Below are 115343 nucleotides of genomic sequence, written 5' to 3'. Positions count from 1 at the left end.
GCCTTGTCATACCCCTTGTCAATCAGATAGTCCTTCGCATCTTCGGAAACGGTAACGTCCATCCCCTTCTTGGCCAAGGTCTTGTTAACGTTGGCTAACATCAGGTTGACAATCTTCTTTAAGTCGTCCTTTGTCAAGCTGTGGAACTCAACAATCGCGTTAAAGCGGTTGAGGAATTCTGGACGGAAGTATGGCGTCAGCTTCTTGATCAAGTCAGTCTCATTTGCACTGGCCTTCAAGTCAGCATCATTACTGAAGCCGGCGTTGGAGGTTGCAATAATGATCGTGTTCTTGAAGTCAACGGTGTTTCCTTGACCATCCGTCAACCGTCCGTCATCAAGCACTTGTAACAACAAGGTGATAACTTGTGGGTCGGCCTTTTCGATTTCATCAAGCAGGACAATTGAGTACGGGTGACGACGTACCTTTTCAGTCAAGGTATTGCCGTTGTCTTCGTAGCCAACATACCCAGCGGAAGCCCCAATCAGCTTGGAAACGGCTGTCCGGTCTGAGTATTCTGACATATCAAGACGGATAATGTCGTCTTCACTGCCGAACATATCCAAGGCCAGCTGCTTTGCCAGTTCCGTCTTCCCGACACCGGTTGGTCCAACAAACAGGAAACTGCCGATTGGCCGGTCGCCTTCGTCAAAGCCGGCACGGTTACGCCGGATTGCCCGGGCAACAGCTTCAACGGCTTCGTCTTGACCAATAACCTTGCCTTCCAAACGCTTTGCTAAGCCCTTCAGCCGCTCAATGTCGCTTGCGCCCATCTTGGAAACCGGGATCCCAGTCTGCCGTTCAACTGCTTGGGCCACGTCGTTTGGCGTTGCCGTGACTTTATCAGCCGTTGAATTATCCTTTAGCTCCTTTTTCAGGTCAGCCACCTGGTCCTTTGCCTTTTGGGCAGCCTGATAGTCTTCCTTCTTGACGGCTTCTTGCTGTTTTGCTTCGGTCTTCTTAATTTCGGCCTCAATTTCCTTAGCATTCTTTACCGGGTGCTTGGAAGCAAGGTGAGCAGCCGTCATATCAACCAGGTCAATTGCCTTGTCCGGTAGGCTCCGCTGCGGCATGTATTGGACAGAGTAGTCAATTGCCGCCTTTAAGACGTCATCAGGCAAGACAACGTTGTGGTGCTTTTCGTAGAGTTTCCGTAGTCCTTGCAGGATCTTGAAAGTGTCTTCCTTGCTTGGAGCGTTAACAGTAACCCTGTTAAACCGCCGGGACAATGCCGCATCCTTCATAATCGTGTTACGGTATTCGTCCTGAGTCGTTGCCCCGATAATTGTGATTTCACCACGAGATAATGCTGGCTTCAAAATATCTGCCATTCCCTTGGAGCCACTGCTATCGCCAGTGCTGCCGGCCCCTAAAATCTGATGGATTTCATCAAAGAAGAGAATAACATTACCGCGTTTCTTTACTTCTTCAATCAGCTTCTGCATGTTTTCTTCGAAGCTGCCACGGTACTGAGTACCCGCTTCCAGACTAGAAATATCAATACTGATAATCTGCTTATTTTTAATGGAAGCTGGAACATCGCCGCTGACAATCGCTTGAGCAAGACCTTCGACAACGGCAGTCTTCCCAACACCAGCATCACCAACGAGTACCGGGTTATTCTTAGTCCGCCGTGACAAAATCTCAGCAGTCTCTTGAATTTCCTTATTACGCCCAATAACCGGGTCGAGTTTTCCTTCTTTTGCTTCCTGCGTTAAATTACGGCCAAGCTTTTCCAAAATTCCTTGTGGCTTTTGGCCCTGCTTTCCAGACGCGGCGGGCTGTTGAGTACCTGCACCAGGCAAGCGTCCCGTCCGCCGATACTGTGCAAACTCTTCTGGCGTTACTTCACGACCATTGACTAAATAACGACGATTTTCAGAATTCATCCCGTTCATCCCGCCCATCAGCTGGTTGAACAGGTCATCCATACCACCGTCGAATGGATCTACTGGATTTTGTGCCATAAGAACAGTCCCCCTTAAACTAATTTCATTTTCTAACTTAATGCAACACAACGGTGCCAAAAATTGACACCGCCGCATCCCACTATCATTCTTCGTCATCAACCAGGTAGTGCGTTTCTAACTCTTTCAACACTTCCCACATATGCAGATGTTGCGTCCGGGCCAGTGCGTCCAGGTCGCGCAAATTAAGCGGTGTTGCACTTGATTGATCCTTATTAAACGACTTATGCAAGGTGGTGTAACCATATCCGGACTGCTTAGAAACCTGATAAATGGTCAAGTGATTAGCACTCAAATAGCGCTTAATGTTAATCCGCATTATGCTCACTTCCCTTACGTTTTTTATTATACCACATATTTGCTATAAGACAAATATAAAATGTCACAAATGTGAAATAATTATTGAATAAAAAAGCCGGTCAACAATAAATGTCGACCAGCGATTACTTGTTAAATAGCCACCAGGGACTAGTCATGATCTGCCAGCCAGCGGCTGAGTAACCGCTGATACTTTTCCGGCTGTTCCGCAAAGACCATGTGGCGGGCTCCCGCAAACAATTCCCATTCAGCATGAGGAAGAGCATCTGCCATTGTCTTAGCCACCAGTGGCGTGCAAAGGTCGTCTGTCCCGTTAATGACTAACGCGGGCATTTTCACTCTGACCAGTCGTTTAGTATATTCATAGTCTCGCAGGTTGCCAAGCGGGGTGTATTCGTTCGGCCCCCACGCCGTCTGGTAAGCAACTTGTCCGCCGACTTTTGGTCGCCTTAACGGTTCAGGCGACTGGTCAGTCGGTTTGGCACTAGCGTGGCGAATCATAAAGTGCTCATTGGCCAGTTTGTAGGCTTCATTAGAATAGTCGCCACTTGCTTCAGCCTGGCGAATCGCTTCCTGGTCAGCTGGCGAAAGGTAGGAAATCCAGCGGTGCTGTTCTTCCGCCCACAGCCGTGCTGAAGAAAGGGTGCTGGACAAAATAAGGCTGCTAATGCCGGTCGGATGGTAGTCACAGCTGTAGATAATCGCCAGCATTCCGCCCCAGGACTGGCCCAGGAGGTGAACCTGGTCCAAGTGCAGGTGTTCTCGCAGGGCAGACAACTCGGCCACCCAAGTAGCCGCACAATAAAGCTCCGGCTGATCGTCAGGCTGGGATGATTTCCCGCAACCCAACTGATCGTACATTACTAGCTGGCGGCTGCTAGTTACCGCTAAGTTATCCATTAGCTCAAAGTAGTTATGGCTCGACCCAGGACCACCATGCAGCAGAAGCAACGGTGGTAAGTCACTGGGTTCGCCCACAATCCGGTAGTAAGTTTTAAACTGGCCAAAGGGCATCCACCCCTCTTCTACGCGAACATTCATGTTTGTTTCTCCTTTTTTCCACGGTTATACTGAAAGCGGAGGTGCATCATGGATCAATTCAACCGCTTCTTTACTGGTCGGCCGACGACCACCATTGCTCAAGACTTGCTCGGCCACGAACTAGTTTACCATGGCCCCCAGGGCACCATTAGCGGGCTAATTGTCGAAACCGAAGCCTACCTGGGCATTAACGACTCCGCTTCCCATGCGTTTGGCGACCGGCACACCGATTATACGGCGTCACTGTATGGAAACCCCGGCGACCTGTACATTTACCAGATCAGGGGGATGGTCTGTTGCGACATTGTTACCCAACCAGCTGGTGAACCACAGGGAATCTTAATTCGCGGCCTCGAACCATGGTGTGGTGCTAAGCAAATGGCTGCTAACCGCAAGACCAGCGGGGTCAACGTCAGTAACGGCCCTGCCAAATTAATGAAAGCTTTCGGGATTAACGACCGTCAGCTTGACGGTCAGGCGATGAGTACCTCCCCACTTCAAGTCCGTCTTGCCGCGACGAAAACGCCACTAATGGTGGACGCGGGCCCACGGATCGGCGTTAACCCCTCCGGTAAGGACGCTCAGCAGCCACTCCGGTTTACCATCCACGGTAATCCCTACGTTTCACATACCAAACGACGCGACGACCGTGCTGACCACGGTTGGACTACTTATGATAAGGCAGACCATTAATAATCGTCATTGCCCGATACACTTGTTCTGCGAGCACCAAGCGCATTAACTGGTGTGGCAGAGTAAAACGGCCAAAGGAAACCGTCGCATTCGCTCGTTTGAGGACTGCTGGCGACAGTCCCAGTGACCCGCCAATGACAAAGGTGATATCGCTGTGGCCATACACCGTTAGTTGGTTAATTTCTTTAGCAAATTCTTCCGAACTATATTCTTTACCCTTAATTGCAAGGGCGTAGACATACTCCCGATTACTGATCTTGTTGAGGATCCGTTCGCCTTCCTTGGCCATCACCTCGTCCATTTCGGCTTGACTCAGTGATTCGGGAGCCTTTTCGTCTTTAACTTCGACAACCTTAAACTTGCAAAAACGCCCCAGCCGTTTGGCATACTCCGCAATCCCGTTTCGAAAGTACTTTTCTTTAACCCGGCCAACGCCAATAATTTTAATATTCATTATAACCTCCACAAGTTTTCCACAGAGTTATCCACAGACAGTGAAACTTATCCACTATTCTTTAATTGTTCGTTAAGACGGCAGCTTTTTGATCCCCTGTGGACAAGTCGACTTATCCACACTTTTTCACAGAAACAACCGTTCGTCTGCACAAGCGGAAAGCCGCGTCACAACAAGGCTTGTCGCCACACCTGAAAATAATTATCCACTTATCCACAGTCATCAACTACATCTGTGGATAAGTCATCAACATCACTAATCCGCATTTCACCGCGCTTCTGATCGAAAAAGATATAAGAAAAACTTTTTTCCACACAGTTATCCACAAGCTGTTCACAGCATTCCGCTTGCACACTGGATCGTATATTTTTCAGCTTAATCGAATAAGCGTTCTGGATTACCTGCTGTTTACTGAAACTTTTACCTGGATAATCACCCAGATTGTTCGTTAATTCAGGCACGTTTTTATTTTAACGCATAACGATCATCTAAAAAAATGGTCCCGGCAGAAATTTGCCGAGACCATTTTATTTATACTTTCGATGTTTCAACCATCTACTGCTGATTTTCAACACTGGCATTCGCCGTCTGCGTCAGCTTAATCGTTGACGTGTGTGGCTTACCCTCGCGGTAGTAGGTAACTTTAACATCCTGACCAACCTTGTAGCGGTAAAGAGCGCTCTTGAGGTCACTGGTACTATGAATCTTATTGTCACCAAACTTGGTAATCACGTCATACTTTTTCATCCCCGCATTGGCCGCATCAGAATCATCAGAAATGTTCATAACCACCACACCAGTGTTAACGGAACTAGGCAATTTCAGAACGGACTTTTGTGAATCACTAGTCACGTTACTGAGGTTGATCATACTGATTCCGAGTGTCGGCCGCTGTACCTTGCCGTGCTTAATCAGTTGGTTGATTACCTGGACGACTTCGTTACTTGGAATAGCAAAGCCCATCCCCTCAACACTGCTGCCTTCACCATTAGACGAAAGCTTCATCGAGTTGATCCCGATAACCTGTCCTGCCATATTGATCAGCGGGCCACCAGAGTTCCCGGAGTTAATGGCCGCGTCCGTCTGAATAACGTTGGTCGTCGTTGCATTGCTGGAGTCAGCACTAGAATCACCGCTGGAAACCTTCAGTGTCCGTTTCTTGGCCGAAATAATCCCCTTCGTCACGGTGTTTGCGTACTCACTGCCCATCGGCGAACCAATCGCTAAGACGTCTTGCCCGGCTGCAATATCGTTGGAGTTGCCGAAACTAGCAACAGACTTGATGTTCTTAGAACTGATCTTCAAAACTGCCAAGTCGGTTGTCGCATCAGTCCCGACAATTGAAGCTTGCATCTTCTTGCCGTTACTGAGAATTACTTCCAGGGAGTTTGACCCGGAAACGACGTGGTTATTGGTGACGACGTAAGCTGAATCGCCATCCTTCTTGTAAATAACCCCTGAGCCTTCACTGGCCGTCTTCAGCTTGCCTGAACCAGACTTTGTTGAGCTATCAGAGTCATCCCCGAAGACGCTAAACAGGCCGCTAGAACTATTCTGAACCCGCTGCTTATTAAGCACACTAACCACTGAGTTCTTTACCGCACCATATGCGCGGGTTGACTGATTGCTCAGGTTCGCCTTGTTTTTATTAACGGAAGTTCCGCCTGATTTGTTTGACCCCTTTGGTACCGAGGTTACCGTATTTTGTTCATGATTTTGCCATGCGTTAACGGCGAAGACTCCAATCCCCCCACCGATTAACCCGGCAAGTAGTCCAACCAGCACCACTTTTAACCAAAATTTGTGCTGGAATCCTTGATTGTCCATGACAAATGCCTCCAAATAATTACTTTTCGATATAACTAATTGTAAGTGGCAATTATGAATTTTTAATGATTAAAAACCTATTATTTATACCGTCGTTAACGGTGTTGCCTCCTCGGGTTCAGCGTCTTTGAGGATAAAATCATGGTCTACACCAAAGTCATGTTGGGTCATCAGCGAAGCCACTGTCAGGTGGGCAAGTGACCGCCGGTTATTATGCTGGCTGCGATGGCCAAGGAGAATTTCGTTGGTACGGTGGCCGACAACACTCATGAGGGCGTTCGCCCCCTCTTCATTGGACAGGTGGCCATCATCACCGAGAATCCGCTGTTTGAGTGCCCAGGTGTAAGGACCCTCTTCCAGCATCCGAACGTCATGGTTGCATTCCATTAAGTAGGTATCGGCATCACGAATCGTCCCAGCAACGCGGTCTGAAACGTACCCTGTATCCGTCAAGACACAAAAGGTCTGATCATCGTGGTGAACCTGATAAAACTGTGGTTCCGCGGCATCATGCGACACCGCAAAGCTCTCGACTTGCAAGTCGCCGAAATCCTTGATTTCCCCAGGTTCCAGGAGGTGCTTTTGTAATGGGTCAATCTTCCCCAGGCGCTTGCTCATTGCTGCCCACGTTCCCCGGTTAGCATAAACATCTAAGCCATAACGACGTGCAATGACGCCAACCCCCTGACAATGGTCACTGTGCTCGTGTGTCACGAAAATAGCTTCAACATCCTTCATTGACCGGCCAACACTGGCCATCAGGTGTTCGATTTTCTTCCCGCTGAGGCCACCATCAATCAGAATGCGGTGGTGGGGTGTTTCCAAATACGTTGAATTGCCAGTGCTACCGCTAGCAAGAACGCTAAACTGAAATTTTTCATCACGTTGCATATCGTCCCACCTTAATTATTATACGTTGACGAACTACTACTCGTTGATTGGCCACCGTTTTTCATCACAATACCAGTGAAGGCATTCACCTGACAGTGAATCTTCTTCCCCGTATTCTTCGCCTTGATTGACGCGGTCCACGTTGGAATGTAAACAGCGTGGTTGCCATAAGTTAGTAGTCTGCTGTAGCCAAAATCAACCCACTGAATTGTTGACCCACTAGGAATTTCATTATGCTTATAGAGGGCAATTACTGCCTGTTTCTGGCTAATTGCTGTCTGTCGAGGACGCAAGATTTCCCCCGGTTTCAGAAAACTCTGCGTGTAGCCAACTACTTCGTTCCGGTCATTCAACCGAAACCTCAGCAGTCCCGCGGGGCCAAATAGTGGCTCACCGGCCATTGTTTGCGTATAAACCACCGTTTTACTCGTAGACAGGTGTTCATTGTACGTATACTGGCGGCCATTAATAACCCATTTCGGGTTTTGACAAAGCTGGTCAAGTTTTGCCTGTGGTTTGGTCTTGTCAATTCTGACCGGGTTATTAAAGCTACTGGTAAAGTTACTACCAACAACTCGTGGTGTTTGTCCCTTCAGTTGGTCCTGGTGAGACTGTAACTCTTGATTATCATCGGTCTTAGCCGCCGAGAGGTAGTAGCCCATCCGGTTTTTTCCTGAAAGAGGGCCGGTAATAATTGAATCGTTCTTCATCTCTTTGAGAATAATTTGGCTAGAACTTTGTTGCTTGCCAATCGAGACAAACTTGGTATTCATCAACACAAACGATGCCAAGAAAATATCAAGCAAGGCAAAGGCTGCCAAGAAAATCCACTGTATCTTTTTGAAGTTCATGGCAGTCCCTCCTTACTTGAGCAATTCCTGGTAATTAATCCAGGTACCGTGATAATCAACAAAGTATGTTGGTTTTAGGGTAACCGTCTTTTCATCAGTAGATTGACTATCCCAGTTGTAACCAACCCGGATGCCGCTGATTTCCTTATACTTACCGCTTTGTCGCAATTCATTAACCACCGCTGCCGTTGATGGCAACTTAACCTTCTCAGCATTAGTTGGTACCGGTGTCTGCAAACTGTATAGGGAATAACGGTAAAGCTCAACGCCTTCGTAGTTTTCCGAAATTTTGACTGTCCCATACCCATCCGGACTGTAAACCGGAAACCCCTCAACATAGGGAACATAAGTAATTGCCTGTTGCTTTTCGTTAAACTGATCAAACCGCATCGAGTCCATTACCACTCCAGTTTTCGTCAAACGCTGGTAGAGCGTGTTATACAACTGGGTAGTGCTCAAGTTATTGTTCTTCCCGAGGTAGTTATCATAACTAATGGTTTTCGTTTCGTGGTTGTACGTCAGCCGCTTGTTAGTCCCGTTTTGGTAGACAGTTATGTTCCCCTTATTGGAAGTAGAAATGTTATTGCCGTTAGTATCATTCATCAAGTTATGCGTAACGTTATCAATCTTCTGTGTTTCTACCTGGTAGGCAAAACTCGGCAGGGTAATGCCACGCATATAAAAACTGTAAATTCGGTGGTCAATCACCCGCCGGTCCACGTTGACTTGTCCGCCACCTGTACTTGCCAGCAGCGAATTTAACTTCTGGTTTTGATTTTTAGACAAGTGGACGCGGTAGACAGCGAAGTTACTGTCGTTGAGTAAGTAAGCAGTATTACGGTTATTTAGCGGCAACACAATTCTTGTTACTCGTCCCATTCGCTTGGTGTTCAGGTCCTGAGAGTAAACCTGATTAAAGACCGCCGTTGGAACTGGATAATAGTAACTCAGCACCATCGTTTTCGGCATCCGCAACATATCCAAGTAGTGTTGCTGGTCATCATGACTAACCCGTGTCGGGTTGCCAAAATGCCATTTGTTAATGATGTTCCGGCTCGTCAGTACCAAGTTGTCCCTTTGGCCGTACAGCATCTCCGCGCTACCATCACTCTTAACCCTGACCACTTCGGTTGGTAAATAAATGTCGCCAATCGACTGCAGGTTAAACTGCTTAACATTACCAGCATCGCCACGATTATGAGTGGCGTTATTGTATGGTGCAACCCAGATAAAGAATGACAAAACGATACTGAAGATAACAACAATTGCTAAGAGAATTGATAACCAGCTATCCTTCAGTTTCCTGATCATCGTTCCATTCATCCCCTTCTTCATACGGAATATACGGTAGTGAAATATAGAATGTCGAACCTTTTCCTTCAACACTGTCGACCCAGATGGAACCACCCAGCATATTAACAACTTCCTTAGAGATGGCTAATCCCAAGCCGGTCCCACCTTGCTTTCTAGACCGGGCCTTGTCCACCCGGAAGAAACGGTCAAAGATGTGCCCCAGGTCCTTGCGCGGAATTCCCAGTCCCTGGTCACTAATGCTTAAAATGACGTGGCGGTGAGTTTCAACTAGCCGCGCGGTAATTACCCCACCATCTGGTGAGTACTTAACGGCATTGTTCATAATGTTGTCAATGACCTGGGTAAACTTATCAGCATCAATTTCAACCCATAAGTCTTTCTTTGCAATATGACGGACAATGGTATAACGTTTCTTAACCGTCCCGTCCTCTTCTTCTTTTTTAATGATCATGTCAAAGCGGTCAAGGATGTAGTTAAATAACTCGTTGATGTTCACGTACTCCAGGTCAAGCTTGGCGGTTCCTGAATCCATTCGCGAAAGGTTCAGCAAGTCATTGATCATCCGAATCATCCGGTCTGTCTCATCCTGGACGACCTTCAAGAATTGCGGAGCAACCTCTTTATCCTGCCAAGCGCCATCAGTCAGGGCCTCAACATAGCTCTTCACGCTCGTCAGTGGTGTCCGCAACTCATGAGAAACGTTAGAAACAAATTCCTTCCGCTCGCGTTCTTCCTTTTGCTGACTCGTGACATCATGGAGAACGCAAACTAGCCCGCTGACAAAGCCGGATTCGCGTTGAATCGGTGAAAAGTAGGCGTTTAAAATCTGGCCATCACTATTACTCTGGTCACCCTTACTCATATCAAGCAAAATATGCTGCTGTTCGTCGACCAGTTGCCGAACGCTATACTCACTACGGATGTTTAAGACATCAATGATCGACTGGCCAATGACGTCATCGTCATCATCATAATTCAGCATCTGCAAGGCTGTTTGGTTAATAATGATAATGTAGCCGTTCCGGTTCGTCGAAATAACCCCATCGCTCATGTGACTGAGGACGCTATTCAGTCGACGGCGCTCCGATTCGGATGCTTCCTGCGATTCTTCCACCCGTACAGACAGGTTGTTAACGGCTCCCGCAAGCTGTCCTAGTTCGTCATTATCAGTGACACGCACCTGCCCGGAGAAATCTCCACGGGCAATTCGCATGGTCTGCTGGCGCATTTTCTCAATTGGTGCCGTAATTTCCCGGGAAATAAGAATTGACAACCCAATTCCCAAGACGATGGCCAAAAGAGCAGCAGAGACGTAAATCAGGGAAATATTGTTAACCGTTCGGTAAACACCTTCGAGATTAGCCCGCATATAAATTGCACCAACCAGGGTGTTGCCGTTAGTCGTAAAAAGCGGCACGACGCTAACATAGTAGCGATTGCTATTGTCGTAAATGTTTTGAGTATGAGCACGGCCGTTTAAGAGGGTGTTCTTAATTGCCGAGTCTTCACTTCGCTGACCAACAATGCCCTGGTTGTTCGCATTACTCGTCCCACGAATTTCGGCCTTCGTGTCCACTACCCGGATTTCACTGATGTTACTGTTATTAACTTCCGACAAAATTTGTTGAATCCTGCGTTTCGCCTTCTGGGTATTTGTCCTATTCAGCTGAGTTGCCAGTGAGTTATTAACATAGGAGGGAAGCGTAATCTGCTGTTTAAAGTTATTGAGGTTCTGCGTTTCCAATTGGCGCACAAAAACCGCCCCCACCAGTTCAAGCGTTAACAGGAGCATTAACGTCAAAACGAGGGCGATTTTAAAGCGAATTGATTGAAAAAATTTGATTTTGCTGTTCACAACTAATCAGTCCCCTAATCCTGATCAGGCTTTGCCAGGTAGTAGCCGACTCCGCGCCGGGTCACTAACCAACGGGGATGGCTTGGGTTCTCTTCAATTTTTTCCCGGAGACGCCGGACAGTAACATCCACTGTTCGAACATCACCGTAGTAGTTGTAACCCCAAACTGTCTGTAAGAGGGTTTCCCGGTTGATAACCTGGCCAAGGTGCTTAGCCAGGTAAGATAACAGCTCGAATTCCCGGTGGGTTAGGTTGATATTCTCACCCCGTTTAGTGACGGTATAAGCATCCGGGTGGATCGTCAATTCGCCAACTTCAATGTCCTTATTGCCGTTCTCATCAGCACTCGCTTTCAGGTTAACGCTCTGCCGACGTAGGTTTGCCTTCACCCGTGCAACCAGTTCCCGGTTAGAAAATGGCTTAGTAACGTAATCATCAGCCCCTAGTTCTAAGCCGAGCACTTTATCTAATTCGGAATCCTTTGCTGTCACCATAATGATTGGCGTGTGGTGCTTTGCCCGTACTCGCTTAGCGACTTCGAGTCCGTCAATTTTTGGCAGCATCAAGTCCAGAATAATTAAGTCAGGTGATTCACTTTCAACCTTCTCTAGTGCCTCTTCACCATCATAGGCAACGACAACTTCGTAACCTTCCTTTTCCATATTGAACTTAATGATATCTGAAATTGGTTTTTCGTCATCAACAACCAATATCTTCTTAGCCATGTTCCGGTCCCTCCATTACTTGGGTTTTAATGGCACGCCATTACACTTTTAGCGTTCTTAGTTAACGGGTATATTATATCACACCGGTGAAATTGCTTTCCTTTAGCTACTTTCACTAACCACTGATCATTTTGCAATTAATCAAAAAAAGGGGTTGCTTTTCCCCCAATTAATTGATATTATATTGAATGTTGAGTTATGGGCAGTTAGCTCAGCTGGCAGAGCAACGGACTCTTAATCCGTGGGTCCAGGGTTCGATCCCCTGACTGCCCATCAGAGGTTGACAAGTCACCATTTCGGTGACTTTTTTTATTTTCTCCTTGATTATTACCTAACGTTATTATGTAAGATAACACTATCTGGAAAGGAGGAATACTTATGTTCAATAGCGGTCAGTTAGCCAAACAGTGTCATACTTCTATTAGGACGGTCCAATATTATGATCAAAAGGGCCTCCTTCGTGCCAAAAGGAGCCAAAGTAATCGGCGAGAGTATGATGAGCAAGACCTTTTGCGACTTCAACAAATTATTACTTACCGCCAACTAGGATTTACGCTTAAAGATATCCAAGAGCTAATTGATAATAGGCAAGCAAGTAAGACCCTCTCAGCGTTAATTGATAAACAGACAGCCATGCTGCACCAACAAATCCATCAATTGTAATCACAGCTGGCAGGATTGCGATATTTTAAAAAGCAGCTTCAGTCAAGCAACAGCTTTTCTCCTGAATTACAAGCAAAAGTTCGTTCTAATATGAAGATGGCCAAGCAACTTCATCATTTCCGGTTAACAATGGTCGGCTGGGGTTTAGTCATTGACCTGCTGTTTTTGGTCAGCTTAATCTTTGTCATCAGCCAGGGAGCCTCTCCGTGGCGGCTTGTCTTGGGGGTAGTTTTATCGCTTCTCATCTGCGGACAACTTACTTTTTCTTATTACCAGCATTCACTATACCTTTGCCTCAACTGTCGTTCCGAATTCGTCCCCGTCGTCCCCGTGTTCAAAATTGGGTCTTAGCCCGTCATACCCCGAATACCCGCAAATTAACGTGCCCAACTTGTCACCACAGGAACTTCTGTGTTGAAGAATATCGGCAATAAATGAATTTTAAATACCAGCTGTTAACATCTTTATAAAAAGTCCTTGCAAAAGCCTTAGAAAATTGATAACATAATTTGTGTTGTCAAGATGACATGGGCAGTTAGCTCAGCTGGCAGAGCAACGGACTCTTAATCCGTGGGTCCAGGGTTCGATCCCCTGACTGCCCATTATTTACCGTCACTGAACAGTGGCGTTTTTTTGTACAAAAAATAGCGGCCGAAGAACCGCTATTTTTCTTTTTCAATGATTGACGATCAATGCCACGAGCGCGAGTAAAGCTGGCAAGCCCTGGGTAAGCAGAATTTTCTTATTGGCTGTCAAGGCGCCAAAAATAGCTGCCACCAGGATAAAGCCGATAAACAAGTATAGAACGATGACTTGTGCATCCCCGGTTAGCAATAGCTCTGCTACCAGAATACCGACACCCAGAAAACCGTTATAAAGGCCTTGGTTAGCCATGCTGACCTTGGTCTCTTTTTGTGCCAGGTACTCAGCCGACAAGTCAAAGGCATCACGGGCCAGCTTCGTCTGTGTTAGAAACATCTCCAAGACCATAATAAACAAAGCCTCAGCTGCTACCACGTTGACCAAAATAACACTCAATAATCTCATTTACCTGTTCCTTTCACTAGAACCGGGTTGTTTTCTTCCGGGTAGTATGGCTCACAAAGAACACCGCTGCTTCGACCACTAATGCCAAAACAAGACAGACAATAAAGAGGACCCGGTAGGAAGCAGCGCCAATGACCAACCCGCCAAACAGTGGTCCCACTGCCTTGCCTGCTGATGACCAACCATTGAAAAGTCCCTGGTACTTGCCCTTTTCCGCCAACGGGGTCAGTTCATTAATGATTGACGGAATTGTTGGAAAGGCTGTCGCTTCCCCGAGCGTCAGGACCACCATTGATATTACAAACCAGAAGTAGGTCCGAGCAAACAGGAGGATTGAGAACGAGAGGGCAAAGGTCAACAGTCCAAAATAAACTAAGTGGTACGGGTTGCGGAAGATCCGGTTTAACCAGCTTAACGCCAGTTGAAAGGTCACAATCAAGAGACCATTGATTGTCCACAATAAACTGTAAAGACTCAGTGAAATCCCTTTACCAGTCATGTAAACGGACATATTACTTGACCACTGGTTATAAACTACCCAAATAATAGCAATCCCAATGAAGAAGGTCCAAATAATTGCCATGTTGGGCGACGGTAATTTCTCGCCCTTCGCCTTGCGCAGTTTCTGTCGTTTCGGGCCGGCAAACTTAGTCCGGTAGCAACGCCACACAACGAACAAGAAGAAGAGATACATTATACCGGTCACCGCAAAGAGTGGCGCTACCCGGTTATGGGTGGCCTGATACATTGGCCCCACAACAGCTGTCCCAATCATCATTCCAAAGTTATTAGCAAAGTAGAGCATATTGAAAACAAAACGGCCATCATGGGCGTGAATCCGCGTCCCGTAGGAGTTAAGCATCGTCATCAGCCAACCGTTTAAAAATCCCACAACTGGCAACAATAGCGGGTATGCCGGCCAACCATTCTGCCACATCAAGAGGACCATCATCACAACTTCCGCAAGCACGCTGAACATGGTCAATTTTTGCGGGTTATGTTTGTCAAAGAGACGGCCACCGATGTAGCTGCCAACAACGTTTGTTCCGGAATAAAAGAGGAGGACGATCCCGGACATCGTCAGTGACTGGTGCAACTGGGTATGGACATAGACTGTCGTCAACGGCCAAACAAAGCTATTACCAACGCTGGCTAAGAATGTTCCCAGTAATAGCCAACGTAATTTAAGTTCGTTTTTCATTCGTTCGCTCCTTTCCGTTGTTTTAGTTCCACCAAAAAACAGCACCGGGAAAATTCCCCGCACTGTAATTCAAGAGTTCTTGTTATTGTTCTTCTTCCTGGCTACGACTGTAATCGATTCCCATGAATTTGTTACAGCTCTTGTTAAAGAGAAGTTTAACGGTTCCCCGCGGACCACTCCGGTTCTTATCGATGATAACTTCCATTTCACTGGTACTTGGCTGATCATCACCTTCAACAGGTCCATCATCCTCGTCGTTGCTTTCTTCCCGTTCATAATAGTCTTCACGATAAAGGAAGCTAACGATGTCCGCATCCTGCTCGATCGAGCCCGATTCACGCAGGTCAGACATCATTGGTCGCTTATCTTGCCGCTGTTCGACTCCCCGTGAAAGCTGTGAGAGGGCGATCACTGGTACCCCGAGCTCCTTTGCCAGTTTCTTTAGCGAACGGGAAATCATCGACACTTCCTGCTGACGGTTTTCAGCGCTTCCCCCACCATCAATCAGTTGCAGGTAGTCAACGATAATTAGACTCAAACCGCTCCGCTCAGCTAAACGTCGGCTTTTCGCCCGGATTTCACTAATCTTAATCCCGGCAGTATCGTCAATAAAAATATTGGCTCGTGACAAGGTATCCATTGAACTAAACAGGCTCTTGGTTTCATCCTTAGACAGCTTTCCTGTCCGTAGGTGCTGAGCATCAATACTACCCTCGGCACAGATCATCCGGTTAACCAGCGATTCTGCACTCATTTCCAGACTAAAGATTGCAACAGTAGAATTGGCCACCCGCACAGCCACATTTTGGGCAATATTTAACGCAAAGGCAGTCTTCCCCATCGCTGGCCGTGCCGCAATAATCACCAGTTCCCCGGCATGCAGCCCCGTAGTAATCTGGTCGAGATAACGATAACCTGTCGCTAACCCTGGTACCTGGGTTTCATTTTTGGAAAGGGCCATGATGTTGTTGAATGACTCCTCCAACACGTCCTCAATCTTGTGGAAGCCGTTATTATTGCCCCCGGCCGAGATATTCATGACCTGCTGTTCAGCATCATCCACGAGGTCGTCAACCGCCGTATTACCGGCATAACTCTTATCAATGATGTTCTGGCTGACGTCAATTAGTCGCCGTACGACCGCCTTGTCGTGAACAATCTTAGCGTAGTTTTCAACATTGGCCGCAGTTGGGACGGAACCAGCGAGTTCGGCAATGTACTGGACACCACCGGCATTGGCGAGTTCGTTTTCCCTGTTCAACTCGTCTCGCATCGTGACCGCATCAATTCGCTGTTCACCACGGTCATTGATTTCGACCATGGCGTGGTAGATCAGCTGGTGTGAGCGAACATAGAAATCCTCAGCATCAATTATTGCGTCAACCGTCACAAAAGCCTTCTTGGACAAGAAAATCGCCCCCAGAACGGCTTTCTCAGCTTCCGTATCGTGCGGTAGCTGTTGCATTGTTGGTGCATTATCCACGCTGGTTCCCCCCTTTCCTTAAAGAATAAACGTTGCGCTTATTTCTCCGCAATGTGGACCCGAATGTTAGCAGAAACGTCGTGGTGGAGACGGATCGGTACGCTGACGTAGCCTGTTGCCTTAATCGGCGCCGCCAGTTCGATCTTTCGTTTATCAATCTTGAGACCAAACTGCTTTTCCAGAGCAGTCTTAATCTGCTTGCTGGAAATGGAGCCAAAGATCCGCCCATCATCGCCAGCCTTCGCGCTCAGTTCAACAACCGTGTTATCGTCTTCCAGGCGCTTCTTCATTGCCTTGGCTGCCGCTAATTCTTCGGCCGCCTGCTTCTCCTCAGCGCGTTGCTGCCCGCGCAGCTGACCTAACGCTGCCTTGGTTGCCCGCTTAGCCATTCCCCGCTTGATGAGGAAGTTTTCAGCGTAACCATCGGAAACTTCTTTAATTTCGCCCCGTTTGCCACGGCCACGAACATCTTTAATAAAAATAACTTTCATTACTTTCACTCCTCAGTAGTATTTGCTTCATTACTGCTTGACTCACCGTTACCCTTATCGTTCAGCAGGTCGATCAGTTCTTTTTTAACCTCACTGACCTTCTTACCCTTAATTTGGGTTGCGGCATTAGCCAGGTGACCCCCACCGCCCATCTTCTCCATAACTAGCTGGACATTGTAGTCACCCATTGACCGGGCAGAAATACCAACGACACCGTCAGCACGCTGGGTAATGACAAAGGAAGCATCGACCCCCGACATCTGCAAAAGCATATCGGCTGCCTGAGCCGCCGTTACCGGGTCGTAAGTTTGGTCATCTTCACCGGCACACAAGGCCATTTTATCATTAATAAATTGGACAGTTGAAATAAGGTGATTGCGATCCAGAAAACTATCCGGATTCTCCTTCATAAACCGTTGAATCATCAACCCGTCCGCCCCGGCTGACCGAAGATAGCTAGCAGCATCAAATGTCCGCGTCCCTGCTTGCTTGGTGAAAGATTTGGTGTCGACCTGAATTCCCGTCAGCATCGTCGTGGCTTCCAGCCGGTTGAGCGACTCACTTTCCCGTGGCTGGTACTCAAACATTTCGGTAATTAGCTCACAAGTCGAGCTAGCGTACGGTTCGATATAAACCAGCAGCGGGTTTTCCGGAAACTCTTCGCCCCGTCGGTGGTGGTCAATAATCATAATTCGGTTTGCCAACTGTTCACACAATTTCGGCGAAATCGAAATGCTTGGTTTGGAGTGGTCAACCATCACTAACAAACTCTTGCTCGTGGCCTTTTTAGCGGCCTCTTCAGGGGTAATAATGTGGTCGCTAATGTCTTGGTACTTATTGATTTCTAACATCAGTCGCGCAATGTCAGAGTGTACCTGCTCCTGATCCAAAACAATCCAGCATTCGTGGTTGTTCATCTCGGCAATGCGGTGAACCCCCAGGCAGGCACCCATGGCGTCCATATCGGGGTTCTTATGGCCAATTACAAAGACCTGGTCAGCCTGAGCCATCAACTCCTGCATGGCTTGGCTGATCATCCGGGCGCGGACACGGGTCCGTTTTTCCATCGGGTTAGTCTTCCCCCCGTAGAAACGGGCCTGCCCATTCTCAGCACGAACAACTACCTGGTCACCCCCACGACCGAGCGCCAAGTCTAAGTTATGCTGAGCAGTATTGGCCAGTTTTGTCAGGTCATTTTCACCATAAGCAATTCCGACACTAAGGGTAACCGGTGAATTCTGTTTAGACGTATTGTTGCGGATAACGTCAAGGACCTTAAACTTTTTCTTTTCCAAACTATCCAATGAATACTGGTAACCAACGAGTAAGTAATTATCATCGTCGATAACTTTCAGCATTAGGTGGTTAACCTTGGCCCACTTACTAAGTTCAGAGGTAACGTAGTTGTGGAGGTTGGAAGCATCCGAATCACTCATTCCCTGGACTAGTTCCACGTAGTTATCCAGGTACACTTCACCAATGAAGACCCGCTCGTTGCGGTAGCGAGCCTTAATATTATCAAATTCTGTCACGTCCATCAGGTAAATAACGTGGTAACGATCTTGAATAAGAAACTGAAAACGGCGGTGTTTCCAGGAAACGATCGTGCTGTCATTATCATGGCGATGTTCATCAACTAACTTAGCCAGTTTACTATCGACTTTCATCAGCGGCCGGCCAACTACTAGTTCCATCTTAAAATAGTGCGACATATAAGGGTTGATCCACTTAATGACGTCATGGTCATCCATCATGATCATCCCGATAGGCATTTCCAGGAGTGCTTCCTGCTGTCCTCGTTCAACCTGGTAAGTAAGGTCATTAATATAGGTTTCAGTATCATTTTGCAGCTGATGGAGTTGGTGTAGTGCAACCCAGCAGCCAACAACCGCAAAGATAATCATTATCAAACCAACTACCCAGTTAACCCAAAAGCCAACCACAATACTGATCAGCGACAAGGATAAGATAAAAATGGCGTTAGCCCGGATTGAGCTATTTTTCATGAAGAAAAACCAATCATTTTGGCCAAAAAGTTTTTTCACTATTCTCCCTCCCCCAGATAGATAGTCATAATCTTTTCTATCATATCATAATTTGCTACCCGACTTGAAGTTACTCCAAAATAAAAAAGAAGCCGGGAAATTCCCGACTTCTTTACTTCAACCAGCAAGCAGAATTACATTGGCTTGTAATCAAACTTGTGTGAAATCAGACCGTAAATAGTCCAGCCCGCAAAGGCAACCAGAGCACCGAGTGCCAGTGCCAGGTTACCACATGCGTACATGGAATACAGACTGTAAATACCAGCAACTACCGTAATGAAGTTAGTCATACTGTAGCCACGGTCCCCAGCCTTAAGACCAGCGTCAATCTGAATAACCTTAACAGCAGCCATGCTCAGTACGTATGGTACCAAGTTGGTAACAACGGCTAAGTTAACCAGGTTGTTGAATTGTGCGTTCAAGTCTGGACTGATCGTCATCAGTGAAAGCAGGATCTGAACAATCATCAGAATAATCATCCCGGCAATTGGAGCACCCAGCTTTGAAACCTTGTTGAATACCTTTGGGAAGTATCCAGCAACAGCTGATGAACGGAAGACTTCCGCAACAGTAAACTGCCAGCCAAGCAGTGAACCGATACATGCGATAGTCATCAGAGCCATACAAATCTTACCCCAAACAGGGCCAAGCATTGTAGCAAATGCCAAACCGAATGGTGCGTTTGACTTAGCAATTGCAGCGTTAGGAACAATCCCTTGCATAACGTTAGTTGACAGGATGTAAATAACACCAGCTGCAATGGTACCAACTAGAACAGCAATTGGCACGTTCTTTTGAGGGTTCTCAACGGCATCAGAGTTGGCAGCAGCTGATTCCAGACCCAAGAATGACCACAGAGTGATCGGAATGGAACTAGCAATCCCTTTACCAAATGAAATGTTGTGAACGTTCCAAGCAGAAGCGTAAAGGTGACCATGGAACCAGAACCAACCAAAGATGGAAATGAACACAACAGGGATAATAACACCCCAAACAGTGACAGAACCAATCTTCCCGGTAATGGAAGGACCACCAAAGTTAGCCAGGGTAGTAATAACAACCATTACAATTGTCCAGAGACAAGTCTGAATTGGACTCAACTTAATGTTCAAAAGTACTGAACCGTAACCAACGGCAGAAACAGCGATAGCAACGTTAGCAATAACTAGTGACAAGGCGTAAGTAAAGTTAGCCATGAAGTTACCGTCCTTACCGAACGCGTATTCAGCATAGCCACCCATACCTTCCTTAGTATTCTTACTAAACATACCACAACGGGCGAAACCGTAGGCCAAGCAAAGAGCACCAGTCAGAGTAACTAACCATGAAAGAATTGACATGGTACCAACTGAGGCCAGCTTACTTGGCAGCATAACGATACCGGAACCCATCATGTTAACAGCAGTGATGATTGTCAGCTGGGTGACACTCATCTTTTTTGAATTTTCAGCCATAACATCGATCTCCAATAACTATGTATAGATTATTTGTAGACGTTTACTTGTTAAGAACTGATTCGTCCTTAAGTACGTAACCGTAAGCCTTAACCTTTCCGTCAGGTTGAGGTTCATTGTAGACACCCTGAATTTCAGGAGTGAATCCTGGGAAGTTGTTGATACCATCTTGAAGAATCAAGAAGTACTTCTGAGCTTCTTCAGACCAACGTTCACCCGGGGCAATAACCAAAATGCCAGGTGGGTATGGAAGACCACCTTCAAGGGCAACACGACCAACGATGTCTTCCAGCGGTACTAATTCAGCGTTGTTGCGAATTAATTCCTTGTCAGCAGCGTATGGCGTCATTGCCTGTTCTGGGAAGTGAGCTTCCTGGAATAAATGCTTTTGGTAAAGCTTTGCGTTGCTCTTCTTGTAGAAGTCATGCATTTCTTGGCAAAGCTGACGAATAGTGTATCCACGGTAACGGTCAATGTTTTCATTGTAAATTACCGGCAATACGTCTTGCAGGTCAACATCGTCTTCAACCATCTTTTCGAACCGGAGAATCTGGTTTACTAAGTTGTCAACCTTCGTCTTCGTTTCAGCAGGAGTAAGCAGGAATTCGATTGAGTTCAAGTCACTCTTTTCTGGAACGATCCCGTGTTCACGAAGGAAGTTAGCTAAAATGTTAGCAGGAACACCGAAGTCTTCGTAGTCACCAGTTTCCATACTGATCCCTGGAGTTTCAATTAAGATCTTCAGTGGGTCAACATAGTACTGGTTGTCTGCGTAGCCTTCGAAGCGGTGCCACTTTTCACCCTTGCGGAACTTGAAGTAGTCAATATTATTGGCCATTTCATCAGTGTCGCCATCTTCCCACTTCTTGCCATTAACAACTGGTGGGACAAATGGGGTGAACAGCTTAGATTCCTTGAAGAGGCGCTTCCGTGCTTCAATACCGAGCTTAACAGTATTGAGCCACATCCGCTGACCAGCCTTTCCCTGCATAATGTAGGAGTTGGCATCAAGAGATGCATACATTGGGTAGAATGGTGAAGTAGAAGTAAACTTCATGTAAGCGTTGTTGAAACGCTTGTGCGTAATGTAGCGCTTCTGTCCCTTAATATGATGGTCCTTCTTATGAATGTATGAACCTTGTGACATCGCTGCCATCTGCTTGTGAACAGACTGGGTAACAAAGATACCAGGATCGTCTGGGCCAAGGTCATCGAGTAACATCGGTGAACCACCCTTCATCATCGGGATGAATTGTTCATAACCAACCCACGCAGAGTCAAATTGGATATAGTCACAAAGGTGGCCGATCCGGTCAATAACCTGACGAGCATTGTAAATACTGCCGTCGTATGTACCAAGTTCAATGATAGCCAAACGAATTGGGCGTTCTTCCTTAGCACGTTCTGGATCAACCTTCGCAATCAATTTACGAATGTGTTCTTCAGTCATTGCCTTGTCGGTAATTCCACCGATAAACCCGAATGGGTTCCGTTCAGTTTCAAGATAAATCGGAATACCACCAGCATCTTCCAGTGCGTGGATGTAGCTGGACTTGTGGTTGTTCCGGTCAAACAGAACCAGGTCACCTGGTGCAATAGCAGCAGAGGTAACAATTGCGTTTGAAGTCGACGTCCCATTCATTACAAAGTAAGTCTTATCGGCGTTGTAAACCTTAGCAGCATGCTTTTCAGCAGCAAGTGCAGCACCACCGTGAGTCAGCAAATCACCGACTTCTGGGTCCGAAGAACTAAGGTCAGCACGGAACAAATTATCGCCAAAGAAGTTATAAAGCCAACGACCAGCTGGGTGACGCAAGAACAGCTTACCAGCATGGTGACCCGGAGTAGTAAAACTCAGGTGTCCTTCTGAAGCATAGTTCATTAGAGTACCCAAGAATGGTGGCATCATCCTAGCTTCATATTCCTTAGCCGCTGCTTCAATTTCTCCAGTGTACATGTTAGCGTACTTCTGATCTCCATCCATAAAATGGAAGACCTTCTCACGCAATTCCTGTGGAAACTTGTCAGCGTCATCGGTAATAAGGAAGATTGGCAGACCCAAGTAAGTCTCATCAACCTTGTCAATCAAATCAACAGCATCTTCAGTTAAAACGACAGCTGCAACATCCGTGAAGTCTTGGTCTTTACGAGCATCAACGATTTCACGAGAAGTCTTAAAATACTTTTGTGCTTCCTCACCTGAACACGCAATACTTAATAACTTCATGTAAAAAATCCTTTCTATTAAACAACAACTCATTGCGACCTGAGGAATTACCAACCGGATCGTCATCGACTAGCGAAGTGGAAAAATAATTGCTTAAATAAAAAAACTCTGCAAAATTTATTCGTTAGTGTGTTGATACTTTGATAATCCCCCTCTGATCACAAATCAGAAACGTGTAGTTTGCAGAAAACTGCAACAACTTACACCCAGGATGTAAACGTCTACAGCACCAGAATACCATTTAATTATGGAGATTTCAAACCCATAATTGTTATTAGAATGGTAAAGTTAGACCGTTTTAATAATTATGCTTTTTCGCTGAATGAACGTTTTTCATCATTTTCATTTCCGCCGGAATTTATGCACTTTTGGTCGCTAATCATCAATTAATAATCGGGTACCGATAACTTTTTCTCATAATTATCGTCTAACTAATCCTTAACTCCTCCTAACATAACCCGATCCTATCAGCTGTCACCATCTTATCTAACCGGATTATTAATACTAGTTTTTTCTCATTTTATTTTCTTTTATAAAATCGTTTAGAAAAATAACGAAGTGCTTTCCTTTTTTTACTTTCACCCTCTTCCCCAATATGTATTAAAAAGGACGAACTATTACCCTCTTTTAATTATTAATATTAGGAAATTGGTTAGTCCAGCCGTTCAAAAGGCCAGGAAAAATGGCTAAGTAAACCTTTTTTATTAGAATTTAATTAAAAAAGCCCTTTCAAAGGGTTGATATTCCTAATGTTATCGTGCTATGATTTTGGCAACTTAAGCAAAGGGGGTGAATATGGAATGACAATTACCAATGTCTTATTTCCTGTTAGAGTCGGTGTCACGCCAATGGCGGGGGCTAATAACTCCACGTTGCGCCGCGACTCAGCAGTGTCGGCTGCTGATGAGCACGAAACGTTAAACCGGGAAGACGGAAATCAAGTTGTCCAGCGACGAAGAATTTTTAATCATTATGAGAATATTCTTCATCCACGACGGACTTTAGTTGCTAGTTATCTCCTCACCATTAGCAATAACTTGATATTCTCTTCCTCCGTGACCTCGGCGTTTGCTAAACCGCTGCGTTACTGTTGTAACCAATTAATGTTAGAAAAGCAAAATGCAGCGAAGCATGCTCGTCAGAAAGTTAAGACGTTCACCATTCCATATTTCAGTTGTGAACTACCAGTTTCCCCTTGTTTAGTGGAAGCTGCTTGATGTGACGAAATGACAACGTGATCGTAGTCGAGCTGTCGAGCTTCGAACTGCAGCATTGTCAAAATAGGAGGAATTACATAATGGCTAATGAAGAACATATGAATGATCAAATGCGTGTCCGTCGTCAAAAGATGGACGATTTGCGGGCACAAGGTATCGACCCATTTGGTCAACGTTTCCCACGGACTCACATTTCTAGTCAAATTCGTGAAGAATTCGGTGAATTGGATGAAGCAACCCTGGAGGACGAACACAACATGGTAACGATTGCCGGCCGGATGGTTGGTAAGCGTGGAAGTGGTAAGGCAGGGTTTGCTGACATCCAAGACCGCGGTGGTCAGATTCAAATCTATGTTCGCCAAGATATTGTCGGTGACGACACTTACAAGTTATTTGAAGATTCAGACCTTGGTGACTTCTGGGGAATTACCGGTGATGTCATCAAGACCAACGTTGGTGAGCTGACTGTCCGTGCTCGTCAGATGACCTTCTTAACAAAGGCTCTGCGTCCACTGCCAGAAAAGTACCACGGTCTGCAAGACCCTGAACTGGTTTACCGTCGACGTTACCTGGACCTGATTACTAATCCTGAAAGCTTCAAGCGTTTCCACGACCGGACCCGAATTATTAAGGCTATCCGTCGTTACATGGACGACAACGACTTTACTGAAGTTGAAACTCCAATTCTGGAGAATGTTGCTTCTGGTGCTGATGCTCGTCCATTCACTACCCACCACAACGCATTGAACATTGAAATGTTCCTGCGGATCGCTACTGAGCTGCGGCTCAAGCGTCTGATCGTCGGTGGTTTCGAACGGGTTTACGAACTGGGCCGTGTCTTCCGTAATGAAGGGATGGACACTCGTCATAACCCAGAATTCGATACGATGGAAACTTACGCTGCTTACTTCGACTTCAACGATGTTATGCGTGAAACCGAAGGGATCTTCAAGGCAGCTGCTCGCGTCATGAACCCTGACATGAAGATTAACTACCAAGGTACTGAACTCGACTTCAGCAAGCCATTTGCTCGGATGCACATGGTTGACGCCGTTAAGAAGTACACTGGCGTTGACTTCTGGAAGCCAATGAGTGATGAACAAGCTCGTCAACTGGCTGACGAACACGGTGTCAAGTACGAGAGTTGGTGGAAGGTTGGTCATATTATTAACGCCTTCTTCGAAGACAAGGTTCAAGATCAACTGACCCAACCAATCTTTATTTACGGTCACCCAGTTGAAATTTCACCACTGGCCCACATCAACCGTCAGGACCACCGTTTCACTGACCGGTTCGAACTCTACATCGTTGGTTCCGAATTCGCTAACGCCTTCACTGAACTAAACGACCCAATTGACCAACGTCAACGGTTCGAAGCTCAGGCCAAGGAACACGAACAAGGTAACGACGAATACGAACCAATTGACGAAGACTTCGTTGAAGCCCTCGAATACGGTATGCCGCCTACAGGTGGTCTGGGTGTCGGCATTGACCGTCTGGTTATGCTGATGACCAACGCTCGTTCAATTCGTGACGTTCTCCTCTTCCCAACGATGCGTCCACTGAACAACAATAATGAACAACACTAAGCACCTGCTTAGTTAACAAGATGACCCCCGGCATTTCGCCGGGGTTTTTGTTTGAAAGGTTCTACACTATTCGGTACTGATGTAATATTTCATCAGTGCCTTTTTTCATTTATGATATCCATATAAAAAATGGACAATCACCCCACAACCCTAAAGCGTGGTGATTGTCCTCCAGAAAGGAAATTAATCCTCATGACTAATAATATCAACTTTTTAACCGGAATCCAAGACCCAGGACTTCAACTAGATAAAGAAGGTACCGAGACGATTGCCGATAAGTTCAAAGTTATTCATCTAGTCAAGACTGGCAAGTGCCTTTGTNTAATCCTCGTGACTAATAATATCAACTTTTTAACCGGAATCCAAGACCCAGGACTTCAACTAGATAAAGAAGGTACCGAGACGATTGCCGATAAGTTCAAAGTTATTCATCTAGTCAAGACTGGCAAGTGCCTTTGTCCAATCTGTGGTCGACCGATGCTAAAAAATGGGTTTCGCCAACGCCCAGTAGTCGTTACCGCCCTGTCGGTCGCTGGTGTAAAGACCTTTCTGATGATTAGAAAACAACAGTATATTTGTAAGCCAACAGCTGAGTGTCCGGAAACGGTAACGAAAGTCGCCACGATTCACGGGATTAGCCGTGGCTGTCGGATCGCCAATAACGTTAAACAGTACATTACTAAAGACCTTCATCGTAATATTTCACAGAAAGAGTTGGCTAAGGACTACTACGTTTCTGCCAGTACCGTGGCCAGAACAATCGACTCGCTAGAGGATACGTTCACCCCAGAAAAAAACTGGCTACCGGCCACAATTGCTTTGGATGACTTTAAGTCCGGAAAGTTTGCGACGAGTGGGATGAGTATGCTCTTAATGAATCCCGTCAACCATCGCACCATTGATATTATCCAATCGCGCAATTCTCGCTCTCTCAAACAATACTTTTATCGTCACTTTACCCGTCAAGCACGGTTGGCAGTCCGGCTAATTGTGGTCGATCTCTACCAACCTTACCGAGGCCTAATTAAAGAATTGTTTCCCAATGCGAGCATCATTGCCGATCATTTTCACATCGTCGCCCAGGCTTATCGAGCCTTTCAAGCTGTCCGGATCAAAGTAATGAATCATTATGGTCATGAAACTCATGAGTATCGCGCCTTGAAGCGTTTCTGGAAGTTGCTTTTACAGAAAGTTAGTTCCTTAGATAGTGTTCATCACCGTCCAAGGCGCAACTTTCGTGGCGCCTGGTTGTCCAATAGCGAAGTCGTGGACCGTCTGCTAGCTATGTCAGAGGATTTACAAAAAGCTTATGACTACTACCAGACCCTGGTTGATGCAGTCGATCATGGCCAGGAGGACGAGCTAACGACGCTTTTAAAACGCAAACTCACTAGTCTGCCACATCGATTTCAGAAAGTTCAGCGGACTTTGCGCCAACACCAGGAAGAAATCATCAGGAGTTTTCGATACCAGTTAACTAATGGTCCAATCGAAGGCACTAACAACAAGATCAAAGTGATTAAACGGACAGCTTATGGTTTTCGCAACTTTTTTCGTTTTAGAATCCGAATTCTAATAGCGTTGAAAAATTCGCACATCATGATTAAGGACCCCATAAACACTAGAAAAACCAGTCCAAGCAAACTAGTTGCTTGAACTGGTCAAAATTAGCTATCAGTACCGATTGACAAAGAGCCGTTTGAAATCATGTTGCTTCGGAAGTGGCAACAGCAGACCCTGACCTGATTTCATTTGATATTACCCTCCCAATAAATGATTACGGTTGGCATTATTATTAAAGTTAGCCTTCTGGTGCTCTACCTTATTATTTATGGTCTAACCACTAGGGTTTACCAAAAACATCGTCGACCAGCCAGGCCAAAGCGATGAATAACTGAAAAAAGTCCTCAACACCAGCTTTTGCTGGCTGTTGGGGACTTTTAAAGAATAATAAAACCGGACCATCAGATTGATGATCCGGTTCATTTGATTGACGATTAGTCTTCGGCAACGAATGGCAGTAAAGCCATAATCCGTGCACGCTTGATAGCGATCGTCAGCTTACGTTGGTTCTTGGCACTAGTGCCAGTAACCCGACGTGGCAAAATCTTGCCCCGTTCTGAGATGAACCGACGAAGTAAGTCGGTGTCTTTGTAGTCAATGTATTCAATGTGGTTTGCGGCGATGAAGTCGACCTTGCGACGACGACGGCCGCCACGACGTTGTTGAGCCATGAAATTACCCTCCTCTACTCGATGATGTTGTTAAAATGGTAAATCGTCTTCAGAATTAGTCAGGTTATCTGACTTCTTCTTCTCGTCACCCTTGCTTGCCGGCTTACTACCACCAGTTGGCAGTTGGTCAGCCGTCAGGTCATTGGACGGGGTCGACGATGAATTATTCTGCTGAGAAGCAGACGGTGCTGGTTGGTTGTTGGTGTTGAATGGCAACGAGTCGTCGTTGATTTCAACGGCACCACCGTTGTTATTCCCCTGGTAGCTGTTATTCTGGTAACCACCATAGCTATTGTTATTGCCATAGCCATTACTTTGGCCCTGACCACTACCATAGCTGTTGTTACCCCGGCCCTGGTTGTAGGAACCATTACCGCCACCATACTGGTTTTGACCGCCATTATACTGGCCACCACCGTTGCCACCCTGGCGACGGGGTTCCAGCAAGGCGAAGTTATCGACAACCACTTCAGTCACGTAAACGCGCTGTCCCTGATTGTTTTCATAATTTCGCGTTTGAATACGGCCATCAATGCCAACTAAGGCACCCTTGTGAGTGAAGTTTGCAAAATTCTCGGCTGACTTCCGCCAGATAACGCAGTTAATAAAGTCCGCATCGCGGTCTCCCTGCTTGTTACGGAATTGACGATCAACTGCCAGTGTGAAAGACAGGACCGGAGTTCCGTTGGCGGTGTACTGCACCTCGGGATCTTTTGTCAAACGTCCAGTTAAGACTGCACGATTAAGCATCGGCATCCACTCCTCTCAGTTTTGTCATCCTTTGATTAGTCGTTGCGCTTAACGATCATGTGACGAAGGATGTCGTCACTGAACTTAGCTAAACGATCAAATTCGTTCAAAGGTTCATCGGTATCTGTCGTCAGGTTAACCACGTGGTAAGTACCTTCAGTGTACTTATCAATTGGGTAAGCAAAACGACGGGTATCCCAGTCCTTTGAATCAACGAGCTGTGCACCATTGTCAGTCAGGATCTTGTCAAAGCGAGCAACCAATTCACTCTTGGCAGCTTCTTCAAGGTCTGGACGAATGATGTAAGTAATTTCGTATTTGCGTGTTTCCATTATTTACACCTCCTTATGGACTCTGGCTCTTACCACTAGCGGTAAGAACAAGGAGAGTAGACGTAGATTACGTATACTCACAGCTAAAAATACTAACATACAAACGTAAGTAATACAAGGTTTTCAGTGTATTTTCACGATTTGTTTGAACAAAAAAAAGCGGGATGCAGTACTAACTAGAAAGTACGAGGCATCCCGGTCTTTTTAACTATTTTACCCAAAAATTAGTCGGTAGTTTTTTCGCCCTCTTCGGTTGAGGAAGCCTCAGCTGAGGATTGATCGCCATCTTCTTCCTCATCCTTGGCAACCTTGGCCATCGTCGCAACCTGGGCGCCGTCATCTAACCGAATTAACCGGACACCCATCGTGGAACGACCAGTTTGGGAAACGGTCTCGATACCAAAGCGGATAATGACCCCTTTATCGGTAACCAGCATAATATCTTCGTCACCGTCAACGGTCGTCAGCCCAACTAGTGACCCGTTCTTTTTAGTGACATTAGTCGTTTTGACACCCATGCCGCCACGACCCTTGATTGGGTACTCGTCGGCTGGTGTCTGCTTACCGTAACCATTTTCACTGATAACAAAGACCTTACTGCTGTCCTTGAGCGGTGCCGAACCGATCACGTAATCATCCCCACGCAGTCGGATGCCGCGAACACCAGTAGCAGCCCGTCCCATTGAGCGGACGTTGTCGGAGTTGAAACTCAGGGCATAGCCATCGTGAGTCCCGATAATCATGTTCTGGTGAGCGTCAATAATATCAACGTTAATTAACTCGTCACCTTCGTGCAGGTGAATTGCCTTTAAACCGTTACTCCGGATATTCTTGAATTCTTCCACCGCGGTCTTCTTAACGGTCCCCTGAACGGTAGTAAAGAAGAGGTACTTGTCATCGTAATTTGTTTCATGTGAAACATTAATGACGGTATTAATCTTCTCATCGTTATTAATACCCAACAAGTTAATGATCGGAATCCCCTGGGCAGCCCGCCCGTATTCGGGAATCTCGTAACCCTTCATCGAGTAAACTTTCCCGGTGTTGGTAAAGAACAATAACAAGTCGTGGGTTGAACTAGAAATCAGTTCTTCAATAAAGTCGTCCTTGTGGACACCCATCCCCTTGATACCACGGCCACCACGATTCTGTGACTTGAACTCGTCAACTGGCAACCGCTTGACGTAGCCCTTATGTGTCAGGGTGACAATGATGTCCTCTTCTTCAATCAGGTCTTCGTCTTCGATGTTGGTAATGTCACCAACTTGCAGTTCCGTCCGCCGTTTGTCACCAAACTTACGCTGGATTTCCATTAACTCATCATAGATGATCTGGTTGATCCGCTCATCATGAGCCAAGATATCCTTGTAATCAGCAATAGCCGCGGTCAGCTTCTTGTACTCTTCATCAATTTTTTCGCGTTCCAGCCCGGTCAGCCTTACCAGCCGCATGTCCAAAATAGCCTGGGCTTGCCGGTCAGACAATCCAAAGTTGTCCATCAACTGCTTCTTCGCAATTTCACTGGTCTGCGATTGGCGAATAATGCTAATAATTTCGTCGATGTGGTCCAGGGCGATCCGCAACCCTTCGACAATATGCAACCGGCGCTGTGCCTTGTTCAATTCAAACTGGGTCCGCCGCCGGACAACTTCAACCTGGTGTTGCAGGTAGTATTGAAGGATTTCCTTCAAACTCAAGATCCGTGGAGCGCCATCGACAATGGCCAGCATATTGAAGTTAAAGCTGGTTTGCATCATTGTCAGTTTATAGAGGTTATTTAAAATCACCTCGGCACTGGCATCACGACGTACGTCAATAACGATCCGCATCCCCTCACGGTCGGTTTCGTCATTGACACCCGTAATACCGTCGATTTCGTGTTCCCGAGCTAGTTCAGCAATCCGTTCAATCAGCTTAGCCTTGTTAACCATGAACGGGATTTCGTGCACGATAATCTGCTGGCGACCATTCTTCTTTTCGGCAATTTCAACCTTTGCCCGGACGATAATTGATCCCCGCCCGGTTTCGTAAGCCTTGCGAATGCCAGATTTGCCGATTACGACCCCACCGGTAGGGAAATCCGGTCCCGGCAAAACCTTCATCAAGTCTTCAGTCGTCGCATCCGGATTCTTCATCAGCAGGTGAATAGCACTAATGACTTCTCCCAGGTTATGGGTCGGAATGTTCGTTGCCATCCCGACAGCAATCCCGGAAGCCCCGTTAACCAGTAGGTTTGGAAAACGTGAAGGGAGGACAACTGGTTCCTTTTCGGTCCCATCGTAGTTATCCTGAAAATCAACGGTATTCTTATTGATGTCGCGGAGCATTTCCACGGCAATCTTACTCATCTTCGCTTCGGTATAACGCATAGCCGCTGGCGAATCGCCGTCGACCGAACCAAAGTTACCGTGACCATCAACCAGCATGTAACGGTAGCTAAAGTCCTGAGCCATCCGAACGAGCCCTTCGTAAATTGAGGAGTCACCATGTGGGTGGAATTTCCCCATGACGTCCCCAACAATCCGGGCTGACTTCTTATACGGTTTATCCGGAGTAACCCCCAGTTCGTTCATCCCGTAAAGAATCCGCCGTTGGACCGGCTTGAGTCCGTCCCGGACGTCTGGTAATGCCCGGGCAGTAATAACACTCATTGCGTAGTCCAGGAACGAGTTCCTCATCTGGCTTGTCAGATTGGTACTGCTAATCCGACTTGGTGTGTCTTGTTCAGCCACTCTCTTGTTCCTCCTTTAGCTCCCGCTCTTACAAGTCCAAGTTTTCAACGAACTTGGCATTTTTTTCAATAAATTCACGCCGCGGTGCAACCTTGTTTCCCATCAGCATCGGGAAAATCTTATCAGCCGCAGCCGCATCATCCAGCTTAACCCGCAGCAAACGCCGGTTGTCCGGATTCATTGTCGTCTCCCACAACTGTTCTGCGTCCATTTCACCAAGCCCCTTATACCGTTGAATAACCGGCTTCGGTGATGGCTGCAGAGAGTTGACAACCTTGTCTAATTCTTCATCAGACTGGATATATTTAATAAATTTACCCTGACGTACTTGGTACAGCGGTGGCTGAGCAATGTAAACGTAGCCGTGCTCCAGCATCGGCCGCATGTAACGGTAGAAGAGGGTCAATAGCAGGATTCGAATGTGGGCCCCGTCAACATCGGCATCGGTCATGATAATCAGCTTGTGATAGTTAGCCTTGGTAATGTCAAAGTCATCACCGAATCCAGTCCCCAGCGCCGTAAACAACGAGCGAATTTCATCGTTGGCCAAGACCCGGTTTAAACCAGCTTTTTCGACGTTAAGGATCTTTCCCCGAATTGGCAGGATTGCCTGGGTCAAACGTGAACGTCCTTGCTTAGCAGAACCACCAGCGGAATCCCCTTCGACGATAAACAATTCCGAAATATTCGGGTCGTTGCTGGTGTTATCTGCTAGCTTGCCAGGAAGGTTAGAAATTTCCAACCCACTCTTTTTCCGGGTAACTTCACGGGCCCGCTTAGCCGCGTCACGCGCTTTAGAGGCCAGCATACCCTTTTGAATGATCTTGTGAGCAGTATCCGGGTTTTCCATCAGGAAGCGGTTAAACGTTTCGGCAAAGATATGGTCAGTCGCCGTCCGCGCATCAGAATTGCTCAGCTTCGTTTTTGTTTGTCCTTCAAATTGCGGGTTCGGGTGCTTAATGGAAACCACTGCCGTCATCCCTTCGCGGACGTCATCCCCGGAGAGTGATTCATTTTCCCGCAGTTGTTTGCTCTGATGGCCGTAGTCATTAATCACGCGGGTAAGTGCCGACTTAAAACCTGTTTCGTGGCTCCCACCTTCGTAAGTATGGATGTTGTTCGTAAACGTCAGCAGTTCGTTATGGTAGTCATTGGTGTACTGCAGAGATACTTCCACAGTAATCCCCTTGTACTTTCCTTCAACGTAAATCGGCGGATCAAAGAGGACTTCACGATCCTTGTCCAGGTAGTCAACATAGTGACGAATCCCACCTTCGTAGTGAAATTCCTCTTTTTTTGGTTCTTCAGGACGTTTATCTTCAATCGTGATCTTCAGACCTTTGTTCAAGAAAGCCAGTTCACGGATCCGTTCAGTCAGCGTCTTAATATTGTAAGTCGTTGTGTCCCGAAACATCTCCGGATCAGGCTTGAAGTGGACCCTCGTTCCGTGCTCTGTCTCCGGCTTGTTTTCACCGACAACTTTCATTGGTGTCTTAACGTGGCCACGGGTAAAGTCCATGTAATATTCCTTGCCCTGCCGGGTAACGTAGACGTCTAGTTCTTCGGAGAGGGCGTTAACAACTGAAGCCCCCACCCCGTGAAGACCACCAGAAACCTTGTAGGAATTGTGACCAAATTTACCACCAGCGTGTAAGACGGTAAAGACCGTTTCCAGTGCCGATTTGCCCGTTTCCTTTTGGGTGTCAACCGGGATCCCCCGGCCGTTATCCGTCACGGTAATACTGTTGTCTTTTTCGACAACGACATTGATCTCATCACAAAAACCAGCTAAGGCTTCGTCAATCCCGTTATCCACGATTTCCCAAACGAGGTGATGGAGTCCCTGGGCGGTTGTGCTGCCGATATACATCCCTGGCCGCTTCCGAACAGCTTCCAATCCTTTGAGGACCTGGATCTGACTGGCATCATATTCGCTTGCCTTTTCTTCCTTGATTTTTTCTGCTTTTTCTTGATCGCTCACTGCGCTTCCTCCTCGCTAACTTGACCCTGTTGAATGTGGTAGATTGCCGGCTGGTTAATTAACTGCCTAGCAACCCCACTCAGACTGGTAGTGGTCAAAAACGTCTGGACTTTATCCTGGATAGCTGTTAGTAAATGCGTCTGCCGGTCGTTATCCAATTCCGACAGGACGTCGTCAAGCAACAGCAATGGGTATTCATTCGTCTGCTGCTTCATCAATTCGATTTCTGCTAACTTAACCGCTAGCGCTGTTGTTCGCTGCTGACCTTGCGAGCCAAAACTCTGAACATTTTGCCCGTTAACTAAAAAAGCTACATCATCACGGTGCGGCCCCGTCAGGGTAGTACCCAGTTCGATTTCGTGGTCTGCCCGCTGCTGGTAACTGGCCAATAGTTCCTGTTGGTAGTCAGGGACTGTTTTATCATCAGCCGTCTTCACCTGACTAACGTAACGAAACGTCAGCTTTTCCTTCCGCGTTGAAATATGCTCGTGAAGCTCCTGCGCCCATCCCTCTAGCTGGTGAAGTAACTGGTAACGGAGTGCGACCACCTGGCCACCGCTCTTTGCCAATCCTTCTGAAAGAACATCTAACAGAACCCGGTCAGATTCCTGATGGTACTTAAGTTGTTTAAGGTATTGATTACGTTGCTTGAGAACTTGATTATACTTTCCCAACGCGAAAAGATACTGGTTGCTCATTTGGGAAAACTCAGTATCCATAAATTGGCGGCGGATCACCGGGGCCCCCTTCACCAGCTGCAGGTCTTCGGGAGCGAATAACACGACGTTAAGTGCACCAATGTAAGATGACATCCGGGGTTGTACCAGGTGGTTCATTCTCACCCGTTTACCATGTGAACTGAATTGCACCGCCAATGGTAAGCTACCGAGTTGTTTTCGAATTCGTCCGGCAACGGTTGCGTCATGCTGTTTCCAAGTGATTAACTCCCGGTCATTAGCTGTCCGGTGGCTTTTGGTTAATGCCAATACGTAAATTGCCTCCAAGAGGTTGGTCTTTCCCTGGGCATTTTCGCCAATCAGCACGTTGATTCCCGGATGAAACTTGACCATTAAGTCATCATAATTGCGAAAATGATGTAATTTAAGCTCTTCGAGAATCATCTTGCAAACACGCCACCTATTTGATTAACAGCTTTCCGTGGTTCGGAACAATTACCTCATCGCCGGCACGAAGTTTCTTCCCTCGCCGCGTATCAACTTGGCCGTTGACCTGCACTTCATTTTCCCGCAGAAAGTATTTCGCTGCCCCACCAGTTTGGATCAACCCCTCTTCCTTCAGGAGCTGACCCAGAGTGATATAATCACCGCGAATTTTGACCTCTTTTTCCTTTTCCATCTCATCACCTGCTTATTTTAGTACCTTATTATTATAACTTTTAAACGGTGTAAAAACAAACAGAATCGCCACCAAAGCCTTTCTCGTGAAAAATTAGGTAGTTAACTCATTTTTTTCAAAATTACATCAAAATAGTTCATTGGCCAGCCAAAACGGTTTAGCACTTTTTGAGCACAAAAAAATAACCGCGACGAACAAATCGCGGTTCTCAATTACAAGTTCATAATAAACGACTAAATAGTACGTACTGGCGTAATCAGCTGAACGAAGTTATCACCGTCACCATCTGGAACCAGCGTAAACGGCCTCAATGGTGAGGTAAATGACATCGTAATCTTGGCTTGCCCGAAAGACCGGAGCGCATCCTTCATGTAGTCAGGGTTAAATGAAATCTCCAAGTCGTTTCCAGTCAGAGTACTGTGGCCTACTTGTTCTTCAACATAACCAACATCAGGCGAATTCCCGCTAATTTTTGCCTGGTCATCATCTGGTTGCATCGTCAGCTTAACCACGTTGTTACGACTCTCGTGACTCAGCAGCGAAGCCCGTTCAATTGATGACAGAAAGTCAGCAGCGTTAACTTCAATCACCGTATCGCTAGTTGTTGGAATTAAACGGTCAGTTTCCGGGTAGCTTTCTTCAATAAGGCGTGACAGGAAACGAGTGTTACCAAAAGTGAACAACGCCAGGTTATCAGCAATTTGCAGTTTGACATCATCCTTGCCGTCGCCAACCATCCGTGACAGCTCCTGCAGCGACTTACCAGGAATAACAACGTTGAACTGTTGGTCAGAGGTATCAACAGTGACCTTCCGTTGGGCTAACCGGTGACTATCCGTTGCCACCGCCGTCAGTAAACCATCCGCCAACGTTACGTGGATCCCGGTTAACACTGGCCGGCTTTCCTGGTTGGAAACAGCGATGACCGTTTGGTTGATTACTTCTTTTAGCATCTCTGGAGCTAAGGTAACGGCATCACTGGCATCAATTTCAGGAAGTTTTGGATAAGCATTTGCATCTTGCCCGTTAATCTTAAATTCCGCTTGACCAGAAGTAATTTGCGCTTCAAATCCACTAGCAACTTGGATTGTAACGTTTTTGTCCGGTAGCTTTTTGATGATATCAATAAAGAAACGAGCTGGTAATACGATTGCCCCCGGCTCATCAACGGTTAATTCATACTTGTCGTCACTGCTAGTGATTGACGATTCAATTGTAATGTCAGAATTGCTGCCAGTTAATAAAATCCCTTCGTTTGAAACCACCATTTTTAGCCCGGTCAAAATAGGCAAAGTCGTTTTAGACGAAATTGCACGTAACACATTGTTAAGTTGGCTAATAAATGCTGGACGATTGATTGTAAATTTCATAAAAAAGAACTCCTTGTGGTGCGCGGGTGTATACAGTAATAATAGTTATTAAAAATAGTAGTAGTATTAGGCGTTGTGGAAACTGTGGATAAGTCAGAAGAAAGTAACTTCTGCCGTGGTTTTCCACATGTTGATAACTTGTGGAAAAGTGGTGGATAACCGACTGAGTTTTCCACATCTACTGTTGTAGGTCCATTTTAAGATGTTGGATATCATCTTTCAACGTTGGGTCTGTGGTAAGCTTTTTTTCAATTTTATCAATGGCGTGTAGTACCGTCGTATGGTCCTTACCACCAAACTCTTTGCCAATTTGCGGAAGCGAGTTGTCCGTTAGTTCACGTGACAGGTACATCGCAATTTGCCGTGGCACAACAATGTTTTTGGTTCGTTTCCGGCCAATAATGTCATTTTGGTCGATCTTGTAATAACTAGCTACCCTTTTCTGAATCAGGTCGATATCAAGGGTATTAGCAGCTGTCGTGTTCATCCCCTGCAAGGCTTCTTGAGCTAATTCCAAGGAAATTGGCTCGTGCTTAATCTGGGATAAAACTTTCACCTTCATCAATGCGCCTTCGAGCTCCCGAACGTTGGTGTTGATGTGTGAAGCAATAACATTTAGGACCTTGTTAGGAGCGTCAATCTGCTCTTCTTCCGCTTTACTGCGAAGGATGGCAATCCTCGTTTCCAAGTTTGGTGAAGTAATTTCAACCGGGATTCCCCACATAAATCGTGATACTAGCCGGTCAGTCATATCCGGAATTTCGTTTGGGTTACGGTCGGCAGTCAGGACAATCTGCTTGTTGTTGTCGTGAAGGGAGTTAAAGGTATTAAAAAACTCCAGCTGGGTCCCTTCCTTTTTTGAGAGGAACTGAACATCATCGACGAGCAACGCATCGAGGTTGCGGTACTCTTGACGGAATTGTTCCTGACTATTGTTTTTAATAGAGTTAACGTAATCGTTAATAAAGTTTTCACTGGTAACATACTTAATTTTAGCGTTGGGGTTGTGCACCAACATATTATTAGCGATGGCCTGCATCAAGTGCGTCTTTCCCAGACCAACACCCCCGTAAATTAGTAGTGGGTTATAGATGCCACCAGGGTCTTCAGAGGCAGCATATGCTGATGCATAAGCCATCACGTTACTTTGTCCCTGGATAAAATTATCAAAGGTATATTCAGGGTTTAATGGTGTTTGTCCCATATAAGTGGGATTAGTTGGGGTTGCTGGTTCTTCGCGAAGTTCATCAGGCAAAGCGTACTTGGTTTCTAGGTGTGTTGCAGTTTGCTGAAAAAGTACGCTTTTTACCTTTGGATCAACTTCTGTTTGCCAGAAATTTTCGAGATACTTATTCGGCAGAGTAATCGTCAAAACGTTGTTTTCTAAAGAAACAGCTTTTGCCGGAGCAATTAAGTTCGCATAGGTCATGGCCTTATAATTTTTGCGAAGATAATTCTGGATCGCTTCCCAAAGAGAATCGAGCTCAGTCAAAATGATTTCCTCCTCATTACTTATTACACAGACAATCGATATTTTATCATTGCCACCAGGAGTTTTCCACAGGCTGTGAAAAAAATTACCCCCAGCTTACACAACGCTGTGTGTAAATCATCCACATGGTTGTGACTTTGTGGATAACTTTGAGAATCCGGGGAGTTTTGCACAGTTTACTGTGGATAACTAAAGCTGTTATATCGCGGTTTGTGAACGGTGACTCCTAACTTTTCCACAGCTGTTGAAAAAATAATCAACAGCTTGTGGAAAGGTCTTCAATCGTTGAAAAACCGTGTGGATAATTTGGCAAATTAATGGTGAAAAAAACAACGCTGTGGATTATTTGTGGAAAACTGTGGATAACTAAAAAAATTTTGCTTTAATTTATGGGTTTAAACCGTTTTGCTTTTGTGATAGAATAACGCAGTATGTTTATATCAGTGCGTCTGGTTTGTCGGGCGCCAGGTTATCATAGACCGTAAATAATAAGGAGGTGCCACTGTCATGGCAACAAAGCGCACATACCAACCAAAAAAGCGTCACCGCGCTCGTGTACACGGGTTCCGTAAGCGGATGAGTACCAGCAACGGCCGCAAGGTGCTGGCACGCCGCCGTCAAAAGGGCCGCAAAGTTTTATCTGTTTAATAAAGCAACCGCAATAAGTGGTGTTTAAATAACCAAAGGGGCTTGGCAAGCAACTTTGCTGCAATTCAGTTGTAGCCAGCGTTTGCCGAGCCCCTTTGACGTTCTCAGGACAAGTTGGTGAGGCAGGGTCAAATGCGGAAATCATATCGCGTTAAAAAGGAACAAGATTTTCAACGTGTGTTTGAAACTCATAATTCGGTAGCAAACCACAAGTTTATTATTTACCAGATGGAAAAGCCCGGACAACACCATTTTCGGGTCGGCATCTCGGTCGGTAAGAAAATTGGTAATGCGGTTCACCGAAACTGGGTTAAGCGCCGAATTCGGCAGACACTTTTGGAAGTAAAGCCGGAATTACGGCCGGATGTTGATTTCTTAGTAATCGCCCGGCCATCAGCCGATGGTCTGTCGATGGCTGAAACTAAAAAGAACTTGGTTCATGCACTCAAGCTGGCCAAGCTAATCGAAAAGGACTAAGAGAGGAACTGTTTTGAAAAAATCTCGGAAACGACTAAAGCGGTGGTTAAGCCTGTTAAGCATTGTTGGCTTAACATTTTTACTGACTGCCTGTTCTAATGCCCCAATTACCAGTCACAGTACTGGTTTTTGGGATCACGATATCGTTTATAACTGTTCTCGTTTCATTATTTGGCTGTCGAAGAACTTCGGTGGCTACGGAATGGGGATTATCATCTTCACCATCATTATCCGGATTATTCTGTTGCCACTGATGTGGTATCAGACTAAGCAAACGGTGAAGACGCAGGAAATTCAGCCGCAATTAAAGGCGCTACAGCAAAAGTATTCTTCTCGCGACCGCGATTCCTTAATGAAGATGCAGGAAGAGCAGCGGAAGTTGTACAAGGAAGCCGGGGTGAACCCATGGGCGACGATGCTGCCATTACTGGTTCAACTGCCAGTTATGTGGGCATTGTACCAGGCTATCTGGCGGACAAATGAACTACGGAGTGGGACATTCCTCTGGTTACAGTTAGGACACCCGGACCCTTACTATGTTCTGCCTATTCTTGCCGCTCTTTTCACCCTGGCTAGTTCCTGGTTAGCAATGGCCTCGATGCCAGAGAAAAATGGAATGACGACGGCGATGACTTGGGGAATGCCCATCATGATCTTCTTTATGGCCCTCAAGTTCTCAGCAGCTATTACCCTTTACTGGGTAGTAACTAATGCTTTCCAGGTTATTCAAACTTTGCTGATCCAAAACCCGTTCAAGATTAACCGTGAACGGAAAGAAAAAGCAGCAGCTGAACAAGAACGGAAGCGGAAAATTCGCCGTGCTAAGCGGAAGGCACTTCGTAAGCACCGTCATTAATAATGATGGGAGAGGACTCGTTAATTAACGGGTCCTTTTTGCTAGGGGGATGATTATTTGCAAACATTTAAGGGTAAAACGACTGCAGAAGCCATTTTGGCAGCGGAGAACAAGCTTCATATTTCCCGGGAAATGATGAAAGTTACTGTTAAACAAGAACCGCGGCACGGCTTTTTGGGCATTGGTCGGCGGGATGCCATTATTGAGGTGGTCGTTAACCAGCCAGTTAAGCGAAATGCTGCCGGCAAGCAGCCACGGCGGTCCAAACAACAACCAAAAAAAGCTCAAAAGTCACAACAGCAAAAGCCAACTAAGTATTCGTCAAAAAAGACAATTGATCCGGCCGAAGAGGTCCGCCGACAGGCAGCCGCCAATCACCAAAAAAATATTGCGAGGATGAAGAAAGCTGCTGGTAATTGCTGCACTTACCTAGTTGACAGTTTGTCGGCTCTGGGAGTGAAGGCAACGGCGACACCGACAACTATCCGTGCCCATCAACTGTCGATTGTGTTGAAGAGTGATACTCCTGCGAAGGTCATTGGATATCACGGTAAGCGAATCAACGCCCTGGAAGAGTTGGCGTCAGCTTTTCTAGATTATCACGGGGTTCATGATCCTCACCTGACGTTAGATATTAATAACTACCGGCAGCGACGGTCACAGACGCTTGAACGGCTGGCAGCTGACTGTGTGACAGAAGTGATTGCGACGGGGCAGGCCGTCTTCTTGGATCCCATGCCAGCGCGCGAACGGAAGCAACTTCACCAGCTGTTGGAAAAGAATAAACAGGTAAAGACCTATTCACACGGTCGCGAACCGTTTCGGAGTGTTGTCGTGGCGCCTGCCGAATAGCGGGGGCTAGCAGTTGACAATCAGCACGGTGGTTCGTACAATAATGGCTGAAATTAATAAAACGAGCTAGTTAGAGTAGTGAAAGTGCTTTGACCATTTTGGCAGATATCTGCCAGGGATGGACGATGCGCTTTTTTTCTTGGGCGAAAAGAGGAGGCTTAGTCATGATTACGTCGAATGAGGAAACAATTGCGGCGATTTCGACACCGGTTGGTGAAGGGGGGATCTCTATCATCCGAATCAGTGGAACGTCGGCAATTGCGGTGGCCCAAAAATTATACCGGGGAAAAGACCTAGGCAAGGTAGCGACGAACACCATTAATTACGGACATGTGGTGGATCCCGAAAGTGGTGAACAAATCGATGAGGTGATGGTGTCAGTGATGCGGGCACCAAAGACCTATACTTGTGAGGACGTTGTCGAGATTAATTGCCATGGGGGACTGCTGGTAACCAACCAGATTCTGGAGCTGGTTTTAAGTAACGGGGCACGGTTAGCTGAACCCGGGGAGTTTACCAAGCGGGCCTTCCTTAACGGACGAATAGACCTTTCCCAGTCGGAAGCCGTGATGGACTTGATTAGTGCCAAAACTAACGATTCACGACGGGTAGCGCTCAACCAGCTTGGTGGAAGTCTTTCACGGTTAATTAAGCAACTGCGACAAGAAATTTTAAACGTCCTTGCCAAGGTGGAAGTCAATATTGATTATCCGGAGTACGATGACGCCGAAGTGATGACGACTAAACTGATGAAGGAACACGCCACATCGCTGCGCCAAAAGCTGGTGGATTTACTATCCACTGCCACCCAGGGAAAGATCCTGCGGGAAGGTTTAGCAACGGCGATTATCGGTCGGCCAAACGTCGGTAAGTCGAGCCTGCTTAATGCGCTGCTTCACGAAGATAAGGCAATTGTGACCAACGTTGCCGGGACGACCCGGGATGTCATTGAAGAATACGTTAACGTCGCGGGAGTACCGTTGAAGTTGATTGACACTGCCGGAATTCGGCAGACGGATGATACTGTTGAAAAAATCGGGGTGGAAAGAAGCCGGCAAGCCTTAAAGAGCGCCGACCTCGTACTCTTACTGATCGATGGATCCACCTCGCTGACTGCAGAGGACCGGCGGCTGATTGACTTAACTGCTAACCACCCGCGGATTGTCCTCCTCAACAAAGTTGATCTGCCAGCCAAGACGACAGCTGAGCAGCTGAGTTCACTATTAGGAGACGACCGGGTGATCCCCCTTTCAGTGACCCAAAACGAGGGAATTACGACGTTGGCCGAAACGATTAAGCACCGCTTCTTTAAGGAAGGGCTGAACAATAGCCAGCAGACAGTGATGGTTACCAATGCCCGGCAGACAGCCCTGCTGAAACAGGCCAAAAAAGCGCTGGACGACGTTTTGACCGGGATTGCTAATGGGATGCCGGTTGACCTCGTTCAGATTGATCTTAAACGGTGCTGGGACTTGCTCGGTGAGATTACCGGCGACAGTTACCAGGACGAGTTATTGGACCAGCTCTTTAGCCAATTCTGCCTCGGAAAATAGAACGGAGATAAAATGATGAAGCAAACACCAGGAATTAAGTATGATGCCGGAAAGTATGACGTGGTAGTTGTCGGCGCTGGCCATGCCGGATGTGAAGCCGCATTGGCTGCCGCACGCATGGGCAATGAGACCCTGTTGGTAACGATTAGTCTTGAAATGGTTGCCTTTATGCCCTGCAACCCGTCAGTAGGTGGACCGGCAAAGGGAACCGTTGTGCGTGAAATTGACGCCCTGGGTGGTCAGATGGGTAAGAATATCGACAAAACTTATGTTCAGATGCGGATGCTTAATACGGGGAAAGGACCAGCGGTTCGAGCCCTGCGTGCCCAGGCGGATAAGCATGCTTATCACATGACGATGAAGCAGACGATTGAAGAAACGCCACACCTGACGCTCCGGCAGGCCACAGTTGATAGTCTCCTGGTCGAAAACGGCGTTTGCCAGGGGGTAGTTACTAACACGGGTGCTTGCTACCACGCCAAGGCCGTCGTATTAACGGTCGGGACGGCTGCTCGCGGTAAGATCATTATTGGTGAGCTGACTTACGAATCAGGTCCAAATAATTCGAAGGCGGCCGTTAAACTGTCTGAGTGCCTTGAAAACCTCGGGTTTGACCTCGAACGTTTCAAAACGGGGACACCGCCACGGATCAACGGCAATACCATCAATTATGACGAGACGGAAGAACAACCAGGGGATGAAACTCCCCACCACTTTAGTTTTACTACCCCGGATAGTGACTACCTGGCGGTTAGTGACCAGATATCGTGCTGGCTGACCTACACTAATCTGACCACCCATGGGATTATCCGGAAGAACCTCAAGCGGGCTCCGATGTTTTCTGGGGTAATTAAGGGGGTCGGGCCACGGTATTGTCCGTCAATCGAGGATAAGATCGTTCGCTTTGCTGATAAGGACCACCACCAAATCTTCCTGGAACCAGAAGGACGGACGACTGATGAATGGTACGTCGATGGACTGTCGACCTCAATGCCTGAAGAAATTCAGCAGCAGATGGTTCACTCCGTAAAAGGACTGGAACACGCCGAATTGATGCGGCCGGGCTACGCGATTGAGTATGATGTTGTGGCGCCATACCAGTTGAAGAATACCCTCGAAACGAAGTTGGTGAAAAACCTCTACACGGCTGGTCAAACGAACGGAACTTCTGGCTACGAGGAAGCAGCTGGGCAGGGACTGATTGCCGGAATTAATGCCGGACGCCGGGCACTGGGCAAATCACCATTTGTCTTACAACGGTCGGATGCTTACATCGGTGTGATGATTGATGACCTGGTAACGAAGGGGACCAAGGAACCGTACCGGCTACTGACTAGTCGGGCAGAATACCGGTTGATTTTGCGTCATGATAACGCTGACCTGCGATTAACGGCGAAGGGTCATGAACTGGGGCTAATTAGTGATGAACGTTACGCTAAGTTACAGGAAAAAAAGGCCCGAATTGATAATGAAATTGACCGCTTGCAGCACGTCCGCATTAAGCCGAATGAGGCAGTGGATCGCTTTATTGAGGAACACGGTGACAACCAGTTAAAAGACGCGGTGCTGGCATCTACTTTCCTTAAGCGGCCATATGTCGACTACCAGACGCTTTTAAACTTTATCCCTGCTGCTGACCAGCAACTCAGCCGTGAGGAAATTGAGCAGGTGGAAATTCAACTGAAGTACGCTGGATATATCAAAAAAGAAGAAGCACGGATTGCCAAATTAAAGAAGATGGAAGCTAAGAAGATCCCTGCTGACATCGATTATAATGATATTGACGGCCTGGCAACCGAGGGCCGGCAAAAACTGGAAAAAATTCGTCCGGAGACGATGGCCCAGGCCTCACGGATTAGTGGGGTTAACCCGGCCGACCTAGCAATTCTTAGTGTTTATCTGCAAAGCGGGTACGCAGCACACGCAAAGCAAACGAAGTAATGGGGGAAGCAACGATGGAATGGCAAATTGGCAACGTAACGATACCAAACCAGGTGGTAGTAGCACCAATGGCGGGGGTTACCAACTCTGCTTTTCGGGTTATCTGCAAGCACTTTGGTGCAGGCTACGTAGTGTGTGAAATGATTTCCGACCATGGGATCATGTATCACAACAAACGCACGATGAAAATGATGAAAGTTGATCCAACCGAGCACCCGATGGGGATTCAAATTTTTGGTGGCGACAAGGATACCCTGGTACAGGCGGCAGAATATGTTGACCAGCACACACAAGCTGATGTGATCGACATTAACATGGGCTGTCCGGTCAACAAGGTGGTTAACACTGATGCTGGTGCGAAATGGTTGCTGGATCCGGAGAAGGTTTTTGAGATGGTTTCAGCAGTGACGGCGGCCGTAGAAAAACCCGTAACGGTAAAGATGCGGATCGGCTGGGATAGCGACCACGTTTATGCAGTTGAAAATGCACGGGCGGCTGAACGCGGTGGTGCCGCTGCGCTGGCAATGCACGGCCGGACGCGTAAGCAGATGTACTCCGGTCATGCTGACTGGGACGTTCTGAAAGAAGTCGCTGATGCCCTCACGATTCCTTTTATGGGTAACGGGGATGTTAAAACACCGCAGGATGCAAAACGAATGCTTGACGAAGTAGGTGCTGATGCCGTGATGATCGGCCGGGCAGTCCTTGGCAATCCGTGGATGCTGAAGCGGACGGTTCACTACTTGGAAAGCGGCGAACTACTGCCGGAAGCGACGCCAGAACAAAAAATCACGCTGGCCAAGGACCACCTGCACGCCTTGATTGAGTTGAAGGGCGAATACGTCGGTGTTCGCGAATTTCGGGGGCTAGCACCATACTACTTGAAGGGCATTTCACATTCAGCCAGAACAAAAGTTGCGTTGATGGATGCAACTGAAGAAGACGAAATGGATAAACTGATGGATGACCTGATTGTCAAACTGGCGGACCGGTAATAAACCAGTTAGCGAAATGCGTGCTTGCCTTGCCGTGATAGTGGTATGATAATTACAAACTCACTAATTGGAGAGATGTTGTCATGAAAACATTGCGGAGTATTCTGAGCTGGCTGGTGCCGGTCGCAATCGGCCTCCTGCTTGCACTATTAATCAAGCAGTTTGTTTTCCAGCTGGTTCGAGTTGACGGGCCATCAATGCAGCCTAACCTGCAAAATAATGAACGGGTTGCCTGCATTAAAACAGCCAAAATTCGTCACGGAAGTGTGATCGTCTTTGATGCACAGGGTGTTGACCCCCAAGCAGTGACGAAGACGGACTACGTTAAGCGGGTTATTGGCCTCCCGGGAGACACGGTCGAATCTAAGAACGGCAAGCTGTACGTCAACGGCAAGCTAGTTAACCAGCAGTATATTAATGCCGAACAGCGGGGTGTCGGAACCGGGAACTGGACTTTAGCTAGTATCTCTAAGCAGAACAACTGGTTGAAGAACAAGGGAGCAACAAAGGTGCCAGCTGGTGAATACTTCGTCCTAGGAGACCACCGCAGTGTTTCCAACGACAGTCGCTACTGGGGCTTTGTGCCGCGAAAGAAGGTCGACGGGGTGGTAAAGGCTGGTTTTTGGAACCATCAGCAACCGGCAAAGAACAACGTCGATAACCAGTGGAAACACTTTTATCAATAAGAGTTAAGGGGTTGGGAAGAACCAACCTCTTTTCTTTAATTTGATAGAGGAAATAAGGAGGAATTTGGAATGAACAATAAAGAACAACTCAGCGCCAAGATGATCGCTAATTATCAACAGAATTTCGCTAGCCAGCAGAGCTCGGCAGTTATTTCACGAGCAGTGATGAAAAACGGAATTAAAGCAACGAGTGAGAATCCAGCCGTCAGCCAGCGAGACCACCGGGTATTTAACGTTGAGGTCAAGACGGGAAAGGTAACCAACCAACGGCGCAGCGGCCGCTGCTGGTCTTTTGCCACGCTCAATACCCTGCGCCACCGTTTTGCTCTCAAGTACAAGCTGAAAGATTTTGAATTATCGCAAAACTACCTGTTTTTCTGGGACCGGATGGAACGAGCCAACCTTTTTTTACAACAGGTGGTCGAGACTGCTGGACAGCCGCTGCATGACCGGACAGTTGATTTCCTGGTGGATTTTGCACTGACTGACGGTGGTCAGTGGGGCAACGCTGCCGGGATTATTGAGAAGTACGGGGTTGTTCCAGAGTATTTGATGCCCGACACCTTCAATACGAAGAATACGGACGACGTCGCGGACGTCTTTCGCCGGCTGATGCATAAGGACTTCCTCGTTTTACGGCGGCTGATTAACGACCAGCACGCTTCTGCAACGGAAATCGCCGCAAAGCGTCAGGAGATGATGAGTGACGTTTACCGGATCTGCGTGATGGCCTTTGGGAAGCCACCGGTTAAATTCGACTTGGAGTACCGTGATGATGACCACCAGTACCACCGTGATGCTGATCTCACACCCCTTGATTTTTACCACCGTTACTTTGACATGGACCTTCATGACTACGTCGTCATTACTAATGCGCCTGACCACCAGGAAAGAAAGTTGTACGCGATGCCTGCTCAGGATAGCGTAGTTGGTGGAATTCCTTTGCAGTTTGTCAACGTTTCATTTAGCAAGCTGCAAGAATTAGCGATTAAGCAGCTGAAGGATAACGAGACGGTCTGGGTTGGTAATGACGTTCTCCAACAGATGGACCGCAAGCGGGGATTAATGGATGCCCAGCTCTTCTTGGATAGTGACCTGCTGGGGGTTGACTTATCAATGAGCAAGGCCGACCGGCTGGAATCCCGGCAGGGTGAAGTGTCCCACGCGATGACGCTGACGGGGGTCAACCTGGTCGACGGTCAACCAAACCGGTGGAAGATTGAAAACTCGTGGGGCGATAAAAACGGTGATAAGGGTTACTTTGTGATGACCCAGGATTGGTTTGAACAATACACCTACGAAGCAGTCATTAATAAGAAGTACCTGGATGACCAAACCAGGGCGCTCCTTGACCAGCAACCTGAGATTTTGGCAGCTTGGGACTCCCTGCGGTAGTCATTAATTTAAGGAATCGATACGATCATGGTCTAGCGTTGAATTTCGGTAATAGATAAGCTATGATGAAGTTTCAGATTTAGATTAATCGAAATAAATAAAGGAAGATAATTGAAAATGACAGCTGATTTTCAACCGATCCTGCTGGGGACCGACTTTAACTGCTACGGGATGGCGCGTTCCTTTTATGATGCTTACGGCGTGAAGAGTATCGCTTATGGTATCGTGCCGATGGCGCCGACCCGTTACACACGTTTTGCTGACGTTCGAATTGTCCCGGGATTTGACAAGGACCCTGTCTTTATCGAGACAATGCGGCAATTAGCTAGCAAGTTGGATCCACAGAAAAAGTACCTGCTGCTTTCCTGTGGTGATGGCTACACGGAACTGATTTCGGAGCACCTGGATGAACTAAAGGAACACTTTGCCTGCCCATACGTTGACCATGATTTATTCCACGCGTTAGGCACTAAAGAAACCTTTTACCAGATGGCCGACAAGTATGGCCTGCCTTACCCGAAGACTAAGATTATTACCAAAAAGGCCGTTGAAGCGGGAGTCGAACAGATTAAACTGCCGTTTGACTTTCCAATTGCGCTCAAGCCATCAAATAGCATTGAGTGGCTGGGAATCGACTTTCCTGGACGAAAAAAGGCGTTTGTTCTTGACCGCCGGGAGCAGCTTGATAAGCTACTGAAAGAAATCTACCAGGCTGGTTACCAGAGTGACTTTATTGCCCAGGACTTTATTCCTGGGGATGATTCCAACATGCGGGTCGTCAACGCCTACGTTGATTCAAATCACCACGTGCGGATGATTTGTTTGGGCCACCCGTTGCTGGAAGACCCGTCACCAGTTGCCGTTGGTAACTACATGGTAATCTTGCCAGAGTTTGATCAGCAGATTTACGACACAATTATCAAGTTTCTCGAAGAGATTAACTACGTCGGGTTTGCTGACTTTGACCTGAAGTACGACCACCGCGATGGCCAATACAAGGTCTTTGAAATCAATCTCCGGCAGGGGCGGAGTTCGTACTACTGCACGCTTAACGGTTACAACCTTGCGAAATACGTTGCTGATGACGTCATTTACCACAAGGCTAAGGATGATACTGACTATGCAGATGGGCACATGCTCTGGATGAATGGTCCAAAAAAGGTTTTCTACAAGTACGCTAAGGAAAATAAGTACAAGGAACGGGCAAAGAAGTTGCTTGAAGCAGGACAGTGGGGGACGACCGCCTTTGATAAGCGGGACACCTTGAAACAACGACTGCTGATGCACTACGCCTTTTGGATTATCAATAAGAACTACCAGAAGTATTTCGTTCAACGTTAAAAGAGATAGGAGCAAAAGTATGTGTGGAATTGTCGCGTTTGTGGATAACGAGAAGCCACAAATCAAAGAGGACCTGATTAAAAAGATGAAGGACCGGATCATTCACCGCGGTCCCGATTCCGAAGGTCAGTACGTGGATGAAGACGTCGCCCTAGGATTTCGCCGGTTAAGCTTTATCGACGTGAAGTCCGGTAACCAGCCGATTTTTAACGAAAACCGGTCAATGGCGATTGAATTTAACGGTGAAATTTACAACTTTAAGGAATTGCGCGAGGAACTAATCAAGGACGGTCACCAGTTTACAACTCATGCCGATACGGAAGTTATCCTGCATGGTTATGAACAGTGGGGTGACGGAATTCTGAAGCGGTTGCGGGGAATGTTTGCCTTCGTCATCTGGGACATGAAAAAGAAGGAAATGTTTGGTGCGCGCGACCACTTCGGTATTAAGCCGCTGTACTACGCGCAGATGAACGGAACCTTCTTTGTTGGGTCAGAAATAAAGGCCTTCTTAGACCACCCGCACTTCGACAAGGAGCTGAATAAGGAAGCATTGAAGCCTTACATGACTTTCCAGTATTCAGCTACCGACGAAACCTTCTTTAAGGGCGTCTACAAGTTGCCGGTTGGGCATTGTTTCCACTACCGGGATGGCAAGTTAGACATCCAAGAATACTGGGATGCTGACTTTGACCCCGATGACGAGAGTTTTGATAAGGCCGTCGATAACATTGAGGACGTGGTGACTGATTCAGTTCACGCCCACTCCTTTGCTGACGAGGGAATCAAGGTTGGTTCCTTCCTGTCAGCCGGTGTTGACTCTAGTTATGTCACTGCCATGATGCGGCCGGATAACACCTTCTCCATCGGTTTTGACAGCACCTACGACGAAACGAAGCAGGCCCGTGAATTAGCCGCTAAGCTGCACTTAAAGAATACCGATGCCAAGTTAACCAACGAGGAAGCCTTCCATACTTTCCCGCTGATCCAGTACTTCTTGGACGAGCCGGATTCTAATCCGTCGGTAATCCCGCTGTACTTCTTGACCCGCTTGGCCAAGGAACATGGTTACAAGGCGATGCTTTCCGGCGAAGGGGCCGACGAGTTATTTGCTGGCTACATCGACTACGGCTTTAATTCCAACTCCAAGATGATTCGCTGGTTTACTGATAATCTGCGCGAACTGCCACAGGAGAAGCGTTATAAGATTGCCAAGTGGCTGGATGGCAAACATTTCCATGGTCAGTTGCACATGTTCCGGGCTCTGGCTCCGGTTAAGGAATCTGGCTTTATCGGCCAGGCCTACATTTTCTCGCCGGATGAAGCGGCAGATGTTCTTCAGGATAAGTACAACTGCGGACCGACGATTGACGATATTGTTGACCCGATTCTCGACAAGATTGCCGATAAGGACATTGACGAAGTGGCGAAGAAACAGTACCTGGACCTCCACCTCTTCATGCCTGACGACATTTGTTTGAAGGCCGACAAGATGAGTATGGCCAACTCACTGGAACTGCGGGTGCCATTGCTGGATAAGGAAGTCATGAGGGTTGCTGGGCATACACCGACTAAGTACCTCTTCAACCGCCATGGCACTAAGTGGGCCTTTCGGATGGCCGCTAACCGCCACTTGCCAGAAGAATGGGCAACCCGGCCGAAGATGGGCTTCCCAACGCCGGTACGGGCCTGGTTACGGGAGAAGAAGTTCTACCAAGAAGTGCGTCAGCTGTTTGCTGAAGACTTCGTGAAGGAATTTTTCAACCAGGAAAAGATTCTTCAGTTACTCGACGATAACTATAACGGTAAAGTTGACGGGCGGCGGAAGATCTGGACGATTTATACTTTCCTTGTTTGGTACAAGTTATACTTCATTGATAACTTTGACCCACAGGAAGGGAAGAGTAACCGTGCCGACGAGGTCGAAAGGGCCGCTGAAGTTAACGATTAGTTATTTTGTTTGCTGGTAGTTTGTTGTTGGAAAAGAAAAGGGGTCGTTATCTATGATGACGTTAGAAAAAGTTGTAATGCAGTTGCAAAAGCAGGGCCTCTACAAGGAAACGGTGAGTGATGATCACTGGGACTATGAGCTGACTAATGAACAGGAGCAGGTAAAGGTCGAGCACCTCTCCTACGATTCACGACAGATCAAACCAGGGACGCTCTTCATGTGCAAGGGAAACCACTTTAAGCCCCAGTATGCTGATGCCGCGATTGATGCTGGAGCAGTGGCGTTGATCTCGGAGTTAGTCATGACTGACGACTTAGCTGAAAGCCACCAGCATATCCCGCAGATTATCGTCACTGATATGCACAAGGCGATGGCGGTCATTGCACGATCTTTCTACGGCGAACCCGACAAGGACCTGACAATGATTGGGATTACCGGGACTAAGGGGAAGACGACTACCACTTACTTTATTTGGCACATGCTCAACGAGCTGTTCCCGGGAAAGGTTGGCCGCCTTTCATCCATTGATAGCTGTATCGATGGGAAAACCTTTTTCGATTCCCACCTGACAACGCCGGAAGCATTAGATTTGTTCCGGATGTTGCGCGACGCGGCCGATAACCACCTCAAGTATCTGGTAATGGAAGTTTCTAGTCAGGCCTACAAGATGTCCCGGGTCATGGGGATTAAGTACCAGTATGGCGCCTTCCTTAACATTTCGCCGGACCACATCAGCCCGGTTGAACACCCAACATTTGATGACTACCTCTACTGCAAGAGCCAGTTAGTTGTTAACAGCGAGCGTTTCTTCATCAACCGCAGCACTGATTACTACGACGTTATCGCGAAGAAGGCTCGTCACTATCAGCGGCCGCTGGTTACCTTTGGCAGTGACCAAACTGACGCCGATTACCGCTTCACTTCTGGTAAGGGCGGGCAATTTAGCGTTGCTACCCATGATGATGGGCTGCCACAGATCAGTGGCGACTTCCAGACGAAGATTCCGGGAGACTTCAACGACAGTAACGCGACGGCGGCAATGTCAATTGTTGCCCAAATTAGTGACGACTTGGAAAAGATAAAGCAAGGGATTGCTGAAACGACTGTTCCGGGCCGGATGGAAATGCTGACTGATGCTGAAGGGATCGAAGCCTGCGTTGACTATGCGCACGACTACTTGAGCTTTACCAAGGCCTTCAACTACCTGAAGGCATCACACCCAGAAGGGCGGCTGATCGTGGTTACTGGTTCTGCCGGGGGCAAGGCCGAATCACGACGAGCTGACATTGGGAAGGTTTTGTCAAAGTACGCTGATGTGGCTATTCTAACGAGTGAAGATAACTTCTTCGAAGACCCTCACAAGATTGATAACGACATTAAGGACAATATTACTAATCCAGATCTCGAAGTTCATATTAATGTGGACCGGGTTAGCGCCATCAAGCAGGCATACGAAATGGCTAAGCCGGGCGATGTCATTTTTGAAGCTGCCAAGGGCCGGGAAACGTTCATGCACGACAAGGGGCACGACATCCCGTACGTTGGTGACTACCAATTTACCCGCAAGATGATGGGGTTGGATTAATTTAGCCAAAAAGGCTGGGGGATGAATCCCCGGCCTTTTTAATTTCCCGGGAAATTTTCAAAAAAGAAACATATTCTACAGATTGTAGATTGAACTAGATAGTAGTAAGATATAAACTGCTTGTATCAAGGGAGGTGAGATCGTGGCAGCATCACGGACACTCAGTATCGATAAGGTAGTAGCGGCCGCAACGGACATAGCACGGCAAGATGGTTTACAGAAGGTTACTATTAGCACGTTGGCCAAGCGGTTAAATATTCGCTCACAGTCGCTGTATCACTATATTAGTAATCGTGATGAACTAGTGTCTTTAGTGGGAGCACATGTATTACACGAGTTGTATCAGCAAATTGTGGATTCAATTGTGGGTCTGTCTGGCAAGTTAGCAATTATGAAAATGGGCGATATCGTCCGCAATGAGATTATTAAGCAGCCATTCATGACCAGCATTTTTTACATGATGCAGGTAAACCCGCACGAGCATAATGTTCAAGCTGAACTGGAAAAGATTGTTGAGATTGTCAAGAAGATAGTCAATGAGGATGAAGAGATCAAAAAGACAACTGACCCGCAGATGTTAATCGGGGCGGCCTTTGGTTTTATTTTTATTGACCTTTTGCCAGACCATCGCAACAAGACAAAGAATTGCCAGGGGCGGCAGCACGCTTATGATTTGATGCTTATGCGGCTGATCTCGCCAAGTACAGCAGAGAAAAAGGGAGTGGAATAATTTTGAAGTGGATAAGAGACAGACACCTAGGCTCCCTGCTGGCCTGGGTTGTGATCGTCGTCGCGGCGATTGTCTTGTTACCAAATATTAATGCCCTGACAAGGGCACATTCAGACATCACTTTGCCGTCAAATGTGCAGAGTGAAGTTGCTGATACGATGCGCAATCACTGGGGAAAAGGGACGAAGAATACTTACGAAACGGCTCTGGTTTTCAATAATGGTGATTCTGCGATGACTAAGGCGGATACCCGTCGGGTCAAGAAGACAATTAAGGAACTGCGCGATCACAAATCAAAATACGGGATTAAGAGTATGACAGCGGCTTATGATAACGCCGCGACCCGTAAGCAGTTAATTTCTAAGGATAAGTCAACTGTTCTGGTGCAGTTAAATATTAGTAACGACCACTTGACCGTTTCGAAGTCTAATAAACAGCTGTCAAATGCCATTAAGATGAAAGGTATCCGGACTTACGTTACGGGGGCCAAGACGCTAGAGGATGACTTCTCTGGTGCCATCCAGGAAGGGATTAAGAAGACGGAAGTGATCTCGGTCATCTTTATCTTTATTGTCTTGGTGGTGGTCTTCCGGTCACCAATTGTTCCGCTGATTTCTTTACTGACGGTCGGTGTTTCGTTTATCACCTCCTTCAGTTTGGTTACTAACCTGGTTGAGAAGTTTAACTTCCCGTTTTCCAACTTTACGCAGGTCTTCATGGTCATCGTCCTCTTCGGGATCGGGACTGACTACAACATCCTCTTGTATGACCAGTATAAGGAAAACCTCGGGTCGGGGATGGATAACATTGAGGCGACCCTCGACGCTCGCCGGAAAGCTGGCCGGACGATTCTGATGTCCGGTACTTCACTGCTGATTGGTTTTGCCGCCCTTGGGTTGGCACGCTTTAGTATTTACCGGTCCGCGGTTGGTGTCGCCGTTGGTGTCGCTGTCTTGCTGATTGTTTTGCTGACGCTTAACCCCTTCTTTATGATCGTTTTGGGGAAGCGGATGTTCTGGCCAGTTAAGAAGTTTGAGGGTGAAACGCACAGTCCGCTCTGGCAGTGGCTGTCAAAACACTCACTGCTGCACCCGTTCTTGGCGCTGGGGTTAGTGGCCGTCATTATGGTTCCGCTGGCGTTAACTTTCCAGCACCCGCTGGACTATAACGATGCTTCGGAAATTTCCGATAGTGTTCCGTCCAAGAAGGGTTATCTGGTTGTCCAGGACCACTTCTCCAAGGGGACTGCAGAACCGTCAACCCTTTACATCCATGCTGATCACCGGTTGGATAACCAGAAGGACCTAATGCTGATTGACCAGTTGACGGGGCAGATTGCCGCCAATAAGGACGTTAAGCTGGCAGCGTCAGTGACCCGTCCTGACGGTAGCAAGATCAAGAAACTCTACGTTAACAACCAAGTAGGGACACTAAACAAACAACTGGGAACTGCCCAGAAAGGTGTTGGTCAACTGACTAATGGTAGCCAGCAAATGGGTAACGGGATTAACCAGTTATCCGCTGGTAGCCAGCAGCTGGTTAACGGACTGACGCAGTTGAGCCAACAACTTAATGCCTCAATGTCAGGTTCTAACGCTGCCCAGTTAGCGGCTCTCCAACGGGGACTGCCACAACTGAATAGCGGGATTCAGCAACTTAACCGTGCGCTCAACGCCCAGGGTGCTTCCATCAACACCGCTGGCTTGACTAACGAGTTAACCAATGTTGGAACGCAGGCTCAGATTATTGGGAACAACCTGAATGAAGCTGGTAACACCCTGAGGAGTATTCAAGGGAGTGGGAGTACTGACACCAGTGCTATTCAACAACAATATGCAGCAGCAATGGATGCTGCCCACCTAAATGATCAGCAAAAGCAAGTGATGGGCGGGGCCTTGAACCAGATTTTGCACGGCGTTCAAAGTTCTGCTGGTTCTCAGCAGGCCGCTCTGGCTGGCAAGCTGCAGTCAGTTGCCGGCAACCTGCAGGCTGCTGGGGCTGCTGACCGCTCACTAGGTAACTCACTCAATAATGTTGCCGGGTCTGCCCAGTCATTAGGCGGCCTGATGGGTCAGCTGCAGACGTTGAAGGCATCCGTTGCTCAGTTAGCGGCAGCCTCTAATGTTGCTTTACCAGGTGCCGCTCAGGCCATCCAGCAATTAACTGGTGGACTCAGCCAAGTGCAAAGTGCTGTTGGCATGGGAACCCAGGGAATGATTCAGCTCAATACTGGAATTAACCGCCTGGCAGCTGCTAGTCCAGCAATGACGAACGGACTCCAGCAGTTAGGAACTGGGTTACAAGCCGGGTCCACTTACCTGGGTGGACTGCAGAATTCCGCTGCTGCTAACCACTTCTACATTCCAAACGCTGTTCTCCACAGTAAGACTTTCCGGCCAGCAATGAAGACTTACTTGTCACACGACAAGAAGACGGCCCGGATCGAGATCGTCTTCAAGACGGACCCGTCTGGCTACCAGGCAGCAGCCCTGGCCAACTCGCTGTCGAATATTTCACGGAAGTCGTTGAAGGGGACCAGCCTGGAAGACGCTAAGGTTGCAATGAGTGGTCAGTCCGAACGGATTTACAACACCCGCAAGACCGCTAGCGGCGACTTTGTTCGAACTGCAGTGATCATGATCGTCGGTATTTCACTAGCACTGATGTTCATTACCCGGTCACTGCTCCAGCCACTCTATATCATGGGGACGCTGGTTCTGGCCTACCTGGCTTCGCTGTCAATTAACCACTGGATGATCAACCTGGTAATGGGTCGCGACATGTTGACCTGGAACACACCGTTCTTTGGTTTCATCATGCTGATTGCCCTCGGGGTCGACTACAGTATCTTCTTGATGCGTCGCTACTTGGACTACCAGGATGCCGAGGATGATCCGAATAAGAACATCCTGCGGGCATGTGCCAACATCGGGAACGTCGTTATCTCAGCGGCAATTATCCTTTCCGGGACGTTTGCTGCGCTGATTCCATCAGGGATTCCAACGCTGATTGAAGTGGCGACGACGGTAATTGTCGGTTTGATTCTTCTGGTAATTATCATGCCAGTAGTCATGTCGCCAGCAGTTAAGTTTACTTACGGTAATACCCACGCTCGTCACGAAAAGCTCCGGGCATCGATTGCCGCGAAGAAACATAAGTAATAGTAGTAAAGATATAAAAAGATAGCTCCTGAAACCGTTTGTGCGGCTCCAGGAGCTATTTTATATTGGTGATGTTTTACAGGTTAGGATCCATCTTAAACGTTAGCTGAGAGAGCGCTGCGCCATCAGTTAACAGTTGCATGATTAACTTCCGCGTTTCTAGCTGATAGTGTTTAGCGATCAGGTGGTTCTGGGCAGTGAGGTAAGTTGTCAGCTGCTTACCATCAAGGCCAGCGGCACGTTGGTCCACTTCAGCTAGGTGACGACGCGCCCAGGAATTGAGTTCTTTCTTGTAGTCCTCAGCGGGTTCAATGAACTCGTTGTAGTGTGATTCAACGATGGTTGCCAGGGCTTCATACATCCAGAAAGCGTTCTTCCAGTCCATGTGAGCTGGCAGTTCCCGGTAAGAAGCGTCAGTATCATCAGCGTTGGTGAAGAATGGAACCCACGGACAGAAACTCGGGACGCCAAATTCAACCCACTGGACGGCGGCGTGTTTTTCGTCAACGTTAGTCCGCATCTGCAGGATGTGCGACTGAGCGGTCCGCGACAGGGAAATCGCCCGGTAAACCTTCCGCTGTTCAGCTGTTCCGCTACCAAGCGGGTCATAAACGGTTTCGTTGTAGTGAGAGGCGAGCAGGTATTGGATATCTTCGACGCTGATCTTTCTTTCCGGCTTGCGGATAAATGGCATGTCAGGATCTTCCGGGCCCTGGTTCGCAGCGGCAACCGGGTTCAGGTACCGTTGGGCAAACCAAACCCGGGGGGTGTTATAGTGGTGATCTTTCTTGGTGTTGGTGCCAAAAATGTGGCGGAAGTTCCACTGGTCTTCGTCAGGATTGAGCTGGTGTTCTTCAACAAACTCGCGGATATTAGGCGACCACATGTAGTTATTTGGATCGTCAAAGTCAATCTGCTCGATTGCAATTTGGTTAGCGGCGACGGCATAGCAGTCGTCAGGGATTCGAACGGCAACCCACTGGTGACCAGTGGCGATTTCCATGTACCAGACATCATCACGGTCGATGAATTGAACACCGTTGCCTTCCGCCGAGCCGTATTTTTCAACGAGCCGGCCAAGGTATTCAACCCCTTCGCGAGCCGAATGGATGAAGGGCAGGACCAGGGTGGTCATAGAATCTTCCGCCAACCCGTTCTTAACGAAGGGGTCGTAGGCGAGAACCCGGGTATTAGCGTAGACACTTTCGGTCGCACTTTCGCCGACGTTAGCCTCGTTAAATCCGTCTTCTTCGTTTGGCCCAGCAGTTTGATCACCACTTGGGGTGGATGTGTAGCGCATCCCCGTAGCCGGCAACTTAACAGTAAGCTTGTTGTATGGTGAAACATAGGTTTCATCACGACCAGTAACCGCCGGTTTGACTAGGAAGCGTTTGGTTTCGATGGCCTTGACCCGGTCTTCGTTTCGGCTGATGAAAGCTGAACCGTCTAGGGATGCCTTCTTGCCGACCATGATCGAGGTGCAGGCAGATCTTTTGATTTGTTTCATTGTCAAAACTCCTTTGCATGAATTAATCGTCTATATCTCTATTTTACCGCAATTGAGCCGATAAGCAGGGGTCTTGCGATAAATTGCGAGTTTTGTCTGCAGTTGTTTCACGTGAAACGTTCACCAAAAAGTGATTGACTTATAGTTAGTAAAGATGCGTACAATAGAGACAATTTGTTAAAAGAAAGCTGAAGAAAAATGAAAGCACATAAACTTGTTGTCATTTCACTCGACTCGATGGGGTTTCGTGACCTTGACGAGTGGATTGACCAGGCACCACACCTTAAGGCAATTCGTAATTCTGGAACCTGGGTACAGCACGTCGCGGGCATTTACCCGACACTGACTTACCCGTCCCATACGTCAATCATTACTGGACAGTACCCAGCGGTCCACGGAATTGTCAATAACACCAAGCTCCAACCGCAACGAATATCTCCGGACTGGTACTGGTACCGGAAGGATGTTGAATCAACCCCGCTTTACGATGTTGCCGAACAAGCGGGGATGACGACGGCTGCGTTTTTATGGCCCGTTACCGCTGACAGTAAGATTACGTATAATATTGCCGAAATTTTTCCCAACCGGATTTGGACCAACCAGGTACTGGTATCACTTAAAGCCAGCTCGCCGCTGTTTTTACTGGAAATGAACCACAAGTATGGTCACCTTCGCCACGGGATCAAACAGCCATGGCTTGACGACTTCGTGACTGCCTGTGCGGTTGACGCCCTTAAAAATAAGCAGCCGGATTTGACGTTGATTCACCTGGTCGACATGGATAGTCATTGTCATCATTATGGGGTCCGGTCAACTGAAGCCCGGGGAGCTTGGCAACGGTTAGACCGACGGGTGGCCCAGATTATGCAGGCCGTGAAGGATGCCGGCAACTTTGGACAAACCAATTTTGCGATTCTTGGTGACCATTACCAGATCAATGTCCATTCAATGATTCACCTGAACGTTCTCTTTGCCCAACATGGCTGGTTACACCCGCTGAAGGGGAAGAGTGTTTATCAGACAGATTGGCAGGTCACTGCTAAGACCTGTGACGGGGAGACCTACGTTTATACTCGCGGGAACATTAACCTAAAAGAATTAAAAAAGATGATCGAGGCCGTTGACGGTGTGCAGCATTTTTATACCGCGCAAGAAGCGGCAGCTCTTGGTGCTGATTCGCAGTGTACTTTCCTGGTCGAAGCGGTACCCGGTTACTACTTTACTGACGAAGTGAACCGGCCGGCGATAGTTGAACAGGTCGATCCACAGTCACTGGGGACACATGACCGGTACCGTGGCGTCCATGGTTACGGACCTAGTCAGGATAATTACTACACCACCATTATGTTTGAGGGACCAGATATTAAAAAGTCAACGGTAATTGACCATGCTCACCTGGTTGACGAAGGACCAACTTTTGCCAAACTGTTAGGTTTATCTTACCCGCAACCGACGGCAGGGCAGGCAATTGATGTTTTGAAATAAGGAGATGACGGAGTGAAGTTTAATAAGCAACAATGGTCGTGTATCTTTTATGATTGGGCTAATTCTGGATACGGGATCCTAGTAACAACGGCGGTCCTACCGGTCTATTTTAAGACCATTGCGGAAGCTGCTGGGGTTAGTGCCGCCAATTCGACGGCGTACTGGGGTTATGCCAACAGCATTGGCACGCTCGTTGTGTCGTTGTTAGCACCCCTCCTCGGAACATTGGCCGATTACCCGCATATGAAACGGCGATGGTTAAGTGCTTTTTCTTGTGCAGGTATTGTTCTCACCTTCTGCTTGGCGCTGGTGCCAAGCCAACAATGGTTACTGCTCTTACTGGTTTACATTTTTGCCAGCATTGGCTATTCTGGCGGTAACCTCTTTTACGACAGTTTTCTGACTGACGTTGCTACCAACGAAGAAATGGACCGTGTCTCGACAGCTGGTTATTCGATGGGCTACCTCGGTGGGGTAATTGCTTTTATCATTTTTCTCATCCCCGAATTGACCAACGGCTTTGGCGGCAAGCTGTCGAGTCTGGCTATCGCTAAGTTTAGCTTTATCTTGGCGGCTGCTTGGTGGATCATTTTTGGCTGGCCGCTCCTCCGTCACGGGCACCAGAAATACAGCATGGTAGCTGTTGAACAACCCTTAAAAGATAGTCTACGCCGATTAAAGCAAACAGTTACCCACCTCAGCCGCTACCGACGGGCTTGCTGGTTTTTAGTCGCCTACTTCTTTTATATTGATGGCGTTGATACGATCTTTACCATGGCAACGTCGATTGGTAAGGACCTTGGTGTTAAAACGGGGATGCTGATGGTGGTCTTGCTGGCCGTGCAGCTAATTGCCGTCCCGTGTTCACTCTTTTATGGGTGGCTGGCTGGCAAGATTGGTACCCAGCGGGCGCTGGTTTTAGGAATTATCGTCTACGTTATTATCTGCTTGTACGCGTTTAGGCTGAAGACGATCTTTGATTTCTGGTTCCTAGCGGTACTGATCGGGACAAGTCAGGGCGGGATCCAGGCATTATCACGATCCTACTTTGGGCGGTTGATTCCTAAAAAAGCTAGTAACGAGTTTTTCGGCTTTTACAATATTCTCGGTAAGTTCTCGGCAATTATCGGGCCGGTATTAGTCGGGGTCGTTTCACAGTTAACCGGTAAGTCAACGCTTGGTGCCGGTTCGCTGAGCATCCTTTTTATCATTGGCCTGGCCATCTTCCTGATGGTCACTCGGCAAGGAGTGGGCAATAATGACAAAAATTGATGAACAATTCACCACGGCGGTTTTGCAAATGGTCGACATTATTCCGCAGGGTCGGGTGGCAACCTACGGACAGATTGCCCGCTTAATTGGACGCCCGCAAAACGCCCGTCTGGTTGGGAAAGTTCTTGGCAAATTTGGCGGCGTGGGACACCACCCCTGTCACCGGGTCGTGACCGCCAACGGCCGCTTGGTCCCCGGCTGGGTTGACCAGGGTCCAATGCTAGCGGCAGAGGGAGTGCCCTTCAAGGATGTTGACCACGTCGATATTAAAAAATGTCAGTGGCAAGGAATATAAAAAGGATCTGGGCTGCGCAAGTAGGCGTCCAGATCCTTTATTTTACTAGTCGTGAATGTTATTGAGTATTCCCTGGCCGATATCACCGGGCTGGTCATTTTTTGGGTGACTAGTGGATTTAAAACACTACCAACGATTTCAGTAGTACCATCATTAAGACCAGCCAATGCAGCTAACAGTTTATTCAATCTGTTGACTACTTCAGGATGGCTGTTTCGGTACTGCTGAGCAAGCTGATCGACGTCTTTTTTCTTAATTAGTGACTTATCTGATGGGGAGAGTTGTTCATTTACCCACGTACGCGGGGGTCCTACCAGCTGCAACGGTTGACCGACTATCTTAAACAATAGCCATTAAAAAATACCTTTGCATTGTCAACAACGGGTTAAACCCGCTTGATGATACAGAGGTGCTTTTTGCTATATGGATATATAAAATCGCCGCTAATACCATGGGAGGTGTCAGCGACGATTAGTTATTTAGGTTTACTTTTCCCGTGAATATGAAGCAATGTCGTCGAGGATTTCCTTCATAAAGTCATCAAGGGACATTTCGTTTTGGTCCTTTTCACCGTACTTCCGGACGGAAACGCCACCGTTCTTCATTTCGTCGGCACCGACAACCAGGGTGTATGGCACCTTCTGGGTCTGGCTTTCACGAATCTTGTAGCCCATTTTTTCGTTCCGGTGGTCAACGACAACCCGGATGTTAGCAGCCTTCATCTTCTTGGCAATTTCTTCAGCATATTTACCGTGCTTGTCGTCAGAAACCGGGATGATGTGGACTTGTTCAGGTGCCAGCCAAGTTGGGAAAGCACCCTTGTAGATTTCGGTCAGGTAAGCCACAAACCGTTCCATCGTCCCGACAACCCCACGGTGGATCATCACTGGCATGTGTTCCTTGCCGTCCTTACCAACGTAAGTCAGGCCGAAGCGGTCAGGCAGCATGAAGTCCAGTTGAATAGTGGACATCGTTTCTTCATTGCCGAGAGCCGTCTTAGTCTGGATATCCAGCTTTGGACCGTAGAAGGCAGCTTCACCTTCTGCTTCGTAGTAGTCCAGGTTCAAGTCGTCCATGGCCGCCTTCAGCAGCTTCTGAGAACGTTCCCACATCTCGTCGTTAGCGTAGTACTTCTTGGTGTTCTTCGGGTCACGCAGCGACAGACGGAAGCTGTAGTCGGTGATGTCGAAGTCTTCGTAAACTGACATGATCAGCTTCAGAATCTTGGCAAATTCGCTCCGGATTTGGTCCAGGGCAACAAAGGTGTGGCCGTCGTTAAGCGTCATTTCACGAACACGTTGCAGACCAGAAAGGGCACCAGACTTCTCATAACGGTGCATCATCCCTAGTTCGGCAATCCGCAGCGGCAGGTCACGGTATGAACGAATGTGGTGCTTGTAAATCTGAATGTGGCTTGGGCAGTTCATTGGCCGCAGTTCCAGCATTTCGCCATCGCCCATGTCCATCGGTGGGAACATGTCATCACGGTAGTGTTCCCAGTGACCAGAAGTCTTGTAAGCATCCAGGTTCATCAGGACAGGAGTGTAAACGTGCTTGTAGTCGTCGGCCACTTCACGGTCGATGATGTAACGTTCGATCGTCCGGCGAATTGTTGCACCCTTAGGCATCCAGTATGGCAGGCCGGCACCAACCTTCGGGTCAACGAAGAAGAGGTCAAGCTGGTTACCAATAACCCGGTGGTCACGTTCACGAGCTTCCTGGCGCTTCTTCAGGTCTTCTTCCAGGTCAGCCTTCTTGAAGAAAGCAGTCCCGTAAATTCGTTGCAGCATTGGGTTGGAGGACATACCCTTCCAGTATGCACCGGCAACTGACAGCAGGTCGTAGTTCTTGATGATATCAGCGTAGAGCAGGATATCAGCTTGGGCAGGGGCGATCACGCCGTTTACTTCGTATAAGATGACCTTGTTGCCATCAGCGGCTTCCTTCAGCAACTCGTGGGAGTATTGGTCGTCACCAGCCTTAGACAGTGCGTCGTCTAAGCTGCTTTCAACCCGTTCAACCTTGACGTCGGCCTTGACCATCTTTTTAATTGCTGCAGCGAGTTCTGGAAGTTGGTCAACGGAAACCTGTTGGTCATCCTTATCGGAGTCAACGTGGAAACCATCCTCGTCAACAACTGCTTCGCCTAAACGAATCCCGTCAAATTCCTGCTTCAAGGCAGCCTTCAGCAGCAAGGCGGCAGTTTGCCGCAGAGCAGCCAGGGCTTCTTGAGAATCGCGGTCAACCTTTTTGACTGAACCATCTGGTGATAATAATTGTACTTGTGCCATCGAAATCCTCTCCTTATGAAAAATAAAAAGCCCCTAGTACTACGACTGTAGTACTAGGGACGTTGATAACAAAATCAGCGTGGTTCCACCCACATTCAGAGCATACGAATACTCTCTCTTGGCGTGGTAACGGGTCACGGCCCGGCCGCCCTTATTTCGGGTAGCAAGAACGAGGTGGTACTCCTTACGTAGTGGTTAACGGTGCTTCCAGCCAAGGCACCGACTCCCTGGATAACAACTGCGAGAGGGCATGTCCTCTAATTGCTTTTCAGTATAGCATTGACACTAGCGGTGTCAAGCACTAAATGAGAATTATTTAATTTAATTCCCGAAGGCAACCGCTGAATATTTATTAATGTGACTGCTGCTGAGCAGGTGGATTACTTGGTTGAGGTTGATTGTTATTGTTATTGCTACTCTCAGCCGGCTTCTGTTGCTGGCCAGCATTGTTGTTATTATTGTTGCTATTTGCTTGCTGGTTATTGTTATTCTCCGGTTGCTGGGGAGATTGACTACTGCTGGACGGCGTTGTTTGCGTTGTGGTGGTAGTCGTTTCCGGTTCATTGACCGTTTCACTCATGGAACCCTCGCTGTGATGACGCTTGTGAGACTTTTTCTTTTTGTGCTTGCGCGAGCTAGACGAAACGGTAGTGTTGTTGTTATCCGTGTTAACCGGGTTCTGTTGCTTGACGGCAAAGACAATGATTGTGGCCACCAAGACCACTACAAGGATGCCAAGGATAGTAAAAAAGAGCCGCTTACCGCCATTATGTTTGTGTGAACTGACTGAACGCATCCCGCGCTGGTTAGCAGCTGCATTTTGCCGGCGTTGTTCACGACGACTACGGGATTTCTTCCGTGGGGTGTCGTAGCGGCCCACCCGGGTATTGCGGTCCGGTTGTTGATCATTATTCATCGATTTCACCTCATCAAACGGCGCATTCGACGTCGTTAACTAATGAATGTATTATACCATGGCGAAAGCCGCCATGAATAGCAAACTAAAACAGGGACGATTGGCTTGCCAACCGTCCCTGTAAAACTAATTGATAGTGAATAATTAATTACTTAGCTTCCTTCGCTGCTTTTTCACGTTCTGCCAAGAAACGCTTTTCCCCTTGACGGTATTCAACAATTGTCCAAGTTAACAGGACAATAATGAAGACGATGGTAATGTATGCCAAGGTATCCGCAAGTGTCTTGTTCCAAACACCGAAACCTTCAAAGGTTTGTGGCATGTTGTAGAGGTTCAGGCCAGTCAGGACAAGGACTGAAATCCAGCCAAGGATCTTAACGGCCTTGTTGTTCTTGAACTCACCCATTTCCAGCTTGCTGTCAGTCATCATGATCAGCGGCAGCATGGAGAATGGCAAGTCAATTGCTAGGAAGACCTGGGAGTTTTCCATCAGCATGTTCAGGGCCGCATGTTGTTCCATCACACTATCACGGGCAGTGAAGGAGACACAAAGCAGCACAGGGATGATGGAAATCAAACGGGTTACTAACCGCCGAGCCCATAGAGGCATTCGCATGTGGATGAATCCTTCCATAATCACCTGACCAGTCAAAGTCCCGGTAATCGTGGAGTTTTGACCAGAAGCCAGCAGGGCAACGGCAAAGAGTGTTGCCAGCAAACCAGACTTAGCAACTGCAATAAGGATATGATTGCTAAGCATTGAGGTGTTGTTTAATGCGTCATACAGGCCGAAGAAACTGGAATCCTTAACAGCCCCCATCTTGAAGACGGCCACCCCAACGATTAATAGCAAGGAGTTAACAACGAAAGCTAATGACAGTTGGATGTTGGAGTCCCAAGTAGTGAAACGAACGGTTTGACGAACACTTTCTGGATCGTCATGGTCAATTTCACGAGTCTGAGAAATAGCTGAGTGCAGGTACAGGTTGTGCGGCATAACCGTCGCACCGATAATCCCCAGTGTCCCAGTCAGTGGAGAAATACCACCAACAACTGGCTCTTTGGCAATGACCTTTGGCGATGGTATTAAGCCGGCAAAAGCGGCACCCCAGTCAGGACGAGAGAGGATAACTTCGTATAGGAAGACAAAGAGAATAACTAAGATCAGGCAAGCAACGATTGCTTCGATTTTCCGGAACCCAATCTTGGTCAGCAGTAAGAGTACCAGGACGTCAAGGACAGTAATGAAGACGGCGGGTACTAGTGGGATGTGGAAGAGAAGGTTCAGCGCAATAGCTGCACCGATAACTTCCGCAATGTCCGTTGCCATGATGGCAAATTCAGTCATGATCCATAAAACGATCCCTAAGGCTTTGCCTGTCCGAGCACGAGTAGCTTGTGCCAGGTCCATTTGAGTAACGATTCCAAGTTTAGCTGCCATGTATTGTAAAAGCATCGCGATCAAACTTGAAATCAGGATCGTTGTCATCAGTGTGTACTGGAAACTTTGACCACCGGTAATTGATGTTGACCAGTTACCAGGATCCATGTAGCCAACGGCAACAAGTGCGCCGGGGCCGGAGTAAGCGAATAAGGTTCGCCAGAAGCCCTTTCCTTGAGGGACCTTAACGGTTCCATTGATTTCCTGCAGAGACTCACCGTTAGCGTACTCGATCAAACGATGATGTTGCTTAGGCTGATTGTTTTCAGTTGCCACGTGTAAATCCACCTTTCTGATATAAAGTTTTCTCAGTTATATAACGAGAGTTAACCCCCGTCAAAACCTTTTTTAGGCTACCATAAAAAATAAAGTCTTGCAAGGTGAATTTTGGGGAATAATCCCCATCATGGCGGTATCTAACGGGGATAGATAAGTTGATAGTTTTTACTGCGGGAAAGAAAACGGTTTCGCATTGATAGTCAGCAAATGACAATTTGTTAATCGAACGTTTGTTCGCTATAATAAATAGCGAGGTGGGAGAATGGATTACTCAAGAGAGCCGCATGGTCTTTTTTTCATGATTGATAATAAGTCGTTTTACGCGAGTGTCGAATGCGTTGCGAGAGGACTTGATCCATTAAAAGCGACGTTAATTGTTATGTCAGAAACGAAAAATACTGGACGGGGGTTGGTGTTAGCAGCTTCTCCAATGGCGAAGAAACAATTTAAGATTAGTAACGTTGACCGGGCGTACGAAGTTCCCGATGATCCGCGACTAATGGTGGTTCCGCCACGGATGAACCTCTATATAAGAAAGAACCTGGTAATTAACCAGCTTTTTCGTCAATTTGCTGCTGGCGCGCAATGTTGGCCTTATTCTATTGACGAAACAATTATTGATATGACCCATTCATGGCGTCTTTTTGGCAAGACCCCTGATGAAGTGGCGCAACGGATTCAGCGAACGGTTTACCAGCGGTTGGGACTCTACGTGACGGTTGGCATTGGCCAGAATCCTGTGCAGGCAAAGCTAGCCCTGGACCTCTTCGCTAAACATAGTCCGAACCTGCGAGGAAGCCTGTCATATCAGACCTTTGCGTCCATGGTCTGGCCGGTTAACGATTTGACTAAGATTTGGAGTATTGGTCAGCGAACAGCTTCTCACCTGGAAAGCTACGGTATTCATTCATTGGGCGACCTTGCGAAGTCTAACCCTTACTGGATTGGCAGCCGGTTGGGAGTGATTGGTAAGCAGCTTTATGCTCTGGCTTGGGGAATCGACCGTAGTGAGCTGAATAGGTTTTCCCCGTCGCGGGAACGCAGCTGGAGTAATTCACAAGTACTTCCCCGTGATTACCATACCGAAGAAGAGATTGCGGTCGTTATTAAAGAAATTGGCCAGCAGGTCACTTCGCGGATGCGCCACCACGGTGAAGCAGCGGGCGAAATAGGGCTTTCGATCGGTTTTTCGGGTTATACCATGGGGCGGAGTGGCTTTGCCCACCACCACCGAATTGCTACTACGGCGGATAGCCGCGAAATTGTCAAAGAATTACTACTAATGTTTAAGCAGGAATGGGATGGTGAGTCGGTTCGCAATATTGCGGTCAGTTTGGGGAGACTGAGCAAGTTAAGTGGACAGCAGCTTTCCCTCTTTTCACCCGCACAAAAGCAGGTTAAGCAGTATCAATTCGATCGGTTGGTCGATCAGCTGCGTGATCGGTTTGGGCCAACTGCCGTTTTCTATGGCACTAGTTTAAAACGTGGTGGGACAATGCTTGAACGAGCCGGTCTTGTTGGCGGGCACAATGGCGGTAATAGTTTTGAATAAAGGGTCGTGAAAAGTGGTCAAATTTCTCTTATTAATGGTATGATCACTAAAGATCATTTGCACTGGTGAGAAATGGGGTGCCACTTTGGCTTATTTGACGTTAACAAATATCAGGAAATCATATTTCCTGGGAAATAATGAGTTTCCGGTTTTAAAGGGTATTAACTTGTCCTTTAATCCAGGGGAATTTGTGTCGATTTTGGGTGAATCTGGCGGTGGCAAGACAACTTTAATGAATATTATTGGTGGTCTGGATCGTCAATTTGAAGGTCAGGTCAGTGTCAATGGCAAGGCCTTAGACCACCGACAGGAACGGATGATGGACCAATACCGGCGGGAAACAGTTGGCTATATCTACCAAGCGTATAACTTAATTCCGCATTTGACGGTCCTTGATAACGTTCAGATGTCATTAGATATGACGACCCTTAACGCTAGCGAAAGGAAAGATCGTGCGCTCCAGTTACTGGAAAAGGTTGGTTTGGGGGACCAGGTGGCTAAATATCCTCGCCAGCTATCGGGAGGTCAAAAACAGCGGGTAGCGATTGCCCGGGCACTGGCAGCTGACCCGAAGATTATCATTGCTGATGAGCCAACGGGGGCGCTGGACGCAGAAAACACCCAGGAAGTGCTCGAATTACTGGATGTAATCGCCAAGGACGGTAAACTGGTCATTGCGGTTACTCACTCGCAAGAAGTTGCTAAACATGGTACTCGGATCGTCCACCTAGATAATGGTCAAGTGGCTGGTGACGATCAGCTACGTCCGCCCTATCCGTTGCCAACCGATAGTGTGCACCTTCAATCACGCGTGCTGCCAGCTGCCGCCAGTTACCGAACGGCTTTTAAGCACTTTCGCTATAACTTCTGGCGGAATTCACTAATTATTATTGGCACGGCTATCGGGATTTTTGCCGTTTTGCTGTTTACGGCCCTTGGCAGAGGGGTCAACGGTTTTATCAACGACCAAATCAACAGCCTCGTTAACCCACGGGTGATTACGGTCCAGCGAAACACGACTGGTAAAAAGATGACGATGCAGCAAATTCAGGACACGACGCAAAATTATGTCAGCGACCCGCAGGCAATGCTAATTAACCAGCAAGAAATTAAGCGTTTACGGAATCTGAAGAACGTGTCGAATGTGGAACCTGGGTACATTATTACCATGGCACGGTTTAAACATGGTGCTAAGTCGGTTAGTGCATCCAGTGTTGATACTTGGGGCAATTCCAAGAGTAACCACTCCATTAAGCAGGGGCACAAGCCAGGTAAGGGTGAAATTGTTCTTGACCGGAAAACGGCGGAAAATCTTACTAGCGTTACAAGCTACCGAACGCTGCTTGGCAAGAAAATTCAGATGGAATTTAACTGGCTGAAGCCTGATGGCATGCCTGTTCAGATTTCTTTAAAGTTGAAGGTGGTTGGTTTTACCGGCAGTAACAGTGGAATGGCTGTTTCGTCTAGTTCATATCGAACGTATCGTGATGCTTTCCAAGCTGCCGGCGCTGAGACAAGCCCTAACACGGTGGCGGTCAGCGTTGCTAAGCTAGACCAGGTCAGCGGTGTGGCTGACAAGATTAACAATTTGAAGGGTGTGGATGGCAAGTACATTCTGGGCGGAATTACAGTCGGCTCGATTTTGAAGACTGTCAATAACTACGTCAAGGTTGCTTCGACAGTTTTATCAGCAATTGCTGGCATCTCACTATTGGTTTCCGCATTGATGATTATTGTGACAATGTATATGTCGGTTGCTGAACGGACCAAGGAAATTGGTATTTTGCGGGCACTTGGTGAACGGCGGAAGGATATTCGCCGACTATTCACTTCGGAGTCGATCATTATTGGTCTCTCTTCTGCAATCCTCGCCGAAATCATTGCCTTTATTGCGGCCTTCTTCCTGAACCGGGCATTGTACCGGATCGTGAAGTACAACATGGTCCAATTAAGCTGGGAAACGGTTGTAATGGGCTTTGCGATTGCCGTTATCATTTCCTTTGTCGCTGCCTTATTGCCGGCCAGACGAGCTGCTCGCCTTAACCCTATTGAGGCGTTAGCAGGAGAGTAACAAAGAGGTCGTCAGAAATAGTTGCTCTTGGAAGGAAACTGGTAAAAGCTTCATGAATGGAGTATAGTATTAATGTATTAATATCCACTGATTATAAGGAGTATGCGCAATGGACCGCAAAACACGCCGCAAATTAATTCTTCACCTGATCCAAGAACAGCCGGTTTCTACCCAGGACCAGTTGTTGACCCTCCTAAGTGAACAAGGGGTTAGTGCTACCCAGGCAACCATTTCGCGGGATATCCACGCACTCAACATTGTTAAGGCAACGAGCAATGGCCAAACACGGTACACGCAATTACGCAATGAAGGGCAGGGGCAGAATGAGGAATTATTCGCTGCCATTCATGATAACGTGGAAGAGATTTCTACTGTTCAGTTTATTAACGTTTTGAAAACAACCCCTGATTCGAGTTACGCAACTGTACTAGCAGGACTCTTTGATGATGCTAAGCTACCGCAAATCGCGGGAACGGTCGCGGGTAACGATACTTTAATCATTATCTGTCACTCGCCAGCGGCGGCTGAGGCGATAGAACGGTTGGTTAATGACCATCGTCGTGACTTTTAATTGGAAGCTGAAATAGACAAAGGGCGGCTGGACACGCGATCCAGCCGCCCTTTTCTTATATTAATTGTTCTGCATGACTGATGATATCAGCAATCAAGGTCATCGCCTGGGGGTTTTTCAAGTGGTACATAACGACCTTTCCCTTGCGAGTATGACCGACTAAGTTACAACGCCTGAGTTGCTGGAGCTGGTGGGAGACTGCTGATTGTTCCCAGTTGAGCTCCTTGCTGATTTCGGAGACGCTCATTGAATGCTGTAAGAGCATGAATAATAAACGGAGTCGTTTCGGGTGGCCAAGCATCTTGAACACTTGGCTGATCGCCTTGAGCTCTTCTGTATCGACTGACTGAAAATTTCTCATGACGATCCCTACTCCCTTTGATTTAATTTATCTTAGCTTATGCTTTTTGTTATTTAAAAACAAGTCTTGAAGCAGATGAAAAATAGTGCTAGCTACACGAAAAGGACGGGAGCAAATCCCGTCCTTTGTTAATTGGAGAATTGACTTTTTACTTTTATTAGAGACTTAAATGTTGTCCCACGTAGATAACGTAAGGGGCAGTCAATCCGTTCTTGTTAGCAATTGCCTGCCAGTTTAAACCATACTGGGCCGCAATGCCAGACAGGGTGTCTCCAGACTTAACCGTGTAACCGCCGCGGATACTGGAGGAACTGTTGGAATAAGAGACGCTAGTCCCGCCAATCCGCAGTGTTTGACCGACGTAGATGGCGTTTGGGTTGCTGATGCCGTTTTGACTGGCAATTGCCTGGTAGCTCGTCCCGTATTTGGCAGCAATACCAGACAGGGTATCGCCCGCTTGAACGGTGTAAGTCCCATTACTGCTGTAACTGGTTGATGGTTGCGAAACGTTGGCGCTAGCACTGCCATTAATCCGTAATGTTTGGCCAACAACAATCATGTTCGGGTTACTGATGTTATTAAGGCGGGCCAGTGCTTGGTAGCTCGTCCCAAACTTAGCCGCAATGCCAGACAAGGTATCACCAGCTTGAATGGTGTATGTGCCGTTGCTATTATTGTGGTTAACCGGAGCTGATGGTTGGGAACCACCACGGATCTGGAGAGTTTGCCCCACGTAGATCTGGTTAGGATTACTTAAATGATTGAGGCTCGCCAGGTACTGGTAGTTAGTCCCAAACTTAGCTGCAATACCAGACAGGGTGTCACCAGACTGAACGGTGTATGTTTCACCAGCCGTTGCCGTGTTCTGGGAAGCAGAATTATTATTGCTGGACGTGTTAGAAGAGCCGGCGTGAAGCAGCAGCCGTTGACCAACATAAATCATGTTCGGGTTACTTAAGCCATTGAGGTTCGCCAGGGTGTTAACCGTGGTGTTGTATGAACTAGCAATCCCGGACAGAGTGTCGCCAGATTGGACGGTGTAGTATTGTGAACCACTCTGGTTGTAGGTATTGTCGCTCGTTCCGTTGTTGTTCTTGTTAATGATTACTTGGTGTCCGGAGAAAGCAACGGAGTCAAGTTGGGTCAGACCGTTTTCTTGAACCAGCTGAATCAGCAAGCGGGCGTATGACGGATCCGTAGCGTAGCCGTCCTGACGTAACTTGTTGGCAACGCTGACGTAGTTGGTGTCGCCGAGCAAGTTGCGGTAACGGCTGTTGACGTAAAGGAAATTACCGTGGTCTTCAACGGATTCCGAGTTGTTAGCGTAAGCCCGGAAGTTGTCGTTAATGTAAACTGACTGGCCGTTGTATACTTCACGGGTTGGCATATTAACGTAGTTGCCATTGTAGCTACCCTTGATCCCAAAGAGGTTGTGGGCACGAGTAGACAGCGTTGAAGATCCCCAGCCGCTTTCCAGGATTGCCTGGGCAACGGTGATTGACGGTAAAACACCATACTTATTCCAGCCTTGGATAGCACCAGGAGCAACACTTTGAATGAAGTCTTGGCACCGTTGGTTGTTGCTAAAGTGCAGGGAACTCAGGTTGACTTGTTCTGGAGCAGCGGCAACTTGAACATAAGCCCGTTCTGCCTGGCGCGCTTGAACGGCAGTCTTGCTTTCAGCAAGCTGTGCAGCTTTCACTGGTTGCTGGTTAGCGACCTGACGGAATGAAACAGTGGTAACGTTGTTAGTCTGTTGTTCCTGTGCAGCAGACTTTTGTTGTTCAGCTTGCTGGTCAGTGGTAGTAGTTTCTTGCTTTTGCGGATCAACAGTAGTTTCTTCCTTCTTCTGCTGGTCGGTTACAGTTGCTTGATCCTGCTTTTCCTGTTCGTTGTTATTCACAGCAGCTTGCTGACTACCTTCAGAGGCACTGGACTTCAGAGTAGTTTCGTCCTTGTTAGTATCATTAGCTTCCTTGCTAGCGTCAGCATCGTGATTACCGTCTGTTTGGTTGCTGTCAGCGTGTGCAACGTGTCCGCCGGCAGTTAACAATGCCAGTGCAGTTACACCAGCAACGACCCACTTCCGGCCACTCTTGTACATTTTGTAGTGGAGCTTTGAATCGTATTCTGGTTCCTTCATGGTCAGTCCCCCTTGAGTGATGATTATCGTAATCATTGGTTAAGCCAAGTTATAAAAAATCGGTAACGTTTATTAAGAAATATTAAAAACTTAACTAGCTAAAAACTAGCATTATTTATTTCAGAGGTCAAAGAATTTTATCAAAAGAAAATATCCCTTAATCTCCGGCAATAAAAACATTAACGCTAATAGTTTAAGAAAAGGTAATGATGAAGACAAGTAATTTTATCAACAGAAGAAAAGGCTTTATAAAATGATTACGAAAAGGGCAAACGAAAACCGGCCAGCACCCGAAGACTAATGGCCGGTTGATTTATTTGAGCTCATGCTGCTACTTGTCGCCTTGTGACTGCATGAACTGTTCTAGCGTTGCTGCTTCCTCTGCGGTGACCTGGGTGGAACGTGATTTGATGTCGTGGACACGCTCAACAGAAAGTTGACTTCCCAGGGCAACTGCAGTGTCCGTCATGTCTTTTTGACGTTCGAATTCCAAGAGTTTAGCAGCTAAATCTTGTTGATGATCCATTATCAAAACGTCCCCCTTCGTTAGTCCGTGCTTAAATTCACCTGTATTGTAGCCGGGAGAAGGTAGAATGTCTAGCCTAAAAGGCTTGCACAATCTTGGCGATACCAGTCAGCATCAGGTAAAAGGCAATCAACCAGACAATGGAGAGCGCCGAAATGGCTGGTACTAGTAGCATGAAAATGGCCAGGATGATCTGTAAAATGTAGAGGATGATCAAGAACCAGTAGTAACCACGATGAAACTGTTTGAAGACGCCGGCAACCCGGATATCACCAATGGAGTCAAATAAGAACCAGATGGCAAACACGATAGCAATCACGGTCACTCCCAGGTTGCGGTTAAAGATGAAGATGAAACCAACCAGGATGTCGATAATTCCCATGACGATTAACCAGCCAGATTTGATGCCAAGCAGCGTCCGGACACCTTGACGAAACCAAAGTTCGTAAATCCCCCTGATGATTGTTCCGAAAGCAACAAGGAGAGTGACCAGGCTGAGTGCCTGACCAGGATTCCTTAAAACCATGAATGACAAGATTAGTAGTAATATACCGAGAATAAGGCTCCACCAGTCAAATCCCCGTCGACTTGAACTTTGAAACATTATCAGCACTTCCTTTAGTTATTTACCTTAAATATATGCTATCATTAAGCTGTTTTTCAAGAAAGGGCGAAGACACCCTTTTTTATTATAAAGAAGAGGGGCATTTTTGGGCTGGTTATGTCATAATAAAAACTAAGCAAGAGCAGATAGGAGTGCAGAAAATGAATTGGAACTGGTTAGGTTGGTTGTTCTGGATCGGGGCAATCGCGATGTGCATTTTTACAGTGAAATACATTCGTAACCATCAATTGATGCTGATTGCCAAGACACACCAACGCTTCAGTCGTAAACTGTTTTGGCGCTACGTTAGCTTGTCAATAATTGCTCTGCTATGGCTTGGCTCGATGACCTACCTGACTTTTTTTCGGGAAGTCGACGTTAATAATAGTAGAGAAGTGACAACTTCGGAAAAGTATGCAGCCCTGCAACTGGGGAGTACCAAGAAGGGTTTCTACTACGTTGTGGCTAACCGAAGCAAGATGGGTAAACACCCGGTAGTGTCATATACTTACTGGACGAAAAACACTAAGTACACGACTAATTCCCGTTATGGCTCAATTGCTGATTCTGACCACTTCATTAGCACCCAGGCAGCTGTTTATCCGTGGAACCGGAAGAAGCTGGCTAAGGAAAACGACCGAACCGGGCATGCCTTCATGGCCGATATGACGGTGCGATACAAAAACACTCTTCTCAACGGCTTGGGTATCCGGTGTGGCCGGATTGCTACTACCCACACCCTTTTGAGAATTCCGGGATCTAATATGATTTACCTTAAATAATGAAGAAAATAACTGATGAGCGTGGCGCAATTGATGAATGCCGCGCTTTTTGTTTCACGTGAAACGGAGGGAAGACGAGTGAGTAAGAAGGATAAATATGAAACGCACCGTTACGAGGGAATCCCAGTAGAAGATGATGGCAATGGCGGATATCGGCTGAAAAGGGATTCCGCAGGGCAGGTAAAAATCCATACCTGGCGGACTGGCAAACACACCAAGGGCCGTTTTCACCAACCGGGACAGCTGATGATGACCGAAAATAACATGATGGTAGTTATCTTAAAAGAATTACCACTGGCTTTTAAGAACCGTCACCAAGTGACACCGTTACAGCGTTTTTTGACGGTGTCAGTTAGCCAGTCAGTACTTGATGAAGGGCTAGTTATTTTGGATGAAGCATAATAAGGAGGAAAAAAGATGGCGTTAACCTATCGGCAATTGCTGGTGGCCGTGCCAACGGTCATTAAGGCGGGAAACGTTCCTAATATTGTTGGGGATGCTGGCCTGGGGAAGACAGCTCTAGTGACCGATGTCGCCCGTCAAATGGGGGCGGCCATGTTCACGACGGTGGTCAGCCTGGTAGAAAAGGGTGACTTAGCCATTCCAGTGCCGCCGCTGACTAGTGACTCATTTGTTGATACTCAGCACTATGGGCGACTGGCGAATGTTCAATATGGTTATGCGGAAACATTGCTCAGGATTATTCGCCAGGCCGAAAGAGAACCCAACCGGCCGATTATCTGGCTGCTCGATGAATTTAACCGGGGAACCCAGGCAGTGCAAAGCGAGTTGATGAACCTAGTTCTCCAACGACGGGTTAATTCGCTGCAACTTCCCGGGTCGGTTCACTTGGTCATTGCGGAGAACCCTGATAGTACAATGGAAGAATTTGCTGACAGTGACTACGCGGTGGCTGCTGGTGATGCAGCAATCAAGGACCGGACTGTCCGCTTGGTAATGCAACCATCGCTTGATGATTGGTTAAACTGGGCAGCGGGAATTGGGGATCGCCCACGAATTGCGCCGTTAGTCCAGCAGTACCTGCGTAAACATCCACAGCAATTAGCTCCCCAGGAGCATGGGGATGACCTCTACCCAACGCCCCGGTCCTGGGAGCGGGTGTCAAAAAACCTGACAGAATTATTGAAACTACCGGAAGAACAATGGCGGCAGTTAGTCGATGATGTCTTCAGTGGCGACCTTGGTTCGGTAGTGGGGGTCGAATTTGCCGAGTATGTTAAACAGCAGGGGCAGGAGTTGACGGTTGACGGTCTCCTTTCACCAACAGGGCCTCAACAGTTTGCCGATGCGGCAGAGTTTGTTAAGTTGGCGGTGATGAAGTCGTGGGTGGAACAAAACAACCATCCTCGCTGGAACATTGTGGATCATGCGGCCCTGTTTTCGGATTACGCTCGCCAACTCAGCCCTGATGGCCAATTTAGTTTAGCAACAGCGGTGGGGGAAAGTCACCAGCAGATTGCCGAAGAACTAGTTGCCAGTAACCGCGAAGACGCGGCAAAGCTAGTTGACTGGTTAGCACGCGTTGCGACACGGGCTGACCGCGGGGCCGAATGATGGATCAGTTAAGCCAGCTTTTTCAACAATTAACGGCCAGTCAAGATCCTGATCAACGACAACGACTGGCTACCCGCTACATTGCCGCGGGGGTAGTTGCCATCCTCAAGCAGCAGCGGTTGGTTGGTGAAGTTCTCCTGGCGCTGCCTAAGGAAGTGACGGTCAACTCGCCTGGAGCATTGGCACTGGACTGGAAGGAAAGTTCCCTGATTTTAATGGTTCATCCCACTGCTTTGACGGAAGCCACTCCTGACCAGTTGGTAGCCCTCCTTAAGCATGAAGCACTGCACGTGATTTGGCGACACCCGTTGCGTTATTCAACTGCGGCGGACCAAGCTAACGTTAAATTTGCATGCGACATTGCCGTTAATCAGTACTTGTCACAGGTGCCAGGGGGGACGGCAACGCTAACCGACCTACGTAAGCTTATTCACCGACAAGTGAAGAGCGGGTTAGACTCGGCTGATTATCTGCAGATTATCAGAAAAAACCATGTTGATTTGAATGGACATTTACGAAAAACTGGTCAATTACTTAGTGGGGAGGGCTCCCCCAACGGACACTCTCATTCCTTTCCTGGCAGGCCTCAAATACCAGGGGATAGTCACCGTGGCTGGTTAGCTGAAGGAGCAGACGCGGGACGCTTGCGGTTACAGAAGACCGCCCACTTACAACGATTATTGACCGCTGCTTGGCAGAAAACACCGGCAAAGCAACGGGGGCTGGTTCCTGGAATGATCGAACGACAGTTAAATGTTAACCGCCGTCATTCCCGACCACGCTGGATTCGTCAACTCAGCTTGTGGCTAGGGACGGTTCCTCACGGGGCAACAAATTCGCGAGCTCGTTTCAACCGTCGTCAACCGTACCGCATGGAGTTGCCGGGAAAAATCACCCGCTACGTTACCCGCCTGCTGGTCTTTGTCGACAATTCGGGATCGATGAGTGATGATGAGATTGTCCGGTTGCTAGACCAGGTGAACTTCATTGCCCGGTCTCGCTCGTTAACTGTGACCATCCTGCCATTCGATGCGGATGTCCATCAGGAAGGCAAGCAGGAATTGACTGGCGGGCGCCTAGTCGACTACCGGCGTAGTGGTGGCGGCGGAACGAGCTTCCAATCGATCTTTGACTATTTAAACAGTCAGCGGACAAGTAAAAAATCATTGATTTTAATTATGACTGATGGCTGGGGAGAACAGGCTATCCACGACCACGGCTACCATCGCGTGGTCTGGTTGCTAACAACAAAGCAGAATGAACTGTCGGTGACGAATCCGCCTGGTCGGGTCATTGTAATAGGAGGCGAGTAAGAATGGTTAAACTAACGGCGCCACAATTACGGGAAATTTTAACAAATGGTCAGCAATATCGGCGCGCAGTCCGCTTATTGACGGAACAGTGGGAAGTACGATCAAACCAGTTCAAGTACGAGCGGGTCGAACCACAAGATGTCAGCTGGGCTCGTCTTTTGCAAGATCAGCAACTGATCAGTGGCAACTATGATTTAAATGACTATCGCTCAGCCAGTCAGCTCGTTAACCGTCACCCAGAATGGTTTTCGGCAGCTGGTCGAACGGCGCTGCTTGCACCATTTTCATAACCTGATTTCGCTTTTAGCAGGCGAATGGTATGATGGATAAGGAATCTTGTTTTTGTTCGAAAAAATTTTTTGGTATACCCCAAACGGAGGATTGTTATGAATGCAGAGCAGCTCAACTGTTAAGTTAAAATGGGTTCTGCTGGCTAACTTGGCCAACAGTACTGGTGCGGCGATTTTGTGGCCGTTAACCACGATGTATGTTCACAATTATCTGCACCAGACGCTAACAATGGCCGGAATCGTCATGTTTTTTATGTCCTGTACGATGATTGTCGGCAATTACCTTGGTGGGTGGCTGTTTGATAATTGGAAACCTCATGATATTTCAATTATCGGAGCGGCGGTTGCGTTGGTCGCTGTCACCTTAATGATCTTCTTTCATGGCTGGCCGATGTTTGCGATCCTCATTTCCTTTGTCAGCTTTGGGGATGGTGTTTGTGCGACACTAATTAATTCGTATAGTTCCGGTGTTAACGGTTATAGCCAACGGTATGTGTTCAATGTTGTCTACATGGCCTTCAACGTTGGCACCGTAGTGGGAACGCTGCTGGTAGGGGTCTTGTTTCCGCTGGGCATCAGACTGGTCCTCTTGGCGACCGCTGTTTGCTATGTTGTTTTGACGACCGTGGTTGTTTTTCACTTCAATGTCAATTTTGCCAAGATCAAGGCTAACGCCAAAAAGCGGAAAGTGAAAAAACAGCGTGGTCGGACCCACCGCCTAAAGGTCGGTCTGGTACGGTTAATCTGTATTAACCTGGTGACCATCTACATGAGTTACGCCCTCTGGGAGTCAATTATGTCGGTTCACATTACCAATATGCACATTCCGTTCTTCTACTACAGTATGTTGTGGACATTGAATGGCTTGCTGGTTATTTGTGGCCAGCCGATCGTTGGTAAACTTGCCCCCTACATTAAGCTCAGTACGCAGGTTGTCACGGGCCTTGCGGTTTTTGCGCTTTCGTTTCTTTTGCTAATCAACGCTCACACGTTAGCAGCGTTTACCCTGTCGATGGTCGTGTTGACACTGGGCGACTTAACCAGCTTGCCAGGAGTGCCAGCCTGGGTCTCGACGTTAACCAGCATAGACGAAGCCGGTCATTATCAAGGACTAGTCAGTATGACAGTTTCGATTGGTCGGGCAATCGGGCCGCTCTTTGGTGGTTTTATGATTGAAGCCTACAGTTACAATGCTTTATTTGTAGTGTCGTTTGTTTTGATGGCGCTGACGTTGCTGCTGATTATCGGCCGGATGATTCGTATTAATAAAGTGACAAAGGAAAACTAAAAGTAAAAATGTATAAACCCCATAAATTGTCCTCAATTTACGGGGTTTTTATTCAGCCCAATTTAAACTTTGTGCAGCTATTTTCATAAATGGAATAGGCGAAAAATAAGGTGTAAAACCGACTATACCAAGACAACTGAGCAAAAAAGAGACTAAGTAAAGTATGTGGATAATTATGTGATTTTGATGAAAAAAGGCAAAAAATCTGCTGTTTACGAAAAAAATTGTCAAAGAAAGTGTTTTCAAAAAGGGGGTTGAAATATCCAAGCCAATGAGTGATAATGAAATTGTTCCAAGTTACTAATTTTTGCTGGTATATTTATTTTATTGGAGGCATTATTCAATGGACAACAAGCTGAAGATTGCGTCAACTGAAGAAGCTTCGCAGTTTTTCGACACTGATCGTGAAGTCGTATCAGCTACTGATACTGACTTCGTTGATGTTGCCGCTGTCGTTGTAAACGAAGACGACACGGACATCGTTGATGCTGTTGAAGCAACTAAGTTTGACATTCCAGTATTCGTTATTTCCAAGGACGCTACGAAGGTATCGCCTGACATGATGGCCAAGATTTACCACATTCTTGACCTGAACAACAGTTACGACCACCGTCTTTACGACCGCGAAATTGAACACGCTGCTGCACAGTACGAAGATGGTATCCTGCCACCGTTCTTCAAGGAATTGAAGTCATACGTTGAACGCGGGAACATCCAATTCGACTGTCCAGGACACCAAGGTGGTCAATACTTCCGTAAGGACCCTGCTGGTAACGTCTTCTACAAGTTCTACGGCGAAAACGTCTTCCGTTCAGATATCTGTAACGCCGACGTTGACCTCGGTGACTTGCTGATTCACGAAGGTCCAGCTATGGAAGCTGAAAAGGCTGCCGCTGAAGTTTACAACTCAGACAAGTGCTACTTTGTTATGAATGGTTCATCCACTTCAAACAACATTGCACTTTCTGCTGCTGTTGCACCAGGCGACCTGGTTCTGTTCGACCGTAACAACCACAAGTCTGTTTACAACCAGGCTCTGGTAATTTCTGGTGGTCGTCCAGTTTACATGCAAGACTCACGTGACCCATACGGGTTCATTGGTGGGATCTACGACAGTGACTTCGACGAAGACTTCCTTCGTAAGCAAGCTGCTAAGGTTGACCCTGAAAAGGCAAATCAAAAGCACCCATTCCGGATCGCCGTTGTTCAATTAGGTACTTACGATGGTACTATTGCTAACGCACACCGGATTATTAAGAAGATTGGTCACCTTTGTGACTACATCGAATTCGACTCTGCATGGGTTGGTTACGAACAATTCATTCCATTTATGAATGACTGCTCGCCACTGAACATGGAACTCGGTCCAGATGACCCAGGTATCCTGGTTGTTCAGTCAACTCACAAGCAGCAAGCTGGCTTCTCCCAGTGTTCACAGATCCAAAAGAAGGACTACCACATCAAGGGCCAGAAGCGTTACATCAGTGACGACCAGTTCAACAACGCTTACCTGAAGTACAGTTCTACTTCACCGTTCTACCCACTGTTCGCTGCTTTGGACATCAACGCTCACATGCAAGGTACTCCTGCAGGAAAGCGTCTGTGGATGGACACTCTGCGGACTACTGTTAACGCACGTAAGCGTCTGCTGAACAACGCAACTTACATTCGTCCATTCGTTCCTCCGGTAGTTGACGGTAAGAAGTGGCAAGACATTGACACTGAAGAAATCATCAACAACCGTAAGTACTGGGCATTTGACCCTGACGAAAAGTGGCACGGATTTGATGGCTACGGCAAGGATCAATACTTCGTTGACCCTAACAAGTTCCTGCTGACTACTTCTGGTATCGATGCATCAACTGGTGAATACACCGACTTCGGTATTCCAGCTACTATCCTGGCAAACTACCTGCGTGAACACGGTATCATCCCAGAAAAGAACGACTTGAACTCAATTCTGTTCTTGATGACGCCAGCTGAAACTGACGCTAAGATGAACAACCTGGTAACCATGATCCTTAACTTCGAACGTCTTGTTAAGGAAGATGCTCCACTGTCAGTCGTACTTCCACGTCTGTACAAGCAGAACATTGACCGTTACCGTGGTTACACTGTAAAGCAACTTTGTCTTGAAATGCACGAGTTCTACAAGAAGTACAACACTAAGGAATACCAGAAGCACCTGTTCCTGCGTGACTACTTCCCAGAACAGACTTGTGATGCACAGGCTGCCGACGTTGAAATGCTGCACAACAACACTCAACTGGTAAAGCTTTCAGATGCTAAGGACCACACTGCAGTTGAAGGTGCTCTTCCATACCCTCCTGGTATCTTCTGTATCGCACCAGGTGAAAAGTGGAGTGACACTGCTGTTAAGTACTTCTCCATTCTTGAAGAAGGTATTAACCTGTTCCCTGGCTTCGCACCTGAAATTCAAGGTGTATACTTCCATCAGGAAGATGGCAAGACTGTTGCTTACTGCCAAGTATTCGATGACGAAACTGAAGCAAAGTACGCTAACAAGTAATCTTGTCGCTTAAGTTTTGAAGAGCGTGGTGAACATTGTTCACCACGCTCTTTTTCTTCTCATACATAAACCAGATTTAGTTTATAATAGAGAAGTAAATTAATATTGTGAAAGGGATTTTAGAGAATGAAATTATGGCAATCAATGCGCATTCAAACGATGCGCCAAGACGACGATGTAAAGGTCGCTGTTGCGGGAATCGATACGGGGTTATCCGTTGGCGCCCTCCACGAACTGGCACCATTTGCCAAGTATCATGATGGAGAAGAACTGAAGGCCGCTACTAAGGATGATGGCATGGCAGATGCTGTGAAGCAGTACTTAGCAGACCACCCTGACTACCAGCAGGAAGCAGAAGACATGGTCAATGGTTTGAAGATTATTAGCTCTTTGGCAGACCTGGAAGTTTACGCCATCGATAAGGGTAAGGACGATTATGCCTATATCTCATTCTGGGTTTACCTAATGGGTCACTTTACCGTTACCCGTCACTTCGACGATGGTTTCTACTACGCGATGATCAAGGAAGACCGGCAAGTGCTTATTCCGCTGTCACCACGGGCAATCACTGAACAAAATGGTGTGTTGATTCGCGATCCACAACAATTACAGGTGGAAATCCAGCAACGCTACCTGCAAGGTTTTAAGCTGTATGCCATCGGGATGGTTCGCTACGAAGAATTCCAAATTCTCAACCAGTTGTCCTACTCCCCGGACGGTAAGATTTCCTTGAACAACCAGCAGCGTCCATTCTAGCATTCTTGCAAACTCGAAACGCAAAGTGATTAGAACCCCCAGAGTTGAATTGCCAGCTCTGGGGGTTCTCGTCGAAGGGGGAGAATATTTATTTTTAAACGACGCTTAACGTTGCCGCGGGTTCTGTTCATGGCCTTTTTAATCAATACTAAGTACTCGATTGTCTGGCCTGTTAGCACGCTTTATATGCACCAGGAATTCCATGCTTCGCTGACGGCGATTGGTTTTATCCTGATGTGTTACTCGCTGCTTAATGCCATTGGGAGTGCAATTGCTGGCCAGCTCTTTGACCAAATTGACCCGTTCATCGTCCTGATGATTGGGGTTTGGGGAATCTTGTTTGTTTCCTTTATTGGTTTGCTAGCGCCTGGCTTGGTTGGCTACGTGGTTTTCTTACTGCCGTATGGCTTTATCCACGGTTGGGCATTGACGGTCATGTACGCGCTGGTTTCCTACATGGACATTGGCAAGGAATCACGGCATGACTTTAACCTGCTGTATCTGGCGGTCAACATTGGTTTGGTTGTCGGTACTGGAACTATCAGTTTCCTTTATAATGGGAGGGGGATCCACCGTTTGATGGTGGTTATCTTGATCCTAGCGATCATCGTGGTGGCAGTGGCAACAATAGCTATGCCAACAGTTTACCCGCGGAAAAAAGCGGTGGTTTTTCAGCAGACAAGCAAACAAGAGGAAGAAACAACGGCGCCCCAGACGAAATTTAATACCGGCTTGATCTTCCGGGTCTTCATCACCCTGCTCTTTATGTGGATTTGTTATTCTCAGTGGATGTCGAACCTGTCCGTTTATTTCTTAAACCTGGGCTTTAACACCTCGTTCTACAGCCGGTTATGGGTGGTTAACGGAATCGGCATTATCCTGATTCAGTTGTTAATCCTCAAAAAGAAGATCTTTTCGTCAGCCTTACTGCAATCACAGTGGGGGCTGAGTTTCTTGTTCTGTTCCTTTGTTGTGATGATTGTTGCTAAGACGGAGATTCCGATTGTCTTGGCGATGATTTTGCTGACAATCGGGGAGGCACTCTATGTACCTGCTTCACCGGCGGTCGTCGATGAGAATACCCCGACAAAAATCAAGGGACGCAACCAGGGGTTGGTCAACGTCTTTTCTTCACTTGGAAAGGCGCTGGGGCCCTTCGTTGGTGGGCTGGCAATTGACCACCTTGGTTACCGTAACGTCTTCATCATTGCGGCAGTCATCCTAATCTTTACCCGACTCTTATTATTTGGACAGAAAAAGTCTCATCATTCGGCGACAAAGTAACAATAAAATGAGGTCTGTGGCCAAGTGCCCGGGCCTCGTTTTTCGTGTGGCGTCAAAGCAGTCAAACGCAGGAAAAACCGGTATACTAGATAATAGATGAAAAGTGCGAAAGGAGTTTCATAATGGCGATTAACCAGAAAATGATCAAGGACGACCTTTACGAAGCGGTCAACGGGGAATGGGTTAAGCAGGCAACGATTCCTGACGATAAACCAGCAACCGGGGGCTTTCAAAACCTGGACGATAAGGTGGAAAAGCAACTGACGGCGGACTTGGATGACTTTGTTGCCGGTAAGCAGCATGACCAGATGCCGACAGAAAACCGTTTCGCAGAACTGTTGAAGCTGTATCAGTTAGCGGGAGACTTTGAACGGCGGGAAAAGGAAGGAACCAAGCCACTGCTCGATGGTCTCAAGCCGGTTCAGGCCCTGCAATCTTATGCCGACTACCAGGAGCATTGGTTGGAATTTGCCAAAAACGGGGTGGCAGCACCAGTACTCTTTGATATTGATGCTGACATGAAAAACGCAACGGTTAACGCCCTCTTTGCTGGTGCGCCAGGTCTGATCCTGCCTGACAAGTCCTACTACGACCAAGGTAACCAGCAGGGGCCAAAGCTGATGGCACTCTGGAAGAAGAACATTGGCGAAGTCTTGCCAAAGTTTGGCTTTTCAGCTGACGAAACGCAGCAGCTGATTGATCAGACAGTTGCATTTGACCAGCTGTTGGTTCCACACGTGAAGAGTGCTGAAGAAGCGGCTGATTACAGCAAGATGTACAATCCGCAGACGCTGACTGAATTTGCGGACCATACCAAGCAGCTTGACTTAGCAGCAATTATTGAAGGACTAATTGGTGCCAAGCCAGATAAAGTAATCGTTACTGAACCAAAGTACCTGGCAGCCTTGGATGATATTTTGACGGGACACTTTGAGCTCTTTAAGTCCTGGTTGATCGTCAATTACATTCGGTCCAATGCCGGGTTGCTAACCGATGAATTGCGTGAACTCAACGGCCGTTATGGTCGGGCGGTTTCCGGTCAAAAGAAACCGGTCAACCAGAAAAAGTATGCTTTCCGGATGGCACGGGGGGTCTTCAGCCAGGTTCTGGGGGTCTACTATGGTCGCCGTTACTTCGGACAAGCAGCTAAGGCTGACGTCCAACGGATGGTTCATTCAATGGTTGACGTTTATAAGCAGCGGTTGCAAAACAACGAATGGCTGAGTCCAAAAACGCGTGAAAAGGCGATTGTTAAGCTAAATGAATTGGGAATCCAGGTTGGGTTCCCTAACAAAGTGCCGGCGGTTTATGATAAGTTGCACGTTGACCTAAGCCAATCCTTGATGGCCAACCTCAATAACCTCAGCCGGGTATTTCTGGAAGACCAGTTCAGCAAGTGGGGAAAGAAAGTTGACCGTAACCGTTGGGAAATGAGTGCGGCAACGGTTAATGCTTACTACCACCCGTTTAAGAACATCATTGTCTTCCCGGCTGCGGTTTTACAAGCGCCGTTCTACTCCACTGAGCAGTCATCTAGCGAGAACTTTGGTGGTATTGGAGCCGTCATCGCTCACGAAATTTCTCACGCCTTTGATAACAACGGTTCGTTATTTGACGAAAAAGGGAACTTAAATAATTGGTGGACTGATGAAGACCGGGCGCACTTTAAGAAACTGTCTCAGAAAATGATCGATGAATTTGACGGGCTGCCATTTGCTGGCCAAAAGGTTAACGGTAAGCTGACTGTTTCCGAAAATATTGCTGACGGGGGTGGGCTCAGTTGTGCCCTCTCGGCAGCCAAAAAGGAAGACGACGCCGACTTGAAGGCCTTCTTCATTAACTGGGCGCGGATCTGGCGGATGAAAGCGACGACCCAGTATATGCAGTTGTTGCTAAGCGTTGACGTTCACGCGCCAAACAAGTTGCGGGCCAATGTCCAAGTTAAGAACCTGGCTGATTTCTATACGACGTTCAACGTCCACGAAGGCGACGGGATGTACTTACCGGAAGACCAACGGGTCAACATTTGGTAAAGGAATTAAACACTGGGTGGCAAAAAAGAACACCTGGTGTTTTGCTTATCGGAAGGAACTTTACAGTTCGGTAAAGTGATAATAAGTGGAGAAACGAAGGGATCATTCATGACAGAATTAAAAGTAGTGGAGGGCGACATTACGACAATTAAGGTTGACGCGATTGTTAACGCCGCCAACGACCGCCTTGCTGGTGGCGGCGGTGTGGATGGGGCCATTCACCGCGCGGCGGGTCCCCGGCTTGGCGAAGCTTGTCAACGGCTTGGGGGATGCCCGACTGGCGAAACGAAAACGACGCCAGGGTTTAACCTGCCAGCCAAGTGGATTATCCATACTCCAGGGCCAATCTGGCGTGGCGGACAAGCCAATGAAGCCCAGCTGCTTGCTAACAGTTACCGCCACAGTTTGCAAGAGGCAGTAGCCCACGGTTGCCAGACAGTTGCTTTTCCGTCAATTAGTACCGGGGTTTATGGCTACCCGCTCGATCGGGCAGTACTGATTGCGATAAAGACGGTTCGCCAGTTTACAAAAAAAGACCCCCGTCTTGCGGAAGTCTTCTTCGTGGCCTTTGATTCACGGACTGCAGCGGCATACCGCCGAGCCTTGCAGCTGAGCTAGTGGGTTTGAATGCTGAGGATCTTCACCTGGTAATTGCCGGCTGGAGCAGTCACACTAACGGTGGTTCCCGCTGGCTGGTGCATCAGGGCTTTGCCCAGTGGCGAGTCAAACGAAAGCAAGTGACGGTTGACGTCGGCTTGCTGCTTGCCGACTAGCTGGTAGCTGACCTGAGAATGGTCATCAGTAAATTCCAGCGTCACCGTCGATCCCAGCCCCACTTTACCGTTATTTGCTGGTGTCATCACCTTGGCGTAGGTGAGCAGTTTGTTAAGGTAACGCAGTCGGCTTTCTAGGTGACGCAGTTCCCGCTTGGCGGTACTGTATTCGGTATTTTCGGACAAGTCGCCGAGGGCCCGTGCCGCTTTTAGCTGGGCAATTTTGGCGGGACGCTGATCCTGAAGTTCAGCAATTTGCTGCTGGATTTCCTGGTAACCCTGTGGGGTCATCTGCTGCCAATAAATTTCATTCATTAATAAAACGCTCCTTACTGTTTTTAGCATAATAGGAAGGAAAAAAGCCGTCAAGTGCGGGGAAAGGAGAGGACGAATGAGTGTTGAAATTCCGTCTAATATGGAAGAAGTTGCAATGAAAATCGCTGCGGCTAAGGTGCATGGTGAAGACCTCGCCGTTGATGATGTTATTAAGGACGCTGTTCGCGATACGATGCAGGCGATGATGGACGAAGCTCTGGAAGGACACTATGACGATGTAAGCTGGTCCGGGACTCAGCTGGTGGTGACCGACTTTATGGGAAAACAAGTCGGCGCGGTTAGTTCGACAGAAGACAGTTTTATCAGTGATTTCCGGGGAAACGCGGACCGGCTATTATTAACACTAGAAAATGCAGCTGCCAAGATTGTTGGTGGTCGTTAAAGCAGAAAGGCGAATCTGGCATGCCAGATTCGCCGTTTTCTATGCAAATGAAGTTGCAATACTGCCGACAACGATTAGCATGATCCCAAGAATGGTGTACCGCAATTCGCGCGGACTCTTGTGTTCATGCAGGACAATAATTCCGCCAAAAGTCGCAATTACCACATTTAGCTGGGTCCAAATAAAGGCCGCGGTATTGCCATTCGTCTGGGCTGAAAAGATGTAGGCGAAGGCGGCGATCCCCCAGGACAGGCCACCAAAGATGTTTAAGTACTGGGCTCGTTGGATAAACGATTGGCGGTCAGTAAAGAAACCATAAAGCAGGGCTCCTAATAAAATGCCCAACATTTCGGGAAGAAAGATCCCGGTGGTACTTTGCTGTTTGATGATCCCGATATTGGGAAATGAGGAGTACACCCAGTAACCGACTGTTGTACAAAGAAGGAAGAGCACATCACGGACGGTAAGCCCCTTGTCGTTTTGGTCGACTACTGATGTGAGAAGGGCCCCAATGATGACGATAACGAGTGCAGAGAAGCCGATCACCTTTGCCCGTGGGGTTGGCCAATCCCCAAAAATGATAATACCGATCAACGAATTACCAACTAACTGGAAGACGGTTGAGAGTGGAATAGTGTTAGTGACGCCAATGTGTTTGAAAGAAATAAACTGGCCGATTTGACCGATCGTCCAGAGAGCGCCACAGAGAACGGCCAGGGCAAAAGCGGCGGGACTAACTGTTGGCTTAGTGACGAGGAAAGCCAGCAGGCCGATGATGGAGGCGCCGGCGCCGATGCCAAAAATCTGGTTCACGGGTGATCCGCCGACCTTCCCAGTAATTAATGGCATTGCTCCCCAACCGATGGCGGGAATTAACGCTATTATCATGTTCATGACGGGATTACTCCTTTTCCTAAAAAATAAAGTTAGTAACTAGGATAACGTACTTTCCCGGCTATCAGTCAAGTGAAAACGCGTTAGTTAATAATTTTTCAACAAAAAAATCCCCGGGAACAACTAGCAAGCAGCCAGCCATTCACGGGGGCAATATTATTACTATTAGTTGTTAGCAACGAAGGCCTTCAGGCGCTTAGCAGCTTCCTGAATAGTGTTCATTGAAGCGGCGTAGGAGAAGCGGACGTAGCCCTTGCCGCCTTCACCGAAGTATGATCCTGGGACACAGCCAACCTTGCCTTCCTTGGCCAAACGGGTCGCAAAATCGAGGTCATCAGTGCCGAAGGATGCTGGAATCTTGGCGAAGAGGTAGAAAGCACCGTCGGGTGAAACTGGCGGCATGCCAATTTCGTTCAGGGCGCTTGCAAGGAAGTCACGACGTTCAACGTAGACCTTGCTGGATTCAACCGGGTCCATTTCACCATTGTTCAGTGCTTCAGCACCGGCAGCCTGGGCACTGTCGTTAACGGCAGTCACCATCAGGGAGTGCATCTTGTTGATTTGTGCTGCCAGGTCGGCTGGTGCGCACAGGTAGCCCAGTCGGTAGCCAGTCATGGCGTGGGACTTAGACAGCCCGCTAATCAGCACTGTACGGTCCTGGATGGCATTCGCGATGGAGAAGTGCTTGCCGTTGTAAACCAGGTCGCTATAAATTTCATCGGCGATACAGAAGAGGTTGTGTTCTTCAATGACCTTTGCCAACCCACGAAGCACCTCTTCAGGGTATTCCCGACCAGTGGGGTTGTTCGGGTAGTTGAGCAGGATCGCCTTGACACTTTCCCCGTGTTCTTCGAGGACTTGTTCCAGGTGTTTTGGTGTCAGGACAAAGTCATCGGCAGAAGTGTCGACTTGAATCGGTGCAGCCCCAGCTAGTTCAGCTAACGGGAAATACAGTGACCATTCAGGTGTTGGAATAATGATCTTATCGCCTGGCTTAAGAATGGAGAAGAAGGTGGAAGAGATCGCCTCCGTGGCCCCGATAGTCGCGACGACTTCTGTAGCTGGGTCGTAATCTAAACCGCGAGTCCGGTGAATATAGTTAACGACCGCCTGCCGGAATTCTTCCGTCCCGTTTTGCGGCGCGTAGTGCGAGTCGTTATTGGTGATACTGTGGTTAGCAGCACTCTTGACGTGTTCCGGTGTATTGAGGTCCGGTTCACCAATGGTTAGCTTTACCACGCCGGGGATGCTGGAGACCATTGCATCAAACGAACGAACCCCTGAAGCACTTACTGCGAGCAAACGGGGATTAATCTGACCCTTTAAACTTGACGCCAGTTCCATAAGAACTCCTCCTTCGAGCTTTAACTGAGTATTTGATTAATAATGATTAAGACTAGTTTAGTCATTTTAAAACTAATCGTCAAGAACGATCCAGAGGCAATTAGGGATTATTGTTCGCTATCTTGCGCAGTTCAAACCGTTTTCGGGCTTGCACAACAGAAAAGAATCTACGGGCTATTGGAAAATAGGGTACAATATTATTGACGGACTAAATGAGAATTTAATTAGGAAAGGTCGATCAGCGATGGGAGAAAATAGACGAACAGTTCAAACGGATTCACTATACATTGCACCAAGCCGGAAGGTGGCGTTACTCAATTTCAGTAAACGCTATTACACCAATATGTACGAGATGATCAACAGCGATGAGTGGAAGACGATGGTACGGATTTACCTCCATTCACTGCACAATGGTGAGCGTAACGACTCATTTGAAAACCAGACCGCCGAAGACTACGTTAGCGTCATCAAGAAGATCCTGGTTGATGATATTTCGGCCTACGACCATTACAGTCGTGGGGAAATCCTCGACAGTATCGAAAATTTCTATACCTATTATCGGTCATACCTGCGGGTATCAATCATGGACTACAGCCAAAATAAGATTATTGGCGCTAAGTTCCGCGAAGTTGATAACTTCTTCAACGACCAAATCCGGGTCCTTTACCGAACAATCGAGGAAAAATTACAGGGCTTCCCAAATAAGGTCTACCGTCAGTTGGATGCCGGGACTAACGCGGCGATGCTAATCGACCACCACCAGTGGAAGATGCCAGCTGGCTACGAGGCACTGAAAGAAGTGCCGTTTATTGACCGGGTAATGCTCCGTCCACCGTTGATGATGCACACAAAGAGCAACAAGCGGGAAGGGGTCTTCTCAGCGGTCGACTACAACCCGGTAGCTAAGTTTGCCGACCAGGACGGCAAGTGGCTTTGTTATCCGGCAAAGATTGGTGAGAGTCTTGCTTTCATCTACTTTGATGTCGATTACTTAGTCAACGGGCTGGCGCTGTCTAACCTCTTCCAGTTGGCCAGTGCCAAGGAGATCCGCGACCAGAAACCTGACGAAATTATCCTGTTCGGTCTCACACCAACGGAGGGGGATGTCAGTCACTACCACCACGATGCCGACAATGATATCTGGGTTGCCGAAGTGCCGTACAATGACAAGACGACCTACTTTGGCTACATGAAGAAGATGTGCTTGACGGTCCACAACCTCCACCAGATTTACCGTGGATCCCTGCCGATTCACGGGTCGATGGTTAAGATCACTTTTGCCAACGGCAAGCAGCGCAACGTTGTCTTCTTTGGTGATTCTGGCGCCGGCAAGTCCGAGTCACTGGAAGCTCTCCAGGAAGTTGCCGACGATCAGATTGCAAACTTAGAGACGATCTTTGACGATATGGGGAGCTTCACCATTGATAACCACGTTAAAAATGGCATCAGCGCCCAGGGGACCGAAATTGGGGCCTTTGTCCGCCTCGACGACCTCAGTTCCGCCGTTGCCTTTGACAACATGGACCGGGGTGTCTACCTCAACCCTGAGCGCAAAAATGCCCGGGTCATTATCCCGGCTGATACCTGGGACCACGTTGTCCAGCACCATCACGTTGATATGTGGGTTTATGCCAACAACTATGACAAAGAGATTGGCCTACACCGCTTTAACAACGTCGATGAAGCCAAGAAGACCTTCGTTGCTGGTAAACGGATGGCCCTGGGGACGACCGATGAAGTCGGCTTTAGCACGACTTTCTTTGCCAACCCGTTTGGTCCGGTTCAAGAAGAGGAACGGACCAAGCCGATTATTGACCAGGTCTTCAAGACCCTCTTTGACCATGACGTTTACGTCGGCGAAGTTTACACACACCTGGGAAATGATAAGTCAAAGGCCGCCCTCCATGAATCGGCGAAGGAGCTGCTTCACGTGCTGTTAACTGATGACTAATGAGTAAAAAAGCATGACCACGGATTTTTCCGGGTCATGCTTTTTAGTTGGGCTGATCGACAGGCAAGTGCTCTTACAGCCGGTTCTTAACGTCATAGGGCTTTGATGACTGGTGAGTGGCTGGCAACTCGTCCTTGGCGTAGAAGATTGCATATTCCTCATCGTCAGGCCCCTTGGCAATTACGAGATCGTCAGCGTGGCGTTCACGCTTAAAGATCTGCCCCTTACGGACAGCTTCGTTGTAATCGTGGATGTTTGCGATTGAGTCGCCAGGATTAAAGAAAATACGTGTTTCCATCCTTAACATCTCCATTCGGTTAATTAATCCTACTAACATTATACCACGATGACGGTTTAATCCAGGTAAAGCTGGCGAAGGGTTGCGACATCATCATTAGACAGCCCCAGAAATTTGCGGACGAAGGGCTGCATCCCACCGTATTGCTGGTTAATTATCCGGGTGGCAGTGTTGAGATATTGTGGCAGGGCGGCTGACATATGACGGACGTTATAGGCAACCACGTCGTTACCCGCAGCGGCTTTGACCTGTTCGAGGCGCATCCGGACACGGGCAGCAGAGTAGACGTTGGTCCAGAGGTAGTCCTCACGGGCGTCTTCGGCAGAGACACCGAGGATCCGGAGAAGAACGTAGGCAGCTACCCCGGTCCGGTCTTTTCCGGCGGTACAGTGGAAGATTGTTGCTTCATCTTCGCCAGCGGCTAATAGCTGGCTGAAGAATTCTTGGTAAGCGGCTTTTGCTGATTCGATGGTGACCATGTCGTGGTAAGCAGTTAGCATCCACTTGATTCCTGCCTGGTAGTCCACCGCCAGTCGTTGGAGCGGCTTGGCAGTCGACAGGCTAGCACCAGTTTCGTCTTCCTTAAAGACTGGCAGATGGAAATAGGTTGCTGAATCCGGAACACGGTCTGGCAGGTGGTCTACTTCCGCATTATCCCGGAAGTCAATGATCTTGGTGACATTGAGCTGGTTTAACAGTTGCAAGTCGTTATCATCCAAGTCGTGGAGCAGGGCGGTCCGAAAGAGTCGGCCGGATTTGACGTGGTGGCCGTCAGTGGTGACATACCCGCCGAGGTCGCGGCTATTATAAGCATGCTGGAGCCCGATTAGTTGTGGTTTCATGATAATTCCTCCTAATTTTCTTCAGGATTTTTCAAGATGACTCCGCGGTGGTCTACACTGGTGCTGAATACGATCTGGGTGCTGGTCTTACCAAAGCGGCTTTGGATGGTGTTGATAAAGTTATCCAGGTCAGCGGTAGTTGGGAAAACGACTTCCATCACTTCTGAGTAGTCGCCGGTAACGCAATTGCACTCGATAACGTTAGGGATACTCTGGACGTAAGGGTAAAATTCTTTTTTCTGACGCGGTTCTAACTGTAGCTGGATGAAGGCTTTAACATGGTAGTCGAGCTTTTCCATGTTGACAACGGTATGATAGCCAGTAATGACGCCGTTTTTCTCTAATTTGCTGATGCGGGCGGCAATTGCTGGTGAGGAAATATAGCAGGCCTGCGACATCTGTTTCAGTGAAACCCGGGCATTTTCTTGCAACATGTTAATAATCTGACGGTCAATCTTGTCCATTACTGACACCAACTCCCTCTGACTTAATAATCTTAAGTTTCCTTTCCCAAATTGTAGGTTGGGGCCCCATAATTGTCAACATGAGGACCTGTTAGCAGTTAAAAAAGTATGAAAAACAATGAAAATGTTTTTTTCAATTCCTAATGGGAGTACAATGTTTATTAAAGATAGTTATTCAATGAGCATATGTCGTACATGATAAGTACACAATGAACATGAATGGAGGTTACGATGATGAGCCAAGAATACAAGAACATTCTGGTTCCCGTTGATGGATCTAAGCAGGCGGAGCTGGCTTTGAAAAAGGCAATCTCAACTGCTAAGCGTAACGGGGCTCATGTTGATATTTTGAATGTGGTCGACACCCGGGCAATGTCTTACAACTTTGCGGGGATGTCCGATGGCAGCATCGCTTACCAACTGGTTGACCGGTCAGAGGACTATCTTGATGACCTGTTAACTGATGCACAGGAAAATGAACACTTTAACAACATTGATATCCACGTCCGCCTAGGAAATCCGAAGACGGTGATCTCGTTTGATTTCCCACGCGATCACAAGAATGACCTAATCATGATCGGGGCAAGTGGACTATCAAAGATGCAACGCGCAGTCGTTGGTTCCGTTACCGCCTTTGTTAACCGTAATTCACGGGTGGACGTGATGGTTGTCCGTACCGATGTGAATAATGAATTGCCGACTGCAGAAGCAGCGGCAAAGTAAATTTGATCAAAAGAAAGAAGCTCCCTGGCAGATTTTGCCGGGGAGCTTTTAATGTCTACTCAATTAGCTCTTGTGGTGCCTGCTAATGGATAGCGAGCTCTCCTTATGACCAGTTAATTGGAGTGATGTGTGATTATGTCTGAATAGGAATGGTCTTAGGAGTTGAGTGACAGGTAAGTGTTGACGACGTTGTCGACTGTGAAGCCATAATTAGCGGCGATGGTTGGACCGTCACCACTTTGGCCGAAACAATCAACACTAATGATTTTGCCGCCAGTGCCCACATACTGGTTCCAAATAAAGCCGGTACCCATTTCGATGGCGACTCGTTTGGTAACCGTTGGCGGCAAGACTTTTTGACGGTATTCGTTTGGTTGGCGGTTAAAGAGTTCCAGGCACGGCATGGAAACTACCGCGACATCATGGTTCATTTGCCGCAGCGCTTGCTGAGCCTGGATGGCGAGAGAAACTTCTGAACCAGAGGCGATCAGCAACCCTTCAGCCGTTACTTTAGCTGGTGAGATCACGTAACCGCCACGAGCGACTTTTTCTTGGCTATTAGCTGTTTCCGCCATGACTGGTAGCTTTTGCCTACTGGTAACCAGGACAGCTGGCTGGTCAGTGATTTGACCGATCGTCTGCCAGGATGCCAGGGTTTCGTTAGCGTCGGCTGGTCGGAAAACATTGATTCCCGGGATGGCGCGCAAACCGGTGATTTGTTCGACCGGTTCGTGAGTTGGCCCATCTTCACCCACAGCGATCGAATCATGGGAGAAGACGTAGGTGGTCGGCACCTTCATAAGGGCGGCTAGACGAATTGCTGCCTTGAGGTAGTCACTGAAAACCAGGAAAGTTGAGACAAAGGTCCGCGAACCGCCGTGAAGGGTAATGCCGTTAGCAGCTGCTGCCATTCCAAATTCGCGAATACCATAGTGGATATTGCGCCCCTGAGGATGGGTGGCAGTAAAGTCGCCACAACCAATAAGGTAAGTCTTATTGGAAGCTGTTAAGTCAGCCGCACCACCCCAGAAGTTGGGGTTAGTTGTGGCAAGGGCTTGCATGATGGTCGAACTGGCATTCCGCGTGGCAATCATTTCGCTAGCTTTAAATACCACTGACTTTGAAGGAAGACGTAGTTGGTTATCAAGCAAGCTGACAGCTAGCTTTGGAAACTGTTCCTGATACGTATGGAACAGCTTTTGCCAATCGTGATAGGCAGAAATCTTCTGGTTGATAAAGTGATCATAGTGGTTGTAAACGTCCTCATCCACCTGGAATGGCGCTAACTGCCAATCCAGGCTCTTCTTCAACTGGACCAAGTTATCGTGGCCTAAGGGCGCCCCGTGGACTTTATTGGTACCGGCAAGCGGCGTCCCTTCGCCAATGATCGTTTTCACTTCAATAAGCGACGGCTTATCTGAGCGTTGGGCGTGAGCAATGGCCGTATCCAACGATTCGATGTCATTGCCGTTATTGACCAATTGGTAGTCCCAACCAGCCGCCCGGAAACGCTGAGCGGCGTTTTCACTGGAGCTATCGCTGAGGGGGCCGTCGAGAGAAACGTCATTGGAATCGTAAAGGACAATTAGCTTGCGCAATGGAAGGTGTCCCGCCAGATTGATAGCCTCCTGACTGAGTCCTTCTTCCAGGTCGCCATCGCCAACGAGGGCGTAGGTAAAGTGGTCGATGACCGGGAACGTTGGGCGGTTGTATACGGCAGCAAGGTGCTTTTCGGCCATTGCCATTCCAACGGCCATTCCTAGTCCCTGGGAGAGCGGCCCGGTCGTTGCGTCCACGCCAGGCGTGTGCCCGTATTCTGGGTGGCCCGGTGTCTTAGAATCTAACTGGCGAAAAGCCTTCAGGTCGTCAATTGTCAAATCAAAACCGTTCATGTATAGCAGAGCATACAGGAGTGCGGAACCGTGGCCGGCGGAAAGAACAAAGCGATCGCGGTTGAACCAACGAGGTTCCCGGGGATTGAATGATAAAAAATGCTCCCAGAGGCTATAAACAAGAGGGGCCGCCCCAAGAACGATCCCGGGGTGGCCGCTGTTGGCTTGCTCGATCATTTCTACCCCTAACATTTTGAGAGTGTCGATTGACCGTTGGCAAATTGACTGCTTGGCCAGCTGAGTGGTGTCAAGCTTGGTCATTAACTACTGACCTCCTTAGGCGTGGACCATGCTGTCGTCAAGGATACTGAACCCAAGGGCAGCAATATCCTTGTTGAAACCTTTGACAGTATTAACAGAAATTTCCATTGGTGACAGCCCACGCTTGGAATTGAACTTTTCCAGGATTGCCGGTGGAACGGTGATGATGTCACAGCCCAGCGCTTGTGCTTCGAAAATGTTACCAACTTCACGGGTGGAAGCCCACAGTAATTCGGCATTTGGCAGTTGGTGGGTAATCTTGGCACTGTCAACGACGAAGTTGCGCCATTCGTTCCCGGCGTCAGCCACCCGGCCAACGAAGATGGAGATAATTGATGGTGTTTCCGGATCAAGAGCGTTAACGGCTGCTTGGACTTCAGCGGTGGTGGTGATTGCCGTGACGTTAACCTTGATTCCCTCAGAAGACAACTGGTGGATCAGTTCGCTGTTGATTTCGCCCTGGTCGTTAATAACCGGGATCTTTACGTATACCTGATCGCCCAGTGATGACAGGATCCGTGCTTCCTGAGCCATTGTCTGCGGGTCCATGCTGAAGACTTCAAAGGAAATACTGTAGTCAGGGAATTCATTAACGACCTTGGTAGCGAATTCCATGTAGTTAGTAATCCCTGCTCGCTTCATCAGGGAAGGGTTAGTGGTAAAGCCCTTCAGGTAGTCCATTTGCGACATCCGTTGCATATCTTCAATGACGGCACCGTCAGAGTAAACTTTAATATTTAATGGTTGCATAATAATATCCTCCAAAAGAGTTAACAAAGTCTGATTAACCAGACCAATTTTTTGATTCGTTTTGACGATGCCAATGATGCCTGACTTACGAAGGAAAGTCAACAACTAATTTCGAAAAGGTTAACGCCAAAATAAAAACTAGACCAATTCAACAAATGGACTAGCCAATTTGTGCAATCGTTGCTATTATAGGCGCCTCAATGGTTAAACGGTAATTATCCCAATTGCCAAAACTATAAACATTCATTAATTGGTCTAGGTTAAGAAAAGATAAAGTAAATTCAGATATGACTTTGTGAACATATATACCACTGATGAAAGTGGCACCAAAAATTGAGCAAAAAAGACGGCTGAATTGCTTCAGCCGCCTTTTTAGCGCTCATGAGGAGTAAATTATTGTTCTTCGTACCAGCTGTAGTGGAAGTTACCTGGGCGGTCAACACGTTCGTACGTGTGGGCACCGAAGTAGTCACGTTGTGCTTGCAGTAAGTTTGCTGGCAGCACTTCAGCACGGTAGGAGTCGTAGTAGTTGATAGCAGCTGCCAGGGCAGGTGCAGGAATACCAGCCTTAACGGCCAGAGCAACGACATCACGGATAGCCTTCTGGTACTTCTTGGCAATGTCCTTGAAGTAGTCATCAAGAAGTAGGTTCTTGATTGCCGGGTCCTTTTCGAAAGCATCGGTAATCTTCTGCAGGAATTGTGCACGAATAATGCAGCCTTCACGCCAAATCTGAGCCAGTTCACCGTATTGCAGGTTCCAGTCGTAGCGTTCGGAATCGATCCGCATTTGTTCGAATCCTTGAGCGTATGACATAACCTTACCGAAGTAGAGGGCTTGACGGATCTTTTCAATCCATTCGTCCTTGTTATCAATAACGGCCTTTTCAACGTCAGCAGGGAGAACCTTGCTTGCGGCAACCCGTTCCTTCTTCATCATTGAGATGTAACGAGCGTAAACGGCTTCGGTGATTACTGATTGTGGTGCGCCACCATCGAGGGCAGTTTCTGAAGACCACTTACCAGTACCCTTGTTAGCACCACGGTCGAGGATCATGTCAACAATCGGCTTGCTCTTGTCTTCGCCGAGGTCATCCTTACGAGTCAGGATGTCGGCCGTGATGTTGATCAGGTAACTGTCAAGTTCACCCTTATCCCATTCCTTGAAGATCTTAGCCATGTCATCAACGCTAAGGCCAAGGACGTTCCGCATGATGTTGTAGCTTTCGTCGATCAGCTCTTCGTCACCATATTCGATACCGTTGTGAACCATCTTAACGTAGTGGCCAGCACCGTTAGGCCCGATGTAAGCAACACATGGCTTGCCATCTTCGGCCTTGGCAGCGATCTGAGTCAGAATTGGGGCAACCAGGTCGTAAGCTTCCTTCTGGCCACCAGGCATCAGGGATGGGCCGTGGAGGGCACCCAGTTCACCACCGGATACACCCATGCCGATGAAGTTGATGCCAGACTTGTCCAGCTTAGCGTTCCGTGCCATAGTGTCGTGGAAGTTAGTGTTCCCACCGTCAATCAGCACGTCCCCCTTGTCAAGCAGTGGCAGTAGTTCGTCGATCACTGCGTCGGTTGGGGCACCAGCCTTTACCATCAGGAGAATCCGACGAGGAGTCTCCAAGCTGTTAACGAAGTCTTCAATGGTGTAGCTAGGAATCAGCTTCTTGTCGCTGTGGTCCTTCATCATTTCGTCAGTCCGGTTACGGTGACGGTTGTAGACACCAACAGTGAACCCACGACTTTCAATGTTCAAGGCCAGGTTCTTACCCATGACAGCTAAACCAACAACACCAATTTGTGCTTTTTGATCAGACATCAAATTCACGCTCCTTATGTTCTTTAACAATGTACAACCAGATTATAACAAATTTCGCTGGTAACGACACAACAATTTGAGAAAAGATGCACAAACTAGTAGAATTTATTCTTTAAAAGACGAATGAGTAGTTGGTATATCCGAACTTGTATCCAATACGGCGATCGCGCAAGAAATCACAAAACTGGTAAAAAAGAGTGAGCGTGACAAACCGTGAAAAAGAAATCAGAATGATTTCGTTTTTGAACGGTGCTAACGCGGAAGTCATTTATGACTTCGTCGTCACGACGCGCAGCTAGGCTATCTGCCGCCCTAGCGAGCAACAATAGGCCTCTAGCGTTTGGTTTTACCAGAACGTTAGAGGCCATTGTTGTACCGCCGGTTAACTTTTAGTGTGAATAAGAGGAATTATCTCACAACCCTCTTGCCGTAATAAACGGTTACTTTGCCAAAATCTTATGAGGCTAGCTGATAACGTTAATCAGCCGTGCGATGTTCTCAGCAGTGAGCGCGATATCATGTGGACCGTCTGCCATCGCATCTTTCAGGCTCTTGGCGCCAGCGGGAGTAGCAAAAATAGCGTCCATGGCATCACTACTGTAAAGCGAGTCGATCTTTTCACCGACATTGCCGGCCAAAACGATGACTGGGGCATTAGGCGCAACTTTCTTGGTGGCCTTGGCAACCCCGTAAGGTGTCTTACCAAACTTGGTTTGGAAGTCGATGCCACCTTCGCCCGTGAAGACGTAATCAGCACCCGCAGCCTGTTCCTTCAGCTTGGTGTATTCAACAACAATGTCGATCCCAAGCTTCATTTCGGAGTTGGTGAAAGCCATCAGTCCGGTTCCGAGTCCACCGGCAGCACCAGCACCCGGCTTCATTTCGATATCCTTCTTTAGGTCGCGCTTAATGATTTGGGCGTAGTGGTGGAGGTTGCTATCGAGCTGTTTGACCATTTCCGGAGTGGCACCTTTTTGTGGTCCGAAGACGGCCGAAGCACCATCCTTCCCGGTCAGCGGGTTGGTAACATCTGAAGCAATCAGGATCTTGGTGTCAGCGACCCGTGAGTCAACTGCTGAAACATCAATCTTATCCAGCTGGTCGAGGGCTCCACCACCAAAGGAAAGTTCTTTACCTTCCTTATCTAAGAGGTGAGCACCTAGGGCTTGAGCCATCCCGGCACCACCATCATTAGTGGCAGAGCCGCCGATGCCCATGATAATGGCTGATACACCATGGTCCATCGCGTCCAGCATTAATTCCCCCGTCCCGTAGGTGGTCGTGATCAGCGGGTTATGGGTGTTTTCGTCGACGTATTGGATCCCAGAAGCCTGGGCCATTTCGATCACCGCGGTCTTCCCGTCACCGAGTATTCCGTAGTAGGCATCGCTCAGTTGGTTCAACGGGTTATGAACCTTCTTGTGGATCAGCTGACCGTGGGTAGCATCGACTAATGACTGAACGGTTCCTTCACCGCCGTCAGCCATTGGAACCATGACATAGTCAGCGTTAGGATAAACGCGGGAAACACCCTTTTTAATAGCGTCAGCAACTTCTTTTGCAGTTAGTGAACCCTTAAAAGAGTCCGGCGCAATGACAAACTTCATCGTGATCTCTCCTATTCTAATGAACAGACAATTAAATCAAGTGCAGGAAACCGTACAGAACAGTAGCGGTCAAACAAGCTGAACCACCACAGATGGCTTCGTATAAAATACCCTGTGACCGTTGCTTGATGTCCATGTGCATGGCGTTAGCCGTAACGTGGAAGTAATTCCCCTGTGGCAGCTGGTCGCAGACAATTGCACCAGTGTGAACCATCGCAGCGGCAGCCAGCGGGTTAACACCGAAACCAAGAATGGCTTTGGAGAACGAGCCGGTAGCCAGGATAACACCGGTGGAAGTAGATGCGGCCGCACTAGCCATCAAGATACCAGACAGTGGTGCGAGGAAGACCCCGGAAATGTGGCTGACCTTAATGGCGTTGATGAGCAGCTGTGGCAAACTTGATTCGGTAATTGTTGCCCCAATCGCACCGGCACCGATCAGAATCATCACTACCGGCGTCATCTTGATCATCCCGGTCTTGGCATATTCTTCCAGGTTCTTAGCCTTGTGCATTGCCAATGCCCCGATAATGGCGGCAATTGGCAGAACGTAAGTAGCGTCCAGGTTAATCTTACTCATCCACTCAACGTGGCAAATCTGCCCAATTGGGTTGATTAACAGTAAAACGATTGCGACGATTGGGGTTACCAACGAGGCGCCAAGTGATGGCAGTTCATCTTCAGCAACGTCAGGGGTGGCATCGTCTTCCAGGTCGGAAGCAACAACCGGGTCACCTTTGTGCTTGATCAGTGAAGCGACAAGAACCGTGACGAACAGGGCAACAACGGCCGGAATGAAGTCAGCGATCATTACCTGACTCAGGTTCAAGCCGAACCCCTTAGCGGCAGCGATGGTGTTGGCGTTTGGTGAAATGATGTTACCAGCTTTCCCACCACCAGACAGGGCGACCAACAGCGACAGCTTGGAAATGTGGCTACGTTGACCAACTTCCAGCGCAATCGGGGCCACAATTAAGACGGCCACCGGAATGAAGACACCCACCCCGGTGATCACCATCGTGGCCAGTGCAAGTGCGAGGATCGTCATCCGGTCCCCCATCTTGTTAACGATGGTCCGGGCAATGGTATCGGCAGCACCGGAATCCATCATGACCCCGGCTAAGACACCAGCGGCCAGCACCCGGACAACGGTCCCCATTACTGACTGGGAACCCTTAACCAGGATGTTAACGGTCTGCAAGAGGCTGGCACCACCGATTAGTGAACCGATGATCGCCCCGATAAACAACGAATAAACTGCGTCAAGTTTACGCAGAATCAGAATAATAGCAATGGCTAACCCGATGAGGGCGCCCCACCACGACACAATCATATTTTCTCCTCCCTTATGACATTGATCGATTGGTCTTGTTTTTAAGTTTAAGGCGAAGAAAGCGCTAAATCAATAAAAATTCAGACAATACATAAGAAATATTAACTTTTAAAACGCACATTTTTAGGTTAATCGATTAACCTTGTGCATATCTTTGTGAATTAAAGTAAATTCCGTGAATGAAGTTGAAAAATGCTCGGTTGGCGATTGGTCTAGTTAAAAACTACAGTGAATTAATTTGCTGTGACTAACAACCTGTTGTTGATCAAGGACTAGACTAGTTAGTTCATCAATATTGTTCTATATATAGGATACAGGCCAATTATTCCTAAAGTGAGCGTGACAAACCATGAAACAGCAATCAGAACGATTTCGTTTTTGAACGGTTCTAACGCGGAAGTCGTTTATGACTTCGTCGTCACGACGCGCAGCTAGGCTATCTGCCACCCCAGCGAGCAACAATAGGCTCCTAGCGTTCGGCTTTGCCAGAACGTTAGGGGCCATTGTTGTACCGCCGGTTAACTTTTAGCATAGGACAAGGGAATTATGTTACAGCCCCAATTATTAAATTGCCAAAAGTAGTCCTTTTTGGATTGTGCTGAATAGTTCGTTATAAAAATACCCTCAAATTGTTAGGTCTGTCTAACAGCTTGAGGGTTGTTCACTTTGTATTTTCGATTAAAAGTTAACGGTTGAGCCGGTAAACCCACTGGCGACCATCGCGGGCCAGCAGTTCGTCGGATGCGGCCGGTCCCATTGAACCAGGGACGTAGTTTGGAAACTGTGGGTCTTCAATATCCCAGAGTTTGCGGATGACGTCGACAAACTTCCAAGCGTAGGCAATTTCAGCCCACGAAGCAAAGTTAGTGTGGTTACCCTCTAGGGCGTCGTGGAAAAGCCGTTCGTACGGTTCCGGCGCTTCTTCCTTAGCGGCCGAACTCTGCAGGAAGCTAAGGTCGACAGGGGTTGTCGTGAAGCCTTGGCCGGCACTCTTGGCGTTAACCCGCAGTGCGAAACCAGACTTTGGTTCGACGTAGATGGTCAACACGTTGGACTTCAGTGATTGGTCGCTCTTCATCCGCGGGTTGGCAAAGATGTCGATTAATGGCTTGCGGAAGACAACGTCGATGCGGGTAAACTTGTCGGCCATCTTCTTCCCTGTTCGGATATAGAACGGTACGCCAGACCAGCGGTAGTTGTCGAATAACAACTTAGCGGCAACGAAAGTTTCGGTTGCCGAGTGAGGATCAACACCGTCTTCTTTACGGTAAGCAGTGCTATTGTCACCAGCATCGTATTGGCCGCGCACAAAGTTGGCTGCTGCTTCAGATGGGGTGTACAGGCGTAGACTACGCAAGGCCTTGATCTTTTCAACCCGGACATCACTGTCAGTAAAGGCCACTGGTTGTTCCATCGCTAGCTGGGCGACAATCTGCATTACGTGGTTTTGAACCATGTCACGCAGGGCACCGGATTGGTCGTAGTAGCCAGCTCGTTCTTCAACCCCCAGCTTTTCACTGAGCGTGACCTGAATGTTGTCAATGTAACGGTTGTTCCACAGTGACTCGATGATGGTGTTCCCAAAGCGCAGTGCTTCGATGTTCTGGATCATTTCCTTACCAAGGTAGTGGTCGATCCGGAAAATCTGGTTTTCGTCAAAGGTCTGCGTCAGTTCGTCGTTAAGCTTCTTTGCGGAGTCAAAGTCGCGACCGAACGGCTTTTCAATAACCAGGCGGTTAAAGCCGTTGTCAGACAACAAGTTTTGCTTCTTCAAGTTAATGGCAATCGTACCGAAGAATTGTGGAGCCATCGACATGTAGAAGAGACGGTTGTGTTCGGTATCAAATTGTTCTTCCAGTTTGGCGATCCGCTTGCCAAGAACGACGTAGTGCTCCGGCTTAGTAACGTCATGTGACTGGAAGAAGAAGTGCTTAACGAAGCTCTCAGCTTGGCCGTCTGCCGTTTCCTTAATCGAGCTAATCGATTGACGCACCATTTCCTGGAAGTCTTCGTCGCTGATTTGCCGACGGGAAGTTCCCAAAAGGGCAAAGTGTTCGCCCAAGTAATGTTTTTGATAGAGTTTGAATAATGATGGGTACAGCTTGCGTTGAGCCAGGTCGCCGGCTGCCCCGAACAAGGTAATCACTGCTTTGTTTTCTGCCAAAACCATTCACTCCTTTATAAGGTCAAAACGAAAATTACAACTGTATTATATACCGACTAATGGTCATTGTGCATCACTAAACAAGGCCTAAAATTGCCGATAAATAGCGGTATGAGTGCGCTAACAAGTTTTACGGTGGTGAGGGGAAACGGGTTAAAAAAATTGGTATAGATCAGAAAAAATTTGCTGTTGGGACCAAAAATGGTAGAATATCATACGAACATTTGTTCGGGAGGAGGAAGCTAAGTGGTTAAAGCACCCAAATATTCACTGAAGGAAGCAGAACGGATTGCCCAGCGCTTTTTTTCCTATGATTACCATGACCGGGGGATGCTGAAATGGCAGGGCTTTTTTCTTTCTGACCATGCTTCAGCACTAAGGCGGGACGCTAAACGTCAGCCGGAATTAGAGCAACCGCAGTTAGCAGAAGCAGAAATTGACCGCCGTTTGACTATCGCCTGGCAGAAGAAGCACCCGGTTCACGTGCAATTAAACGTCCTTGATGGCAATCACGTCGTCCAGGCCTTTGACGGGGCGGTAGCCGGATATGACGATACCATGCTGGTCTTGAAGGACCATCGTCATTACCGCCGACTGCCGCTTAAACAACTGCGGTGGGTTGGCAAAACAGATCCAACAAAAAATCGCCGGTAAGTGACTGAAGTGCCCCATAATTGTTAGACAAAATCATCTAACGATTGTGAGGTACTTTTTTTGACTAAATATTCACCAACACTGAAAGCTGAGATTGTCCAAAAATATCTTGATGGCCAATCTTCCGTGGAATTAAGTCGCCAGTATGGTCTTTCTGCTAGTGAGATTAGAAAGTGGGTTCAAAGATTTAAGTTATCTGGAGTTAATACCCTTAAACCGCGGCGGACTAGACGTTCCTTTACCGCTGAATTCAAACTGACCGTGATAGACTATTATCATACTCATGAAATGTCGATGATCGAGGTTGCGGCTAAGTTTGACGTTAACGCGTGTCAGATCTCCGCCTGGGGCAAGGCTTTTGACCAGGAGGGGTTGGCTGGCCTCCAACCACGACGGAAAGGACGGCCACCCAAAATGGGCATTAAATCATCTAAAAAACATTTACGTCATCTTAAAGATCAAAGTGAACTTGAACGGCTCCGTGAGGAGGTCAGTCAACTCAAGAAAGAGAACCATGATCTCAAGCTGGAGCGTGACGTCACAAAAAAATCTATCGCCCTGTTTGGTCGCTTAAAGCCCGTCAAAAAACGGAAATAATCGATCAAATTAGGGCTGATCAAAAGGCAATTCCCAAATGGGACCGTTATGCTGTCAGTGAGCTCCTTCAAGTATTGAATCTTCCGCGTGCTACTTAATATGACGAGCGTAAACGGATTGCTAATCACCAGGATAAGTACGAATACGTTAAGCAATTAATCCAAAAGCTCGCCAATCAAGGAAAGGTCCGTGATCAGTTTACCTATGGCTATCGGCGCATAAGCGCCTTGCTGGAAGATGAAGGAATTCACCTCGCTGATGCAACCATCATTAAGCTGATGAAGGAGCTTAAAGTCCAGGTGAAACTATATAACCGACACCGCAACGGCGGTTATTCCTCGTATGCTGGTACTGTTGGTAAGATTGCCCCAAATTATCTCAACCAAAGTTTTGACGCGAAAAAACCTTACCAAGTCCTCCACACTGACGTGACGCAAGTTCGCTTAGCAGACCAACACTGGGCCTATATTTCCGCGATTACCGATGAAGCTACCAAAGAGAACCTGGCCTTCCAAATGAGTTATCATCCGGACCGGGGCTTGATTACCGCCACGCTCAACGAATTATTAACTAAACTACCAGCCAATGCGAAGCCTGTTATCCACTCTGATCAAGGCTGGCATTACCAGCTCCCTTACTACGTTGAAAAGCTCAAGGGCCACCAGTTTATCCAAAGCATGTCCCGTAAGGGAAACTGCTTGGATAATGCGCCAATCGAGAGCTTCTTTCATATTTACAAGACAGAATTATTGCATGGTTATCCACCATGCCATTCATTGGAAGAACTGAAGGCCATCTCCCAAGACTACCTTCACTTCTACAACTACCACCGAATCTCTTTAAAAACAAAAGGTATGAGCCCGGTTGAATACCGGACGCATACCTTATCAGTCTAATTTTCTCAACTTTGTCTAACTTTTTTGTTGCACTTCAGACCGACGATTGACGACTTAGTAAATTTTGTCTTTCTGCTCAGCGAAGAGCCCCGCTCCAACAAACAGGGCGATGACGACGAGAACGATGATCTCGCTTGTCACCCAGTTGCCAGTGAGCGCTTTGCACTTACCGGTAATGACGGGACCGATAGCAGCAATTAGGTAACCGAGCGATTGCACCATCCCGGATAAACTGCTGGTATCGGCAGGGTTGTTTGTTTTCAGCCCAAAGATTGTCATGATAAAGGCGAAGGTTCCGGCAATGCCTAGCCCCAATAAGAGGCTGATGATGACGTAGTAAAACATTGAACCAACTGGCAACAGCATCATTACGACCCCGATAAAGCTGAGCAGCCCCAACCCGAAGACGATTGGCTGACGGCGCTTAGCCCGGGTTGCCAACAGCGGTGCCAGGAAGGCGGCCGGGATAGAAAAGAGTTGGAAGAGGCCGGCAATTAGGCTGGAAGAGTTGTGGCTGATGCCGGCACTTTCCGCGATGGATGGCAGCCAGGCAACAGTCGTGTAGAAAACGAACGAAGAAGCGCCGAAGTAAACGAGGAGCGCCCAGGCCCGTGGGTTGCGCCACATACTGACACCCTGGGTGGTTTGCTCTTTGTCCACGTGGTTGAAGCGGAGATTTGGTAACCAGAAGAACCAGGTAACGAGCGGAATAAAGGCAAGGGCGTTGACCGCTAGCCGCCAGCCAAAGCCAGCAGCCACGGGAGTGATGGCGTAGGCACCAATGGCACTGGAGAGGGCCAAAGCGACGTTATAAAGGCTGGTCATCCCGCCGATTTTCGTGGGAAGGTTTTCGGTAATAATGGCTGGTAAGAGGACGTTAATAAAGGTGATCCCGATACCGATTAAAGCCGTCCCGAGGAGCAACAGGGGGTAACTAACCGCCCGGAGAATGCAGCCAACGAAGAGGAGGACGAGGGCCCAGCTGATGGCCATTTCGTTACCAACCCGCGAGCTCAACCAATTAACGGTTACTGAAAAGAGACCAAAACAGATCAACGGAATGGTAGTGAGAATCCCCAAGCTGGTTGCCGGGACGTGGAAAGCCTGGGCAATTTCGTTAATAATGGAAGGGATTGAGGTGATTGGTGTCCGCATGCAGGTACCAAGCAGAAAAATCCCCATAATAAGGAAACCACTGTGCTTAGCAGTCTTATTCATAAAGAAACCTCCTGGTAATAATGATAGTCAATCGTTCTATTATAATGAAGACAATGGCGAATGGCAATAAGATGAGGCAGGAGATGCGACAAAAATTAGCATTCGTTTGACGGATTGCTAATTTATCCCTATAATTGTCCCCGTTAAGAACGGAGGAAGTTATGAGTACACGATTTTTCCCATTTCTGATTTTCAAGAACGCGAAGGAGGCGCTTGAATATTATCAGGAAGAATTTGGCGCGAAGGTCCTTTTCCGCCAACCGATGACGGAAGAGCAGTTAGAGCGTCTTGGCATCCAGGTGGATAACCTGGAAAATACGACTGCTCATGCGGAATTCAGCATCGCTGGCCAGGTGATTATCTGTGCCGATGCCACGATGGGCGAACCCCAGTCGTCTTCACAGGTCGCATTAGTTCTGGACTTTGGGGATGACATGGCGGCAGCAGAACAACTATTTGATCAGCTGGCTAGCTCCGACTTGCAACGGGTCACGTTGCCATTTGGTCCCCACCAGCTGGGCGGCAAGATGGGCTACCTGGTTGACCACTACGGTATTACCTGGGTCATTTGCGCCGGAATAGTCCAGTCGGTTGGGAAGACGGACGATCAGAATTAAAAATAAACTTAAAAACACTTTTAGTAACTGGTGGTGGCCAGCGGACTAAAGGTGTTTTTGTCATCTTTACGGATATTGCAGATTGGCAACTGGAATTGGATATGCCGGTAGAGATTAGATGCTGACTACAAACTACACCTTGTCCAAAATGATCCTGATGTTGATAAAGTTAATGCCACTTCTCCGTAAATTCTGCAAAAGTATAGTTGCGTAACGGCATAATATTAGAAAATGATTTGCTAACTGAAATCAAAAAAAGGGCGAGTTCAGCTCGCCCTGTTTGTGTCTTATTGTTCTTTTTTAGCAACTTCCTTGCTCAGGATACCGTAAATTCGTTCAACGTCTTCAGAAGTGCCGCGCAGTTCATAGTCGGCCAGGAAAGGAACCTTGAACTCATATGCGTATTGCCGTGCGGTGAGGCAATACTGTTCGTTGAAGTTCTTGTTGCCACTACCGACAACTCCGAGGCAGTGGTCGACGTTGCTGTTTGAAGCAATGTATTCACCCAGCGCGTTGGTCATTAACTCAGTATAGCCGGAATCGATCCCGTTGCCACCGTCAAGGTAGGTTGGGACAAAGGCGAAGAACGGTTCTTTTTCCGCTGCTGGGACAGTTTGGTCGGTGATTTCCTTTAGCTCAATCACCGGGTTCTTAGGGTTGATGCTGTGCTGTTGTTTAGCAAAGGCAGCCAGCCGGGTTAGGAAAGAGCGGGTGTTGCCTTCAATTGAGATGAACAAGATGTAGATTTTTGACATTGTTAGCCCTCTTTACTTCATAAAATAACAATTAATAATATTGTACACCACTTAGCAAGTGGTAATATTGATAAGCTTTTATTGCTGCAGATGGTCATCGTCTGATTGCTTGGCAGTTTCCTGATCTTCAGAGATCTCCTTAACGTTCATCCAGAGGATGAAGGAGTTTTCGTATTTCGTTACCGTAATTAGGAAGTTATGCAGCTTAACCTGACTGCCTTCGTGGATTTTCGGGTGGGCATCCAGGAGATAGCCTGATAACGTAACCGCCTCAGTTTTTTCGAATTCTTCAAAGTCAACGCCAAAGTAACGTTCGAAGTCGTAAGTTGTTGTCTTACCGGCAACGTTAAAGGTACCATCATCGTTCTTTTGGATAATGTCGTCAGAAACATTATCGATTTCATCACGAACGGTTCCGAAGAGTTCTTCATAAATATCTTTGTCGGTAACGATCCCCGAAGTGCCCCCGTATTCATCAACGACCACCACCATTGGCGTCCGGGTACGGATCATTTGTTGCAAGACGTCGGTAATCAGCGTGTTTTCCGGCGTGGTTGGCAGGTGACGAATGATCTTCGTCAACGGGACGTTCGGGTTGACCCGGTTTTGCCGGATTAGGTCGTAGTTAAAGACGTAGCCGAGGATCTTGTCCTTATCGTGGTCGGCTACGACTGGCAGCCGGCTATAGTGGGTTTGCACGTACATGTCGAGCGCGTCCTGCAGGCTGGCACGGACGTCAATGACTGATAGGCGCGTCCGGTCGACCATCACATCATGAGCTTCCTTGTCGGTAAAGTCAAAGGTCCGCTCCATGTAAACCAGGTCGTTGCGGTCCATCTCGCCGCCACGAACGGCGTTACGTGACAGACTAATAATTTCACTTTGCGAGAGTACCTCGTCATTTTCGTCAGCCGGCTGCAGACCGAGGAGACGGACGATGCCGTTGGCCGACGTGTTTAGCAACCAAACGAATGGGTAGAAGATGACGTGGAAGTAGAGCAGTGGGGTGACTACCAGCATCATCATCTTCATCGGCAGGTCAATCGCTATGTTTTTCGGCACAATTTCCGTCAGCACCACTTCGAAGTAGGTCAAGACCAGGACACCAACGACGGCGCTGATAGCGTGCACTGCACTACTGCTGAGCGGCAATTGCGGTAAGTTAAGCAGGTCGGCCAAGAGGTATTCGATGGTTTCTTCCCCGACCCAGCCAAGGATGATTCCACAGACACTGGTTCCCACCTGGGTGGTCGACAGGTATTCAGTGAGGTTAGTCACCATGTTGATGGCCTGCTCGATCTTCTTTGACGGTTTGTCGCGCTTGTTTTGCATGTCCTGGAGGGCGGTGACCCGCACCTGAACCAGGGCGAATTCAGCGGCAACAAAGAAGGCGGCAAAGATAAACGTAACGATAATAATACCGAAGTTGATTAGTATTTGATCGTTATCCAATTAAAACGTTCCTCATTTCATAAAAATATTGTATTAAAGCGATCACAGGCAATTATACCATGCAAGAAGCAAATATTAGGTAGTCACACGGGAAAAAACTGTATTATGATAAAAAGGAAATCATCGTTTGGGGGAGTTAACAGTGACCGAGATTACGGCAAACGAGCTAAACTTGACGTCATCAAACGGCAGCGAGCTCTTTAACGTCAGTTTTGAATGGCAATCGCCACAGATTGTGGCAATCTGTAGTAACGACACTGAACTAATCCCGGCACTGGCAATGGCTTTACGGAGTCAGATTAAGGACATTGATGGACAACTAACCATTGATGGTCAGCCGGTTAGCCGGATTAAGCGGCAAGTCGAGGAAATGGTCAGTGTGGCGGGTGAGTTGCGAATCAAACCACGGAAGCGGTTGGATAAGTGGCTCCAGCACTTAATTAATAAGTTTCCCGACGCAATCCACTGGGAACAAGCCGCGCAGCTTCTGCGGGCCTTTAATATCGACGGGAATGTCCGCTTAAAGGAATTAACGACGGAACAAGAACGGCTGATCCAGGTACTGGTACCGACCATCCTCTGTTCACCAGTCATCATGCTGGGACAGGAGTTTGACCAGCTGTTGGCCGGAGATGTGCCGAAAGTTTGGTCCCTATTAAAGGACTATTGTCAAAAAACGAACGCGCTGGTCGTGATGAGCAGTTCTGACGTGACAACGATGCTCAAATGGGCGGACGTGATGTATTACTTTGACCGCGGCCACCTCACTTCCACTCGTCAGCTGCCAACCCATGACAGCACGGACTGTGTTGTGACGATCACCGGGAGTGGTTTTCCATCGGAAACTGCCGAACGGGTGGGGGCCCGCCTACTGGAAGAGGCTGAACACGAAACCCGCCTGTTATTTTCCGGCAACATCCAGGCATTGTTACCGCTGCTGGAGCAAAATACAATCACTGACGTCCGCATCCAGGATGCCACAATTGAGGACGAACTGCTCGCCTACTAAGGAGGCTCATCTTGCAAGCACCATTAGCAATTGTTAATCAGCATGAGGACCAGTTGACGGCGGCACTCAAAAAAGAGCTCGCCCCGGCGCCAGTGGCTATCTACCCACAGTTTAGCCGGCAACTGCCGCTGGCAGCAACGCTATGCTGGTTGGCCCCCCGCAAAGCACCGGTCGACGAGCTCGTAATGGGATTAGTCCAACTCGTTGATGACGGCCACGCCCCAGCGAAGATTGTGATGCTCGCGGCGGCCGGTATTTGTAACGACGTTGATGAGGCCGGATTGCGGCAACTGTACGGGGATGATTATCAAGACTTATTATTCGCCCACCAGTACGCCGTTAAAATGGTCGACGAACTCGAGATCCCGTATACTGTTATTAGGGTGCCACGGCTGACCGATGTGATTTCACCAAGTGTGATCACGCCGGAAAACCAGCCGGTGGCCAGCTTGCAACTGAATCGTGATCAACTGGTGAAGGCCATTGCGCGGGCGATGACGACGGATCAGTTGGTCAACCAATCAATCGGATTAAGCAATGAGGTGAAAGAGAGTGGAACGCTTTAAGAAGTATCAAGAACGGTTAGCTAAAGTTCAACTAGTGCACTGGGACGAATTGCCAGACATTGAACTCTACGTTGACCAGGTGGTGAAAGTAGTTAACGAGCCGCTAAACGGGTTAAACCTGCCACCAGTCACCCGTTCGATGGTCAACAACTACGTTAAGCACGGGATGGTCATCGCACCGGTGAATAAGCGCTATGGTCGGCACCAAATTGCGACCATCATGGTTATTTCGCTGCTGAAGAACCTTTTTCCGCTGACATCCATTAAGGACGGGATTAACCAGCTGACAATTAACGCCTACCCGAAGGTGGTTTATGATTACTTTGTTGACCTGCTCAACGCCAAATTTGCTGGGCAGGAGTTGCCGACCAGCGACCGCTTTGCCGACAATGATGGCCGGCTGATGCGGATTGCCGTTAACGCCCTGGGTAACTGGTTGGCCGCCAGCGCCGTTCTTTCAATTATGAAGGGCGACGAAGCCCCGCAACCAATCAACGCAGTGAAAAAGCGGGGGTGATGACTGGTGGATAAGTGGTGTCGCCAACCGCTGGCGGTCGTTACGAGTCTCCCGTTGATCCTGGCAGCGTTGCGGTGGGATTGGCTGGCAATGTTACGCTTCTCAGGGCAGACACCGGCTAAATTGACGCTCGATAGTGAAATATTTTGGCTGTTCCTCGGGGCAGTCTGTTTTGTGTTGAACGTCTTCAACTTATTAGTGATCTATCGTCAGGAAGGAGCGGTAGTGCAGACGACCCAGTACAAGGCGGCCAGCTGGCTATTATCCATTCTGATAATGGTCGGCCTGGTGGTCTGCTGGTCCCGCCCGGGGGACTTGCTTTTACCAACGAGAATCACTTGGTTGCTAGTGGTGGCAACCGTGATTGTGGCTGCACAGGCACTAGTGGGCAATTACTTTGTGCTGGCGACCGCTACGCCAGCAAAACAGCAGCCATCTCTGACAGTGTCGACGGCAACTTGGTTGGTGGCAGCGGTGCTGGGGTGGCCAATTTTCCCTAGTGGCCTTTGCTTAGTGGCAGCAGCCGCAGTTGTTGTCGGCTTAGGAGGCTTTCATCTCCCTAACTTGCCGTGCTTGTTGAAGGCTGCTTGTCGGCCGGTAGACCAACTAGCCGCGGGCGTGGTGATTGCTAGCGAGCTCAGTGTCAGTGTGTACGGATTGATCGGCTGCTGGCAACTATGGCAAACATCAGTCGCCAGCCTTTTTAGCGTCGTGTCACTGGCCGACCTGCTACTGTTGGCAGCCGGGTCACAATGGGTGGCAATCATTTCCCGTCAGTTGGTTAACGGCAAGTCGAATTCTGTGATGCCCCGCTGGTTGCTGACGGGTGCCGTATTGGTTGTCGGCACTGAACTGGCAGTTGTCGGATTACTCTTCTTCATCTAAATAAAAAATGGGTCGCGATTTGTTCGCGACCCATTTTACTTGTTCAACTAATTACAGGTTCTTGTCCATGACGAAAGTTAAGTCCGACAACTGAAGACCGTGCATCATTAAGTCGGCCATCAGCTTCTTTGTCCGCTTAGCCATTTCAGCGACCAGTTCGTGCTGGTTCTTGCTGAGGATTTCGCTGGCCTCGTTGTTGGTGAAGCCTTCGACTTGTGGGGCAACCTTGTCAATCCAAGTGTAGAAGTATTGACGAGCATCCTTCAGGTAGTCGTCATCGGCCTTGGTGAACTGGCTGAGGTGTGATTCAACCAGCATTGACAGCCCGCGGTACATCCAGTAGGCGCTCTTAAAGTCAACGTCCATCTTCATTGGCGTGTTGGCATATGATGGGTCCATGTCGGCTGCGTTACCAAAGAACGGAACGTACGGCGTGAATGACGGGATCCCGAAGCACAACCACAGAATTGTTGACGCAGCTTCCGGCAGGTCCGGCTTAACTTGCAGAACGTGGGAGTTTTGCGTCCGGTTCAGTGAAATTGGCCGGAAGAAGTGCTTCTGCTCGTCAGTTCCTTCGTGGCCCAGCGGGTCATAAACAGTCCCCTGGTAGTGGCTGCTGAGGACTTGTTGAACTTCTTTCAGGGTAATCTTGTGGTCGGCCTTCATGATAAATGGCAGGTTGAAGTCCAGCGGGTCGAGCTTGACTTCTGGGCTGAGAACCAGGTGGCCGTACCATTGCCGGCTGGTGTTGTAGTGCTGGTCAAAGACGTTGGCCGTCCCGAAAATCCGCCGGAAGTTCCAGCCGTCCAGGTCCGGGTTAAGGTGGTGCTTTGCAACGAAGTCCTGGATGCCGTCGGACCACATGAAGTTCTGCGGGTCGTCAAAGTCGACTTCCTGGATGGCAACCCGGTTACCGGTGACGGCGTAACAGTCATCCGGGATCCGTTGGGCAACCCAGTGGTGACCAGTAACGATTTCCATGTACCAGATATCGTTCTTATCGGAGAAGATGACTCCGTTGCCTTCCGCGGACCCGTACTTGGCAACCAGACCGCCGAGGTAGGAAACCCCTTCGCGGGCGCTGTTAATAAACGGCAGGGTCATGGCAACAATGACGTCTTCGTTAATCCCGGATTCGGTGTTCAGCGGGTCGTAAGCGAGGACCCGTTCGTTAGCGTAGACACTTTCGGTGGCACTCATGCCGACGTTTTTCTCGTTAAAGCCGCTTTCGTCGTAAACCCCTTCGTTTTTCAGGTCGATGTTTGGCGTCCCCTGGTAACGGTAGCCGTCACGCGGCCGCTGGCCAACGAAGTGGTTGAGATATGACTTCACGGTGCTGTCCTGGTCGTGGTAGGCCGGGTAGACAACCAGTTTCATCGGGTTCAGCGGGCTGAAAGTATCGTCGTTTCTGGCAGCCATCGTCGAACCATCAATCGTCGCCTTCTTACCAACGAGGACCGTCGTACATGCTGAACGTTTTTGTTTTTCAATATCCATCTGTTAATCAACCTTTCTGTGTGCTTAGTGCTGCTGCAAGTCGGCAAATTGGGCGTTAACCAGTTGGGCGAGGTCGTCAGCGTTAATTTCCACCGAACGGCCGATCTTACCCGCCGAGACGAAGATTGTCTCTGACTTTTTCGCATCGTTATCAATGAAGATTGGGTAATGGTGCTTTTCGTAGATTCCCACCGGGGTATTAGCGCCGTGCACGTAGCCGGTCGTCTTCAGGAGCTTTTTGAGCGGCACCATGTCGACTTTTTTGTTGCCGGAAACACGGGCGAGCGCTTTTTCATCAAGGTGTGAGTCAACCGGCACGACCCCGACGAGCGGGCCGGTCTCCTTGCCACTGAGCACCAGTGTTTTGTAAATCCGGTGTTCGTCTTCAGTTTCCCGGCCGAGGGTAAAACTCTGCACGTCGCCATCCTGGTGGGTCGCAAAAACGGCCGACTTGTAAGGAACGTGGTGTTGGTCGAGAATCTGCTCTACCTGGGTCTTTTTCAAACGTTTTTTCTTTTTACTCATGAGTAATAGAAAACTCCTTTACAACGAAAAAATAATCTGGAACGGTCCAATTTTGCCAATATAGGTAACCAATTTTAAAAAGTTTGGTATACTACTATTGAGTATATTATAACGCGGCCAACAATTGGTGACAGTAAGGAGCAATTTTGAATGTCAGATTTGGTTTACCGCAAGGTGATGCGCGATATTAAGGGCAAGATTTTGGCGGGGTCGTACTCGGCGATGAAACTGCCAGATGAACGGTCCTTGAGCAAGGATTACGAAGTTTCCCGCAGCTCGATTAAGCGCGCGCTGGGGATTCTCGCCCAGCAGGGAATTATTTTCAAGAAACGGGGTTCCGGCACCTTCATTAACCCCCTCTACCTCAAGAACCGGGCGATGTTTAACTACGAAGGCAGCAACCTGGGGATTACTGATAGTTTTCGCCTTGCCGGAAAAAAACAGGGAATTAAGCTGTTGGATTACCAGGTGGTTCCGGCCAGTCCGGATATCCAGCAGGACCTTTTCTTAGAAAAGGATGATTTTGTTTACCAAATTCGCCGGCTGCGGCTGGTGGATGGTCAACCGTTTATGGTGGAGACGGGCTACATCCCGATTAAGATTACCCCGACCTTGTCGCCAGCAATCGTTGAGGGTTCGATCTTCAACTATTTGCAGCAAGAAAAAGGGAAGGCCGTTACCCGGTCCTTTATGACGATTTCTGTTTCGCCCTCGACGGTTGATGACCAGCAGCAACTGAACTTGTCAGTGACGGAGCCGGTCGGCGTGATGGAAGGGATCTTCTTCCTAGACGATGGGACACCGTTTGAAGTATCGAATATGCGGGTCCATTACCAGTACATGAAATACAACACCTTCGTTAACTTGAATAATGAGTAATTATTGTTTGAAATTTTTGTTAACAAGGGTCATTAACCCCGTTACAAGCCCATAGTGACGGGGGTTTGTAATTGGACCGTATCAATTTTTATAAAGGTTGACTTTATCCCAATTTGTGATACGATAATTGCGTAAATTGAGTGATTTACGTTGTGTCTGTTTTGGATAGATTTTATTTAAGGAGTGTTGAATTTATGGCAGTAGACTACGATTCCAAGAAATACTTGGAAAGCGTTGACGCATACTGGCGTGCAGCTAACTACCTTTCAGTAGGTACCCTGTTCCTGATGCACAACCCGCTGCTCCGTCGTGAACTGAAGGCTTCAGACGTTAAGCCGAAGCCGATTGGTCACTGGGGGACGATTGTTCCGCAAAACTTCATTTACGCACACTTGAACCGTGTAATTAAGAAGTACGGTCTGGACATGTTCTACATCGAAGGTTCCGGTCACGGTGGCCAGGTAATGGTTAACAACTCATACCTGGACGGTTCATACAC

The 115343-nt window shown here is 47.9% G+C and carries 98 protein-coding genes, 2 tRNA genes and 2 pseudogenes (2 of these 102 only partly in view); 51 read left to right on the top strand and 51 right to left on the bottom strand.

Annotation, left to right across the window (positions count from 1 at the left end; genetic code table 11):
• From C1710_RS03610 to pepI, 3 genes are all read right to left on the bottom strand, one after another.
• A protein-coding gene (locus C1710_RS03610; RefSeq protein WP_102280142.1) for an ATP-dependent Clp protease ATP-binding subunit crosses the window boundary here: on the bottom strand, window positions 1-1967 show its 5' portion. 175 nt of this gene lie to the left of the window's left edge; only the first 1967 of its 2142 coding nucleotides appear in the window; it begins with the start codon at window positions 1965-1967; the stop codon falls past the left edge of the window.
• A gap of 85 nt (window positions 1968-2052) precedes the next feature.
• On the bottom strand, window positions 2053-2286 hold the full coding sequence (locus C1710_RS03605) for a transcriptional regulator (RefSeq protein WP_102280140.1): 234 nt from the start codon (window positions 2284-2286) through the stop codon (window positions 2053-2055).
• Window positions 2287-2435: 149 nt separating this feature from the next.
• Window positions 2436-3326 (bottom strand): proline iminopeptidase, encoded by an 891-nt coding sequence (pepI, locus tag C1710_RS03600; RefSeq protein ID WP_102280137.1) that lies wholly within the window; start codon window positions 3324-3326, stop codon window positions 2436-2438.
• Between the two features lie 48 nt (window positions 3327-3374).
• Between pepI and C1710_RS03595 the strand changes: the two genes are divergently transcribed.
• Complete coding sequence (locus tag C1710_RS03595) at window positions 3375-4019, top strand: DNA-3-methyladenine glycosylase (RefSeq protein WP_180961292.1); 645 nt, start codon at window positions 3375-3377, stop codon at window positions 4017-4019.
• Here C1710_RS03595 and rlmH read toward each other — a convergent pair.
• The 7 genes from rlmH to yycF all read right to left on the bottom strand — a co-directional run bounded on the left by rlmH (window position 3994) and on the right by yycF (window position 11936).
• Complete coding sequence (rlmH, locus tag C1710_RS03590; RefSeq protein ID WP_102280133.1) at window positions 3994-4473, bottom strand: 23S rRNA (pseudouridine(1915)-N(3))-methyltransferase RlmH; 480 nt, start codon at window positions 4471-4473, stop codon at window positions 3994-3996. The genes C1710_RS03595 and rlmH overlap by 26 nt on opposite strands.
• A gap of 555 nt (window positions 4474-5028) precedes the next feature.
• A complete protein-coding gene (locus C1710_RS03585; RefSeq protein WP_102280130.1) occupies window positions 5029-6300 on the bottom strand; it encodes a S1C family serine protease in 1272 nt (423 codons plus the stop codon).
• Window positions 6301-6384: 84 nt separating this feature from the next.
• Window positions 6385-7191, bottom strand: a complete 807-nt coding sequence (locus tag C1710_RS03580; RefSeq protein WP_102280127.1) for an MBL fold metallo-hydrolase — start codon at window positions 7189-7191, stop codon at window positions 6385-6387.
• An 11-nt stretch (window positions 7192-7202) separates the two neighbouring features.
• On the bottom strand, window positions 7203-8042 hold the full coding sequence (locus tag C1710_RS03575) for a two-component system regulatory protein YycI (RefSeq protein WP_102280125.1): 840 nt from the start codon (window positions 8040-8042) through the stop codon (window positions 7203-7205).
• Between the two features lie 12 nt (window positions 8043-8054).
• Window positions 8055-9353 carry a YycH family regulatory protein gene (locus C1710_RS03570; protein ID WP_180961291.1) on the bottom strand — a complete coding sequence of 433 codons (1299 nt, stop codon included), beginning with the start codon at window positions 9351-9353 and terminating at the stop codon, window positions 8055-8057.
• Window positions 9331-11211 carry a cell wall metabolism sensor histidine kinase WalK gene (gene walK, locus C1710_RS03565; RefSeq protein WP_102280120.1) on the bottom strand — a complete coding sequence of 627 codons (1881 nt, stop codon included), beginning with the start codon at window positions 11209-11211 and terminating at the stop codon, window positions 9331-9333. Before walK ends, C1710_RS03570 begins: the two co-directional genes overlap by 23 nt.
• Window positions 11212-11225: 14 nt before the next feature.
• Window positions 11226-11936 carry a response regulator YycF gene (gene yycF / locus C1710_RS03560; protein ID WP_102280117.1) on the bottom strand — a complete coding sequence of 237 codons (711 nt, stop codon included), beginning with the start codon at window positions 11934-11936 and terminating at the stop codon, window positions 11226-11228.
• A 200-nt stretch (window positions 11937-12136) separates the two neighbouring features.
• Here yycF and C1710_RS03555 point away from each other — a divergent pair.
• The 3 genes from C1710_RS03555 to C1710_RS03545 all read left to right on the top strand — a co-directional run bounded on the left by C1710_RS03555 (window position 12137) and on the right by C1710_RS03545 (window position 13201).
• Window positions 12137-12209, top strand: a tRNA-Lys gene (locus C1710_RS03555).
• 105 nt (window positions 12210-12314) lie between these two features.
• Entirely contained in the window at window positions 12315-12599 is a 285-nt protein-coding gene (locus C1710_RS03550) for a MerR family transcriptional regulator (RefSeq protein WP_102280114.1), read from the top strand.
• Between the two features lie 529 nt (window positions 12600-13128).
• Window positions 13129-13201: transfer RNA gene (locus C1710_RS03545), tRNA-Lys, on the top strand.
• Window positions 13202-13274: 73 nt separating this feature from the next.
• On the opposite strand, the gene C1710_RS03540 is transcribed toward C1710_RS03545, so the two are convergent.
• The 7 genes from C1710_RS03540 to speC (C1710_RS03510) all read right to left on the bottom strand — a co-directional run bounded on the left by C1710_RS03540 (window position 13275) and on the right by speC (C1710_RS03510) (window position 22547).
• Window positions 13275-13646 carry a DUF1304 domain-containing protein gene (locus tag C1710_RS03540; protein WP_102280112.1) on the bottom strand — a complete coding sequence of 124 codons (372 nt, stop codon included), beginning with the start codon at window positions 13644-13646 and terminating at the stop codon, window positions 13275-13277.
• A 16-nt stretch (window positions 13647-13662) separates the two neighbouring features.
• Complete coding sequence (locus tag C1710_RS03535) at window positions 13663-14847, bottom strand: MDR family MFS transporter (protein ID WP_102280110.1); 1185 nt, start codon at window positions 14845-14847, stop codon at window positions 13663-13665.
• Between the two features lie 82 nt (window positions 14848-14929).
• The gene (gene dnaB / locus C1710_RS03530; protein ID WP_102280108.1) at window positions 14930-16330 is read right to left on the bottom strand and encodes a replicative DNA helicase; all 1401 of its coding nucleotides are present in this window, start codon (window positions 16328-16330) and stop codon (window positions 14930-14932) included.
• Between the two features lie 38 nt (window positions 16331-16368).
• Window positions 16369-16821, bottom strand: a complete 453-nt coding sequence (gene rplI / locus C1710_RS03525) for a 50S ribosomal protein L9 (protein ID WP_102280106.1) — start codon at window positions 16819-16821, stop codon at window positions 16369-16371.
• A gap of 5 nt (window positions 16822-16826) precedes the next feature.
• Window positions 16827-18866, bottom strand: coding sequence for a DHH family phosphoesterase (locus C1710_RS03520; protein WP_102280104.1), 2040 nt, complete (start codon window positions 18864-18866; stop codon window positions 16827-16829).
• A 134-nt stretch (window positions 18867-19000) separates the two neighbouring features.
• Window positions 19001-20320 (bottom strand): putrescine-ornithine antiporter, encoded by a 1320-nt coding sequence (potE, locus tag C1710_RS03515; protein ID WP_102280102.1) that lies wholly within the window; start codon window positions 20318-20320, stop codon window positions 19001-19003.
• Between the two features lie 43 nt (window positions 20321-20363).
• Window positions 20364-22547 (bottom strand): ornithine decarboxylase, encoded by a 2184-nt coding sequence (gene speC, locus C1710_RS03510; protein WP_102280099.1) that lies wholly within the window; start codon window positions 22545-22547, stop codon window positions 20364-20366.
• An 800-nt stretch (window positions 22548-23347) separates the two neighbouring features.
• On the opposite strand from speC (C1710_RS03510), the gene C1710_RS03505 reads away from it, so the two are divergent.
• From C1710_RS03505 to C1710_RS03495, 3 genes are all read left to right on the top strand, one after another.
• Window positions 23348-23764 (top strand): hypothetical protein, encoded by a 417-nt coding sequence (locus C1710_RS03505; protein WP_102280097.1) that lies wholly within the window; start codon window positions 23348-23350, stop codon window positions 23762-23764.
• 80 nt (window positions 23765-23844) lie between these two features.
• Window positions 23845-25353, top strand: a complete 1509-nt coding sequence (gene lysS / locus C1710_RS03500) for a lysine--tRNA ligase (protein WP_102280094.1) — start codon at window positions 23845-23847, stop codon at window positions 25351-25353.
• Window positions 25354-25683: 330 nt separating this feature from the next.
• Window positions 25684-27009, top strand: coding sequence for an ISL3 family transposase (locus tag C1710_RS03495; RefSeq protein ID WP_102281734.1), 1326 nt, complete (start codon window positions 25684-25686; stop codon window positions 27007-27009).
• Between the two features lie 341 nt (window positions 27010-27350).
• Here the strand turns inward: C1710_RS03495 and rpsR are convergent, their stop codons facing one another.
• The 9 genes and pseudogenes from rpsR to dnaA form a co-directional block, all read right to left on the bottom strand.
• Window positions 27351-27587, bottom strand: a complete 237-nt coding sequence (gene rpsR / locus C1710_RS03490) for a 30S ribosomal protein S18 (RefSeq protein WP_102280091.1) — start codon at window positions 27585-27587, stop codon at window positions 27351-27353.
• Between the two features lie 207 nt (window positions 27588-27794).
• A pseudogene (gene ssb, locus C1710_RS03485) lies at window positions 27795-28337 on the bottom strand (single-stranded DNA-binding protein); the annotation flags it as partial.
• 35 nt (window positions 28338-28372) lie between these two features.
• A complete protein-coding gene (gene rpsF, locus C1710_RS03480) occupies window positions 28373-28669 on the bottom strand; it encodes a 30S ribosomal protein S6 (RefSeq protein WP_102280087.1) in 297 nt (98 codons plus the stop codon).
• A gap of 224 nt (window positions 28670-28893) precedes the next feature.
• Window positions 28894-31401, bottom strand: a complete 2508-nt coding sequence (gyrA, locus tag C1710_RS03475) for a DNA gyrase subunit A (RefSeq protein ID WP_102280085.1) — start codon at window positions 31399-31401, stop codon at window positions 28894-28896.
• 28 nt (window positions 31402-31429) lie between these two features.
• Window positions 31430-33382: a DNA topoisomerase (ATP-hydrolyzing) subunit B gene (gene gyrB / locus C1710_RS03470; protein ID WP_102280082.1), complete on the bottom strand. Its 1953-nt coding sequence runs from the start codon at window positions 33380-33382 to the stop codon at window positions 31430-31432.
• Window positions 33379-34503: a DNA replication/repair protein RecF gene (recF, locus tag C1710_RS03465; RefSeq protein WP_102280080.1), complete on the bottom strand. Its 1125-nt coding sequence runs from the start codon at window positions 34501-34503 to the stop codon at window positions 33379-33381. The genes gyrB and recF overlap by 4 nt, the downstream gene beginning before the upstream one ends.
• A 16-nt stretch (window positions 34504-34519) precedes the next feature.
• Window positions 34520-34738 carry a S4 domain-containing protein YaaA gene (gene yaaA, locus C1710_RS03460; protein ID WP_102280077.1) on the bottom strand — a complete coding sequence of 73 codons (219 nt, stop codon included), beginning with the start codon at window positions 34736-34738 and terminating at the stop codon, window positions 34520-34522.
• A gap of 233 nt (window positions 34739-34971) precedes the next feature.
• Window positions 34972-36108, bottom strand: a complete 1137-nt coding sequence (dnaN, locus tag C1710_RS03455) for a DNA polymerase III subunit beta (protein ID WP_102280075.1) — start codon at window positions 36106-36108, stop codon at window positions 34972-34974.
• A 178-nt stretch (window positions 36109-36286) separates the two neighbouring features.
• On the bottom strand, window positions 36287-37600 hold the full coding sequence (dnaA, locus tag C1710_RS03450) for a chromosomal replication initiator protein DnaA (protein ID WP_102280073.1): 1314 nt from the start codon (window positions 37598-37600) through the stop codon (window positions 36287-36289).
• A 507-nt stretch (window positions 37601-38107) separates the two neighbouring features.
• On the opposite strand from dnaA, the gene rpmH reads away from it, so the two are divergent.
• From rpmH to C1710_RS03380, 14 genes are all read left to right on the top strand, one after another.
• Window positions 38108-38248, top strand: coding sequence for a 50S ribosomal protein L34 (rpmH, locus tag C1710_RS03445; protein ID WP_102280070.1), 141 nt, complete (start codon window positions 38108-38110; stop codon window positions 38246-38248).
• A 132-nt stretch (window positions 38249-38380) separates the two neighbouring features.
• Entirely contained in the window at window positions 38381-38725 is a 345-nt protein-coding gene (gene rnpA / locus C1710_RS03440) for a ribonuclease P protein component (protein WP_102280068.1), read from the top strand.
• A 13-nt stretch (window positions 38726-38738) separates the two neighbouring features.
• On the top strand, window positions 38739-39581 hold the full coding sequence (yidC, locus tag C1710_RS03435) for a membrane protein insertase YidC (RefSeq protein WP_102280066.1): 843 nt from the start codon (window positions 38739-38741) through the stop codon (window positions 39579-39581).
• A 57-nt stretch (window positions 39582-39638) separates the two neighbouring features.
• On the top strand, window positions 39639-40433 hold the full coding sequence (jag, locus tag C1710_RS03430) for an RNA-binding cell elongation regulator Jag/EloR (RefSeq protein ID WP_102280064.1): 795 nt from the start codon (window positions 39639-39641) through the stop codon (window positions 40431-40433).
• 164 nt (window positions 40434-40597) lie between these two features.
• On the top strand, window positions 40598-41986 hold the full coding sequence (mnmE, locus tag C1710_RS03425) for a tRNA uridine-5-carboxymethylaminomethyl(34) synthesis GTPase MnmE (RefSeq protein WP_102280061.1): 1389 nt from the start codon (window positions 40598-40600) through the stop codon (window positions 41984-41986).
• Between the two features lie 15 nt (window positions 41987-42001).
• Window positions 42002-43927, top strand: a complete 1926-nt coding sequence (gene mnmG / locus C1710_RS03420; RefSeq protein WP_102280059.1) for a tRNA uridine-5-carboxymethylaminomethyl(34) synthesis enzyme MnmG — start codon at window positions 42002-42004, stop codon at window positions 43925-43927.
• A gap of 14 nt (window positions 43928-43941) precedes the next feature.
• A complete protein-coding gene (gene dusB / locus C1710_RS03415) occupies window positions 43942-44922 on the top strand; it encodes a tRNA dihydrouridine synthase DusB (protein ID WP_102281732.1) in 981 nt (326 codons plus the stop codon).
• Between the two features lie 83 nt (window positions 44923-45005).
• Complete coding sequence (lepB, locus tag C1710_RS03410; protein WP_102280057.1) at window positions 45006-45608, top strand: signal peptidase I; 603 nt, start codon at window positions 45006-45008, stop codon at window positions 45606-45608.
• Between the two features lie 69 nt (window positions 45609-45677).
• Window positions 45678-47003 (top strand): C1 family peptidase, encoded by a 1326-nt coding sequence (locus C1710_RS03405; RefSeq protein ID WP_102280054.1) that lies wholly within the window; start codon window positions 45678-45680, stop codon window positions 47001-47003.
• A 117-nt stretch (window positions 47004-47120) separates the two neighbouring features.
• Window positions 47121-48344, top strand: coding sequence for a carboxylate--amine ligase (locus tag C1710_RS03400; protein ID WP_102280052.1), 1224 nt, complete (start codon window positions 47121-47123; stop codon window positions 48342-48344).
• Between the two features lie 19 nt (window positions 48345-48363).
• The gene (gene asnB, locus C1710_RS03395; RefSeq protein ID WP_102280050.1) at window positions 48364-50295 is read left to right on the top strand and encodes an asparagine synthase (glutamine-hydrolyzing); all 1932 of its coding nucleotides are present in this window, start codon (window positions 48364-48366) and stop codon (window positions 50293-50295) included.
• 52 nt (window positions 50296-50347) lie between these two features.
• Window positions 50348-51880, top strand: coding sequence for a UDP-N-acetylmuramyl-tripeptide synthetase (gene murE / locus C1710_RS03390; protein ID WP_102280048.1), 1533 nt, complete (start codon window positions 50348-50350; stop codon window positions 51878-51880).
• A gap of 142 nt (window positions 51881-52022) precedes the next feature.
• A complete protein-coding gene (locus C1710_RS03385) occupies window positions 52023-52610 on the top strand; it encodes a TetR/AcrR family transcriptional regulator (protein WP_180961290.1) in 588 nt (195 codons plus the stop codon).
• Window positions 52610-55771, top strand: a complete 3162-nt coding sequence (locus tag C1710_RS03380; protein WP_102280043.1) for an MMPL family transporter — start codon at window positions 52610-52612, stop codon at window positions 55769-55771. Before C1710_RS03385 ends, C1710_RS03380 begins: the two co-directional genes overlap by 1 nt.
• Before the next feature lie 76 nt (window positions 55772-55847).
• Here the strand turns inward: C1710_RS03380 and C1710_RS03375 are convergent, their stop codons facing one another.
• Window positions 55848-57278 (bottom strand): C69 family dipeptidase, encoded by a 1431-nt coding sequence (locus C1710_RS03375; protein ID WP_146002364.1) that lies wholly within the window; start codon window positions 57276-57278, stop codon window positions 55848-55850.
• Window positions 57279-57476: 198 nt separating this feature from the next.
• Between C1710_RS03375 and C1710_RS03370 the strand changes: the two genes are divergently transcribed.
• From C1710_RS03370 to C1710_RS03360, 3 genes are read left to right on the top strand one after another with little or no spacing between them, the layout of a single operon-like run.
• Window positions 57477-58763 (top strand): alkaline phosphatase family protein, encoded by a 1287-nt coding sequence (locus C1710_RS03370; protein ID WP_102280041.1) that lies wholly within the window; start codon window positions 57477-57479, stop codon window positions 58761-58763.
• A gap of 12 nt (window positions 58764-58775) precedes the next feature.
• The gene (locus tag C1710_RS03365; RefSeq protein ID WP_102280039.1) at window positions 58776-60035 is read left to right on the top strand and encodes an MFS transporter; all 1260 of its coding nucleotides are present in this window, start codon (window positions 58776-58778) and stop codon (window positions 60033-60035) included.
• On the top strand, window positions 60022-60330 hold the full coding sequence (locus C1710_RS03360; protein ID WP_102280037.1) for an MGMT family protein: 309 nt from the start codon (window positions 60022-60024) through the stop codon (window positions 60328-60330). The genes C1710_RS03365 and C1710_RS03360 overlap by 14 nt, the downstream gene beginning before the upstream one ends.
• A gap of 485 nt (window positions 60331-60815) precedes the next feature.
• Here the strand turns inward: C1710_RS03360 and thrS are convergent, their stop codons facing one another.
• The 3 genes from thrS to C1710_RS03340 form a co-directional block, all read right to left on the bottom strand.
• Window positions 60816-62621, bottom strand: a complete 1806-nt coding sequence (thrS, locus tag C1710_RS03350; RefSeq protein ID WP_102280031.1) for a threonine--tRNA ligase — start codon at window positions 62619-62621, stop codon at window positions 60816-60818.
• A 352-nt stretch (window positions 62622-62973) separates the two neighbouring features.
• Window positions 62974-63537: a hypothetical protein gene (locus tag C1710_RS03345; protein WP_102280029.1), complete on the bottom strand. Its 564-nt coding sequence runs from the start codon at window positions 63535-63537 to the stop codon at window positions 62974-62976.
• A 148-nt stretch (window positions 63538-63685) separates the two neighbouring features.
• The gene (locus tag C1710_RS03340) at window positions 63686-65254 is read right to left on the bottom strand and encodes an Nramp family divalent metal transporter (protein WP_102280027.1); all 1569 of its coding nucleotides are present in this window, start codon (window positions 65252-65254) and stop codon (window positions 63686-63688) included.
• A gap of 265 nt (window positions 65255-65519) precedes the next feature.
• On the opposite strand from C1710_RS03340, the gene C1710_RS03335 reads away from it, so the two are divergent.
• The 3 genes from C1710_RS03335 to C1710_RS03325 all read left to right on the top strand — a co-directional run bounded on the left by C1710_RS03335 (window position 65520) and on the right by C1710_RS03325 (window position 69451).
• Window positions 65520-66809: a Y-family DNA polymerase gene (locus tag C1710_RS03335; protein WP_102280025.1), complete on the top strand. Its 1290-nt coding sequence runs from the start codon at window positions 65520-65522 to the stop codon at window positions 66807-66809.
• An 85-nt stretch (window positions 66810-66894) separates the two neighbouring features.
• Window positions 66895-68880, top strand: coding sequence for an ABC transporter ATP-binding protein/permease (locus tag C1710_RS03330; RefSeq protein ID WP_102280022.1), 1986 nt, complete (start codon window positions 66895-66897; stop codon window positions 68878-68880).
• A 109-nt stretch (window positions 68881-68989) separates the two neighbouring features.
• The gene (locus C1710_RS03325; protein ID WP_102280019.1) at window positions 68990-69451 is read left to right on the top strand and encodes an arginine repressor; all 462 of its coding nucleotides are present in this window, start codon (window positions 68990-68992) and stop codon (window positions 69449-69451) included.
• Between the two features lie 55 nt (window positions 69452-69506).
• On the opposite strand, the gene C1710_RS03320 is transcribed toward C1710_RS03325, so the two are convergent.
• From C1710_RS03320 to C1710_RS03305, 4 genes are all read right to left on the bottom strand, one after another.
• Complete coding sequence (locus C1710_RS03320; RefSeq protein ID WP_102280016.1) at window positions 69507-69812, bottom strand: ArsR/SmtB family transcription factor; 306 nt, start codon at window positions 69810-69812, stop codon at window positions 69507-69509.
• Between the two features lie 157 nt (window positions 69813-69969).
• Window positions 69970-71955 (bottom strand): LysM peptidoglycan-binding domain-containing protein, encoded by a 1986-nt coding sequence (locus tag C1710_RS03315; protein ID WP_102280014.1) that lies wholly within the window; start codon window positions 71953-71955, stop codon window positions 69970-69972.
• A gap of 331 nt (window positions 71956-72286) precedes the next feature.
• Window positions 72287-72481 carry an LBP_cg2779 family protein gene (locus C1710_RS03310; protein ID WP_102280012.1) on the bottom strand — a complete coding sequence of 65 codons (195 nt, stop codon included), beginning with the start codon at window positions 72479-72481 and terminating at the stop codon, window positions 72287-72289.
• Window positions 72482-72557: 76 nt separating this feature from the next.
• Window positions 72558-73085, bottom strand: a complete 528-nt coding sequence (locus C1710_RS03305) for an HdeD family acid-resistance protein (protein ID WP_102280009.1) — start codon at window positions 73083-73085, stop codon at window positions 72558-72560.
• Between the two features lie 161 nt (window positions 73086-73246).
• On the opposite strand from C1710_RS03305, the gene C1710_RS03300 reads away from it, so the two are divergent.
• The 11 genes from C1710_RS03300 to C1710_RS03250 all read left to right on the top strand — a co-directional run bounded on the left by C1710_RS03300 (window position 73247) and on the right by C1710_RS03250 (window position 85554).
• Window positions 73247-73867, top strand: a complete 621-nt coding sequence (locus C1710_RS03300; RefSeq protein ID WP_102280007.1) for an LVIS_2131 family protein — start codon at window positions 73247-73249, stop codon at window positions 73865-73867.
• Between the two features lie 78 nt (window positions 73868-73945).
• Complete coding sequence (locus C1710_RS03295; protein ID WP_102280005.1) at window positions 73946-74269, top strand: DUF7671 family protein; 324 nt, start codon at window positions 73946-73948, stop codon at window positions 74267-74269.
• 15 nt (window positions 74270-74284) lie between these two features.
• Entirely contained in the window at window positions 74285-75442 is a 1158-nt protein-coding gene (locus tag C1710_RS03290) for an ATP-binding protein (RefSeq protein WP_102280003.1), read from the top strand.
• Window positions 75442-76755: a vWA domain-containing protein gene (locus C1710_RS03285; protein WP_180961289.1), complete on the top strand. Its 1314-nt coding sequence runs from the start codon at window positions 75442-75444 to the stop codon at window positions 76753-76755. Before C1710_RS03290 ends, C1710_RS03285 begins: the two co-directional genes overlap by 1 nt.
• Window positions 76756-76757: 2 nt before the next feature.
• The gene (locus C1710_RS03280; RefSeq protein ID WP_102279999.1) at window positions 76758-77045 is read left to right on the top strand and encodes a hypothetical protein; all 288 of its coding nucleotides are present in this window, start codon (window positions 76758-76760) and stop codon (window positions 77043-77045) included.
• A gap of 100 nt (window positions 77046-77145) precedes the next feature.
• The gene (locus tag C1710_RS03275) at window positions 77146-78333 is read left to right on the top strand and encodes an MDR family MFS transporter (protein ID WP_102279996.1); all 1188 of its coding nucleotides are present in this window, start codon (window positions 77146-77148) and stop codon (window positions 78331-78333) included.
• Window positions 78334-78676: 343 nt separating this feature from the next.
• Window positions 78677-80863: an ornithine decarboxylase gene (gene speC, locus C1710_RS03270; RefSeq protein ID WP_102279994.1), complete on the top strand. Its 2187-nt coding sequence runs from the start codon at window positions 78677-78679 to the stop codon at window positions 80861-80863.
• Between the two features lie 126 nt (window positions 80864-80989).
• On the top strand, window positions 80990-81619 hold the full coding sequence (locus C1710_RS03265) for a hypothetical protein (protein ID WP_102279991.1): 630 nt from the start codon (window positions 80990-80992) through the stop codon (window positions 81617-81619).
• A 129-nt stretch (window positions 81620-81748) separates the two neighbouring features.
• Complete coding sequence (locus C1710_RS03260; protein ID WP_146002363.1) at window positions 81749-82903, top strand: MFS transporter; 1155 nt, start codon at window positions 81749-81751, stop codon at window positions 82901-82903.
• A 122-nt stretch (window positions 82904-83025) separates the two neighbouring features.
• Complete coding sequence (locus tag C1710_RS03255; protein ID WP_102279987.1) at window positions 83026-84936, top strand: M13 family metallopeptidase; 1911 nt, start codon at window positions 83026-83028, stop codon at window positions 84934-84936.
• A 108-nt stretch (window positions 84937-85044) separates the two neighbouring features.
• A complete protein-coding gene (locus C1710_RS03250) occupies window positions 85045-85554 on the top strand; it encodes an O-acetyl-ADP-ribose deacetylase (RefSeq protein ID WP_102279984.1) in 510 nt (169 codons plus the stop codon).
• Here C1710_RS03250 and greA read toward each other — a convergent pair.
• On the bottom strand, window positions 85551-86024 hold the full coding sequence (gene greA / locus C1710_RS03245) for a transcription elongation factor GreA (RefSeq protein ID WP_102279982.1): 474 nt from the start codon (window positions 86022-86024) through the stop codon (window positions 85551-85553). The two genes, C1710_RS03250 and greA, sit on opposite strands and share 4 nt — an antisense overlap.
• A 76-nt stretch (window positions 86025-86100) precedes the next feature.
• Here greA and C1710_RS03240 point away from each other — a divergent pair, with 76 nt between their 5' ends.
• The gene (locus tag C1710_RS03240) at window positions 86101-86427 is read left to right on the top strand and encodes a hypothetical protein (RefSeq protein ID WP_102279979.1); all 327 of its coding nucleotides are present in this window, start codon (window positions 86101-86103) and stop codon (window positions 86425-86427) included.
• A 39-nt stretch (window positions 86428-86466) separates the two neighbouring features.
• Here C1710_RS03240 and C1710_RS03235 read toward each other — a convergent pair whose 3' ends face one another.
• On the bottom strand, window positions 86467-87321 hold the full coding sequence (locus C1710_RS03235) for a GRP family sugar transporter (protein WP_102279976.1): 855 nt from the start codon (window positions 87319-87321) through the stop codon (window positions 86467-86469).
• 165 nt (window positions 87322-87486) lie between these two features.
• The gene (locus C1710_RS03230; RefSeq protein ID WP_102279973.1) at window positions 87487-88665 is read right to left on the bottom strand and encodes an aminotransferase class I/II-fold pyridoxal phosphate-dependent enzyme; all 1179 of its coding nucleotides are present in this window, start codon (window positions 88663-88665) and stop codon (window positions 87487-87489) included.
• A 244-nt stretch (window positions 88666-88909) separates the two neighbouring features.
• Here C1710_RS03230 and C1710_RS03225 point away from each other — a divergent pair, with 244 nt between their 5' ends.
• The gene (locus tag C1710_RS03225) at window positions 88910-90616 is read left to right on the top strand and encodes a phosphoenolpyruvate carboxykinase (protein ID WP_102279971.1); all 1707 of its coding nucleotides are present in this window, start codon (window positions 88910-88912) and stop codon (window positions 90614-90616) included.
• Window positions 90617-90689: 73 nt separating this feature from the next.
• Here C1710_RS03225 and C1710_RS03220 read toward each other — a convergent pair whose 3' ends face one another.
• From C1710_RS03220 to C1710_RS03210, 3 genes are read right to left on the bottom strand one after another with little or no spacing between them, the layout of a single operon-like run.
• Window positions 90690-90914: a hypothetical protein gene (locus C1710_RS03220; RefSeq protein ID WP_102279969.1), complete on the bottom strand. Its 225-nt coding sequence runs from the start codon at window positions 90912-90914 to the stop codon at window positions 90690-90692.
• A 56-nt stretch (window positions 90915-90970) separates the two neighbouring features.
• Window positions 90971-91756 carry a tyrosine-protein phosphatase gene (locus C1710_RS03215; RefSeq protein WP_102279966.1) on the bottom strand — a complete coding sequence of 262 codons (786 nt, stop codon included), beginning with the start codon at window positions 91754-91756 and terminating at the stop codon, window positions 90971-90973.
• Between the two features lie 11 nt (window positions 91757-91767).
• Complete coding sequence (locus tag C1710_RS03210; RefSeq protein WP_102279964.1) at window positions 91768-92220, bottom strand: Lrp/AsnC family transcriptional regulator; 453 nt, start codon at window positions 92218-92220, stop codon at window positions 91768-91770.
• Window positions 92221-92454: 234 nt separating this feature from the next.
• On the opposite strand from C1710_RS03210, the gene C1710_RS03205 reads away from it, so the two are divergent.
• A complete protein-coding gene (locus C1710_RS03205) occupies window positions 92455-92943 on the top strand; it encodes a universal stress protein (RefSeq protein WP_102279962.1) in 489 nt (162 codons plus the stop codon).
• A gap of 155 nt (window positions 92944-93098) precedes the next feature.
• On the opposite strand, the gene tkt is transcribed toward C1710_RS03205, so the two are convergent.
• The 6 genes from tkt to zwf form a co-directional block, all read right to left on the bottom strand.
• The gene (gene tkt, locus C1710_RS03200) at window positions 93099-95096 is read right to left on the bottom strand and encodes a transketolase (protein ID WP_102279960.1); all 1998 of its coding nucleotides are present in this window, start codon (window positions 95094-95096) and stop codon (window positions 93099-93101) included.
• Between the two features lie 15 nt (window positions 95097-95111).
• A complete protein-coding gene (locus C1710_RS03195) occupies window positions 95112-95846 on the bottom strand; it encodes a transaldolase family protein (RefSeq protein WP_102279958.1) in 735 nt (244 codons plus the stop codon).
• 393 nt (window positions 95847-96239) lie between these two features.
• Window positions 96240-97673 (bottom strand): NADP-dependent phosphogluconate dehydrogenase, encoded by a 1434-nt coding sequence (gene gndA / locus C1710_RS03190; protein ID WP_102279955.1) that lies wholly within the window; start codon window positions 97671-97673, stop codon window positions 96240-96242.
• Window positions 97674-98137: 464 nt separating this feature from the next.
• Window positions 98138-99280, bottom strand: coding sequence for a glycerate kinase family protein (locus C1710_RS03185; protein WP_102279953.1), 1143 nt, complete (start codon window positions 99278-99280; stop codon window positions 98138-98140).
• A 31-nt stretch (window positions 99281-99311) separates the two neighbouring features.
• Window positions 99312-100613: a GntP family permease gene (locus C1710_RS03180; protein WP_102279950.1), complete on the bottom strand. Its 1302-nt coding sequence runs from the start codon at window positions 100611-100613 to the stop codon at window positions 99312-99314.
• A 685-nt stretch (window positions 100614-101298) separates the two neighbouring features.
• Window positions 101299-102783: a glucose-6-phosphate dehydrogenase gene (gene zwf, locus C1710_RS03175; RefSeq protein ID WP_102279948.1), complete on the bottom strand. Its 1485-nt coding sequence runs from the start codon at window positions 102781-102783 to the stop codon at window positions 101299-101301.
• Between the two features lie 240 nt (window positions 102784-103023).
• Between zwf and C1710_RS03170 the strand changes: the two genes are divergently transcribed.
• The 3 genes and pseudogenes from C1710_RS03170 to C1710_RS03160 all read left to right on the top strand — a co-directional run.
• Complete coding sequence (locus C1710_RS03170) at window positions 103024-103431, top strand: hypothetical protein (protein ID WP_102279945.1); 408 nt, start codon at window positions 103024-103026, stop codon at window positions 103429-103431.
• A 60-nt stretch (window positions 103432-103491) separates the two neighbouring features.
• Window positions 103492-104028 carry a helix-turn-helix domain-containing protein gene (locus tag C1710_RS03165; protein WP_102279943.1) on the top strand — a complete coding sequence of 179 codons (537 nt, stop codon included), beginning with the start codon at window positions 103492-103494 and terminating at the stop codon, window positions 104026-104028.
• Between the two features lie 110 nt (window positions 104029-104138).
• A pseudogene (locus tag C1710_RS03160) lies at window positions 104139-104924 on the top strand (IS3 family transposase); the annotation flags it as partial.
• A 54-nt stretch (window positions 104925-104978) separates the two neighbouring features.
• On the opposite strand, the gene C1710_RS03155 reads toward C1710_RS03160, so the two are convergent.
• Window positions 104979-106142, bottom strand: coding sequence for a CynX/NimT family MFS transporter (locus C1710_RS03155; RefSeq protein WP_102279941.1), 1164 nt, complete (start codon window positions 106140-106142; stop codon window positions 104979-104981).
• Between the two features lie 161 nt (window positions 106143-106303).
• Between C1710_RS03155 and C1710_RS03150 the strand changes: the two genes are divergently transcribed.
• Complete coding sequence (locus C1710_RS03150) at window positions 106304-106759, top strand: VOC family protein (protein ID WP_102279938.1); 456 nt, start codon at window positions 106304-106306, stop codon at window positions 106757-106759.
• 287 nt (window positions 106760-107046) lie between these two features.
• On the opposite strand, the gene nrdI is transcribed toward C1710_RS03150, so the two are convergent.
• Both nrdI and C1710_RS03140 read right to left on the bottom strand, forming a co-directional pair.
• A complete protein-coding gene (nrdI, locus tag C1710_RS03145; RefSeq protein WP_102279935.1) occupies window positions 107047-107514 on the bottom strand; it encodes a class Ib ribonucleoside-diphosphate reductase assembly flavoprotein NrdI in 468 nt (155 codons plus the stop codon).
• 78 nt (window positions 107515-107592) lie between these two features.
• A complete protein-coding gene (locus C1710_RS03140) occupies window positions 107593-108966 on the bottom strand; it encodes a hemolysin family protein (protein ID WP_102279932.1) in 1374 nt (457 codons plus the stop codon).
• 142 nt (window positions 108967-109108) lie between these two features.
• Here C1710_RS03140 and C1710_RS03135 point away from each other — a divergent pair, with 142 nt between their 5' ends.
• From C1710_RS03135 to C1710_RS03120, 4 genes are read left to right on the top strand one after another with little or no spacing between them, the layout of a single operon-like run.
• The gene (locus C1710_RS03135; RefSeq protein ID WP_146002362.1) at window positions 109109-109975 is read left to right on the top strand and encodes a multidrug ABC transporter ATPase; all 867 of its coding nucleotides are present in this window, start codon (window positions 109109-109111) and stop codon (window positions 109973-109975) included.
• An 11-nt stretch (window positions 109976-109986) separates the two neighbouring features.
• The gene (locus C1710_RS03130) at window positions 109987-110541 is read left to right on the top strand and encodes a Rossmann-fold NAD(P)-binding domain-containing protein (RefSeq protein ID WP_102279926.1); all 555 of its coding nucleotides are present in this window, start codon (window positions 109987-109989) and stop codon (window positions 110539-110541) included.
• On the top strand, window positions 110528-111058 hold the full coding sequence (locus C1710_RS03125; protein ID WP_102279924.1) for a DUF1836 domain-containing protein: 531 nt from the start codon (window positions 110528-110530) through the stop codon (window positions 111056-111058). The genes C1710_RS03130 and C1710_RS03125 overlap by 14 nt, the downstream gene beginning before the upstream one ends.
• A gap of 6 nt (window positions 111059-111064) precedes the next feature.
• Window positions 111065-111943, top strand: a complete 879-nt coding sequence (locus tag C1710_RS03120) for a hypothetical protein (RefSeq protein WP_102279921.1) — start codon at window positions 111065-111067, stop codon at window positions 111941-111943.
• Window positions 111944-111994: 51 nt separating this feature from the next.
• Here the strand turns inward: C1710_RS03120 and C1710_RS03115 are convergent, their stop codons facing one another.
• Window positions 111995-113440 carry a C69 family dipeptidase gene (locus tag C1710_RS03115; protein WP_102279918.1) on the bottom strand — a complete coding sequence of 482 codons (1446 nt, stop codon included), beginning with the start codon at window positions 113438-113440 and terminating at the stop codon, window positions 111995-111997.
• A 24-nt stretch (window positions 113441-113464) separates the two neighbouring features.
• Window positions 113465-113965, bottom strand: a complete 501-nt coding sequence (ybaK, locus tag C1710_RS03110) for a Cys-tRNA(Pro) deacylase (RefSeq protein WP_102279915.1) — start codon at window positions 113963-113965, stop codon at window positions 113465-113467.
• A gap of 150 nt (window positions 113966-114115) precedes the next feature.
• On the opposite strand from ybaK, the gene C1710_RS03105 reads away from it, so the two are divergent.
• Together C1710_RS03105 and C1710_RS03100 are read left to right on the top strand one after the other, a co-directional pair.
• Window positions 114116-114844, top strand: coding sequence for a GntR family transcriptional regulator (locus tag C1710_RS03105; protein ID WP_102279913.1), 729 nt, complete (start codon window positions 114116-114118; stop codon window positions 114842-114844).
• Between the two features lie 194 nt (window positions 114845-115038).
• On the top strand, window positions 115039-115343 hold the beginning of the coding sequence (locus C1710_RS03100; protein ID WP_102279911.1) for a phosphoketolase family protein. Its footprint extends 2107 nt past the window's final position; the window shows 305 of its 2412 coding nt (coding positions 1-305); it begins with the start codon at window positions 115039-115041; its stop codon lies beyond the right edge, outside the window.

It is taken from the genome of [Lactobacillus] timonensis, from assembly GCF_900240275.1.
Classification (GTDB): domain Bacteria; phylum Bacillota; class Bacilli; order Lactobacillales; family Lactobacillaceae; genus Limosilactobacillus; species Limosilactobacillus timonensis.
This window is presented reverse-complemented; position numbering and strand designations above follow the sequence as displayed.

Coding starts and splice junctions, on each gene's coding strand:
- C1710_RS03225 (WP_102279971.1), top strand. CDS start 88,910: ATGGGAGAAAATAGACGAACAGTTCAAACGGATTCACTATACATTGCA.
- C1710_RS03180 (WP_102279950.1), bottom strand. CDS start 100,613: ATGATTGTGTCGTGGTGGGGCGCCCTCATCGGGTTAGCCATTGCTATT.
- lepB (WP_102280057.1), top strand. CDS start 45,006: ATGAAAACATTGCGGAGTATTCTGAGCTGGCTGGTGCCGGTCGCAATC.
- C1710_RS03315 (WP_102280014.1), bottom strand. CDS start 71,955: ATGAAGGAACCAGAATACGATTCAAAGCTCCACTACAAAATGTACAAG.
- speC (WP_102279994.1), top strand. CDS start 78,677: ATGGACAACAAGCTGAAGATTGCGTCAACTGAAGAAGCTTCGCAGTTT.
- C1710_RS03155 (WP_102279941.1), bottom strand. CDS start 106,142: ATGAATAAGACTGCTAAGCACAGTGGTTTCCTTATTATGGGGATTTTT.
- recF (WP_102280080.1), bottom strand. CDS start 34,503: ATGATTCTCGAAGAGCTTAAATTACATCATTTTCGCAATTATGATGAC.
- C1710_RS03185 (WP_102279953.1), bottom strand. CDS start 99,280: ATGAAGTTTGTCATTGCGCCGGACTCTTTTAAGGGTTCACTAACTGCA.
- C1710_RS03280 (WP_102279999.1), top strand. CDS start 76,758: ATGGTTAAACTAACGGCGCCACAATTACGGGAAATTTTAACAAATGGT.
- C1710_RS03220 (WP_102279969.1), bottom strand. CDS start 90,914: ATGGAAACACGTATTTTCTTTAATCCTGGCGACTCAATCGCAAACATC.
- C1710_RS03580 (WP_102280127.1), bottom strand. CDS start 7,191: ATGCAACGTGATGAAAAATTTCAGTTTAGCGTTCTTGCTAGCGGTAGC.
- C1710_RS03595 (WP_180961292.1), top strand. CDS start 3,375: ATGGATCAATTCAACCGCTTCTTTACTGGTCGGCCGACGACCACCATT.
- C1710_RS03585 (WP_102280130.1), bottom strand. CDS start 6,300: ATGGACAATCAAGGATTCCAGCACAAATTTTGGTTAAAAGTGGTGCTG.
- rplI (WP_102280106.1), bottom strand. CDS start 16,821: ATGAAAGTTATTTTTATTAAAGATGTTCGTGGCCGTGGCAAACGGGGC.
- gndA (WP_102279955.1), bottom strand. CDS start 97,673: ATGTCTGATCAAAAAGCACAAATTGGTGTTGTTGGTTTAGCTGTCATG.
- C1710_RS03235 (WP_102279976.1), bottom strand. CDS start 87,321: ATGAACATGATAATAGCGTTAATTCCCGCCATCGGTTGGGGAGCAATG.
- C1710_RS03300 (WP_102280007.1), top strand. CDS start 73,247: ATGAATTGGAACTGGTTAGGTTGGTTGTTCTGGATCGGGGCAATCGCG.
- C1710_RS03275 (WP_102279996.1), top strand. CDS start 77,146: ATGCAGAGCAGCTCAACTGTTAAGTTAAAATGGGTTCTGCTGGCTAAC.
- C1710_RS03320 (WP_102280016.1), bottom strand. CDS start 69,812: ATGAGAAATTTTCAGTCAGTCGATACAGAAGAGCTCAAGGCGATCAGC.
- rlmH (WP_102280133.1), bottom strand. CDS start 4,473: ATGAATATTAAAATTATTGGCGTTGGCCGGGTTAAAGAAAAGTACTTT.
- C1710_RS03345 (WP_102280029.1), bottom strand. CDS start 63,537: ATGAATAATGATCAACAACCGGACCGCAATACCCGGGTGGGCCGCTAC.
- C1710_RS03550 (WP_102280114.1), top strand. CDS start 12,315: ATGTTCAATAGCGGTCAGTTAGCCAAACAGTGTCATACTTCTATTAGG.
- pepI (WP_102280137.1), bottom strand. CDS start 3,326: ATGAATGTTCGCGTAGAAGAGGGGTGGATGCCCTTTGGCCAGTTTAAA.
- rpsR (WP_102280091.1), bottom strand. CDS start 27,587: ATGGCTCAACAACGTCGTGGCGGCCGTCGTCGTCGCAAGGTCGACTTC.
- C1710_RS03260 (WP_146002363.1), top strand. CDS start 81,749: ATGGCCTTTTTAATCAATACTAAGTACTCGATTGTCTGGCCTGTTAGC.
- C1710_RS03250 (WP_102279984.1), top strand. CDS start 85,045: ATGACAGAATTAAAAGTAGTGGAGGGCGACATTACGACAATTAAGGTT.
- C1710_RS03115 (WP_102279918.1), bottom strand. CDS start 113,440: ATGGATATTGAAAAACAAAAACGTTCAGCATGTACGACGGTCCTCGTT.
- rnpA (WP_102280068.1), top strand. CDS start 38,381: ATGCGGAAATCATATCGCGTTAAAAAGGAACAAGATTTTCAACGTGTG.
- mnmG (WP_102280059.1), top strand. CDS start 42,002: ATGAAGCAAACACCAGGAATTAAGTATGATGCCGGAAAGTATGACGTG.
- C1710_RS03205 (WP_102279962.1), top strand. CDS start 92,455: ATGAGCCAAGAATACAAGAACATTCTGGTTCCCGTTGATGGATCTAAG.
- C1710_RS03370 (WP_102280041.1), top strand. CDS start 57,477: ATGAAAGCACATAAACTTGTTGTCATTTCACTCGACTCGATGGGGTTT.
- tkt (WP_102279960.1), bottom strand. CDS start 95,096: ATGACCAAGCTTGACACCACTCAGCTGGCCAAGCAGTCAATTTGCCAA.
- C1710_RS03360 (WP_102280037.1), top strand. CDS start 60,022: ATGACAAAAATTGATGAACAATTCACCACGGCGGTTTTGCAAATGGTC.
- rpsF (WP_102280087.1), bottom strand. CDS start 28,669: ATGGAAACACGCAAATACGAAATTACTTACATCATTCGTCCAGACCTT.
- C1710_RS03265 (WP_102279991.1), top strand. CDS start 80,990: ATGAAATTATGGCAATCAATGCGCATTCAAACGATGCGCCAAGACGAC.
- greA (WP_102279982.1), bottom strand. CDS start 86,024: ATGAATGAAATTTATTGGCAGCAGATGACCCCACAGGGTTACCAGGAA.
- C1710_RS03505 (WP_102280097.1), top strand. CDS start 23,348: ATGACAATTACCAATGTCTTATTTCCTGTTAGAGTCGGTGTCACGCCA.
- zwf (WP_102279948.1), bottom strand. CDS start 102,783: ATGGTTTTGGCAGAAAACAAAGCAGTGATTACCTTGTTCGGGGCAGCC.
- C1710_RS03570 (WP_180961291.1), bottom strand. CDS start 9,353: ATGATCAGGAAACTGAAGGATAGCTGGTTATCAATTCTCTTAGCAATT.
- C1710_RS03540 (WP_102280112.1), bottom strand. CDS start 13,646: ATGAGATTATTGAGTGTTATTTTGGTCAACGTGGTAGCAGCTGAGGCT.
- C1710_RS03405 (WP_102280054.1), top strand. CDS start 45,678: ATGAACAATAAAGAACAACTCAGCGCCAAGATGATCGCTAATTATCAA.
- C1710_RS03325 (WP_102280019.1), top strand. CDS start 68,990: ATGGACCGCAAAACACGCCGCAAATTAATTCTTCACCTGATCCAAGAA.
- C1710_RS03150 (WP_102279938.1), top strand. CDS start 106,304: ATGAGTACACGATTTTTCCCATTTCTGATTTTCAAGAACGCGAAGGAG.
- C1710_RS03400 (WP_102280052.1), top strand. CDS start 47,121: ATGACAGCTGATTTTCAACCGATCCTGCTGGGGACCGACTTTAACTGC.
- dusB (WP_102281732.1), top strand. CDS start 43,942: ATGGAATGGCAAATTGGCAACGTAACGATACCAAACCAGGTGGTAGTA.
- lysS (WP_102280094.1), top strand. CDS start 23,845: ATGGCTAATGAAGAACATATGAATGATCAAATGCGTGTCCGTCGTCAA.
- thrS (WP_102280031.1), bottom strand. CDS start 62,621: ATGGCACAAGTACAATTATTATCACCAGATGGTTCAGTCAAAAAGGTT.
- mnmE (WP_102280061.1), top strand. CDS start 40,598: ATGATTACGTCGAATGAGGAAACAATTGCGGCGATTTCGACACCGGTT.
- ybaK (WP_102279915.1), bottom strand. CDS start 113,965: ATGAGTAAAAAGAAAAAACGTTTGAAAAAGACCCAGGTAGAGCAGATT.
- rpmH (WP_102280070.1), top strand. CDS start 38,108: ATGGCAACAAAGCGCACATACCAACCAAAAAAGCGTCACCGCGCTCGT.
- C1710_RS03285 (WP_180961289.1), top strand. CDS start 75,442: ATGGATCAGTTAAGCCAGCTTTTTCAACAATTAACGGCCAGTCAAGAT.
- C1710_RS03305 (WP_102280009.1), bottom strand. CDS start 73,085: ATGTTTCAAAGTTCAAGTCGACGGGGATTTGACTGGTGGAGCCTTATT.
- yaaA (WP_102280077.1), bottom strand. CDS start 34,738: ATGGAAAAGGAAAAAGAGGTCAAAATTCGCGGTGATTATATCACTCTG.
- nrdI (WP_102279935.1), bottom strand. CDS start 107,514: ATGTCAAAAATCTACATCTTGTTCATCTCAATTGAAGGCAACACCCGC.
- C1710_RS03535 (WP_102280110.1), bottom strand. CDS start 14,847: ATGAAAAACGAACTTAAATTACGTTGGCTATTACTGGGAACATTCTTA.
- C1710_RS03605 (WP_102280140.1), bottom strand. CDS start 2,286: ATGCGGATTAACATTAAGCGCTATTTGAGTGCTAATCACTTGACCATT.
- speC (WP_102280099.1), bottom strand. CDS start 22,547: ATGAAGTTATTAAGTATTGCGTGTTCAGGTGAGGAAGCACAAAAGTAT.
- C1710_RS03255 (WP_102279987.1), top strand. CDS start 83,026: ATGGCGATTAACCAGAAAATGATCAAGGACGACCTTTACGAAGCGGTC.
- murE (WP_102280048.1), top strand. CDS start 50,348: ATGATGACGTTAGAAAAAGTTGTAATGCAGTTGCAAAAGCAGGGCCTC.
- C1710_RS03575 (WP_102280125.1), bottom strand. CDS start 8,042: ATGAACTTCAAAAAGATACAGTGGATTTTCTTGGCAGCCTTTGCCTTG.
- C1710_RS03210 (WP_102279964.1), bottom strand. CDS start 92,220: ATGGACAAGATTGACCGTCAGATTATTAACATGTTGCAAGAAAATGCC.
- C1710_RS03195 (WP_102279958.1), bottom strand. CDS start 95,846: ATGCAACCATTAAATATTAAAGTTTACTCTGACGGTGCCGTCATTGAA.
- potE (WP_102280102.1), bottom strand. CDS start 20,320: ATGGCTGAAAATTCAAAAAAGATGAGTGTCACCCAGCTGACAATCATC.
- C1710_RS03240 (WP_102279979.1), top strand. CDS start 86,101: ATGAGTGTTGAAATTCCGTCTAATATGGAAGAAGTTGCAATGAAAATC.
- C1710_RS03310 (WP_102280012.1), bottom strand. CDS start 72,481: ATGGATCATCAACAAGATTTAGCTGCTAAACTCTTGGAATTCGAACGT.
- C1710_RS03230 (WP_102279973.1), bottom strand. CDS start 88,665: ATGGAACTGGCGTCAAGTTTAAAGGGTCAGATTAATCCCCGTTTGCTC.
- C1710_RS03290 (WP_102280003.1), top strand. CDS start 74,285: ATGGCGTTAACCTATCGGCAATTGCTGGTGGCCGTGCCAACGGTCATT.
- C1710_RS03375 (WP_146002364.1), bottom strand. CDS start 57,278: ATGAAACAAATCAAAAGATCTGCCTGCACCTCGATCATGGTCGGCAAG.
- dnaN (WP_102280075.1), bottom strand. CDS start 36,108: ATGAAATTTACAATCAATCGTCCAGCATTTATTAGCCAACTTAACAAT.
- asnB (WP_102280050.1), top strand. CDS start 48,364: ATGTGTGGAATTGTCGCGTTTGTGGATAACGAGAAGCCACAAATCAAA.
- yycF (WP_102280117.1), bottom strand. CDS start 11,936: ATGGCTAAGAAGATATTGGTTGTTGATGACGAAAAACCAATTTCAGAT.
- C1710_RS03105 (WP_102279913.1), top strand. CDS start 114,116: ATGTCAGATTTGGTTTACCGCAAGGTGATGCGCGATATTAAGGGCAAG.
- C1710_RS03215 (WP_102279966.1), bottom strand. CDS start 91,756: ATGAAACCACAACTAATCGGGCTCCAGCATGCTTATAATAGCCGCGAC.
- C1710_RS03335 (WP_102280025.1), top strand. CDS start 65,520: ATGGATTACTCAAGAGAGCCGCATGGTCTTTTTTTCATGATTGATAAT.